At 49.6% G+C, this 115,343-nt stretch carries 121 protein-coding genes, 8 tRNA genes, 1 rRNA gene, 1 pseudogene and 1 other annotated feature (1 of these 132 running past the window's edge); of the genes and pseudogenes, 18 read left to right on the top strand and 113 right to left on the bottom strand.

Annotated features, from left to right (window positions below; genetic code table 11):
• From esaA to ACI3E1_RS03950, 11 genes are all read right to left on the bottom strand, one after another.
• A protein-coding gene (gene esaA, locus ACI3E1_RS04000) for a type VII secretion protein EsaA (RefSeq protein WP_405024366.1) crosses the window boundary here: on the bottom strand, positions 1-2,302 show its 5' portion. The gene continues 932 nt to the left of window position 1, outside the view; the window shows 2,302 of its 3,234 coding nt (coding positions 1-2,302); it begins with the start codon at positions 2,300-2,302; the stop codon falls past the left edge of the window.
• A gap of 56 nt (positions 2,303-2,358) precedes the next feature.
• A complete protein-coding gene (locus ACI3E1_RS03995; protein ID WP_405024365.1) occupies positions 2,359-2,646 on the bottom strand; it encodes a WXG100 family type VII secretion target in 288 nt (95 codons plus the stop codon).
• 312 nt (positions 2,647-2,958) lie between these two features.
• Complete coding sequence (locus tag ACI3E1_RS03990; RefSeq protein WP_405024364.1) at positions 2,959-4,683, bottom strand: phospho-sugar mutase; 1,725 nt, start codon at positions 4,681-4,683, stop codon at positions 2,959-2,961.
• Between the two features lie 135 nt (positions 4,684-4,818).
• Complete coding sequence (gene trxB, locus ACI3E1_RS03985) at positions 4,819-5,742, bottom strand: thioredoxin-disulfide reductase (RefSeq protein WP_405024363.1); 924 nt, start codon at positions 5,740-5,742, stop codon at positions 4,819-4,821.
• A gap of 60 nt (positions 5,743-5,802) precedes the next feature.
• Positions 5,803-6,639, bottom strand: a complete 837-nt coding sequence (gene lgt, locus ACI3E1_RS03980) for a prolipoprotein diacylglyceryl transferase (protein ID WP_405024362.1) — start codon at positions 6,637-6,639, stop codon at positions 5,803-5,805.
• Positions 6,640-6,654: 15 nt separating this feature from the next.
• Entirely contained in the window at positions 6,655-7,602 is a 948-nt protein-coding gene (gene hprK, locus ACI3E1_RS03975; RefSeq protein ID WP_405024361.1) for an HPr(Ser) kinase/phosphatase, read from the bottom strand.
• A 90-nt stretch (positions 7,603-7,692) separates the two neighbouring features.
• Positions 7,693-9,498, bottom strand: coding sequence for an oligoendopeptidase F (gene pepF / locus ACI3E1_RS03970; RefSeq protein ID WP_405024360.1), 1,806 nt, complete (start codon positions 9,496-9,498; stop codon positions 7,693-7,695).
• Between the two features lie 12 nt (positions 9,499-9,510).
• Positions 9,511-10,500, bottom strand: a complete 990-nt coding sequence (locus tag ACI3E1_RS03965; protein WP_405024359.1) for a competence protein CoiA — start codon at positions 10,498-10,500, stop codon at positions 9,511-9,513.
• 57 nt (positions 10,501-10,557) lie between these two features.
• On the bottom strand, positions 10,558-11,244 hold the full coding sequence (locus ACI3E1_RS03960; RefSeq protein ID WP_405024358.1) for an adaptor protein MecA: 687 nt from the start codon (positions 11,242-11,244) through the stop codon (positions 10,558-10,560).
• Between the two features lie 150 nt (positions 11,245-11,394).
• On the bottom strand, positions 11,395-11,793 hold the full coding sequence (gene spxA / locus ACI3E1_RS03955) for a transcriptional regulator SpxA (protein WP_405024357.1): 399 nt from the start codon (positions 11,791-11,793) through the stop codon (positions 11,395-11,397).
• 174 nt (positions 11,794-11,967) lie between these two features.
• Positions 11,968-13,605 (bottom strand): phosphoenolpyruvate carboxykinase (ATP), encoded by a 1,638-nt coding sequence (locus ACI3E1_RS03950; RefSeq protein WP_405024356.1) that lies wholly within the window; start codon positions 13,603-13,605, stop codon positions 11,968-11,970.
• Between the two features lie 264 nt (positions 13,606-13,869).
• Between ACI3E1_RS03950 and ACI3E1_RS03945 the strand changes: the two genes are divergently transcribed.
• Positions 13,870-14,754, top strand: a complete 885-nt coding sequence (locus ACI3E1_RS03945; protein WP_405024355.1) for a cation diffusion facilitator family transporter — start codon at positions 13,870-13,872, stop codon at positions 14,752-14,754.
• Positions 14,755-14,813: 59 nt separating this feature from the next.
• Here ACI3E1_RS03945 and ACI3E1_RS03940 read toward each other — a convergent pair whose 3' ends face one another.
• The 21 genes from ACI3E1_RS03940 to ACI3E1_RS03840 form a co-directional block, all read right to left on the bottom strand.
• Positions 14,814-15,620, bottom strand: a complete 807-nt coding sequence (locus ACI3E1_RS03940) for a Cof-type HAD-IIB family hydrolase (RefSeq protein ID WP_405024354.1) — start codon at positions 15,618-15,620, stop codon at positions 14,814-14,816.
• 106 nt (positions 15,621-15,726) lie between these two features.
• The gene (mprF, locus tag ACI3E1_RS03935) at positions 15,727-18,333 is read right to left on the bottom strand and encodes a bifunctional lysylphosphatidylglycerol flippase/synthetase MprF (protein ID WP_405024452.1); all 2,607 of its coding nucleotides are present in this window, start codon (positions 18,331-18,333) and stop codon (positions 15,727-15,729) included.
• A 72-nt stretch (positions 18,334-18,405) separates the two neighbouring features.
• Positions 18,406-19,158 carry an SDR family NAD(P)-dependent oxidoreductase gene (locus ACI3E1_RS03930; protein ID WP_405024353.1) on the bottom strand — a complete coding sequence of 251 codons (753 nt, stop codon included), beginning with the start codon at positions 19,156-19,158 and terminating at the stop codon, positions 18,406-18,408.
• The gene (locus ACI3E1_RS03925) at positions 19,152-20,276 is read right to left on the bottom strand and encodes a thiolase family protein (RefSeq protein WP_405024352.1); all 1,125 of its coding nucleotides are present in this window, start codon (positions 20,274-20,276) and stop codon (positions 19,152-19,154) included. Before ACI3E1_RS03925 ends, ACI3E1_RS03930 begins: the two co-directional genes overlap by 7 nt.
• On the bottom strand, positions 20,266-21,456 hold the full coding sequence (locus ACI3E1_RS03920; protein ID WP_405024351.1) for an AMP-binding protein: 1,191 nt from the start codon (positions 21,454-21,456) through the stop codon (positions 20,266-20,268). The genes ACI3E1_RS03925 and ACI3E1_RS03920 overlap by 11 nt, the downstream gene beginning before the upstream one ends.
• Before the next feature lie 123 nt (positions 21,457-21,579).
• Complete coding sequence (gene rplL / locus ACI3E1_RS03915; protein WP_405024350.1) at positions 21,580-21,948, bottom strand: 50S ribosomal protein L7/L12; 369 nt, start codon at positions 21,946-21,948, stop codon at positions 21,580-21,582.
• 48 nt (positions 21,949-21,996) lie between these two features.
• Entirely contained in the window at positions 21,997-22,500 is a 504-nt protein-coding gene (gene rplJ / locus ACI3E1_RS03910) for a 50S ribosomal protein L10 (RefSeq protein ID WP_405024349.1), read from the bottom strand.
• Positions 22,501-22,527: 27 nt separating this feature from the next.
• Positions 22,528-22,647 (bottom strand) — a sequence feature (ribosomal protein L10 leader region).
• Between the two features lie 112 nt (positions 22,648-22,759).
• The gene (gene rplA, locus ACI3E1_RS03905) at positions 22,760-23,452 is read right to left on the bottom strand and encodes a 50S ribosomal protein L1 (protein ID WP_405024348.1); all 693 of its coding nucleotides are present in this window, start codon (positions 23,450-23,452) and stop codon (positions 22,760-22,762) included.
• Between the two features lie 95 nt (positions 23,453-23,547).
• On the bottom strand, positions 23,548-23,973 hold the full coding sequence (rplK, locus tag ACI3E1_RS03900) for a 50S ribosomal protein L11 (RefSeq protein ID WP_283582113.1): 426 nt from the start codon (positions 23,971-23,973) through the stop codon (positions 23,548-23,550).
• 102 nt (positions 23,974-24,075) lie between these two features.
• On the bottom strand, positions 24,076-24,912 hold the full coding sequence (locus ACI3E1_RS03895; RefSeq protein WP_405024347.1) for an alpha/beta hydrolase: 837 nt from the start codon (positions 24,910-24,912) through the stop codon (positions 24,076-24,078).
• A gap of 30 nt (positions 24,913-24,942) precedes the next feature.
• Complete coding sequence (gene nusG, locus ACI3E1_RS03890) at positions 24,943-25,497, bottom strand: transcription termination/antitermination protein NusG (RefSeq protein ID WP_405024346.1); 555 nt, start codon at positions 25,495-25,497, stop codon at positions 24,943-24,945.
• A 113-nt stretch (positions 25,498-25,610) separates the two neighbouring features.
• Positions 25,611-25,775 (bottom strand): preprotein translocase subunit SecE, encoded by a 165-nt coding sequence (gene secE / locus ACI3E1_RS03885; protein WP_405024345.1) that lies wholly within the window; start codon positions 25,773-25,775, stop codon positions 25,611-25,613.
• A 16-nt stretch (positions 25,776-25,791) separates the two neighbouring features.
• Entirely contained in the window at positions 25,792-25,941 is a 150-nt protein-coding gene (gene rpmG / locus ACI3E1_RS03880; RefSeq protein WP_283582109.1) for a 50S ribosomal protein L33, read from the bottom strand.
• A 70-nt stretch (positions 25,942-26,011) separates the two neighbouring features.
• Complete coding sequence (rlmB, locus tag ACI3E1_RS03875) at positions 26,012-26,746, bottom strand: 23S rRNA (guanosine(2251)-2'-O)-methyltransferase RlmB (protein WP_405024344.1); 735 nt, start codon at positions 26,744-26,746, stop codon at positions 26,012-26,014.
• Positions 26,746-27,147: a Mini-ribonuclease 3 gene (locus tag ACI3E1_RS03870; protein ID WP_405024343.1), complete on the bottom strand. Its 402-nt coding sequence runs from the start codon at positions 27,145-27,147 to the stop codon at positions 26,746-26,748. The genes rlmB and ACI3E1_RS03870 overlap by 1 nt, the downstream gene beginning before the upstream one ends.
• A complete protein-coding gene (gene cysS, locus ACI3E1_RS03865; protein ID WP_405024342.1) occupies positions 27,144-28,559 on the bottom strand; it encodes a cysteine--tRNA ligase in 1,416 nt (471 codons plus the stop codon). Before cysS ends, ACI3E1_RS03870 begins: the two co-directional genes overlap by 4 nt.
• Positions 28,560-28,751: 192 nt before the next feature.
• Entirely contained in the window at positions 28,752-30,251 is a 1,500-nt protein-coding gene (gene gltX, locus ACI3E1_RS03860) for a glutamate--tRNA ligase (RefSeq protein ID WP_405024341.1), read from the bottom strand.
• Between the two features lie 96 nt (positions 30,252-30,347).
• Positions 30,348-31,637, bottom strand: coding sequence for a DUF1002 domain-containing protein (locus ACI3E1_RS03855; RefSeq protein WP_405024340.1), 1,290 nt, complete (start codon positions 31,635-31,637; stop codon positions 30,348-30,350).
• 10 nt (positions 31,638-31,647) lie between these two features.
• Positions 31,648-32,757 carry a PIN/TRAM domain-containing protein gene (locus ACI3E1_RS03850; protein ID WP_405024339.1) on the bottom strand — a complete coding sequence of 370 codons (1,110 nt, stop codon included), beginning with the start codon at positions 32,755-32,757 and terminating at the stop codon, positions 31,648-31,650.
• Between the two features lie 18 nt (positions 32,758-32,775).
• Positions 32,776-34,152, bottom strand: coding sequence for a DNA repair protein RadA (gene radA, locus ACI3E1_RS03845; protein ID WP_405024338.1), 1,377 nt, complete (start codon positions 34,150-34,152; stop codon positions 32,776-32,778).
• Between the two features lie 33 nt (positions 34,153-34,185).
• The gene (locus ACI3E1_RS03840) at positions 34,186-34,722 is read right to left on the bottom strand and encodes a dUTP diphosphatase (protein WP_405024337.1); all 537 of its coding nucleotides are present in this window, start codon (positions 34,720-34,722) and stop codon (positions 34,186-34,188) included.
• 125 nt (positions 34,723-34,847) lie between these two features.
• On the opposite strand from ACI3E1_RS03840, the gene ACI3E1_RS03835 reads away from it, so the two are divergent.
• The 3 genes from ACI3E1_RS03835 to ACI3E1_RS03825 are packed head-to-tail and all read left to right on the top strand — an operon-like array spanning position 34,848 to position 37,213.
• Positions 34,848-35,147, top strand: a complete 300-nt coding sequence (locus ACI3E1_RS03835; protein WP_405024336.1) for a GNAT family N-acetyltransferase — start codon at positions 34,848-34,850, stop codon at positions 35,145-35,147.
• A complete protein-coding gene (gene rpiA / locus ACI3E1_RS03830; RefSeq protein WP_405024335.1) occupies positions 35,148-35,834 on the top strand; it encodes a ribose-5-phosphate isomerase RpiA in 687 nt (228 codons plus the stop codon). It begins immediately after the preceding gene.
• A gap of 44 nt (positions 35,835-35,878) precedes the next feature.
• Positions 35,879-37,213 carry an aminopeptidase C gene (locus ACI3E1_RS03825; protein WP_405024334.1) on the top strand — a complete coding sequence of 445 codons (1,335 nt, stop codon included), beginning with the start codon at positions 35,879-35,881 and terminating at the stop codon, positions 37,211-37,213.
• A 113-nt stretch (positions 37,214-37,326) separates the two neighbouring features.
• Here ACI3E1_RS03825 and ACI3E1_RS03820 read toward each other — a convergent pair whose 3' ends face one another.
• From ACI3E1_RS03820 to ACI3E1_RS03810, 3 genes are all read right to left on the bottom strand, one after another.
• A complete protein-coding gene (locus ACI3E1_RS03820; protein WP_405024333.1) occupies positions 37,327-37,458 on the bottom strand; it encodes a hypothetical protein in 132 nt (43 codons plus the stop codon).
• Positions 37,459-37,563: 105 nt separating this feature from the next.
• Positions 37,564-37,686: a hypothetical protein gene (locus tag ACI3E1_RS03815; protein ID WP_405024332.1), complete on the bottom strand. Its 123-nt coding sequence runs from the start codon at positions 37,684-37,686 to the stop codon at positions 37,564-37,566.
• Complete coding sequence (locus tag ACI3E1_RS03810; RefSeq protein WP_405024331.1) at positions 37,686-38,090, bottom strand: DUF1310 family protein; 405 nt, start codon at positions 38,088-38,090, stop codon at positions 37,686-37,688. The genes ACI3E1_RS03815 and ACI3E1_RS03810 overlap by 1 nt, the downstream gene beginning before the upstream one ends.
• A 266-nt stretch (positions 38,091-38,356) precedes the next feature.
• Here ACI3E1_RS03810 and ACI3E1_RS03805 point away from each other — a divergent pair, with 266 nt between their 5' ends.
• From ACI3E1_RS03805 to ACI3E1_RS03795, 3 genes and pseudogenes are all read left to right on the top strand, one after another.
• Positions 38,357-38,587 carry a DUF6290 family protein gene (locus tag ACI3E1_RS03805; RefSeq protein WP_405024330.1) on the top strand — a complete coding sequence of 77 codons (231 nt, stop codon included), beginning with the start codon at positions 38,357-38,359 and terminating at the stop codon, positions 38,585-38,587.
• Positions 38,587-38,859 carry a type II toxin-antitoxin system RelE/ParE family toxin gene (locus ACI3E1_RS03800; RefSeq protein WP_405024329.1) on the top strand — a complete coding sequence of 91 codons (273 nt, stop codon included), beginning with the start codon at positions 38,587-38,589 and terminating at the stop codon, positions 38,857-38,859. Before ACI3E1_RS03805 ends, ACI3E1_RS03800 begins: the two co-directional genes overlap by 1 nt.
• A 129-nt stretch (positions 38,860-38,988) precedes the next feature.
• Positions 38,989-39,267: pseudogene (locus ACI3E1_RS03795) on the top strand (type II toxin-antitoxin system Phd/YefM family antitoxin).
• A gap of 156 nt (positions 39,268-39,423) precedes the next feature.
• Here the strand turns inward: ACI3E1_RS03795 and ACI3E1_RS03790 are convergent.
• Positions 39,424-39,981 carry a cysteine hydrolase family protein gene (locus ACI3E1_RS03790; RefSeq protein ID WP_405024328.1) on the bottom strand — a complete coding sequence of 186 codons (558 nt, stop codon included), beginning with the start codon at positions 39,979-39,981 and terminating at the stop codon, positions 39,424-39,426.
• Positions 39,982-40,240: 259 nt separating this feature from the next.
• On the opposite strand from ACI3E1_RS03790, the gene ACI3E1_RS03785 reads away from it, so the two are divergent.
• Together ACI3E1_RS03785 and ACI3E1_RS03780 are read left to right on the top strand one after the other, a co-directional pair.
• The gene (locus tag ACI3E1_RS03785) at positions 40,241-41,320 is read left to right on the top strand and encodes an NCS2 family permease (protein WP_405024327.1); all 1,080 of its coding nucleotides are present in this window, start codon (positions 40,241-40,243) and stop codon (positions 41,318-41,320) included.
• Between the two features lie 15 nt (positions 41,321-41,335).
• Positions 41,336-41,893, top strand: coding sequence for a phosphoribosyltransferase family protein (locus ACI3E1_RS03780; protein WP_405024326.1), 558 nt, complete (start codon positions 41,336-41,338; stop codon positions 41,891-41,893).
• Positions 41,894-41,986: 93 nt separating this feature from the next.
• On the opposite strand, the gene ACI3E1_RS03775 is transcribed toward ACI3E1_RS03780, so the two are convergent.
• Genes ACI3E1_RS03775 through ACI3E1_RS03765 form a run of 3 tightly spaced genes read right to left on the bottom strand, consistent with a single transcriptional unit; the run spans position 41,987 to position 47,363 of the window.
• On the bottom strand, positions 41,987-43,375 hold the full coding sequence (locus tag ACI3E1_RS03775; protein ID WP_405024325.1) for an SLC45 family MFS transporter: 1,389 nt from the start codon (positions 43,373-43,375) through the stop codon (positions 41,987-41,989).
• Positions 43,376-43,393: 18 nt separating this feature from the next.
• Entirely contained in the window at positions 43,394-45,070 is a 1,677-nt protein-coding gene (locus ACI3E1_RS03770) for an alpha-glucosidase (RefSeq protein ID WP_405024324.1), read from the bottom strand.
• Positions 45,060-47,363, bottom strand: coding sequence for a glycoside hydrolase family 31 protein (locus tag ACI3E1_RS03765; protein ID WP_405024323.1), 2,304 nt, complete (start codon positions 47,361-47,363; stop codon positions 45,060-45,062). The genes ACI3E1_RS03770 and ACI3E1_RS03765 overlap by 11 nt, the downstream gene beginning before the upstream one ends.
• 168 nt (positions 47,364-47,531) lie before the next feature.
• Between ACI3E1_RS03765 and ACI3E1_RS03760 the strand changes: the two genes are divergently transcribed.
• A complete protein-coding gene (locus tag ACI3E1_RS03760) occupies positions 47,532-48,506 on the top strand; it encodes a LacI family DNA-binding transcriptional regulator (protein ID WP_405024322.1) in 975 nt (324 codons plus the stop codon).
• Between the two features lie 76 nt (positions 48,507-48,582).
• On the opposite strand, the gene rlmD is transcribed toward ACI3E1_RS03760, so the two are convergent.
• From rlmD to ACI3E1_RS03680, 16 genes are all read right to left on the bottom strand, one after another.
• Complete coding sequence (rlmD, locus tag ACI3E1_RS03755; RefSeq protein WP_405024321.1) at positions 48,583-49,950, bottom strand: 23S rRNA (uracil(1939)-C(5))-methyltransferase RlmD; 1,368 nt, start codon at positions 49,948-49,950, stop codon at positions 48,583-48,585.
• Between the two features lie 142 nt (positions 49,951-50,092).
• Positions 50,093-51,148, bottom strand: a complete 1,056-nt coding sequence (locus tag ACI3E1_RS03750) for a diacylglycerol kinase (protein ID WP_405024320.1) — start codon at positions 51,146-51,148, stop codon at positions 50,093-50,095.
• Between the two features lie 24 nt (positions 51,149-51,172).
• Positions 51,173-52,606 (bottom strand): Asp-tRNA(Asn)/Glu-tRNA(Gln) amidotransferase subunit GatB, encoded by a 1,434-nt coding sequence (gene gatB, locus ACI3E1_RS03745; protein ID WP_405024319.1) that lies wholly within the window; start codon positions 52,604-52,606, stop codon positions 51,173-51,175.
• Positions 52,606-54,069, bottom strand: coding sequence for an Asp-tRNA(Asn)/Glu-tRNA(Gln) amidotransferase subunit GatA (gene gatA / locus ACI3E1_RS03740; RefSeq protein ID WP_405024318.1), 1,464 nt, complete (start codon positions 54,067-54,069; stop codon positions 52,606-52,608). The genes gatB and gatA overlap by 1 nt, the downstream gene beginning before the upstream one ends.
• On the bottom strand, positions 54,070-54,372 hold the full coding sequence (gatC, locus tag ACI3E1_RS03735; protein WP_405024317.1) for an Asp-tRNA(Asn)/Glu-tRNA(Gln) amidotransferase subunit GatC: 303 nt from the start codon (positions 54,370-54,372) through the stop codon (positions 54,070-54,072).
• A gap of 25 nt (positions 54,373-54,397) precedes the next feature.
• On the bottom strand, positions 54,398-55,528 hold the full coding sequence (locus ACI3E1_RS03730) for a CamS family sex pheromone protein (RefSeq protein WP_405024316.1): 1,131 nt from the start codon (positions 55,526-55,528) through the stop codon (positions 54,398-54,400).
• Entirely contained in the window at positions 55,525-57,534 is a 2,010-nt protein-coding gene (gene ligA, locus ACI3E1_RS03725; RefSeq protein WP_405024315.1) for an NAD-dependent DNA ligase LigA, read from the bottom strand. The genes ACI3E1_RS03730 and ligA overlap by 4 nt, the downstream gene beginning before the upstream one ends.
• A gap of 11 nt (positions 57,535-57,545) precedes the next feature.
• A complete protein-coding gene (gene pcrA / locus ACI3E1_RS03720) occupies positions 57,546-59,792 on the bottom strand; it encodes a DNA helicase PcrA (protein ID WP_405024451.1) in 2,247 nt (748 codons plus the stop codon).
• Between the two features lie 102 nt (positions 59,793-59,894).
• Positions 59,895-61,046 carry an ATP-grasp domain-containing protein gene (locus ACI3E1_RS03715; protein WP_405024450.1) on the bottom strand — a complete coding sequence of 384 codons (1,152 nt, stop codon included), beginning with the start codon at positions 61,044-61,046 and terminating at the stop codon, positions 59,895-59,897.
• An 84-nt stretch (positions 61,047-61,130) separates the two neighbouring features.
• The gene (locus ACI3E1_RS03710; protein ID WP_405024314.1) at positions 61,131-61,724 is read right to left on the bottom strand and encodes a glycoside hydrolase family 73 protein; all 594 of its coding nucleotides are present in this window, start codon (positions 61,722-61,724) and stop codon (positions 61,131-61,133) included.
• Complete coding sequence (locus ACI3E1_RS03705) at positions 61,725-62,318, bottom strand: ECF transporter S component (protein ID WP_405024313.1); 594 nt, start codon at positions 62,316-62,318, stop codon at positions 61,725-61,727.
• A gap of 128 nt (positions 62,319-62,446) precedes the next feature.
• A complete protein-coding gene (locus ACI3E1_RS03700; RefSeq protein WP_405024312.1) occupies positions 62,447-63,853 on the bottom strand; it encodes a flavocytochrome c in 1,407 nt (468 codons plus the stop codon).
• 14 nt (positions 63,854-63,867) lie between these two features.
• Complete coding sequence (locus tag ACI3E1_RS03695) at positions 63,868-65,256, bottom strand: class II fumarate hydratase (protein ID WP_405024311.1); 1,389 nt, start codon at positions 65,254-65,256, stop codon at positions 63,868-63,870.
• Between the two features lie 253 nt (positions 65,257-65,509).
• On the bottom strand, positions 65,510-65,983 hold the full coding sequence (locus ACI3E1_RS03690) for a MarR family winged helix-turn-helix transcriptional regulator (protein ID WP_405024310.1): 474 nt from the start codon (positions 65,981-65,983) through the stop codon (positions 65,510-65,512).
• 67 nt (positions 65,984-66,050) lie between these two features.
• Positions 66,051-66,500 (bottom strand): CopY/TcrY family copper transport repressor, encoded by a 450-nt coding sequence (locus tag ACI3E1_RS03685; RefSeq protein WP_405024309.1) that lies wholly within the window; start codon positions 66,498-66,500, stop codon positions 66,051-66,053.
• Between the two features lie 154 nt (positions 66,501-66,654).
• Positions 66,655-68,055, bottom strand: a complete 1,401-nt coding sequence (locus ACI3E1_RS03680; RefSeq protein WP_405024308.1) for a glutamate decarboxylase — start codon at positions 68,053-68,055, stop codon at positions 66,655-66,657.
• Between the two features lie 269 nt (positions 68,056-68,324).
• Between ACI3E1_RS03680 and ACI3E1_RS03675 the strand changes: the two genes are divergently transcribed.
• The 3 genes from ACI3E1_RS03675 to ACI3E1_RS03665 are packed head-to-tail and all read left to right on the top strand — an operon-like array spanning position 68,325 to position 70,567.
• The gene (locus ACI3E1_RS03675) at positions 68,325-68,834 is read left to right on the top strand and encodes a TetR/AcrR family transcriptional regulator (protein ID WP_405024307.1); all 510 of its coding nucleotides are present in this window, start codon (positions 68,325-68,327) and stop codon (positions 68,832-68,834) included.
• On the top strand, positions 68,818-69,879 hold the full coding sequence (locus ACI3E1_RS03670; RefSeq protein ID WP_405024306.1) for an ABC transporter permease: 1,062 nt from the start codon (positions 68,818-68,820) through the stop codon (positions 69,877-69,879). Before ACI3E1_RS03675 ends, ACI3E1_RS03670 begins: the two co-directional genes overlap by 17 nt.
• A gap of 4 nt (positions 69,880-69,883) precedes the next feature.
• Positions 69,884-70,567: an ABC transporter ATP-binding protein gene (locus ACI3E1_RS03665; protein ID WP_405024305.1), complete on the top strand. Its 684-nt coding sequence runs from the start codon at positions 69,884-69,886 to the stop codon at positions 70,565-70,567.
• Between the two features lie 79 nt (positions 70,568-70,646).
• Here ACI3E1_RS03665 and ACI3E1_RS03660 read toward each other — a convergent pair whose 3' ends face one another.
• The 44 genes from ACI3E1_RS03660 to rpsL form a co-directional block, all read right to left on the bottom strand.
• Complete coding sequence (locus ACI3E1_RS03660) at positions 70,647-72,026, bottom strand: MFS transporter (protein WP_405024304.1); 1,380 nt, start codon at positions 72,024-72,026, stop codon at positions 70,647-70,649.
• 152 nt (positions 72,027-72,178) lie between these two features.
• Positions 72,179-72,571, bottom strand: a complete 393-nt coding sequence (rpsI, locus tag ACI3E1_RS03655) for a 30S ribosomal protein S9 (RefSeq protein ID WP_405024303.1) — start codon at positions 72,569-72,571, stop codon at positions 72,179-72,181.
• Positions 72,572-72,589: 18 nt separating this feature from the next.
• Positions 72,590-73,033, bottom strand: a complete 444-nt coding sequence (rplM, locus tag ACI3E1_RS03650) for a 50S ribosomal protein L13 (RefSeq protein WP_283582064.1) — start codon at positions 73,031-73,033, stop codon at positions 72,590-72,592.
• 106 nt (positions 73,034-73,139) lie between these two features.
• Complete coding sequence (gene truA / locus ACI3E1_RS03645; RefSeq protein ID WP_405024302.1) at positions 73,140-73,931, bottom strand: tRNA pseudouridine(38-40) synthase TruA; 792 nt, start codon at positions 73,929-73,931, stop codon at positions 73,140-73,142.
• Between the two features lie 31 nt (positions 73,932-73,962).
• Entirely contained in the window at positions 73,963-74,757 is a 795-nt protein-coding gene (locus ACI3E1_RS03640) for an energy-coupling factor transporter transmembrane component T family protein (protein ID WP_405024301.1), read from the bottom strand.
• Positions 74,750-75,619 carry an energy-coupling factor ABC transporter ATP-binding protein gene (locus ACI3E1_RS03635; RefSeq protein ID WP_405024449.1) on the bottom strand — a complete coding sequence of 290 codons (870 nt, stop codon included), beginning with the start codon at positions 75,617-75,619 and terminating at the stop codon, positions 74,750-74,752. The genes ACI3E1_RS03640 and ACI3E1_RS03635 overlap by 8 nt, the downstream gene beginning before the upstream one ends.
• On the bottom strand, positions 75,595-76,425 hold the full coding sequence (locus ACI3E1_RS03630) for an energy-coupling factor transporter ATPase (protein ID WP_405024300.1): 831 nt from the start codon (positions 76,423-76,425) through the stop codon (positions 75,595-75,597). The genes ACI3E1_RS03635 and ACI3E1_RS03630 overlap by 25 nt, the downstream gene beginning before the upstream one ends.
• Positions 76,426-76,645: 220 nt before the next feature.
• The gene (gene rplQ, locus ACI3E1_RS03625) at positions 76,646-77,023 is read right to left on the bottom strand and encodes a 50S ribosomal protein L17 (protein ID WP_405024299.1); all 378 of its coding nucleotides are present in this window, start codon (positions 77,021-77,023) and stop codon (positions 76,646-76,648) included.
• Positions 77,024-77,048: 25 nt separating this feature from the next.
• Complete coding sequence (locus ACI3E1_RS03620; RefSeq protein WP_283582059.1) at positions 77,049-77,993, bottom strand: DNA-directed RNA polymerase subunit alpha; 945 nt, start codon at positions 77,991-77,993, stop codon at positions 77,049-77,051.
• Between the two features lie 80 nt (positions 77,994-78,073).
• The gene (rpsK, locus tag ACI3E1_RS03615) at positions 78,074-78,460 is read right to left on the bottom strand and encodes a 30S ribosomal protein S11 (protein WP_283582058.1); all 387 of its coding nucleotides are present in this window, start codon (positions 78,458-78,460) and stop codon (positions 78,074-78,076) included.
• A gap of 31 nt (positions 78,461-78,491) precedes the next feature.
• Positions 78,492-78,857, bottom strand: a complete 366-nt coding sequence (gene rpsM / locus ACI3E1_RS03610; RefSeq protein WP_283582057.1) for a 30S ribosomal protein S13 — start codon at positions 78,855-78,857, stop codon at positions 78,492-78,494.
• Between the two features lie 20 nt (positions 78,858-78,877).
• Positions 78,878-78,994, bottom strand: a complete 117-nt coding sequence (gene rpmJ, locus ACI3E1_RS03605; RefSeq protein ID WP_283582056.1) for a 50S ribosomal protein L36 — start codon at positions 78,992-78,994, stop codon at positions 78,878-78,880.
• Positions 78,995-79,031: 37 nt separating this feature from the next.
• A complete protein-coding gene (gene infA / locus ACI3E1_RS03600) occupies positions 79,032-79,250 on the bottom strand; it encodes a translation initiation factor IF-1 (RefSeq protein ID WP_283582055.1) in 219 nt (72 codons plus the stop codon).
• A gap of 232 nt (positions 79,251-79,482) precedes the next feature.
• A complete protein-coding gene (locus ACI3E1_RS03595) occupies positions 79,483-80,142 on the bottom strand; it encodes an adenylate kinase (protein ID WP_405024298.1) in 660 nt (219 codons plus the stop codon).
• Positions 80,143-80,285: 143 nt separating this feature from the next.
• Positions 80,286-85,232, bottom strand: a complete 4,947-nt coding sequence (locus ACI3E1_RS03590) for a mucin-binding protein (protein ID WP_405024297.1) — start codon at positions 85,230-85,232, stop codon at positions 80,286-80,288.
• 778 nt (positions 85,233-86,010) lie between these two features.
• Positions 86,011-87,570: a SpaA isopeptide-forming pilin-related protein gene (locus ACI3E1_RS03585; protein ID WP_405024296.1), complete on the bottom strand. Its 1,560-nt coding sequence runs from the start codon at positions 87,568-87,570 to the stop codon at positions 86,011-86,013.
• A gap of 614 nt (positions 87,571-88,184) precedes the next feature.
• Positions 88,185-89,477, bottom strand: coding sequence for a preprotein translocase subunit SecY (gene secY, locus ACI3E1_RS03580; RefSeq protein WP_405024295.1), 1,293 nt, complete (start codon positions 89,475-89,477; stop codon positions 88,185-88,187).
• On the bottom strand, positions 89,477-89,914 hold the full coding sequence (rplO, locus tag ACI3E1_RS03575) for a 50S ribosomal protein L15 (RefSeq protein WP_405024294.1): 438 nt from the start codon (positions 89,912-89,914) through the stop codon (positions 89,477-89,479). Before rplO ends, secY begins: the two co-directional genes overlap by 1 nt.
• A gap of 32 nt (positions 89,915-89,946) precedes the next feature.
• A complete protein-coding gene (gene rpmD, locus ACI3E1_RS03570; protein ID WP_283582045.1) occupies positions 89,947-90,129 on the bottom strand; it encodes a 50S ribosomal protein L30 in 183 nt (60 codons plus the stop codon).
• Between the two features lie 16 nt (positions 90,130-90,145).
• Entirely contained in the window at positions 90,146-90,646 is a 501-nt protein-coding gene (rpsE, locus tag ACI3E1_RS03565; RefSeq protein WP_405024293.1) for a 30S ribosomal protein S5, read from the bottom strand.
• A 20-nt stretch (positions 90,647-90,666) separates the two neighbouring features.
• Positions 90,667-91,032, bottom strand: a complete 366-nt coding sequence (gene rplR / locus ACI3E1_RS03560) for a 50S ribosomal protein L18 (protein WP_405024292.1) — start codon at positions 91,030-91,032, stop codon at positions 90,667-90,669.
• 37 nt (positions 91,033-91,069) lie between these two features.
• Positions 91,070-91,606: a 50S ribosomal protein L6 gene (gene rplF / locus ACI3E1_RS03555; protein WP_405024291.1), complete on the bottom strand. Its 537-nt coding sequence runs from the start codon at positions 91,604-91,606 to the stop codon at positions 91,070-91,072.
• Positions 91,607-91,636: 30 nt separating this feature from the next.
• The gene (rpsH, locus tag ACI3E1_RS03550) at positions 91,637-92,035 is read right to left on the bottom strand and encodes a 30S ribosomal protein S8 (RefSeq protein WP_405024290.1); all 399 of its coding nucleotides are present in this window, start codon (positions 92,033-92,035) and stop codon (positions 91,637-91,639) included.
• A gap of 36 nt (positions 92,036-92,071) precedes the next feature.
• A complete protein-coding gene (locus ACI3E1_RS03545) occupies positions 92,072-92,257 on the bottom strand; it encodes a type Z 30S ribosomal protein S14 (RefSeq protein WP_283582040.1) in 186 nt (61 codons plus the stop codon).
• A 15-nt stretch (positions 92,258-92,272) separates the two neighbouring features.
• Positions 92,273-92,815, bottom strand: coding sequence for a 50S ribosomal protein L5 (gene rplE / locus ACI3E1_RS03540; protein WP_283618281.1), 543 nt, complete (start codon positions 92,813-92,815; stop codon positions 92,273-92,275).
• Positions 92,816-92,843: 28 nt separating this feature from the next.
• Positions 92,844-93,152, bottom strand: a complete 309-nt coding sequence (gene rplX / locus ACI3E1_RS03535) for a 50S ribosomal protein L24 (RefSeq protein WP_283582038.1) — start codon at positions 93,150-93,152, stop codon at positions 92,844-92,846.
• A 32-nt stretch (positions 93,153-93,184) separates the two neighbouring features.
• Positions 93,185-93,553 (bottom strand): 50S ribosomal protein L14, encoded by a 369-nt coding sequence (gene rplN / locus ACI3E1_RS03530; RefSeq protein WP_283582037.1) that lies wholly within the window; start codon positions 93,551-93,553, stop codon positions 93,185-93,187.
• Positions 93,554-93,609: 56 nt separating this feature from the next.
• Complete coding sequence (gene rpsQ, locus ACI3E1_RS03525; RefSeq protein ID WP_283582036.1) at positions 93,610-93,876, bottom strand: 30S ribosomal protein S17; 267 nt, start codon at positions 93,874-93,876, stop codon at positions 93,610-93,612.
• Positions 93,877-93,902: 26 nt separating this feature from the next.
• Positions 93,903-94,097, bottom strand: a complete 195-nt coding sequence (gene rpmC, locus ACI3E1_RS03520; protein WP_283582035.1) for a 50S ribosomal protein L29 — start codon at positions 94,095-94,097, stop codon at positions 93,903-93,905.
• Complete coding sequence (gene rplP / locus ACI3E1_RS03515) at positions 94,087-94,521, bottom strand: 50S ribosomal protein L16 (RefSeq protein WP_405024289.1); 435 nt, start codon at positions 94,519-94,521, stop codon at positions 94,087-94,089. Before rplP ends, rpmC begins: the two co-directional genes overlap by 11 nt.
• A 15-nt stretch (positions 94,522-94,536) precedes the next feature.
• Positions 94,537-95,184, bottom strand: coding sequence for a 30S ribosomal protein S3 (gene rpsC, locus ACI3E1_RS03510; protein WP_283618283.1), 648 nt, complete (start codon positions 95,182-95,184; stop codon positions 94,537-94,539).
• A gap of 12 nt (positions 95,185-95,196) precedes the next feature.
• Positions 95,197-95,544: a 50S ribosomal protein L22 gene (rplV, locus tag ACI3E1_RS03505; protein ID WP_283582032.1), complete on the bottom strand. Its 348-nt coding sequence runs from the start codon at positions 95,542-95,544 to the stop codon at positions 95,197-95,199.
• Between the two features lie 18 nt (positions 95,545-95,562).
• Positions 95,563-95,844, bottom strand: a complete 282-nt coding sequence (rpsS, locus tag ACI3E1_RS03500; protein ID WP_283582031.1) for a 30S ribosomal protein S19 — start codon at positions 95,842-95,844, stop codon at positions 95,563-95,565.
• Between the two features lie 35 nt (positions 95,845-95,879).
• Positions 95,880-96,713, bottom strand: coding sequence for a 50S ribosomal protein L2 (gene rplB, locus ACI3E1_RS03495; protein WP_405024288.1), 834 nt, complete (start codon positions 96,711-96,713; stop codon positions 95,880-95,882).
• Positions 96,714-96,736: 23 nt separating this feature from the next.
• The gene (gene rplW, locus ACI3E1_RS03490; RefSeq protein ID WP_405024287.1) at positions 96,737-97,024 is read right to left on the bottom strand and encodes a 50S ribosomal protein L23; all 288 of its coding nucleotides are present in this window, start codon (positions 97,022-97,024) and stop codon (positions 96,737-96,739) included.
• On the bottom strand, positions 97,024-97,647 hold the full coding sequence (gene rplD, locus ACI3E1_RS03485; RefSeq protein WP_405024286.1) for a 50S ribosomal protein L4: 624 nt from the start codon (positions 97,645-97,647) through the stop codon (positions 97,024-97,026). The genes rplW and rplD overlap by 1 nt, the downstream gene beginning before the upstream one ends.
• 23 nt (positions 97,648-97,670) lie before the next feature.
• A complete protein-coding gene (gene rplC / locus ACI3E1_RS03480) occupies positions 97,671-98,294 on the bottom strand; it encodes a 50S ribosomal protein L3 (protein WP_283618285.1) in 624 nt (207 codons plus the stop codon).
• 31 nt (positions 98,295-98,325) lie between these two features.
• Positions 98,326-98,634 (bottom strand): 30S ribosomal protein S10, encoded by a 309-nt coding sequence (gene rpsJ, locus ACI3E1_RS03475; protein WP_405024285.1) that lies wholly within the window; start codon positions 98,632-98,634, stop codon positions 98,326-98,328.
• A gap of 311 nt (positions 98,635-98,945) precedes the next feature.
• Positions 98,946-99,194: a type B 50S ribosomal protein L31 gene (locus ACI3E1_RS03470; protein WP_405024284.1), complete on the bottom strand. Its 249-nt coding sequence runs from the start codon at positions 99,192-99,194 to the stop codon at positions 98,946-98,948.
• Between the two features lie 93 nt (positions 99,195-99,287).
• Positions 99,288-100,577, bottom strand: a complete 1,290-nt coding sequence (gene rho, locus ACI3E1_RS03465) for a transcription termination factor Rho (protein ID WP_405024283.1) — start codon at positions 100,575-100,577, stop codon at positions 99,288-99,290.
• A 2-nt stretch (positions 100,578-100,579) separates the two neighbouring features.
• Positions 100,580-101,857 carry a UDP-N-acetylglucosamine 1-carboxyvinyltransferase gene (locus ACI3E1_RS03460; protein ID WP_405024282.1) on the bottom strand — a complete coding sequence of 426 codons (1,278 nt, stop codon included), beginning with the start codon at positions 101,855-101,857 and terminating at the stop codon, positions 100,580-100,582.
• 217 nt (positions 101,858-102,074) lie between these two features.
• Entirely contained in the window at positions 102,075-104,168 is a 2,094-nt protein-coding gene (fusA, locus tag ACI3E1_RS03455; protein WP_405024281.1) for an elongation factor G, read from the bottom strand.
• Between the two features lie 96 nt (positions 104,169-104,264).
• On the bottom strand, positions 104,265-104,735 hold the full coding sequence (gene rpsG / locus ACI3E1_RS03450) for a 30S ribosomal protein S7 (RefSeq protein WP_283582021.1): 471 nt from the start codon (positions 104,733-104,735) through the stop codon (positions 104,265-104,267).
• 37 nt (positions 104,736-104,772) lie between these two features.
• Entirely contained in the window at positions 104,773-105,189 is a 417-nt protein-coding gene (gene rpsL / locus ACI3E1_RS03445) for a 30S ribosomal protein S12 (protein ID WP_405024280.1), read from the bottom strand.
• A gap of 275 nt (positions 105,190-105,464) precedes the next feature.
• Between rpsL and ACI3E1_RS03440 the strand changes: the two genes are divergently transcribed.
• From ACI3E1_RS03440 to ACI3E1_RS03430, 3 genes are all read left to right on the top strand, one after another.
• A complete protein-coding gene (locus ACI3E1_RS03440; RefSeq protein WP_405024279.1) occupies positions 105,465-106,154 on the top strand; it encodes a prepilin peptidase in 690 nt (229 codons plus the stop codon).
• A 431-nt stretch (positions 106,155-106,585) separates the two neighbouring features.
• The gene (locus ACI3E1_RS03435; protein ID WP_405024278.1) at positions 106,586-107,176 is read left to right on the top strand and encodes a sugar O-acetyltransferase; all 591 of its coding nucleotides are present in this window, start codon (positions 106,586-106,588) and stop codon (positions 107,174-107,176) included.
• A 111-nt stretch (positions 107,177-107,287) separates the two neighbouring features.
• Positions 107,288-108,001, top strand: a complete 714-nt coding sequence (locus ACI3E1_RS03430; protein WP_405024277.1) for an LPXTG cell wall anchor domain-containing protein — start codon at positions 107,288-107,290, stop codon at positions 107,999-108,001.
• 160 nt (positions 108,002-108,161) lie between these two features.
• Here the strand turns inward: ACI3E1_RS03430 and ACI3E1_RS03425 are convergent, their stop codons facing one another.
• From ACI3E1_RS03425 to ACI3E1_RS03410, 4 genes are all read right to left on the bottom strand, one after another.
• Positions 108,162-108,344 carry an LBP_cg2779 family protein gene (locus ACI3E1_RS03425; RefSeq protein ID WP_405024276.1) on the bottom strand — a complete coding sequence of 61 codons (183 nt, stop codon included), beginning with the start codon at positions 108,342-108,344 and terminating at the stop codon, positions 108,162-108,164.
• A gap of 71 nt (positions 108,345-108,415) precedes the next feature.
• Positions 108,416-110,014: a CTP synthase gene (locus ACI3E1_RS03420; RefSeq protein WP_405024275.1), complete on the bottom strand. Its 1,599-nt coding sequence runs from the start codon at positions 110,012-110,014 to the stop codon at positions 108,416-108,418.
• Positions 110,015-110,163: 149 nt separating this feature from the next.
• Positions 110,164-110,676: a DNA-directed RNA polymerase subunit delta gene (gene rpoE, locus ACI3E1_RS03415; RefSeq protein WP_405024274.1), complete on the bottom strand. Its 513-nt coding sequence runs from the start codon at positions 110,674-110,676 to the stop codon at positions 110,164-110,166.
• A 44-nt stretch (positions 110,677-110,720) separates the two neighbouring features.
• Complete coding sequence (locus tag ACI3E1_RS03410; protein ID WP_405024273.1) at positions 110,721-111,155, bottom strand: DUF1934 domain-containing protein; 435 nt, start codon at positions 111,153-111,155, stop codon at positions 110,721-110,723.
• Positions 111,156-111,275: 120 nt separating this feature from the next.
• Between ACI3E1_RS03410 and ACI3E1_RS03405 the strand changes: the two genes are divergently transcribed.
• Both ACI3E1_RS03405 and ACI3E1_RS03400 read left to right on the top strand, forming a co-directional pair.
• The gene (locus tag ACI3E1_RS03405) at positions 111,276-112,628 is read left to right on the top strand and encodes an HD domain-containing protein (RefSeq protein WP_405024272.1); all 1,353 of its coding nucleotides are present in this window, start codon (positions 111,276-111,278) and stop codon (positions 112,626-112,628) included.
• 3 nt (positions 112,629-112,631) lie between these two features.
• Positions 112,632-113,483 (top strand): Cof-type HAD-IIB family hydrolase, encoded by an 852-nt coding sequence (locus ACI3E1_RS03400; protein ID WP_405024271.1) that lies wholly within the window; start codon positions 112,632-112,634, stop codon positions 113,481-113,483.
• A 119-nt stretch (positions 113,484-113,602) separates the two neighbouring features.
• Here the strand turns inward: ACI3E1_RS03400 and ACI3E1_RS03395 are convergent, their stop codons facing one another.
• The 10 genes from ACI3E1_RS03395 to rrf form a co-directional block, all read right to left on the bottom strand.
• Entirely contained in the window at positions 113,603-114,385 is a 783-nt protein-coding gene (locus ACI3E1_RS03395; RefSeq protein WP_405024270.1) for a hypothetical protein, read from the bottom strand.
• Between the two features lie 75 nt (positions 114,386-114,460).
• Positions 114,461-114,534 (bottom strand) — tRNA-Pro (locus ACI3E1_RS03390).
• A gap of 49 nt (positions 114,535-114,583) precedes the next feature.
• Positions 114,584-114,657 (bottom strand) — tRNA-Arg (locus ACI3E1_RS03385).
• A gap of 4 nt (positions 114,658-114,661) precedes the next feature.
• Positions 114,662-114,747, bottom strand: a tRNA-Leu gene (locus ACI3E1_RS03380).
• Between the two features lie 3 nt (positions 114,748-114,750).
• A tRNA-Gly gene (locus ACI3E1_RS03375) sits at positions 114,751-114,822 on the bottom strand.
• 36 nt (positions 114,823-114,858) lie between these two features.
• Positions 114,859-114,930, bottom strand: a tRNA-Gly gene (locus ACI3E1_RS03370).
• A 27-nt stretch (positions 114,931-114,957) separates the two neighbouring features.
• A tRNA-Leu gene (locus ACI3E1_RS03365) sits at positions 114,958-115,039 on the bottom strand.
• A gap of 13 nt (positions 115,040-115,052) precedes the next feature.
• Positions 115,053-115,125 (bottom strand) — tRNA-Lys (locus tag ACI3E1_RS03360).
• An 11-nt stretch (positions 115,126-115,136) separates the two neighbouring features.
• A tRNA-Val gene (locus tag ACI3E1_RS03355) sits at positions 115,137-115,209 on the bottom strand.
• Between the two features lie 7 nt (positions 115,210-115,216).
• A 5S ribosomal RNA gene (gene rrf / locus ACI3E1_RS03350) occupies positions 115,217-115,333 on the bottom strand.
• Between the last annotated feature and the right edge of the window lie 10 nt (positions 115,334-115,343).

The following is a 115,343-nucleotide window of genomic DNA, read 5'->3' as shown; positions in this document are numbered from 1 at the left end:
TGCTTGCTGGGGCTTGGGTGGAGGCGGCAGGCACGGCTGCATTTGCCTTCTGATTGAGACTATCCTGCATCTGCTGTAACTGTTGGAGCTGCTGGTTAACCTGCTTTAACAGTTGCTGGGAGTTCTTCCCTATGCCGCCAAGCTGCTTTTCGTACTTTTGTTGGTTCTTCTTAACCGTTTGGTCGCGCTGCTGGAGCGTTGTCAGCTCCTGGTCAAGGAGCTGGTCGTTTTGTTGGCTTTCCTTTTGTAAGAACTGCTGGAGGTTCTTCCCCATGTTCTCGTTCATCATCTTGTGGATCGCCCCTTGATCCGCTTGCTTAGCCCGGTTTTGTGCAGCCGTCGCTGCGTTCTGGTAGGCACTTAACCACTGCCCGTCCAGCTTAGCAAGCTGCTTGGTGCTAGCCACTTGCGGAAGTTGTGCCAGGTTAAAGCTAACCGTCATGGCGCGCTCCTGGTCGTTTGACACCGTTTGCGTATGCGTCTTCACCTGAACGTTCGCCGCCGTTTGGTTATTAGCATGATTGTTATTTTGAGAATTATTGTTTTGCTGGGACTGCGCTGAACCATTGGACTGTTGGCTTGATTGGTTCTTTTGGGAATCCTGTGACTGGTTGGCTTGCTTGTTATCCGCATCCGGCTGGGTTCCCCCCGTCACCTGCGTACCGTCCAGCACCGTCACCTTCGCCGGATCGTCCTGCGTGTGGTGGTACGTCAGCTTAACCTGGTCGTCCCCGTTCACCTTTGTCGGGTTATAGCGCAACTTCAGGTGCACGGTTTGCGGGTCCGTCACCTGATAACAATTCCCCCCGTGTGCCTGAAGCCCCTGGGTGCCCACAACCTGACACTGAGCGGGCACTTGCACCGTCAGTTCGGAGTTCTTCATGTTTTTTGTCCCCGTTACCGCTAAGGTTGTTGTGACAGTCTGCTGCTGGGATTGCTGGTGTTTACTATCCGCCAGCGCCTGACTGAAGGCCTGCTGGGCACTTGAGTTGCCGGTAAACTTCACCGCCAATCCGGCATCCTTCATTCGGGTATTGGCCGCCTTAATTTGTTGAATGGCCGTCTGCATCTGCTGAACGTCACTAGCCGGTAGGTGTTGGGTAACGCTCTCCGGCAGACTCGTGTACGGCAATTGGTCTTCCAGCGTCTGAACCGTGCTGACATCCTGCGCCTGCTTCATTAATTGCTGGTAGAGCGGCGGATCCTCCTTTTGCAGGTAGGTACCAACCGTCAACCCCGGTGCGTAGTGCTGCTGCACCTCGTTTTGGAGTTGCTTACCCATCGTATCATCCTGCTTCTTTTGGTTATTAATGTTGGTAATTAATTGCTGGCACAACTGATCGTACGCCTGCGTATAGTGGTTAAACGTTGTCAGAAGCTGCCCAGCATTTGCCGGCTGCTGGAGGGTCTGTTGCAGGTGCTGGTCCTGAGTAATCATCTGCTGCATCAGCGGCAATAACTGCTGATTGCCCTGCTGGTTCTTTGCCTGAAGCGCCTGCTGGGCGAGTTTCGCCGCATTTTGCTGGTTAGCTTGCTGCTGTTGCATGACCTTACCCAGCTGTGACTGCATGGCCTGCATCTGGTTGGCTTGCGCAGCAGTCTGAGCCCGTTCTAGCTGAGCAAACTGGGATTGGGTTGCCTGATTAGTTTGGGCGAGCTGCCGGAGGCCCCCGCTAATGTCCGGAAACTCCTGGCTAAACGCCGCAATCGGGGCGGCGAGTTGGTTATCGTAATTCCGGGCTAACCGTCCTTGCCGGGCATAAATGCCGGCAACCCGTTGTTGGGCATCATACAGGTTACTTAAAATTCCCATGTCATAAATTGTCACTAGTTTCTGGTTCAACCCGGTAACAATCTGCTGGGCGGCTTCCTTACACCGCACCTTCTCCCCCGTCGACTTGGCATTGATTATGTATTGTACCTTCACCTTATGCGGGTTGGGATTATCAACGTCGATAATCCGCGCCGAAAAGTTCGTCGGTACAAAGACGGCAAGCTGGAAACTATTGTTTTTCAACCCACTTTCAGCAACGTCCCGTGGCACCGCCACAACTTGTTCACCGCGCGGGTGCCCAATTCCTTGGATATAGGCCTTTCCTAAGTTGTAGTGGACGTGCCGGTACGTTACGCCGTTATCCTCGTTAACGAACGCAATCCGGATGGGCTGGCTTCCGCGGGCCGTCCGGAGATTACTATTTTGCTTCAGCGCCCGGCCGCCAACGAAAACGACCCCTAAAATCAACGCGAGGCATCCCACCGCGCCGATTAGAACGTGCCAATTATGTTGTCTTTGTTTTTTCATGTTTCCACCTCACCAAAAAAAGGGCTACCAGTCAGCATAACTGATAACCCCGCGTTTTAGTTGAACTGCGAAGCAATCTGCTGGTCGGTATCACTCATTGCCTGAGCGGACTGCTTCAGCTTCTGATCAATTTCTTGTAGGAGCTGAGCGAACTGCTGGATCTTCGGGCACAGCTGGTTGAATTCCTGGTCAAACCGCTGGAACCCTTGCCCTTGCCAGTCAGCGGAAATCTGTGACTGGAGCGACTTTAATTGTCCCAGCATGTCGGAAATCTGTTGGGAACTCTGACCGTACTTTGTTGCGTACTGCTGCATCTGCTCTGGCGTCATTTTAATTAATGCCATAAATTTATCCTCCTTAGTCTACCTAAAAAAAAAAAAGTAACACTGCACTAGTAGTGTATTCTTCAATAGTTTGTATGTCAATATGATTGATAAAATTCATTAATATTTATGTGCAATGATTGCTATATCAGTTATTCACCGGAACTACTACATATGAAAAACGAACTGACATTTACCCCGTAGTTTACCCAGAACATTCGCGTTTTTCCGGGTAAAGTAACCCCAACCGGTGTTTTGCGCTCATCATAAAACCCCCAAGGAGGAGCCAAAAAGCCCTCCTTGGGGGTGTTAAACTCAGTTATTCAGTTATTCCTACCCGGCAATAAAGGCGTTAATGGCGCTCTCAAACTCATCCCGTTTCTCCAGCGCTTGTGCCTGCGTGTCCGCCTGCGTACCGATGTAGAACTTAATCTTCGGTTCCGTTCCGGACGGCCGCACCGCAATCCACGTTTCGTCTTCCAGGTAGTACTTCAGCACGTTGGATTGCGGCAGGTCAATCTTTTCGACCCGCCCGTCAGCGTACTTCTTGGTCCCCGCCTGAATATCTTCAACGGCCGCAACCTTCACGCCGGCAAAGTCAACCGGGCTTTCTTCCCGCAACTTCGTCATAAGGTTCTTAATCTCAGCGGCCCCTTCAATCCCATCAAACGTCTTGGCAATCGTCTTTTCAGCAAAGTAGCCGTATTCAGCAAAGAGCTCCTGCAGCCCGTCGTAGAGGTTCTTGCCTTCTTTCCTGTAGTGCGCCGCCACTTCCGCCAGCATAACCAGTGACTGAATGGCGTCCTTGTCCCGGACGAACGGCCGCTCGAGGTAACCGTAGCTTTCCTCAAACCCAAACATGAACGTGTGGTCATGGTGCAGTTCAAAGTTGTGAATCTGCTCGGCGATAAACTTGAAGCCAGTTAATACGTTAATCATCCCAACACCGTAGTTGGCGGCCACCTTCGTCGCAAATTCACTAGAAACAACGGACTTTACGGCCACCGCATTGGCCGGCAGTGTACCGGCGTTCTTGCGCGCTTTTAGAATGTAATTCAGCATGACCGCTGCAATCTGGTTCCCCGTTAGCAGCTGGTACTCGCCGTTAGGCTGCCGGACCGCCGCTCCAAGCCGGTCAGCATCCGGGTCAACCCCAATTAACAGGTCGGCTTGTTCCTTTTTCCCCAGTTCAATCGCCAAGTTAAAGGCCTCCGGGTCCTCCGGGTTTGGTTTTACCACCGTCGGGAAGTCGCCGTCCGGCTGGGCTTGTTGTGGCACCATCGTGAAGTTTTCAAAGCCAGCTTGCCGGAGTGCCTTTTCCCCGATCATGGCACCCGTTCCGTGGAGGGGCGTGAAGATTAGTTTCATCGTCTTCCCCTCCTCGGCAACCAGTTCAGAATCAATCGTTACCTGCTTAACCTCCGCCAGGTAGGCCTGGTCAACCTCATCACCGATTACCTGCAGGATACCGTCCTCAATTAAGGCATCCTGATCAGCCAGCTTAATGGCAAACAAATCAGTGACCGCGCGGATGTACTTGGTAATCATGTCTGATTCCTTCGGCGGCATCTGGGCACCGTCCTCACCGTAGATTTTGTACCCGTTGTACTGCTTCGGGTTATGGCTAGCCGTAATCATAATGCCGGCGTACGTGTGGAGGTGCCGGACGGTAAACGACAGTTCCGGGGTCGGCCGGAGACTTTCAAACACGTACGTTGGAATTCCGTGAGCCCCTAAGACCCGGGCGGATTCAAACGCAAACTCCTGGGAATGGTGCCGGGAATCATAGCTGATTGCCACCCCGCGCCGCTTAGTTTCTTCATCCAGGGTATCCATGAAGGTTGCTAACCCCTCCGTGGCCTGCCGAACGGTGTAAACGTTCACCCGGTTAATTCCCACACCAAGAACGCCGCGCATGCCAGCCGTTCCAAACTCCAACGGCGTATAAAAGGCATCCTCTAATGCTTCATCGTTTCCCTTCATCCTATCTAACTCCTGCCGCAAATCAGGCACGAGCGTTTGCTTATCCCATTCTTCGTATGTGTTTTTCCAACTCATAAATCTCAGCTCCTCGCTTTCAAATCATACTAGTGTACGATTCACCGCCCCTATTTTACCACAGTTAAGCGGATACACAATCGTTTAGTAAAAAATTAGTTAACAGCGCCTTGCCGTTAACTAATTAACTTCATCCTAATCCAGTTCTTGAAGGTAGCTAAAGACTTCTTGGCCGGCAATTCCCCCATCACCAACTGCCGTGGTAATCTGCTGAAGCTGGTGCTGGCGAACATCACCGATTGCAAAGATCCCTGGAACCTTCGTCCGCATCCGGTTATCGGTGACCATCCAACCGTGCTCGTCGGTAATGCCAAGCGCCTTAAACGGGGCGGTCATCGGCACGTTACCAACGTAGATAAAGACGCCCGCTGTCGGGACCTCTTCTTCTGCTCCAGTCTGGTTATTTTTTACCGTAACACTGGTAACCTTTTGCTCATCCCCGTTGATGGCAATCACGTTGGAATGCCACGTAAAGTCAATCTTCTCGTTCTTGAAGGCGCGCTCCTGCGCCACCTTTTGCGCCCGCAATTGGTCACGCCGGTGAACAACGTTAACGTGCTTAACCATCTGTGTAAGGTAGATCGCCTCTTCAACGGCGGAATCACCACCCCCGATGACAGTCACGTTCCGGTCCCGGAAAAAGGCCCCGTCACAAACGGCACAATAGGAAACCCCCCGGCCACTGTACTTTTCTTCACCGGGAACACCTAGTTTCCGGTTTTCAGACCCGGTAGCAACAATCACGGCCTTGGCATGATATTCCCCGTCATCCGTCACCACAATCCGGTCGGTCCCGGCCAGTTTAACCGCCGTCACCGTTCCGTACGCGTACTCCGCCCCAAACTGGGTAGCACTCTGGTACATCTCCTCAGCCAAATCCGGTCCTAAAATGGACTTAAAGCCCGGATAGTTCTCAACGGCGGCGGTGTTGTTCATTTGCCCACCGTACGCCCCCCGGTCAAGCATCAATACCTTCAGGTTTGCCCGTGAGGCGTACAAAGCAGCGGTCATCCCGCCCGGACCAGCGCCAATAATAATAACGTCATATTCCTTTGTCATTCCAAAACCCTCCTTATTACCTACTAAACTGCTTACTCATTATACGGGCTTAGCTTACTTTTAGGAAGCCTTTTGCTCACCCTGATCGAGGTACCAGGGATTAGCAGGCTGCCGGCGCCGCCGATAAATAATTAGCGCCAAAGCTCCCACAAAAAACAGCACCGATAACCACTGGGATACGCGGATTGGCCCTAACATCAGACTATCCGTGCGCATTCCTTCAATGAAGAACCGGCCAACCGAATACCACATCACGTAACTCAAAACAACCTCGCCGCACTTAAAAAAGTGCTTCCGGTGCCGCAGGGAGATCAACACGATGAATCCCAAAACATCCCACACCGATTCGTACAGAAAGGTTGGTTGGTAGTACACCCCGTGAATACACATCTGACTCACAATAAAGTGCGGGAGGTGCAGGGTGGTTTGTAAAAATGCCAGGGTGGTCGCGTATCCGTGGGCCTCTTGGTTCATGAAGTTCCCCCAGCGACCGATCCCCTGCGCCAAAATAACGGTCGGGGCAATCACGTCCAGTAATAACCACAAATTAATGTGCCGCCGGTGGCAAAACACCATTAACGTAACGAGGGCCCCAATTAGCCCGCCGTAGATTGCAATCCCGCCGTCCCAAATACACGGAATCAGTGCCAGGTTCTGGGAATAATACTTCCACTGGAAGACTACGTAATACGCCCGGGCGCACACTAACGCCACCGGAAGGGCCCATAACAAGCAGTCGTAGATGTCGTCTTCCTTAATTCCCCGGCGCCGGCCTTCCCGAACTGATAAGAACACCGCCAACAACACTGCAAACGCGATGATAATGCCGTACCACCGGATCCGAAACGGCCCGAACTGAACGGCATTCGGGTTTAACGCAGCTAACATTCTCTCCATCTCTCTTCTTTAAAGCTAGTCATCCTGGTTATCAACCGCGGAGTTTTGGGCAATTAGTTCGCGAAGGTTTTGCTCAAACGCCTTGCTGGAATCGTAACCCATCATCTTAGCCCGGTAATTCATCGCCGCCGCCTCAATGATAATGCCGACGTTTCGCCCAATCTTAACCGGAATGGTAATCTGAGGAATTTCCACTTCAAAAATCGGCACCATCTTTTCTCCGGTTCCTAACCGATCATACTGCTGATCCTTGGACCAGTTTTCCAGGTGAACGATTAATGAAATATCCGTGGACTGGCGGACCGCCCCGGCCCCAAACAGGTTCATCACATCAATAATACCGATCCCCCGAATTTCAAGGAGGTGCTGAAGAACCTTCGGCGCCTCCCCGATGATTGTCTGTTCGTCCTGCTGGTGCACGTCGACCCGGTCATCGGCAATCAACCGGTGCCCCCGCTTAATTAATTCAAGGGCGGTTTCGGACTTCCCAATCCCCGAATCCCCCGTGATGAGCACACCTAAACCGTAAATGTCCATCAATACCCCGTGCATTGACTTTCGTTCAGCCAAGCACCCTTCGAGGTAGTTGGACATTTTTGAGGACACCCTAGAAGTGCCCAGTTTAGTCCGCAAGATTGGAAGCTGATGCCGCCGGGCCGTATCTTCCAGCTCCGCGGGTACCGGCAGCATCCGGGAAACGACGAAGCACGGCGTGTGCGGACCGCACAGCCGCTCGATGTCCCGCGCCCGTTCGGATGCCGGCTTTTTTTGTACATAGGAAATTTCTTTCATCCCCAGAAGCTGGATCCGCTCCTCCGGGTAGTAATCAAAGTAGCCGGTCAACTCGAGCCCCGGCCGGGAAATATCACTCGTTGTGACAAAGCGCTCCTTTAAGAACTTTTTGCCGTAGTACACAATGAGGTTGTTTGCTTCAACAAGTTCCGCAACACTTACCTGATTCATTGGTTTACCCCCCTACAAGTTAACGAATCTCTCCTCTCAAAACCCGTTATCCTAATCATAACAAAAAGCGCAATTTAGAACATCCCTAAACTAGGCATCTGTCCCAAGTAACTGCTCGAGGGTGGTGAGGCGCTCATCGAAGACGGTAAACGCCCGCTCCAAGTAGGCTGGCTGGGTCATGTCAACTCCCGCTTGCCGCATCACGTTCAACGGGTAGTCGCTGCTGCCAGCTTTGAGGTAATTCAGGTATGCCGTTGTGTGCTGCGGGTCGTCATCCAAGATATTCTGGGCTAACGTGGTGGCCGCCGCAAACCCGGTTGCGTACTGGTAAACGTAAAAGTCGTAATAGAAGTGGGGAATCCGTGTCCACTCGTAGGCAATCTGCGGATCGTTTTCCACGGCGTTTCCGTAGTACTTCTGATTAAGCTGGTCGTAGTACTCAGCCATCCGCTGCGCTGTGAGGGGCTGACCAGCGGCGTCCTGTTCATGTAACCACTGTTCAAACTGGGCGAACTGGGTTTGCCGGAAGACCGTCCCCTTAAAGCCATCCAGGTAGTGGTTGAGCACGTATGCCCGCACCGCCGGATCCTTTTGCGTTTTCAGTAAGTATTGGGTCAGCAGGTTTTCGTTAGTTGTAGATGCAATCTCGGCCACAAAAATAGCGTAATCCCCGTACTGATACGGTTGCGTATGGGTTGTGTAGTAACTGTGCATGCTGTGGCCCATCTCGTGCACCAGCGTAAAGAGGTTTTCCAGTGTGTCCTGCCAGTTTAATAGGATGTACGGGGCGGTATCATACATTCCACTGGAGTATGCCCCGCTCCGTTTTCCCTTACTCTCCACCACGTCAATCCACCGCCGGTCAAACGCTTCTTGAACGTGCTGGCAGTAGTCATCGCCTAAAACGGCTAACGCCTTGAGGGCCATTTCCTTAGCCTCATCGTAAGTAAACTTTAAGGATGGTTCCCCCGTCAACGGCACGTACATGTCATACATGTGAACGGGCCGGCCCAGCACCCGTTGCCGCAGCCGGACATACCGGTGGAGTAAATCCAGGTGGGCCGTTACCCGATCAACCAGCTGGTCGTACACGCTAACCGGAATGTGGTTTTCTGCCAGAGCGGCCGTCCGGGCATCCGGGTAACGGTGCACTTGCGCAGTATAGTTGTGCATCTGCACGTGGGTGGCAAGAGTCGTCGCAAACGTTGCCGCAAACTGCTGGTACACCCGGTACAGTTGTGTGAACGCTTCTTTGCGAACCCGCGGATCGGTTGCCTCTAGCAGCTGGGCATACACCCCGTCTGACAGGTGGCGCTTAACCCCATCAGCGTCCGTCACCGTTCCCAAATCAAGGTCCGAATTACTTAACGTTCCAAAAATCCGTTCAGGGCCGCCAAAAACGGACTGGGCCCCGGCTAATAAGTGCTCTTGCGCCACCGGTAAAACATGGTCCCGTTCACTCGTCCATTGTTCCAGTAGGTGCTGGTACTCCCGCAATCCCGGTTCGTCTGCCAACGCCTGATTAAGCTGGGCGTCCGTGAGCTGGACCAGTTCTGGTTGGAACCATGCCGTTTGCTGAGCCACCGTGGTCATCAGCTGTTCCACCTGGGCAAAGAGCCCTTGATATTGAGCGTTGGTGGTATCCTGATCGTTTTTCATTTCAGCATACACGTACAGTTTTTCCGTCTGGCGGTTAAGTGCAAGTAGCGCCTGAAGGGCTTTTAACAGGGCCGCTCCGCCCTGCTGCAGGGTCCCCTGATACTGACCAAACGCTTCGGCTCGCTCCTTAATCGCTACGAGTGCCTGCTGGGCCGCATCGTCCGTTGCATAAATTAACGTTAAATCCCACTTTAGTTCCGGGGCGACGTCCGCCCGTGAAGGTAACTCAACAACCATCAAATCACGTCCTTACTTTTTTGCTTTTATTCTACCGATTAGCGGGGAGTTTGTACACTGAGAAAGTGCTGTTAACAGGCGCTGATAGTCAGCGGCCATCGCTTCTTGTGCCCCCGTAATTCCCGGCCACACCCGCAACCGTACTGACAGCTGGGGCCGACCAAGCCATTGGAGAGCCACCGCTACCCGCCACTCCAACCCACCATGCTGGTATAGCGGAGCAGCATATGTCTGCCCAATAAACGCCCCCAGCATTGTCAGGGGCACGCCCGCTTGGTAACATTGCACCTGCAGTCGTCTGAGCCACCATCCAGGTTGTTGACACCGCCAGTTAAGTTGCCGTTGTTGATGAATAATCGCGGTCGCCGGAACAACCGGAACCGGCAATGTTCGCGGCGTCCGCATAAACGTAACGAACTCATCCCACCGCTTCGTCCAAAACCACCGCACCCGGAGTGGTAAAAACGGCGCCTGCCATAAATCATACGCTACCCCTAACCGTTGCCGAGAAACATCGTAATACGTCAGGTACCACCCCAACTGGGGCCGCCAGCGTAAAAACTGGGCCACTTGCCGGGAAAGGGTCCGCCTAAGGGTATACCGGGACCCCAACAACCACAACACAAAGACCCCGGCTTGTTGGTATCCTTGCATGCGGTGACAATACGCCTCTACAGAGAGCGGCGCACACTGGTACTCAAGTGCCCACCGCCCCACCAGAATATCTGGTCGCTGGTGGCTAGCCGGTAAGGACCGTTCAAGGACGGCGGGATACCCCGCTTGCCGCACTAAAGTGACCAATTGCTGCTTACCACTCGCATGTTGCGTTGTCTCTCCCCGACCAACGCCAGTTGACCGGGCCTGATGGGCAAAATACGCCCGGTTAACCCTTCCCCGCCGTACGTGCAGGCTTACCCCGCACCGTGGGCACCAGTACGGCTGCTTCGGTTGTGCTTGAGAAGCCGTAATGAGTCGATGCTGATTATCGTATGCCCAGTTCATAAAACCGCCCCCTCACCCCATAAATAGGCGAAGAGACGGTCAATTTCGTATTTTTTATTAATCAACAGGAAAATAGTGCCGAACCAGCTGGAGGGCCGAATCACGTAAGAGTAACCGTCCCCGCTCCCGAAGCATGGCGCCAGTCAGCCGGACAGCCCGGTCGCCGTACTCAGCTAGCATTCCCCGGAGGGTGGCCAGCCCGGTGGTTCCCAAAACGTCGTCGTAGACAACCACGTCTAAGTAATACTGATCATCCAAAGCATACAAGTGCGATACCACTGCACTCGCATCTATGTCCTGAGCAAGCGTTTGAACCGCCGAAAACGTTGCAAAGGCATACACCAAATGATGGGGTTCATGGGTCAAAGAAGTGGCTGACTTCTCCTCGTCAGCTGCCACCGTTGTTCGGCGCACATCGCCATCACCAGAATCTTTATGGGCAGCGTCATTTGCCGCCAGTGGTACCCCCAACAACGGCTCATCCTTGGGCTTGCCATCCTCATCAACATCCACTTTGGTGATGAATAACTCCAGCCCGTGCCGGTTGGGCATGATCTGAAACGTCACCGCATCGTTATCCTGAAACTCGTGGTTGGTATCAACCTCAGCCAAAATCTGGTAAAAAAACCGCTCAACTTCCTTTTGGTTTCCCAAAAGGTCCAGCACGGTGACGTCATGCGCTTCGAGGTCGTCCATTCCTAAAAGCACCCGAATCGTGCGCTCATTGACCCGTTCGACTTCCATCTAACTCACCTTCCGTCCGCAATCTCCTTAGTACCCATCATACCCGTTTTTGTGTCGGGGTGAAAGTCCCCTACTCAGTGGCTAAAAACGGGCGAACATGCAATGATGCATGTCCGCCCGTCATTCGAACGGTAAGTCACCGTTGAGCGATTAGTACTCGACCAGTTCCTGTGCTTGCCGTAATTCAAGCGCCCGCACTTCCCGCGGTAGGAACCGCCGAATCTCATCTTCATTATAACCAACCTGGAGCCGTTTCTCGTCCATAATAATCGGCCGCCGCAGAAGCCCCGGATTCTGCTGAATCATATCGAACAACTCTCCCATCGGTAGGTCGTCCAAATCAACGTGCAACTGCTTGTATGCCTTCGAACGGGTCGAAATAATCTCTTCCGTCCCATCTTCAGTCATCTGAAGAATCTGCTTAATCTCATCAACAGTGAGCGGTTCGGAGAAGATGTTCCGTTCAGTGAACGGAATTTCATGTTCCTGTAACCAGGCCCGTGCTTTCCGACATGACGTACAACTTGGCGAAACATATAACGTTACCATACGACCGCTCCTTACTTTATAAACCGTTATCCGTCATCGACTGTTTCTATTATAGTCCATTCCGGAAGCAACCGCACACTTTATAACGAATTTATTACAAACTTAATCGTTATTTTTTACAAGTAACGTTTTAATCGTCAAATTAACTCCCCGCACCTCCCTGGTTTTCGGGAATTATAACTTATCAATTAACGTTGCCAAGCTTGTCAACAACTCGGCTGGTAATTGTTCCCCGGCGTGGCTCTGCTCATACTGCTTGAGCCAGTTCAACCGCACTTCGAAGCGGGCCTTTAGCGTTTCAACGTAGTCCTTATCATTAAAGTTAACCTCGTAGCCGTCCAGTGGCATGTAGCTCATATGAGGTAACGGGCCAAACGCCTGCCACTGATCCTTATCGTCCACCAGGGTTTCGAGAATCCCCAGCGTCGTTTCTTTCTTAATATCATTGCCTAAGAAGTTATCCGTGTTGATGATGTAACAGTTAACGTGTTGCTTAGCGAACAACTCCTTGAAATCGTGGTAATCTTCGGCCAGTGGGTATGCCCGGAACGGGTCCGCAAACGGCTCGATAACAAGGGCATTGTGATCAGCCACGTTTTCAGCAGTGGACCGCTTGGTTGCCAGCGTAGCCCCAAACGTAGCAGCCAGCGCCGGATCCTCTAGCCGTACAACCGGCGGTAAGCTGTTGTCCTTCATAATCCAGAAGATGGAGTCAATCGGGGCAGGTTCCTTGTCCACCCGGTTAAGGGAGGCATAGCGCGTCTTAATTGTCCGGCCGTTCCCGTTCCGCAGGTCTTCCGTAACCAGCACCCGCTTACCATCCGCATCCGTTGTTACCCCACAGTTCATAACCGTGGTGAAGTAGGTCGTTTCCCGCGTCCCCGGCAGGTAGTCGTTGGTCTTATCGAAGTACGACGGTTCAAGGGCAACGGACGAGCCGTTTTCCCGGGAAATGACGAAGGCATCGTCGTGCAATACGGTAATGTCGTACTTGCCGTTGTGCTTTGCGTGCGTCAGCGTAGACTTACCGGAACCAGACAGGCCATAAACGGCAAAGACGCGATCATCCTTGTCCTTAAAGTGGAACGCCTTTTCGCCCCCGTGGCACGCGGTGTAACCATGCCGGTGCGCCGTGGCCCACGTCAGGGTCAAGGTTGATTTCTTAAGCTCACCGAAGTACCGCAGCCCCAGGATAGCAGCAACATTATGCTCCGGATCAAACAAAGCTAACCCCTGTGGGAAGCGGTCATCATGCCAGTACGGGTTCGCGTAAATGTAGATGTCCCCTTCATCGTACTGCCGGGAGTTCGCGTAGCGTTTACGGTATTCCTCAGTAACCGGCTGGAAATTAAGCATGTACGAGAGCAAGTTCATCTCAAACCCTTCCGGTACGGCCAGGTGGGCCCCCACCATGAAGTCTTCGTCCAATCCCACGTAAACATCGGTCTTGTAGAAGTTATGCTCATGCCCGCCGTAAATGGCCTCCCGCAAAACGCTCATCATTTCATCCTCATCCACCGTCGGATCATTTAATAACCGCCGGGCGGCCGCCGTCCGGCCAACCACACCCCCGTGATTATCAACCAGCTGCACGGCATCAGAAGGTAATCCCAGATCGTCCGTGTGTTTAATTGGAATATCCGTCACAATCGTGTTCGGCGCCTTTTTTGCCAAGTAATACGCCGAGGCAACGTCGGTCACATGATGCATGTTGTTTTCATAAAACGCACTTTCCACCGTCGTCCGCATCCGGGAGAAAATTGGGTTTTTCTTCGTAATGTCCTTCTCGGTGAAACTTCTGCGTGTACTCATATTAACCACTATCCCTTTTATAAATTTGGACGCAAAAAACCGCTTCCATACGCTTAGTATAGCACGCTGGGAGGTATTTGTGAATATTTTAATTAATTATGAATAAATAACGCTTAAATCACAATTATTCAGGGATTTAACAACTATATAAATTAATGATAATCATCACATATATCCCCATTTCCGCCGGGTCGCCATTGAACTTTCCCCCTCCACCCCGTATCATATTCCGTGGAATAGACTTACACGAAAGAAGGTTTTACCATGCACCATCAGGACGTGCACCCCGCACGTTTTTTGGGGGTAACACTACTTAATGCCCTTATTACCGTTTTTGAATTCTTAGGGGGCCTGTTCGCCGGAAGTTTAGCGCTACTTGCTGACGCCGGCCACAACCTCAGCGACACGGTTACCATTGTCATTAGTTACGGGGCCCATTGCTTGGCGCGCCGCCCCGGTACCGCCAAGCAAACCTTTGGCTACCGCCGGGCGGAGATCATCTCGGCGTTCCTTAACGCGGGGTTACTTGTTGTCATGGCGCTCTTTATCATCGGGGCCGCCCTGCAACGCCTGTTACACCCCACTTCCGTAAACGGTGAAGTAATGACGGGAGTGGCAATCATTAGTACGGTCGCTAACTTAGTATCAGCGGCCCTCCTGCACGCAGGCAGCACAACGAGTCTTAACATCAAAGCAACATACCTGCACGTCTTAGCGGACGGACTGAGTTCAATTGGGGTCACCGCCACCGGATTAATTCTCATGGTGTGGCCCGTTCACTGGTTAGACCCGTTGGTTTCAGTAGCCGTGGCCCTCTACATCGCGTACGAAGCCCTGCCAATCATTCAAAAAACCACCAGCATTCTCATGCAGCGCGCGCCCCGGCTTGATTACCACGCCATCATCCGGGACATCACCGCCCTACCCCAGGTCAATGCCGTTCACCACGTTCACGCCTGGTCCATCGATGAGCACCGGATTATTTTTTCAGCACACGTCAACTGTGACGATATTCGCTTGAGCGAAGCCGAACAGCTGTACCAGGAAATTGGGGCGCTCCTCCGGCGGAAGTACCATATCAACCACGTCACCATTCAGGCGGAGTGCCACCGCGGCCAAAACGAACGGATGTTTAATATTGACCATTAATTTCCAGGATAGACAAAAATAATAAAGGGGACTGCCATTTTTAACGCAGTCCCTTTTTATTAATCCAATCCTAAATACCGTTCCAATACCTGGAGAACGCCCGCCTCGTTGTTATTCGGCGCAATTAGCTGGGCTGTCCGCCGAACTACCGGACTACCGTTCGCCATCGCATAACTAATCCCCGCCGCTCGTAACATTTCCAGGTCGTTTTCACCATCACCAAATGCGATCAGGTCTGCTAGTTGCCGACCACTATGCGCCAACAACGTCGCCAACCCCTGCGCCTTCGTTGCTATCGGGGCAACCAGGTCAATGCTTCCGTTACCACTGGGACAGGCCGTGACCCACTGTTTTAATCCCCTGGTAAGCGTGGCAACCACCCGCTGTTCATCCCCAAGGGCAACATTGACGGTAACCTGATAAATGGTTTTTTCTGGAAGTGGCGCAAGCGCACCTACCTCTACTAGGTTCGGGCAGTAATAGTGCGCCCGCTTTCGGAGCACCACCGGGGCACTCTGGGCAACGTAGGCGTGCCGCACCCCACACACCATCGGCGCAAGCCCAAGGTCAAGACACCGGATGACAATGGTAGTCACTACGTCTTCGGGAACAAAGTAGCGGATCGGCTCCATCCCGGGGCCGGTAATGTGCGCCCCGTTTTCCGCAACATAGCTTACCGCCGGAAACGCCGCAAAGTATTGCGCCAACCGCTCATACTGGTTCCCGCTTGCAACAATAAACTGAATATCGTGTTCTTGCAGTGCCGCAAGGACCCGGGCAAACCGGTCCTCGTCAAACCGCTTATGATCATCAAGAAAGGTCCCGTCCATATCAACGGCGACCGCCCGAAACGGAACTGATTGCATTTTTCACACCCCCGATTAAGCTGTAACCCTTTCCTTGATTATAACAAAAACCACGCCCGAATTACCGGATAAATGTAATCGGTTACGTGGTTGTTTAAATACCTGATTAACGCTGCAAAAACTTGGGCACCAGAAGCGTCCGCGGTGCACGCGCGCCTTGTTGGAGCCGTTTGCGGTTAACCACCGCAATCAACTGCAACATCGTAATCGCCACCGAGCTCCGCTTCCGGTACGACGTGTATTTGGGCCGCCACCGGGTGACGTACTTATTCTTATAAGCCCGAAGTCCCTGGAACCCGTACAGTTTATAGCCATACTCGTAAATGAAATGGGCTGCTTTTTCTTCGAGGAAACTAAACTTCGATTCCCCGACGTTTGATAAGGGCGCCATCCCCATATTAAACCGCTGATAATCGTGCTTTTGCCCGTACTGAAACAGACTAATAAAGATCATATCCATGATGCCGGACGGCGCATCCTTACTATGACGCATTAGGTCAACGGAGAGTGTGCCGTCATCCATTGGCATCAACGTCGCAAAGGCCACCAGCGTCCCGTCTTGCGCCCGCACGAGGGCAACCGGTGCTTCGTTCACGTAATGCGGGTCAAAGAACCCCAACGAAAAGCCCTTTTCGACCTGTCCATCTAGCCAACTATCTGAAACCGTCCGCAGTTCGGCCATTAACTGGGCGGAAACGGGTGCGGGTTCCATCGTAAACGTATACCCCTCCCGCTCAAACTTATGCATGAGGGCCCGCTGCGCCCGTTGTTTTTTCCCGGCAAGCGTAAAGGATGGGAGATCAACGACTCCCTCTTCGCCGGTTTTGATGAAGTCATAGCCGTATTCATGCAGCAGTAACGTCAGCTGGGCGTTAATTTCGTAAAAGACCAGCTGGTAACCATACCGGTCCGCTGCCATAATCAACTCACTAATGGCGGCTTCCAAGTACTCTTGGTCCCCAACCGGCTCCCCCATAATCATGAGTTTGTCTGCCTTAAGCTGATACATAAAGAAGAGCTTATCCTCCCCGTCAACCGTGTAGTAATACAGGTGCTTATCCTGCAAGAAGGCCAGGTGGCTGACTTCGTTGCCCCCGTACATGCTAATTACGCGTTTAATCCGCGCTTCGTCGTACTCAAAACGCTGGAACGGATTAGTCCCCGATGCCAGGTAATTCATGATTATAACCAAAATCACCGTGGCAATGATGATTCCGACAAACCCGTATAACCACACGCGCTGCGCCGGAAACAGTAGTAGCAGCGGTACGTGGTGGGGATGGTGATGATGAATCAGCGTACTCGGGGCGTTGATAATCCCCACGACAACGTACAAAAGAGCAATTCCCACCACAATGGCGGTATCAACAACCACTTCAGCGAGCGAGTACTGTAACTGTTCGCGGTACAGTTCATGCCGGGAAAGCACCACTGCCAAGAAAACAACCGCCAAGAAAAGCGCTAAGCTCAACGTATACGCATGAATAAGCGTGTTAATAATTCCCACTGCCAGAATCACTAGCGTCGGCCAAAACGCCTTTTTCACTTTATTTTGAATCCCACGCGCCATTCCAAGCAACATGAACGCAAAGATAATGCTGGAAATCTGATTCAAGAAGAGAAACGTATACGTATCCAGTTTCATCAGCAACCCGTTACTCAGCGTAAAGTTTGGCACCGCCGCCTCCAACAGCATGAAAATCGCCGAGAAGTACATGAAAGCCGTCACCAAGAAATGCGCACCCTTGTGCAACAGTGCCCGTGGTAACCCGTTGAAGTGTTCGTTGACCCGGTGCCCTAAATCATGAGCGAAGAAGGCCACTCCGACTAAGAACGGCACGATGTAGTAGAACAGCCGAAATAGCAGCAACCATGCCACGGCTACGGCACTCGGAACGTGGAGGGTTGCTAACCCAATGAGCATAAACACGTCAAACGAACCCAAGCCTCCCGGGACTAGCGAGATAATTCCCACGACCTCGGCAATTATGTAGAGCGGAAAAACCGCCGCCAAGTGAACGTGCGGGTGTAAGATGGCCCCAATCAACAAGAAAAACAGGGCCGCTAACCCCCACTCACACGTTGACGTGGCGATTAGTCCAACCTCGCGCTTAAGGGTTAAATCCCCGAAAAAGGCGTTATCCTTAAACTTCGTCACGCAGAACAACACGGGGAAGTACAACCCGCCTCCCAGTAACCACACGGCATAGTTATGGAAATGGTGGCCAATCCCCACCCCGAACATCATCAAAAGCGCAATCCAACAGTAGATGGACAACCCCGCCAGTAAGAACAGCGCGATCTTTGAGATGGCGTAAAGCACCTGCTTTTTCGTCGCGTTTTTATTATAGAAGTTCGCCCGGAGTGTGGCACCAAGCACCCCCCCAAACCCCGCAATGTTAGTGAAGGTATTGGTAATCCACCCGCTCCGCACAACGTACGGAACCGAATAACTTTCTGGCAAGAATTTCACGATCATGAAATCATACCCCAACATCGGGGTGACTGCAACTAATCCCCCAACCAGCATAATAATAATTTCTCCGGGGGTTCGGGCCATCAAACTGGCCCCAACGTGGGCCCAATCAAGTTTTTTAAAGATCTGGCCAATTTCATATGCAACAAAGGTGAAAACCGAAAAGGCAAACAGGACCTTAATTACCGTAAAGTTTTGCCCGATAAAGTTCTTAATTCGTTCGTACGCTTGCTTAATCACGCGTGTTCCTCCTCGTATCATGTCTTTTCAATTATCACCAATAATTTGACAGATTGCAAGGAACATCCGTTATTGGGGAAAACCATCATGGTACTGCGGGGGGGTCCAGTACCCCACCTGGGATCCGTTAACCGCAAACACGCACCCGGTTTGCGGCGTGGAAAGAACTTGCGTCACAATAAACTGCCCTACCGCCGTTGCCGATCCAAGATGCCATTCAGCAGGAAGGTGCCCACCGTACCGCTCCCGCAGGTGGGCCATCACCGGGCGGGTCATGTCCGTTCGGGCAGCCGGCGCCACAGCATTCACCCGCAAATGATACCGGGTTAGTTCCCGGGCAAGCGTATACGTCAAACTCACTAGGGCACCCTTGGTTGCCGCATAGTTGGCCTGCCCGGGGTTCCCCAACAGTCCCCCCTGGGAAGTCATCATGATAATTGCCCCCCCGGCCCGCATTTTAGGAACAACCGCGCGGGTTATGTTGAACACCCCGGTAAGGTTGGTTGCAATGACGGTGTCCCACTGTCTGACAGTCATCTTCGTCCACCAAGCATCCGCCACGGTCCCCGCGTTGTTTACCAAATAATCAACCGGTGGCAGGTGCCGACACGCCTTACCAACTGCCGAACGGTCAACAACATCGCAGCAAAGTACCCGGCATTCACCATGGGGATAATGCGCCAGCAGCGTTTGGCGCACCTGGTTTAGCCGGTGCCGGTTACGACCGTGTAAGATTACGGCCAAACCCTGCTTCATGGCCGCTTGGGCGGTGGCCCGGCCAATCCCCCTGGTTGCCCCGGTAACTAAAATGCGTTTTACCATTCTTCTAACCACCTTTCGACCTGCTGGTTGCCCACCAACACAGCACTGCCCATTCCCCCGGCAACGCACATCGCCGCTATTCCAATAGCCGGATGGTCAAGGCGTTTTAAGTAGTTAAGCAGCCGCGTAATTAAAATTCCCCCCGTTGCGCCGTATGGATGGCCAGAAGCCAGGGCCCCACCATACGGGTTCCACCGTGCTGCCTGAATTCCTAGCCGCCGCTGACAAAAGAGCGCTGCTACCGCAAAGGGTTCGTTAACCTCGTAAGCCGCGATCATCTCCGGGGAAACCCGCGTTTTAGCTAACAGTGTTTGGACCGCTGACACGGGCGTTTCTAAGAACCGATCCGGAAACCCACCCACCAGTGCGCTTCCCAGCAGATAACCCTGCGCCGGATAATCGCTGGTCGGTGCCGCCAGCACCACCGAGCTGGCACCGTCGTTAATTGGGCAACTATTGCCCGCCGTACAAACCCCCGCCAGGTGAAAGGCCGGTTTTAACCGGGCCAACCCGGCAAAGGTCGTCGGCCGGGGGCACTCATCCTGACTGCTACCATTAACGGGAATAATTTCCGTTGCCGTCACCCCAACTTCCCAAGCCTGGCGGGTTCGTTGCTGGGAACGAACAGCATAGCGGTCAGCCTGCGCGCGCGTAATCCCCGCCCGAACTGCTAGCCGGTCAGCCACACTCCCAGGGTCAAGGTCGCGCATCCCTTCCGGTGCTAACGGAAAACGCTTCAAGGAAATCCCGGCCGCCGTTTGCACCCGGTATGCTTGGGAGCTACTTTCAACTCCCCCCGCAAAAACCAGCGTGGCATCCCCCGTTTCAATCATCCGTCCTCCGGTAACCACCGCCTGCAATCCGCTTGCACACTGGCAATCCAAGGTCAGTGCCGGAGTTGCCGGAGAAATGCCGGCCGCTAACGCGCACCGCCGGGCCAAGTTTCCGCCCTGATTAACAGCGTTTCCCAAAACCACCATATCAGGTGTGGTGGGGATTCCCTTCTCCCGTTGGCCCTGGATTAACTGGCGGTATAATTCTTCGGGCGCCACCTGCCGCAACATGCCGTTTACTTTTCCCACCGGTGTCCGGTACGCCGCAACAATCTTAACCTTCATCATGAAACCCTCCCCGTAAATACTGCTGACAAAGTACCTTCCGCGCAATTTTATGATTATGGAGCGGAATGGCCGCAACCCGAATGATCTCTGCGGGAACCATGTACGCTGGCAGGTCATGCTGTAAGCGCGTGCGCAGGGCAGCAACGGTTCCCTGTAACCCACTCACCAACAGGACCACCCGCTCCTCGTAGGTGGGATCCGGCACCCCAAACACCGCACACTGACCGCACCACGGGGCGACGACGGTTTCAATTACCTGGGGTAAGAAGGTATTCCCCCCGTGACTGATCATGTCATGGGCCCGGCCGCGCAGGGTAACCTCCTGCCCCGCAACCGTACCGTAATCGTCCGTCACCACCGTAGTAACCTGCTGGGGATGGGCTGCCGTTCCCGCGTAGAGGTAAGGTGATTGCACCTGTAGCCGACCATCTGCCGTAGTCGTGGCGCGAACCCGCGGGAAAAGGCGTCCGACCTGGCCCGCGTGCTCATCTCCTGTCCGTTCCTGGGTGGCAATAAAACTCGTTTCGGCTGTCCCGTACGCTTCAAACACGCGACAGTGCGGCGCCTGGGCCTTAATTTGCCGCACCAACTCGTTCGGAGTGGTTCCGCCACAAAGGATCACCCGCCTAATCTTTGCCCACGGGAAGTCAGCAAGGTGCTGTTGAACATAGGCAGGAACCACAAAGAGCGCCGTCTGTTCCCCGATAACCGTCAGTTGCCGGGTAAACGGGCGCCCGGTCGTCAGGGCAAAAATCAGGGAGTGGAGCCCCAACGTCGTTGTCAGGGGACTGGGACAAAAGATAGTCATTTGCGGGGAAAGCGCAAAACTTGTTGCACACGCCGCAAAACCCGCCGTCCATGACGCCACCGTTCGCCAGAGCACTTTGGGTGTGCTAGTCGTCCCCGACGTCAACGCAAGGAAAACGGGCGGCTGGGAGTGAACCGGCGCCGGCGTGAAGTGTTGCAGGGCGCTCGTCGGGCCAACAAACGGCACTTGGTAGTTGGCCAGGGTCGCCTGCCAATCCACCCACACGTTTGCCTCATCATCCGAATTAATCACCACCACCGAACGGGACGAGCGGAGTTCCTTACTGCGCACCGCCACCCGGTGGCGAACCGCCGTTGGTGAAAGCCACTCCCCTGTTGCCGTTGTAACCACTTTGTCGCAGAACGCCATCAAACCACTCCTTTGCGTCAACATTATATGATTATAGGTTAACACAAACATGCTGCAGATTAGAAATAAAAAAACCAGCGGTGGAAAACCACCGCTGGTTGAACTAATCGTTTAACCGGCCGATTACTTAAGCGTAACCGTAGCACCCGTTTCTTCGATCTTGCTCTTGATTTCTTCGGCTTCGTCCTTAGCAACGCCTTCCTTAATAACTGAAGGAGCGTTGTCAACAAGTCCCTTAGCATCCTTAAGACCAAGACCAGTGATTTCCTTAACCGCCTTGATTGTCTTAACCTTAGCGTCGCCGGCAGCCGTCAGTTCAACGTCAAATTCTGACTTCTCAGCAGCACCGTCAGCACCTGCAGCACCTGCAGCTGCAACCGGAGCAGCAGCTGAAACGCCGAACTCGTCTTCGATTGCCTTAACTAAGTCGTTTAATTCAAGAATGCTGGCTTCCTTTAAGTCAGCAATAATCTTATCTGTATCTAAAGCCATTTTATTTACCTCCGTTTATTATGAAATGTCGTGGCTTAAGCCGCACAATTATGCAGCATCTTCGTCCTTGCTGTCGGCAACGGCCTTGACGGCGTATGCAACATTCCGGACAGGTGCCTGCAGAACAGACAGTAACATTGAAAGCAGCCCTTCGCGGTTCGGCAGCTTGGAGAGCGCCTGAATTTCTTCAAGTGAAGCAACCTTCCCTTCAATCATGCCACCCCGTAATTCAAGGTTCTCATGATCCTCAGCAAACTTAGCCAAAATCCGTGCTGGTGCCGTAACGTCGTCGTTAGTAAAGGCAACGGCCGTTGGGCCAACGAAAATGTCGTCTAAGCCTTCGATACCAGCCTGCTTAACGGCCCGCTTTAAGTACGTATTCTTAATAACACGCATCTCAACGCCAGCTTCACGCAACTGTTTCCGCAGATCCGTAACTTCCTCAACGGTTAATCCCCGGTAGTCCACAACAACGTTAGCAACGCAGTCTTCAAACTTCTTTGCAACTTCGTCAACGATTGCGGCCTTCTTTGCGATAACTTCCTTACTCAATTGATTCACCTCCCAGTCAGTGTGTCAACGGGCAATAAAAAAGCCCTCCATCCACTAAGACATAGAGAGTTCCGATAATTAATTATCTCCTCGGCAGGATATTAAGGCGCATGCCACCTGAGTCTTAGGTAGAATCATATTAAATTGACCTTCTTGAGGTTACCATGTTTTGCTTAAAGCGTCAACAGACATCACATAAATCACAACAAAAAGAGCCCGGTCCCCCGGACTCTTTTTCGTCTTATTGTGCTAGAGCCGCTTACATCGTGGCCGTGTCAATCGTAACACTTGGACCAAACGTTGAAGCAACTGAAAGGTGCTGAACGTACGTCCCCTTAACACTTGCCGGCCGCAGCTTCAAAATGATGTCGTAAATCGTCTGGAAGTTTTCTTCCAGGGCCTTAGCATCAAACGAAACCTTTCCAAACGGAACATGAACGTTCCCGTCGCGGTCTGTCCGGTACGTTACCTTCCCGGCCTTGGATTCTTCAACGGCCTTCTTAACGTCCATCGTTACCGTCCCGGTCTTCGGGTTTGGCATTAAGCCCTTTGGTCCTAAGACCCGTCCAAGCCGACCAACCTGGGCCATCATGTCTGGTGTGGCGATGGCAACGTCAAAGTCCAACCAGCCATCCTGAATTTTCTTAACTAAGTCATCGTCGCCAACAACGTCGGCCCCAGCTTCTTCAGCTTCCTTAGCCTTCGGCCCCTTGGCGAACACAACAACCTTCTGGTCTTTCCCAGTTCCGTTTGGCAGCACAACGGCGCCCCGGAGCTGCTGGTCAGCCTGCTTGGTGTCCAGGTTCAGCTTGAAAGCAACTTCCATGGTGGCATCAAAGCCAGCAAAATCAATCTTCTTAACCAGTTCGATCGCTTCAGCAGCCGTGTACGACTTCCCTGCTTCGACCTGCTTAGCAGCTTCTAAGTACTTCTTACTCTTTTTCTTAGCCATTAGTGATTATCCTCCTTGCAATCTGTGGTCAATCGGATATACCTCCCACCTGATTTTCGGGCTTTCGTCCCGAAATCCGACTGAGAAGTATGGGATTAGCCTTCGACGGTGAAGCCCATGCTCCGTGCAGTACCTTCAATCATGCGCATTGCGGCTTCGACATCCGCAGCGTTTAGATCTTGCATCTTTGTTTCGGCGATTTCCTTCACCTGATCCTTTGTCACCGTAGCGACCTTCTTGGTGTTTGGTTCACCGGAACCCTTCTGGACACCAGCAGCCTTCTTGAGTAAAACGGATGCCGGCGGAGTTTTAGTAATGAAGTCAAATGACCGGTCTTCATAAACACTAATAACAACTGGAATCAGCATGCCCGCCTGGTCCTGTGTCCGGGCGTTGAACTCCTTAGTGAAGCCCATGATGTTAATTCCGGCCTGTCCAAGGGCAGGACCTACTGGCGGAGCTGGAGTTGCTTTACCAGCAGGAATTTGTAATTTAACAACGTTAACTACTTTTTTAGCCACGGTAATACCTCCTTAAAATCCGTGTGTGGTCGGATGGCTGCGTCGAATTCAGCCTCCCACTGAATGCATGAAGCGCCATGCATACTTGAATAGTCTACCATGTTAATCCTTAACCGACAAGCCCCTGCGGCCGAGAAACGTGGCAATTAACCGGTCAACCATCGCGTTCTGGTGTAACAGACTGTGCTGGGCCAATAGTCCGGTAAACTTATGCTCCTGATACCGCGAAGCCGGCACCAAATGCTGGAGTGCCCGGGCGGAGTTAACCCCCACGGACCCATCAGTATGGGCGTGCAGCTCACCGTAAACGTTCAAAAACCTGGTGGTCGCCGGGATTGCCGCGTGGTTTCGTTGCAAATGCCGGTACCGCGGAGTCTGGTATGTTGGACCAGCTGAGGTCAGCGCATAGTCCTCAATGTGGGCCCAATTCGTCTTACCCGGATCGGTATCGTTAAACGGCGCGGCAATTGTGACCGCTTGTTGAATCACCGGCTCCATGTGGACATTATGAGTTACCAGGTAATGTAACAGGGCAACCCCACCCATTGAGTGGGCAACCACCTGCACTTCTCTCCGCCCAAGGTGATAAAGCGCCCGCAACAATCCCCGCAAATCCGAAACCTGAATCTCTACGGGTCCCCGGTTTTGGACAAACAAAACCTGAACCAAGTCGCTGGTTGCCAGTTCACCCCGAACCCGGGTAATTCGCCCCTGATCAAGCCACACCGTCGCTACCTGAGCGCCCCAGCCGTGTTTCACAAAGCGCCTAATCATCGGGCCAAAAGAAAACCGATTACCCCTATATCCCGGAATAAATAAAACGGGGACCCGCCATTTGCCCGGCTTCACACAGGGCGAAGCATGGTGGCTGAGCCAGTGACTACCGCCGGCAAGCAGGCCCGCACTGCTTAGTCCCTGACCCCATTTCCGTCGTGTCATGGCCACCACCTCTTTTCCCCTTAAATTAAACTAGTTGACCTTATCAACCTGATCGAAATCGAGTTCTGTTGCCGTTTCCCGCCCAAACATATCAATGTTAACCTTTAACTTCATCTTTTCGTGATCAATGGCCGTAATCTTGCCTTCCAGGCCGCTAAACGCGCCGTTAATAATCCGAACGGTATCGCCCACATCCGCCTTGAAGTCAATGTGGCGCGTGGACATTCCGAGCCGCCGTAAAATTAATTGAATTTCATCATCCAGCAGCGGCGCCGGCTTGCTGCCGGATCCGTGCGACCCCACAAACCCGGTGACCCCCGGAGTGTTCCGAACAACGTACCAGGACTGGTCCGTCATAACCATTTCTACCAGAACGTAACCCGGGAAAGTCTTTTCCATTTCAACCTTGTCCTTCCCGTCCTTCAGCTGGTGGTGTTCCTCTTCTTCCGGTACGATTACCCGAAAGATGTAGTCCTGCATCCCCATTGAGGTTGTCCGTGATTCCAGGTTATTCTTAACCTTGTTTTCGTAACCAGAGTACGTGTGCAGAACGTACCACTTCTTTTCGTTTTCTGTTGTCGTCATAAGTAAGCTCCTCTTAAATTCATTAGGGTAAAATAAAAAAACCTTGCCGCAACAAGATTTTTCGCTTCAATCGTATTATACAAAACCGCACGAATCCCCGCAACTAGTGTCGCCTAAAGCGCCCCAACAATCATCTGGGCTGCCCAGTCAACGAGCGCAAAAAATATGATAAACAAAATTGATGACATCACTACGATGTCGGTTGAATGCATTGTCTGCCGGAAGTTCAGCCATGTTGTGTCCTTCATGGTCTGAATAACACCCTTAATAAACTTCATTTCTGCCGTTCCTCCGTTACTTTGTTTCCCGGTGCAGCGTATGCTTCCCGCAGTACCGACAAAACTTCTTAACTTCAAGCCGCTCAACCCGCTGGGGGTTCGCCGCAATCGTATAATTCCGTGAACCACACACGGAGCATGCAAGTGCTACCCGCTTTTGTGCCATGCTGATCACTCCTCACACGTTATCCCTAGCTACCCTATCATAAACGCGGGAAGCGTGTCAATTTCCGGCGCTACCCCCGCCGAGACGTAAACCCCCGGTACATGACGAGTCCTGCTGCCACACTAGCGTTGAGGCTTTGAACGTGCCCGGTCATCGGAATGGTCAGCATTTCATCACACGTTTTTTTAAGAAGGGGGGTAATTCCCCGCCCTTCATTTCCAATTACCACAACGGTTGGCCCCTTCGCTTGCCATTGCCGAAAATCAGTTCCTTCCATATCGGTGCCAAACAACCAACACCCGCGTTCCTTCAGCATCTTCGCCGTCTGCACCATGTTGGTAACGCGGGCAACCGGAACGTGTTCGATGGCCCCGGTGGACGTTTTGGCGACCGTGGCTGTGAGTTGAACGGCCCGGCGTTTAGGGATAATAATCCCATGAACCCCGGTTGCATCAGCCGTCCGCAAAATTGAACCGAGGTTGTGTGGATCAACAATCCCATCCAGCATCAACAGGTACGGCGCCTCACCCCGCGCTTCTGCCCGGGCGAACAGGTCATCGACCGTTGCGTATTCGTACGCCGCAATTGCCAACACAACGCCCTGATGGTTTTGCCCCGCCACCAGACAATCAAGCTTCTGCTTCGGCACGGAACTAACAATGATGTGTTGCTGCTTGGCCAGTTGCATCATCGTACGCACCGCATCCGCCTTTAAGTCCGCCTGAACAAACAACTTATTAGCTTCCTGGCGGGCCTTAAGTGCCGTCATAACGGGGTGCCTGCCCATAATAAAGTCCGCTGTCATTACTTTCCCTCCCGTTCAACCGTTTGGATACACCAGTTAGCCAGCTCAGTCAACCGCTCCTGTTGCCCACTTAAAAAGAGGTACCCAAACAACGCTTCAAATCCGGTTGAGATCCGGTAAGTGACCACGTTCGTGTTCTTTGCGGAAGTATGACTCTTAGCATTCCGTCCCCGCCGGTAAAATTCCCGTTCGGTCGTTGTCATCACATTTTCTGCTTCCATCTTATCGATTAAAAACGCCTGTGCCTTGGCCGAAACGTAGTGGGTCGCCCGGTGGTGGAGCTTTGTCGGTTTGCTAATTCCGCTAGCTAGTAGGTGCCGCCGAATATACACTTCATAGATGGCATCCCCGATGTAGGCCAGAGCAATCCCGTTTAACTGTTGATAGTCAACGTCACTCATGCGCGTTTCCACCTCGTTCCCTGGGGAGTATCTTCAAGAATAATCCCCTGTTCCTTCAATTCAGCGCGAATTTGGTCACTCGTCGCAAAATCACGCTGCTTTCTAGCCGCTTCCCGTTTGGCAATCAACGCTTCAATTTGGGCGTCGTCATCCGTCCGCGTCGTTTCAGCTGGGAAAGTAATTCCAAAAATTGCCATTACCGTGGTGAAGTGATCCAATAACAACGTAAGCGTCTCACGGAAAACGTTATTCCGAGCACTGTACGTGTTAAGCACCTTAGCCATTTCGTACGCGACTGCAATTCCGTTTTGCGCGTTGAAATCGTCATCCATCGCTTCCTTAAATTGCGTTTCCAGGGTAACAAACTGTTCCTCAACGCCCGCGTCGTGGCCTGGGTGGGCAGTTGCTAACCGGAAACGAGCGTTTGCCACCGCCGTTCGCAGCTTTGTCAGGTTAGCTTCTGCTTCATGCAGGCTAACTTCACTATACTGAATTGGATGGCGGTATTGAACAGTAGCAATCAAAAACCGGAGTACCTGCGGGTCGACCTGCTTAAGCAGTTCGTGGACCGTCACAAAGTTGCCGGCCGACTTACTCATCTTCTCGTTTTCCGTACCCACCGTTACAAAACCGTTGTGCATCCAATAACGGGCAAACGGCTTACCGGTAACCGCTTCGCTTTGCGCAATTTCATTTTCGTGGTGCGGAAACTCAAGGTCCTGGCCACCACCATGAATGTCCACCGTGGCCCCTAAGTACTTGGTAGCCATCACCGAACATTCGATGTGCCAACCCGGGCGTCCATTACCCCACGGTGCATCCCAGCTGATCTCGCCGGGCGTTCCCGCTTTCCAAAGAGCAAAGTCGAGTGGATCCTCCTTCTTGTCCTGGTCGCGCGCATCCGTTCGGGCACTTGCGCCCTGCTCAAGGTCGTCGATCGTTTGCCCGGAAAGTTCCCCGTAGTGGGCGAACTTACGGGTGCGGTAATAAACGTCCCCCGCGCTGACATAAGCGTATCCCTTATCAATGAGCTGGTGGATAAAGTCAATGATTGCGGGAATATTTTCGCGAACCCGCGGGTTTCCCGTTGCCCGCTTAACGTTGAGGGCAGCCGTGTCCTCATAAAACGCACTGATGTACTTATCCGTCAATTCATTAACAGTCATTCCCGTTTCCCGACTGGCCTTAATAATCTTATCGTCAACATCGGTAAAATTGGAAACAAACCTAACGGTATACCCGCGGTATTCCAGGTAGCGGCGAATCGTATCAAACGCCACAACACTCCGGGCGTTTCCAATATGAATATAGTTATATACTGTTGGACCACAAACGTACATCAAGACCTCATTTGGATCCCGCGGTGTAAATTGTTCTTTTCGATTTGTGAGCGTGTTATAAATCTGAATCACTGGAATTCCCCCTAACAAAAAGCAGGTATGGCAAAACAAAGAAAACGAGCGTGATGAAAGCAAGAAAGCGAACGAATCACGTAGCAGCGATTTGGCGGCTTTCGAACTCCCATTCAGCTCGTTTAATTGGGAATCCGGTTATTAAGTTAACCAGAACCTTTGTTATCCCCTCTCCGTGGTCCCGCGCCCCGCCTAGTTAATTTCGGCAAGCGTTTGGTCGATGTACTTCAAGACATTGTCCCGCCCAAACAACTCGATGGTCGGCCCAATCTCCGGACCATGCATGGAGCGGGTGGCCGCAATCCGAATTGGCATGTAGAGCTTCCGCCCCCGCACACCCGTCTCATGCTGAACGTCCCAAATAGCATTTTGAATCTCCGTTGCATCAAACAACGGCATTGTCTCAACACGCTTCTTAAACGCTTCAATTACTAAAGTGGCGTTTTCATCAGCCAGTTCCGCTTGGTCAGCAGCACTTAATTTAGCAGGAATGTTGAAGAAGATATCCGCCATTTCAACAATTTGTCCCATGTAAGACATCTGCCGCTTATACAGGTTAATGAGCTTCCGGGCCCACTCAATCGTCGCAACGTCCGGATCCTCCTTAATTAAGCCGGCTTTAATCAGCTGCTTGAGGGCCAGATCAACCACTGTATCCTCGTTTCCTAACTTGACGTAACGGTTATTGACCCACTCAAGCTTTTTAACGTCAAAGGCCGCTGGCGACTTGCTCAGCCGTTTGTAATCAAACATCTTGATAAACTGCTTGCGCGTAAAGATTTCTGATTCACCCTTGGGTGACCAGCCAAGCAGCGTGATGAAGTTAAACATCGCATCCGGCATGTATCCCAGAGACCGGTACTGTTCGATAAACTGGAGCACCGTCTCGTCCCGCTTACTGAGCTTCTTGCCTGTTTCAGCGTTAATGATTAAGGACATGTGACCAAACTGGGGCGGCTGCCACCCGAAAGCCTCATAAACCACTAGCTGCTTGGGGGTATTGGCAACGTGGTCGTCACCCCGCAGTACGTGGGTAATCTCCATCATGTGGTCATCAACAACAACAGCAAAGTTGTATGTCGGCATCCCATCCCGTTTCTGAATGACAAAGTCGCCCCCGATAGTCTCAGACTTAAAGCTAACGTGACCCTTAACCATGTCATCCCACTCGTAAACTTTATTAGCCGGAACATGAATCCGAATAACCGGTTTCAGTCCCTTGGCCGCACACGCTTCCTGCTTAGCTTTAATTTCAGCGGCGCTCATCCCCGCGTATTCGTATACGTAGCGCGGAGCTTCGCCGTTGGCCTTTTGCTGCTCCCGCTGAGCCTGCAACTCCTCTTCAGTCATGTATGACTTGTAGGCAATTCCCTTGTCAAGCAGTTCTTGAATTAACGGTTGGTAAATTTCCCGCCGTTCAGACTGCCGGTACGGGCCAAAGTCACCCGGCTTATCCGGGCCTTCGTCCCAATCAATCCCCAGCCACTTCAGGTTATTAAGCTGGCTTTTTTCCCCGTCTTGAACGTTTCGCTTCGTATCAGTATCCTCAATCCGAATTACAAACGTTCCGTTATTATGCCGGGCAAATAAGTAATTGAACAGGGCTGTCCGGGCATTCCCGATGTGAAGATGTCCTGTCGGGCTCGGTGCGTACCGCACACGAATTTTTTGTGGTTGTTCCGCTTCTGCCAAAATGAGCGCCTCTTTCTTCGTAATAATCTCACAGTAGGCGGGGCACCCCCGCCTACCAGTCTTCTCAATTCTACAATGCTCCCCTACGTTCCGCAACTACTGCTGGTTAACAGCTCCACTGGCCTGTTGGTCATTATCCTGGGATGCAGGTGCCTTTTCATCCTGTTTTTGGGTCGACTGTTTTTGGATGACCCCACTGGACTGCTCATCACCGGCCGTTGACTGATCCTGAGCCGCGGATGAACTTTGCACTTCGGATGAACTTGCCGTTGAACTAGCCGCACTTACCCCACTATTTTGATCCTCCTGACTCTTTTCGGTAGAAGCATCCTTTGTCGGATTGTGCCGTAAGATATAAACGTTAACGGCGTGCACGATCATCTTCCAGAGCCGTTCAAAGAAATTCATGTGGGCGTTCTTCCAGTCATTGGCGTTAATCATGTTTCCGTTTTGGTTGTTAGCCACGTTGTGTTGGACGTTTTTAATCGTATTAACAACCGTGCTGGTCTTCGCAACCGGGGCATGCTCAAAGTTAACCAGGGCCTGGACAATCTGAGCGATCGCCGACTGCGGAGTTTCCCCGGCAATTCCCTGCTTTTGCAGCTGCTTCATTAACATACTCTGAATCTCAGCGGCGGAATCCATCTTGCCATTCTGCCGGTCCTGCGCCACCTGCTGGGCAACGGCCAAGACCGCCTGGACTAGTTTTCCGGAGTACTGGGAATCACCCTGGTTAGCCTGAACAGCGGGTTGGGTGGCCTGCAACAAGCCGTTTGCTGCCGTTGTGTTCTTACTGTTCAGCTGAATGCCGTCAACCGCGAGGGCCTTGTACACCCCAGTTAAAGCAGACGTCCCAGAAACCGACGTGTTTGCCGTTACTACAATGTTCATATCCTTTACTCCGGCACAAGCCGCTGCCATGGCGTACTGCTGGGGGGTTACCTGGGTAATGTTGTCCTTACCGTCAAAGTCCTTGATGGAGACGTTAATGCCCGTTCCCGGATCAGCCGGCTGAAGGGCCACTGAACTAATCATGGCTGAGTCCGTCGTTGCCTGCCCATTACCCACGTACTGGCCATAGTCCTGCCCCGTCGCCGTCAGGTTCGTGAAGTTAGCGGCGCTACTATTCCCTGCCAGAACCTGGGCAACCTGTTGCCGCTCACTATCAGATAAGCCCGCCCCAAAGACCATGTATGGCTTGCTGAGCTGCTTGGTTTGAACGGATTGGCCCCCATTATTAAAAGTGGGTGCACTCTGGTTTGACTGCTGTGTCGTGGTCAAAGAATTAGCGTTATCCCCCGTTACGTCATCAGCACACGCCACCGGTGTTGCGGCTAAGAGTGCTAACCCCACCATACTTGCTGTCATTAACTTGTTTAACTTCATGTTTATCCTCCTAATTCTTTTCCCGGAGCTCCCGCTTCGAGTGCGTTGGTTTGGCAAAAATCATCCGGCCGGCATCGGTCTGTAAGGCGCTTGTGACCTCCACTTCAATGGTCTTATTCATGTAATACCGCCCGTCTTCAACCACAATCATCGTTCCATCATCCAGGTACGCAACCCCCTGGTGGCGTTCGGTTCCGTTCTTAATCACCATGACAGTCAGCTTCTCCCCCGGAATCACCCGCGGCTTAAGTGCTTTCGCCAATGCGTTAATGTTAAGAACCTCAACGTTCTGGAACTCACAGACCTTATTGAGATTATAGTCGTTTGTGACGATCACTGCATCCATCATCTTTGCTAACTTAATTAACTTGCTGTCAACTTCTTGGATGTCCGGGAAATCACCCTCATACATTTTTACCGGCACGTCATTTTCCTTCCGGAGTTTGTTTAAAATATCCAGTCCGCGCCGGCCCCGAACCCGTTTGATACTATCGCCCGCATCCGCAATGTATTGCAACTCATACAATACAAAGTTAGGGACCACTAAGACCCCTTCAATAAAGCCAGTCTTTACGAGGTCATAAATTCGCCCGTCAATCAGAATGTTGGTGTCCAAAAGCTTATACTTATGGAAATGATCGTCCACCTTCCGTTCAAGGACGTCCCCCGCCGGCCGATCCCGGTGCATCAGCCGCTTAAAGAAGGCCGGATCAAGGTCACCAAACTTGTTGCGCCCAAACACGTACCCGGCATACCCAAACAACAGCATCAAAATCACCGGTAACACCGTGTTCATAAAGAATAAGTGGGAGTGAGAAAACAAGCTAGAAACCAGCGCCGCAATCAACATTCCTACAATCACCGATAGGGAGATGGCTGCAATGGCCGCTGGATTCTGCTGGGTAAGCCGCTTCTCAACCCGGGCCAGCATCCGGTCAACCAGGTTACCAAACACCACCATCATTAACCCCATCACAACCAGCCCAATCAGCATGTCTGTTAGGGGGTTGTTAATCACAGGCTGATAAATACCGCCGAGTTGCCACAGATATGGTAAAAACGTGTACCCGCCCCCCAAACCAAGGAGGGCAAATACAATCATAATGATTTTCTTGCGCACATTAATGCACCTCAATTCCTACTTATTGAAAACTATCCGGAGCGCATCGTTAATTGTTGCCACCCCAACACATTTAATTCTAGCGGGCGGCGTCCAATCCCGCAGGTTATTTTGCGGGAGAATCACCCGCTTAAACCCGAGTTTAGCCGCCTCGTTAACCCGCTCTTCAATCCGGTTAACCCGGCGGATTTCTCCGGTCAACCCGACTTCGCCGATAAAGCAATCGGTCGCCGCCGTCTCGACGTCCCGGTAACTTGACGCGATGCTAACCGCCAGGGCCAGATCAATTGCTGGCTCGTCCAGCTTCACCCCACCGGCTGCTTTCAGGTAAGCGTCCTGGTTTTGAAGCAACATCCCCGCCCGTTTTTCCAGAACGGCCATGATAAGGGCTACCCGGTTATGGTTAAGCCCCGTCGTGGTTCGCTTGGCATTTCCAAAGGCTGTTGGGGTTACCAACGCCTGAAGTTCAACCAAGATTGGGCGGGTTCCCTCTAAGGAGACGACCACGGCCGAGCCAGTGGCCCCGCGAAGCCGCTCTTCCAAGAAAATCTCGGAGGGGTTGGCCACTTCACGGAGCCCACCAGTTCGCATCTCAAAAATCCCAATCTCATTGGTCGAGCCAAACCGGTTTTTGACCGCCCGAAGAATCCGGTAACTCCGATGAAGGTCCCCTTCAAAGTACAGCACGGTATCAACCATGTGTTCCAGAATCTTCGGCCCGGCAAGCGCCCCTTCCTTAGTTACGTGGCCGACAATAAAAATCGTGATTCCGTTTTCCTTCGCAATCCGCATCAGGTCGGCGGTCACCTCCCGGATCTGGGAAACGCTGCCGACCGCCGCGGTCATATCCGGTTCCTGCATCGTTTGCACGGAATCAATCACTACAAAATCCGGGTGAAGGCTGGCAATATTTTCCTTAATTGCCCCCATGTCCGTCTCAGGGTACAGGTAAAACTGGTCGCCGCCAACTCCTAACCGGTCAGCCCGCATTTTAATCTGAACGGCACTTTCTTCCCCGGAAACGTACAGCACCTTCTGCTTCGTTTCTGCGAGCTGGCCAGATACCTGTAGCAAAAGCGTGGATTTTCCGATACCAGGATCACCCCCAATGAGGACGAGTGATCCCGGAACGATGCCCCCGCCCAGAACACGGTTCAACTCAGCAAGCTGCGTTTTAATTCGTGGGGTTTCCGTCGTTGTAACCTGTTCGATTAGTTCTGGCTTAATGGTGCGTCCTGCCATTGTACGGTGCGCCACCGCTGCCTGGTGGGATTCCGGGTGATCCACCTCTTCAACGAGGGTATTCCATTCACCACAGTTCGGACACCGTCCGAGATACCGCGGCGACACGTACCCGCACTTTTGGCAAACGTACTTCGTCTTTGCCTTGGCCACCAGACCGCCTCCCTTCTCCGCTTTGTGTTTTAGTTACTTACCACTACTTCCGAACCCACCCGTGCGCTTGGCTAACGGTGTTTGTTCGTCATCCGCCCGCAGGTACGGCATGAAAATTGCCTGGGCAATCCGTTCCCCCTGCTTAACGTGGTAGTCACGAACGCCAAAATTTAACAACTGAACAAACAACTCACCCTCATTGTTGGGGTTGTTGTAGTAGTCCGCATCCACCACCCCAATGCCGTTAGGGAGGATCAATCCCCGCTTCAACGGGCCACTTGATCGGTCGGCAATGAGGACAAACTCATCATCCTGCATATACGCCTTTACGCCGGTTGGCACCAGGTATGGTTTTAAGACCGCCCACGCATCATCCAGCGCAGCGTCCGTAACGGTGTTCTCCCGGCGCAAAGCAGCCAACACCTTCAAAAAGGGACGCCGCCAAATACTCGGAAGCGTAAAGTCCCGCGCCGCAAACAAGTCATAACCCGCTGCGTGCTGCGTTGCCCGGACCGGTAAATGGACGTCTTGTGGGTCGTACGAACTAACCCGTTCAAATCCTCGTTTCATCGTTTTCCTCCATTTTATATAAGTACATTCATCTTACCACTAAGTCCTGGTTCCGAGTAGTATTCCTTGTAGGGGAATCCCCCATAAAAAATGGTATAATAGCGCATGGAATGGAGGCGGTAAATTTGAAGTATGAATGGCGAAGCACGCGGGTGCGGTGCCTGGATGATCAAGGACGGCGCGTCGGTGAAATCGGCTGGCACATGATTGATGATGACCAAACCTATGTAATTGAGCGCACGTGGGTTGATCCCAACCACCGCGGATCAACTATCGCAGCTAAGATGACTAAGAAGCTACTCGACAAGATCGCCGCGGAACATAAGAAATTCATTCCGTTGTGCAGTTTTACGGAGCACTTCTTGGATAAGGAACCGCAGTACCGCAAGGCGGCCTACTATCCACACGACGAGGAGGAATTTTAGATGACGCAGGATGAGTTAAAGCAGATGGTGGGGCAAAAGTCCGTTGAATTCATTGAGGACGGTATGATTGTCGGCCTTGGAACCGGAAGTACCTCTACATACATGGTGGCCGCTCTTGGAAAGCGAATCGCCAACGAAGACCTCCACATCACGGGAGTAACAACATCAAAGCGAACGGCAAACCAGGCTAAACAGCTTGGAATTCCGCTAAAATCTATTAATGACGTCGACCACATTGACCTCACCATTGATGGCGCTGATGAGATTGATAAGGACTTCCAGGGGATCAAGGGCGGGGGCGCTTCCCTCCTCTTTGAAAAGATTGTGGCCACCAATTCAGACCGAAACATCTGGATTGTTGACGAGGGTAAGATGCGCCAGCAGCTGGGCAGCTTCCCACTAGCAGTTGAGGTGATCCCATACGGGAGCCAACAGCTCTTTAACAAGTTTAGCGCCCGGGGATTAAACCCAGTATTTCGACGGGATGAGACCGGTGACTTTGCCCGAACGGATTCAAATAACTGGATCATCGACCTGCACGTTAATCCAATCACCGATCCGTACGGCCTGCAAGACTACCTGATCAACCAGGTCGGGGTTGTTGAACAAGGTCTCTTCTTGGACGTCGTAAATACAATCATCGTAGGCCATCCGGCCGGACCGGAAATTATTCACGCCCGGAAATAAAAGGAGTACAATGAAAGTATTATTAGAGAAAGGATAGAATTTTCATGAGTAAATCAATTAGTACTGATGAACTAGGGCGGTTCCGGGATAACCTCCAAAACCGGAAAGACGCCGCGGTCATTGCCCGCAGCGTGGCGAAGAACGGAATTCTTGCCTCCGCAACGGACTACAAGGCTGCAACTAAGATGGAGCCGGTCTTCTCCATTGACCTGGATACCGGAAAAGTGGCCGACCAAAAACGGTCGGGCCGGTGCTGGATGTTTGCCTGCCTCAACACGATGCGGCACGCTATCCGGGAAGAATACAAGGTGGCCGATAACTTTGAACTTTCCCAGAATTACACGTTCTTCTGGGACAAGCTGGAGAAAGCCAACTACTTCTACGAAAACGTGCTGAAAACAGCGGACCTGTCGACCAGCGACCGGAAAGTAGCCTGGCTGATGACTACGCCCCAGCAGGACGGCGGCCAGTGGGACATGATCATGGCCATCATCGAAAAGTACGGGGTTGTGCCGCAGAGCGTAATGCCGGAAACGGTTAATTCATCCAACTCAACGGAAATCAACGACATGTTAAACCTGAAGCTGCGCAAGGACGCCGTTGAACTGCGGGAAATGGTTGCCGCCAACGCTACGGATGACGACATTGCGACCCGCAAGGAAAAGATGCTGACGGAAGTTTACCGGATGCTGGCCTACAGTTTCGGTGAGCCACCAACAACCTTTGACTTCGAGTACCGCGACAAGGACAACAACTTCCACCGCGACACCAACCTGACGCCAAAGAAGTTCTTCGACAAGTACGTTGGTTGGAACCTGAGCGACTACGTTTCCATTATTAACGGGCCAACCAAGGACAAGCCGTATAACCACATGTACACGGTCGAAATGCTCGGGAACGTAGTCGGTGGCCGGGAAGTGCGGCACTTGAACGTGGACATGCACGAGTTCCGGAAGATCGCCATCAAGCAGCTCGAAGCTGGCGAAAGTGTTTGGTTTGGTTGCGACGTCGGCAAGGAATCCGACCGCAAGAAGGGAATCATGGATACCAACCTCTACCACCAGGACGAACTCTTTGACGTGGACTTCTCCATGTCCAAAGCAGACCGGTTGGACTACTGTCAGAGCCTTATGACCCACGCCATGGTACTCACCGGTGTGGACCTGGTCGACGGCGAGCCAACCAAGTGGAAGGTTGAAAATTCCTGGGGTGACAAGGTCGGCACAAAGGGCTTCTTTGTCATGAGCAACGACTGGATGGAAGAATACTGCTACCAGGTGGTTGTTAACAAGAAGTACTTGCCAGACGAACTCAAGCAGGTTCTCAACGAAGAACCAACGATGCTGAAGCCATGGGATCCAATGGGATCACTGGCATAACAGCATAGTTAAATAGGATATTAAACAACGCAGCGGACGAGATGGTTCGCTGCGTTGTTTTCTTATTTTAACCGGGATGCCTCAGTATGAAGCTTTTCGGTGAGAGCGTCCGCCTAGTTGCCTAAACTAACAGCACTGATCTGCTCGCCAACACTTTCAACCCTTCCACCCAAGTGACTTGCCTGCTGCTTCATTTTCCCGCAAAGTGCGTTAACCCGGGCTTCAACCTTTGCTCGTCCGGTCATTGCGACCGCCGTTGCTTTGTGCGGATTCCTTGTATTCGTTACAACGTAGGCCTGCTCTCCTGCATGGCTAGTATTGGGTGAACCGTCTTTGTTAAACCCAATCCGCTATTGGACGTAGCCCAACTTATCACTGCCAACCTTATACGTCTCGCCAACATGATATTTTCTATATTCTCCCATGGCGAAGTGTACTCGTTCCTTATCAGTTAATCTCTTCCAATTTTTCATTAATAACTCCCCATTAAAATTCCTAAGGGCTTCGTTATTCCGCCACCATCAATAACATATTTCGAGCCTTCTTTATCTAGAGTCGCATTAAATTCTAATTTTTTGTCGCCATTAACATAACCGTAAATATCAATCCCTCCCATTGGATTATGGTCTAACTTATCGTATTCAATAGTAATTATTTTTACTTGCTTCTTTTTATCGTCCTTTAATAGCCATTTATCAACCACATCCTCATGTGCCTTAACAATCCGCACCATATTTTCGTGAGTCACCGGTGGATTATCTTCTAAATTCGCTTGTTCATTTATTCGTTCCATATGTTTAACCCCCAAATCACCGACTATTAACGCGCTACACACGATAATTAATGCGATGAAAATCCATTTGTATTTCTTTTTCATAGGATAGCCCTTCCAACCAACGATAGTTATGCTCATTGTACTCTTAAGAAATAGATTTACCAATATAATATTTGCTGTTAATACATATTAGTTATTATTGATAAGGAACAATACACTAGCTTCATACGAATAATGCCTACTATTCACCAACAGCTCTTAGAACGTGTCAACATCCCCCTTGCCGTTTACATGGGGAACACGATAAAAGAACGCACTTGCATTCTAATGTGATAAAGTACTGTTAGTAATTTTAAGGAGGCGCTAAAATGACAACTTCTACCAAATCCACGACCATCCGCTTTGATAAAAGCGTTTTGAATCTAATCCATAAACAAGCCGCTTTAGACGGTGAATCACCCACCGAATACATGCGGGATGCAGTTTTAGAAAAACTTGCAGATAGTTTGGATTATCAGGACGCTGTTCGTAATATGCAGGCCTCCCACGGAGAAACCGTTTCACGGGATGACGTGAAAAAACAATTAGGACTGCAATAATGAAATTTACATGGGAATTTGACCGAAAAGCCTTTAAAGACTTCCAGAAGGAACTGGATAAACCTGTTCAACGGCGAATTATTGCGTGGCTTGATTCACACATTGAAGGAAGCGATAATCCCCGCCCCTGGGGAAAAGCGTTAGAAGGCAAACTCGGAACACTGTGGTGTTATCGGGTCGGAAGCTACCGGGTCATTGCGGATATTCGAGATAACATCTTTACCGTCGTCGTAGTCAAAGCAGGGAAACGGAGTGATGTTTACAAACGCTAATTTGTTAATTATGAGTAATCCTTATCGTTTGAACAGGTAAAACCCAAGAAATCAACCATGGAACATCAGCAAAGTTCCTGTGCAGTAATTGCTGACAATAACAAAATAAAGTACACGGGGGTGAATAACATGGTAGTGGCATTGACCCAAAGCGATTTTAAAGCGCACATAAAAAAACATTTAGACCGAGTTAACGATGAGGACAAAACCATATATATTGCACGAGCAAATAGCCGCGGCGTTGCGGTAATCTCCCAGGAAAAAATGTACTGGGTGGAAAAGGCCCTTCAAGCAAAGGAGGATTAGTTGGACTATGCAGTAGCGCGGAACCAGCTAATTCAGCGTCATGTTTTACCTGATGATCCAATTATTGCGGCCGATGACGCCTACTGGGAGCAATTTAAATAAAGCGATTAAAGTTCAGGCCCCGAGCAATTTTTAACGTCGGCTTAAAACGGCTTGGTCGGTTAAAACCCACCATTGTTAATGAAGTTAAGGCTGCAGTGAATGAAATCCTTGAAACCTGAACTCTACCAGCCAAAATGGAGACCACCCCATTTCCACCTAGTTTGCCGGAATCACCGTTGCTCCCAAACAATCCTTAAAATGTGCCAGCGCCCACTCCTGACCATGCGGCGTAAAGGTTGCTACGCCTGCTTCCGGAACAGTCAACCGGTAATTCAGGTTGTACGCATAAATTGCAGTGTGAAGCACACAAATATCCGTACAAACACCCGTCAACCATAATTCCGTGATACTGCGTTCCCGCAGGTAATTGTCGAGGTTTGTGTTTTGAAAGGCCGAATACCGGTTCTTCGCAAACTGCCACACCCGACTACTTTCTTGATGCGTTGTGTACCATGATGCCAATTTTCCGTACAACTCATGTCCCCAACTTCCCGCCAGGTTATGCTCGGGAAACAACTGATGTTCAGGGTGAAACTGATCGTTTGGTTGGTGCGTATCTGTTGGAAGCAAAACGTAGTCACCTGCTTCTAAGAACTGATCCGCCAGTTGAATAATTGTTGGCTCAATTTTCTGCGCAGGTTCCCCACACGTCAGCGCCCCGTTGGCCGCTACAAAATCGTTTGTATAATCAATAATTAACAGTGCCTTTGTCATGAGTTAGTTACTCCTTTCCTAATGACATGGAAAACGCCATTAAGTTAGCGTCCTCTTTAGAATTCATCATTTAACGTCGCCTAAATTTAACACCTAATACCAGTTAAATTCAATGGTTACCGGATAAAGTTCGCAATTCACCCGAACGATTCCCAATTAAAAGGGTATTTATCACATTATTATGCGGATTATTGTTGATAATTTTTTTGTTAACAGCTAGAATGTTCGTTGTAAATTTATAATTTATGGAGGACTATTCATGCACTGGTTAACTGATTTAATGGCCGCAATCGGGGTCGTCCTTAACGGAATTCCCCAGGGAATTATGGCGATGGGATTAGGATTTGCTGTTTTCCCAACCACGTTTTCGTTTGTTTTAGTGGCCGGGATCAACTTTTTCTGCAAGTCCGTTGCTCCCGTTTCGTTTCAGGCAGAGTCCCTTGCCCTAACAAGTGATGTTGGCCGCAATCCCCGCGAATTTACATCAATTATTTTTGGTGGATCCGTCATCATGCTAATTATTGGGCTCACAGGAACACTAACCAAAATTGTTCATTTCCTTGGCACACACATCGTAACCGGTATGATGGCTGGGGTAGGACTTATGCTCGTTAAAATTGCACTTGAAATGGCCAAGCCAACAGAAGACGACGCTAGAAGCTTTACCCCCTGGATCTCGATTATTGTCGCCATCATTACATACCTTATTTCCAAAGATTTAGTTTGGACGATTTGTTTATCCGTAATTCTTTCCAGTCTCTACGCCATTTTTATTGAACACTATCATGCTGACCTCCCTGCTAGTGTTACCCGGCGTAAATTTATGTTCACCAAACCCATTTTCAACCAACGAACAATTCGGGGCGCCCTAAGCCTTGCTTGCCTTAACATTGGCGCTAACCTATCGTACGGCCTTATTACTGGCCAGATGACGGGCATTAAGCCTAACCCCGTTAACCTCAACCTGTTAACCAGCTCGCAGGCTTTCGCCGACATGGGGACTAGCCTTCTTGGTGGTGCTCCCGTTGAAACAATCATTTCAGCAACGGCTAATGCTCCCGAACCAGTGATTGCTGGTTGCCTAATGATGTTAATCATGGCCGTCATCCTGCTTATCGGTCTTCTTCCTAAAATTGGCCGGTACGTTCCCAGTTCTTCAATCGCTGGCTTCCTCCTGGTTTTAGGACTCTTCGTCACTTTCCCAAGTAACGCCATCACAGCCTTACACGGGGGAAACTGCCTCGTCGCCGCGACTGCAATCATCGTTACTGGTTTAGTGGATCCGTTTGCTGGTTTAGTTTCAAGCGCGGCACTTCAGGCTATTCTTGGAATCTTATAATAAGGAGACTATCTTATGGAATACAAACTAAACGTTGCTGGTTTAACCCGCGACCTTCCCATTATTAAAATTAACGCGACCACTGCGATTGCTTCTTTTGTTTTACTCGGTGATGATGAATTATCAGCTGCGGCTGCTAAGGCCATTCTTCCCCAGCTGCCCCAGCAGTTTGATTTTATCGTCACGGTTGAAAGTAAGGGGATTCCGTTTGCGCACGACCTTGCCCTCTATTCTAAGCACACCCCGTCCATTGTTATCCGCAAATCCGTTAAAGCGTACATGGATTCACCCGTCGTAACAAGCGTTAATTCAATTACGACGCAGCATCCCCAACAGCTTGTCCTGGACGGCACCATTGCTAACCAACTACGGGGAAAACGAGTAGTTATCGCTGACGACGTCATTAGCACCGGAAATTCATTACGGGCGGTAGAAGAACTGATGACCCGAGTAGGCGCTCAAGTTGTCGGCCGGGTCGCTATTTTAGCAGAAGGAGCGGCTGCTCAACGTACAGACATTCACTTTTTATCCCCGCTCCCACTGTTTAATTTAGACGGGACGGAAAAACAATAACCACTATTTCAATTACAAAAAGAGGCCTAAGTGTAATCACACCTAGGCCTCTTTTTGTAATTAAATTATTTCTATCATTAAGGTCACGTTATCCTACTTAGTCACTTTAACTGAATTGCTGTCCGCTTTCTGGACGGCGACCCCTTCGTGAATTAAGAACACACAGGCAGCCCCAACAATCAAGGCAATTCCCCCGATCATCAACATTGCTGGCTGGTAGTGCCGCACTAACGGGAAAATAGCAAAGCTCAATACCGAAGCCAAGATTTGCGGTACGCAGATTCCAACGTTAAATAATCCTAGGTACGCCCCTTCATTTTCACCGTTTAAAGATGACGTTAAAAGCGTAAACGGAACGGTACTTAACGTAAAGCTCCATATTCCCGACAAAACCGCCGCTCCAATGTCAAGCCACTTGTTAGTGACCACCGCTTCAGCAATCAAAGCAATTGCCCCTAAGATCGTTCCAAACGCATACCACTGTTTCCGGTGACTTGGCTTGGTCTTTGCATAAAAAATGCCGTAAATTACACCAGCAATACTGGACACCGCCGTCATTACTCCGTACCAGTTCCCTGCAGCCTGGTAAGAAGCCGTCACGGGGTTTGCCGTATGCCATACCCGCCGGGCAATTGTTCCCGTCGTGTAAGTCCAAGTATACATCGTCGCAAACCACGAAAATAATTGAACCAAATTAATCGTCCAAAAGGCCTTCGGGGCTGTCTTTACCAGATGCCACAGACTAACACTGTTTTGCTTCTTCTGAATATCAATTCCGTGGTACTTGGCGTACGTAGCTGGATCATACTCATGTACGCTAAAGACCGTCGCAAAGCACGTTACCAGTAAAAGTGCCGCCGATACCAGATACGCCCAAATAACCGAATTAGGAACAACCCCCTTTTTAGCCGTGTTCGACATTCCAAACATCGTAAAGACAAATGGCAGCAACGTTGCTAAAATTCCCCCAGCATTTGAAAATACCTGTTGCCATGACCACGCAAAGTTCTTCTGCTTATTGTTAACCATATCACCGACAATCATCCGGAATGGTTGCATGCAAACATTTGAAAATAAATCCATAAAGCAAATCGCAAACATTGCGTAAATCATTGCCAGTAATGAACCATAACCAAAGCCAAATGATCCCGAAAACGGCAACATGATTAGTACCAGTGCAGCCAATGGTGCTCCAAACAGTAAGTATGGCATCCGCCGTCCAAACCGGTTCCACGTCCGGTCAGAATACTTCCCCAGTAACGGCTGCACAATCATCCCCATTAGGGGTGGAAAAATGAAGAAAAAGCCTAAGTTATTGGGGTTTGCCCCGATCGTTTGGCAAATCCGACTCATTTGAGAGCTTTGCAGGGAAAACGCCATATTAATTCCCATAAAGCCAAACGTCATCGCTAAAATTGTTCGCTTCGGTAAATCTGGCATGTTTGTATCAACATTGACCGTTTTTGTGTCCTTATTGCTCATTATCCTCAACCTCCTTTTTTATAACCGGTAAACCTTTGCTTCATACGGCCGCAATACTTCGCCTTGATCATCGTTATAATTGCTGATCAACAGTTCAGCTCCCTGCGGCCCAGCATAATCGCGGGTCACCTCCCTTGCCGTATAATTCGTAACTACAAGTAACCGCGTGTGCCCGTCATCACGGGTATAAGCAAAGACCGCATCATCCGTTTCGTTTCCCGTAACCAGTGCATAATCACCATCCGTAATGACTGGAAGGGTATGCCGCAGCTCAATTAGTCGCTGATAGTAGTAGAAAACTGAATTCCGATCAGCAAGCGCTGCCGCCGCATTAATCTGTAAATAATTAGGGTTAACCGCTAACCACGGTGTATGTGAACTAAACCCGGCGTTTGGCCCATCATTCCACTGCATCGGCGTTCGGGCGTTATCCCGCGAGTGTTCTTGCAAGTAACGCATCATCGTGGTGCCATCAACGAGGTGTTGTTCATCAACTAATTGATGATAGGCATTAATCGACTCAAGGTCGTTATACTCCGCCAACCTATTAAAACGAACATTTGTCATGCCCAGTTCTTCGCCTTCAAAAATGTACGGGGTCCCCTGCATCATGTGAAGCATGGTTGCCAGCATCTTCGCCGACCGTAACCGAAACTCTTCGGTCTGGTCGTTTCCAAACCGCGAAACCACCCGCGGCTGGTCATGATTATTCCAGTACAGTGAGTTCCACGCCGTTCCCATCAACGCTGTTTGCCATTTACTCAGATTAGCCCGTAGCGCTCTGAGCGGAACCTTTTTGAGACTCCATTTTCCTAGGGCAGGATCCTCACTCTTATCCAACTCCATGTGTTCAAACTGAAACACCATGTTAAGTTCCCGCTCATCAAGGTTGGCGTATGCGCGCGCATCGGTCGGCGTTACGTCAGGGGTTTCGCCGACCGTAACCATCCGGTGCTTTCCCATCACGTTTGCGTGCATTTCCTGGAGAAATTCGTGCACCCGCGGACCGTTTGCCACGTTGGCATTCCCGTACAGCGCATTCATACTTTGCGGACCGTTTGGAAGTCCGGCGGGTTTAGAAATAAGGTTAATTACATCCATTCGGAACCCATCAACCCCCTTAGCAACCCACCAGTTCATCATGTCATAAACTGAATGACGCACGGCTGGATTTTCCCAGTTCAAATCCGGCTGTTCAGGAGCAAATAAATGCAAGTAGTATTCATCGGTTTGCTGGTCGTACTTCCATGCTGGTCCAGAGAAGTACGATCCCCAGTTGTTCGGGGCGTGTCCATTCTTTCCGGGCCGCCACACGTAGTAATCCCGGTATTTATTTGTTTTACTTTGACGGGCCTGCTTAAACCATTCGTGCTGGTCGGACGTGTGATTCACCACCAAATCCATTACCAGTTTCATTCCCCGCGCATGGAGTGCCGTCACTAGTTCTTTAAAATCAGTCATCGTCCCAAAATCAGGGTTAATTGCCTGATAATCACTAATATCGTACCCATTGTCAACCTGCGGTGACGGGTATATTGGATTAAGCCACAGGATATCCACTCCCAACTTTTGGAGGTAATCTAACCGTTGGATAATTCCCTGAAGGTCACCAATTCCATCCCCATTACTATCCTGAAAACTCTTCGGATAAATTTGGTAAACAACTGCGTTTTTCCACCAATGGTTATTCTTCATCTTCGGCTTCCTCCTTCACAACAACGTACTGGTCCTGACCGGCATACCGGAACCGCTGAATTCCCATCATCGTTTCGACAGTAATCTTCTGGTAACACGGTCTATACCCGTGGTGTTTGAGTTTAACCGTGGCCTGGCCAGCCGTTACCGTAACCCGATACAGATTATATTCACCTTTCTGATACTGGAAATCACACCCATTATCCTGGTAATGGGTCGTTGCCCCATCATTTCCAAAAACCCGGAACTTCATTTGCTTATCAGGAGCAGCAGCAACGTGCATCGTGACGCACCCCCACGGAATAATGGCGTTTTTCCGAACAAATAGTGGTAGGCAATCCAACGGCGCATCCACCACAATATCCTGGTTGCCGGCATATTCCCGGTTGTTCCAAAAATCAATCCATACCCCCGCCGGCAAATAAACTAAGCGCCGGCGTTGCGCCTTAACTACAACCGGTGCAACCAAGATGTCATCACCAACCATGTACTCATCGTTAACGTTTGCCGCCCGTTCATCATCCGGGTAATTTAAAATTACCGGCCGCATTACCGGCAACCCAGTTTCCTGGTGGTATGCAAAAAGGTCATACAGGTACGGGATAAACCGGTACCGTAACCGAACGTACTGCCGGTATATTCGAAGCGTCTGGTCATCAAACGCCCACGGCTCCTGATGCCGCGTTCCTAATTCACTGTGATTACGGTATAACGGACTAAATAATGCAGCCTCAACCCACCGAACCAAAAGTTCAGGCGTTGTATCAGAGGCAAAGCCCCCAATATCCGTTCCACAAAACGGGAACCCACTGAGCCCTAGGTTACATAATTGCGGAATTGCCCACTGCAGGTGCGGCCAAATACTCCGGTTATCACCGGTCCACACGGTCGAATACTTCTGAGTTCCGGCATAGGCCGCCCGGGTAATAACAAACGGTCGCTTCCCGGTGGCGTCCTTTATTCCTTCATAAGTTGCCCGTGACATGTTATGCCCGTACACGTTATGAACCTGTCGTTGGGGGACGGTCGTATCCTCATCCGTACATTCCAAGTCAAGCGGCAACGGACCGTTGAACGATGCGGGTTCGTTCATGTCGTTCCACGTTCCAGCAACCCCTAAGTCTGTAAGAAACCGCTGCTTTTGTCCCCACCACCGGCGCACACCAGGGTTCCCGAAGTCCGGAAAGACCGCATCTCCCGGCCAAACAGTATTTACGTACGGGCTCCCGTCATGATCCCGAATAAAGTAATGACGTTCTTTTCCTTCCTTATAGACCGAATACCGTTCATCCTTCTTAACGCCCGCATCAATAATCGTAACAAGCCGGTAACCCTTCCGTTTCATAGCTGCCACAAACGCCCGGGGACCCTCAGGGTACTTCCTTTGATTCCACGTGAAATCCCTGTACCCGTCCATGTAATCAATATCAAGGTGAATGGCGTCACACGGGATCTTATGCTTGGTTAACCCGTCCGCGACCGCCATCACTTCCGCTGCACTTCTGCTGTATCCCCACCGGGATTGCTGGTATCCTAACGTCCACTTCTGAGGAAGCGGGGTATGCCCGGTTAACCGGGTATAGTTCGCGACAACTTCCTTTAGTGTTGCTCCCCCTAAGAGGTAATAATCGAGGTTGCCTTCATCCGCAGAGTAGTAATAATACGCTGGGTTTTCCCGGCCAAAGTCAAAGTGGCTTCGGTTTGGATTATCAAAGAAAAGGCCCACCGGACAGCCGTGATCCAAACTAAACATCACCGGGATTGACTTATACAAATTAGGTTGAATTTCCAATTGGGGGGCAGAAAAATCTACGTTCCAGTTATCGTATGCATACCCCCGCTTATCCAGGTAGCCCGTTTTATCACCAAGCCCGTAGAAATGCGCCGTGGGCGATAATTGTTTAATAACGGTGATTGCTGCTTCTTGCGGAGCCTGAGCACCAAGCGAATGACCCTCACCGGCGATAAGTTTTCGGTGTTCCCGATCAACTTCATCCAACCCTTGCGGGGCCCGCTTCCCCCGGTAATCAACGGCAAGGGCATTCCCCGTAACGTCATACACATCAACGTGCCCCGATTCGTCAACTTTAAGCACCAACTTAGCCGTCCGTAATTCCGTTACTTCTTTGTCACGGGTTACGCTCACCGTTGTTTTCTCCCACGGCACAGTCGTAATTGCCTTAGAATGGGAGGGGTATCCCCGATCCTGAAAGACGTGAATTATTCCGGGCGAAATCACCGTAATGATCATCCCACTAATAGAAAAGGTCTGCTGTTGTTGCCAATCTAACATGTTAATCACCCTCCTACTAACTGCATTCGCTTCGCCCTTAATATAACTCTTATCGTAAACGTTTACAACACTGTTTTTACAAAAAGGTAAACGTTTACGTATAAGGGAATCAGATCTCCGCTTTTCGCGTTATAATAACTTTTAGATCTACCACGGAGGAACATGGTTATGAAACCGACAATTAAAGACATCGCTGCCCGAGCCGGCGTTTCCATTGCGTCAGTGTCCCGCATTCTTGCTAACAAAACCGGTTCGTTTAACGTCAAAACAGGCGAACGTGTCCGGCAAATTGCCCAGGAAATGGGTTACCAGCGAAATGAAACCGCTGCAACCTTAGTACGCCAGCAATCCAACGTAATTGCGGTCATCATTAATAACACCCCTACGCCGTTTGCAGCCCAAGTCATTCATGGCATCCAGCACCAGGCGAATGCCGCTGAAAAGCGGGTCATTATGCTTTCAGCTGGCGATAACAACACACACCTGCAGCACCAGGCAATTCAAACCGCACTACAACGCACCGTTACCGCCATTATCCTAGTCGGTGTATTCCCGGATGATCAGAGTACGGCCCTACTTACAGCCGCCCACGTTCCGTTTTGTTTTGCGGCCACCAGGCTACCCGCATACCCCTTCGTTAGTTCCGATGATTACTGGATTGCCTACCAGGCAGCCAACTATCTCATTGAGCATGGTCACCGGCGCCTCGCCCTTGTAGGAATTGACCAGGGGCCAACGGGAACGCAACGTCAGGCTGGTTTCCAAAGTGCCCTTACTAATGCAAAAATTGATATCCCTCCGGTAATCATAAATGGTGATTATGGGCGAAAGGTGGGCATTACCGCCCTCCCCGCCCTTAAAAGCCATAGTGTTTCCGCCGTTGTAGCCGGGAGTGACATGGTTGGTGCGGGAATCATCCAGGCAGCCCATCACGAAGGCTTGCACCTCCCTGACGACCTATCCATCATTTGCATCGACGGGACCTACATTTGCGAGCTAACTACCCCCCAACTCACGAGCGTAACCCAAAACTTTGCGCAGATTGGGGCGGCCGCCGTAGACCGGGTGCTCAACCACACCGCAGTAACTAATATTCCAACGGTAGTTACTCCCAGGGAAAGCGTCAAACGGATAAGGAAATAAACCAATACAGCCGATAATAATCCCCCTAAGTCTCGGACCTCATCTCAGACTTAGGGGGATTTCTCTAATATCAATTTTAATTTCGTTCTAGCACCGTCACACTTTCCACGTGGACCGTCTGCGGGAACTGGTCGACCGGCTGAATTGGCGCACTCACCCGGTATCCTGCCTGCATGAACTGCTGTAAGTCACGCACCAGCGTCGCCGGGTTACAGCTAACGTACACTACCCGCTGCGGTGCCATTTGAGCAATGCTTGCGATCAAGTCCGGCGTCAGGCCTTTCCGCGGCGGGTCAACAAAGACCACGTCCGGGCGAATTCCCTGGTCCGCCCACTTGGCCATCCATTCCTGGGCGGTTCCCACCGCAAACGTCGCGTTGGTAACTCCGTTTAACGCTGCATTCTGCCGGGCATCCTTAATCGCTTCCGGGACAACCTCCACCCCGTAGACGTGCTTGACGTGACGGGCCACCGTCAAAGTAATCGTCCCGATACCGCAGTAGGCATCGACCGCCGTCATTTCCGGCGTAAGGTGCGCCCGTTCAACGGCCGTTGCGTAAAGGCGTTCGGTTTGTTGCGGATTAACCTGGTAAAACGATTGGGCGGACACCGCAAACCGGACCCCGTTTAACTCATCGGTAATCGTTGGTTGCCCGGCTAACACCGTCGTCGTTTCGCCCATAATGACGTTTGTGCGCTTTGGGTTAACGTTGTGCATAACCCCCACAACGTCCGAACATCGCTGCATAATCTGGGCGGCAATCTCCTGGGCGTGGGGTAGTTTCCGGGAACGGGTTACCAGCACTACCATTACTTCGTGCGAATAGTACCCCCGGCGCACCATAATATGCCGCAATTCCCCGCGATGATGCTCCTCATCATATGCTGTGACCCCGTACAAATCACATACCGTACACACCACCTGCAAAACCGCGTCAATCCGTTCATCTTGGATCCCGTAGTCCGTGACCGGCACAAACTGGTGACTCCGTTGACGGTAAAAACCCGTTTGTAAGTGTCTGTGCACCGCTCGGACCGGAACCTGGGCCTTATTGCGGTAGTGCCACGGATCGTCCATCCCCATCACGGGCGCAACTTCAATCTTTAGGTGCGCTTTTTGTAGCAGGTCCGTGATGAGTTTGCGTTTAAACCGGAGCTGCGCGGCATAACAAAGGTGGGCTAACGGAGCAATTCCGGTCTGCGTGAGGACCTTATTGGGCGCAGCTATCCGGTCTGGGCTGGTGGTTTCCCACCGGACTACCCGCGCATACCCGAAGTTTTTTTGCACCTTCGTAACGTGGATGACCACCCGCTCTGCGGGAAGCGCCCCCATCACAAAGAGCGGGTACCCCGTCACCTTAGCAACTCCTAATCCCTGATACGTCAAATCGGTAATGGTCACGGTAAGTTCATCGTTTTTCTTTACTGGCGCGTGCTGCTTCACCGTTTTTTCCTCCTAAAAATAAAGGTGTGACAAAACAAAGAAAACGAGCATCGTGGAAGTACCAGGCCGAACCAATTACGCGAAGCATTGATAAGGCAGCTGGCAGACTTCTAGCTCGTTTGTTAGGGTTAGTCATCCCTACTTAATTCTTCTTTTCTTGCGCCTGCTCCTTAGCATCGAGTTCCTGCTGCAACCGGGTTGCTTCATCCTGATCAAGATCAGCAATCTCATGCATCAACTCGTCCCGGGTCGCCTGTTCAACCTCCGTCCGCGCCGTCACCGCCGTCTCCGGCAACTGATCCGTATTCGCACAGATTTCCAGGTGCTGCTTGAGGTTTCTAAACGTCATCGGCGCATCACCGCCGTACTCGCCATCGATATTGATCATCATCCGTTCACTCGCAGTTTTAGCGACTAGCTTCGCCGTCTTCACGTACAGAATGGACGGATCATCAATGTGATTGCCACCGGCAAAAACCTTCACCGCTAGCTTCATCAGGTCAAGCAAGTTACCCGTCTTCACCACAATCAGGGTAAACTTCCCGTCATCAAGGGACGCGTCTGGCGCAATCTGCTCAAACCCGCCAACGGAATTAGTCAGTGCCAGAAAGAACATTGACGCCTTACCATCATACGTACCACCGTCATACTCCAAGTGCATGTCGACCGGCTTAATTTTAGGAAGAAGTTCAGCTCCCTTAACCAAGTACGCCATGTACCCAAACATCGACTTTAATTCTGACGGAACACTGTACGTTAGCTCGGTTAACAGCCCCCCCGCCGCAATATTAGCGAAGTAGCGGTCACCCGCTTGTCCAATGTCAATCTTGATTGTTTGCCCCCGGGCAATTACCCGCGCTGCTTCAACCGGACTTTCCAGCGGGATGTGAAGGGCCCGGGCATAGTCGTTCGTTGTCCCAGCAGGGATAATTCCTAGCTTCGGCCGTTTTTTCAGGGGGGCCAAGCCGTTGACAACCTCATTAATTGTGCCGTCCCCGCCGGCCGCAATAATCAACGCAAACCCGTTCTTCGCCGCCCGAACTGCTTCGTTCTTTGCCGAATCGGGCTCCGGGGTCGTTGCGTACGCGCTCGTCTCATATCCCGCCCGTTCCATGATGGTCAGGATATCAACAAGGTCGTTCCTCATTGCTTCCCGTCCAGATGTGGGGTTATAGATAATGCGACACCGTTTTTGCATCTTCCTTGGTCCTTCCTAATACTCTTACCGCGCGTTTAAGCTCTTCATTAACAGCTTATTAACCACCTTCGGGTTCGCTTGACCACGCGTCTGCTTCATGATTTGGCCCACTAAGAAACCAACAGCCCGGTCCTTTCCGTTCTTAAAGTCAGTGATGGATTGTTCGTTATTATCAAGCACGTCATCAATAATTGGTTGTAACTTCGCCGGGTCGGATAACTGAACCATCCCTTTTTGCTCAACCCAAGCCCGGGGTTCCGTATCGTTCTTGATGATTTCCTTGAAGACTTTCTTCCCAATCTTCCCCGAAATCGTTTCGTCCTGAATCATCTTAATCATCGTTGCTAGGTGCGCCGGGGTCAATGCCGTATCAGCTAATTCGACCTGGTGGGCGTTTAAGTAGGAGTTAACTTCCACCATCAGCCAGTTTGCCGCTAACTTCGGGTCCGCCCCGTGGGCAACCGTCGCATCGAAGAAGTCGGACATTTCCTTCGTTTGTGTCAGAACATCCGTGTCGTACTCAGACAAGCCAAATTCGTTTTCATAGCGCTTCCGCCGCTCGTCGGGCATTTCTGGGATTGAATTGCGAACCGCTTCAATCCACTCATCAGAAATATGCACTGGCGGAATATCCGGTTCCGGGAAGTACCGGTAATCGTCCTTTCCCTCCTTCACCCGCATTAGAATTGTCTTGCCGGTCGGCACATCATACCGCCGTGTTTCGGACTGAATAGTGCCCCCGCTCATTAGAACCTGCGCCTGCCGGTTGGCCTCGTACTCCAGTCCCTTCCGAACATGGTCAAACGAGTTCAGGTTTTTCATTTCGGTCTTAGTACCATACTCAGTGGCCCCAAACGGCCGGATTGAGATGTTTACGTCCGTCCGCATGGATCCTTGTTCGAGCTTCACGTCAGAAACCCCAGAGAACATGATAATCTGCCGTAACCGCGTAAGATAACGGTAAGCCTCCTCTGGTGAGGCAATATCTGGCGCTGACACGATTTCAATCAGCGGCGTTCCCTGCCGGTTTAAATCAACGTACGAGTACCCGTTTGGGTTATGAGTGTTTTTCCCGGCATCTTCTTCCACGTGCATTTCCCGGATTCCAATCCGCTTCTTACTACCGTCTTCAGCGGTGATTTCTAACCAACCATTCCGCCCTAGCGGCGTGTCTGACTGGGTAATCTGGTACGCCTTCGGGTTATCCGGATAGAAGTAGTTCTTCCGGTCAAAGTGAATATCCTTGGTAATCTCACAGTTGAGGGCCAACGCAGCCCGCATTCCATACTCAAGAATACCCCGGTTTAGCTGGGGAAGAACCCCCGGATATCCCCAATCAATAACGTTAGTATCCGTATTCTGGGGCTGGCCAAACCGTACTGGGGCCGGTGAAAAGGCCTTTGACTTCGTCTTCATTTCAATGTGGACTTCAAGCCCAATCGTTGTTTCAAAGTTCATTAGTTCTGCCCCCCAATCGCTGGTACGTTCTCAAAGAACCGGGTCGCCTGTTCGTAGGCGTATGCCGCCCGGTACATGGTCTGTTCATCAAAGGAGTTAGCAATAATGTGGAGTCCGACTGGCATGCCATCCACGAACCCAGCCGGAACCGACATTCCCGGTAACCCAGCCAAGTTACTTGGAATCGTCAACACATCGTTCATGTACATTGCAACCGGATCATCGACCTTTGATCCGAATGAGAAGGCCGGAGTAGCCGTCGTTGGCGCCATGATAACATCATGATCCTTAAAGACACGCGCAAAGTCGCGGCATACCAAGGTCCGAACCTGAGCAGCTTTCTTAAAGAACTTATCGTAAGAGCCCGCTGCAAGGACGTAGGTCCCAAGCATAATCCGGCGTTTAACTTCCGGTCCGAAGCCTTCCGCCCGCGTCCGCATGTAGACATCCTCCAGGTTCTTTACGTCCTTCGCCCGGAAACCGTACCGGATTCCGTCGTATCGCTGAAGGTTAGATGATGCCTCAGCACACGCTTGAACGTAGTAAATTGGCACCCCGTACTTGCTGTACGGCAGGGAAACTTCGTCCACAACTGCCCCCAACTTTTCCATTTCAGCCAGCGCCTGCTTAATCGCATCCTTTACCCCATCAGCGATCCCCGCAGCGAAGTATTCTTTCGGCACCGCAATCCGGAGGCCCTTAACGCCATCTTCGATTCCGGCCGTAAAGTCCGGTACGGCCTTACTAGAGGTCGTCAGGTCATGATCATCATGGCCAGCAATTGCCCCTAGAACCAGCGCATTATCCTTCACCGTCCGGGTAATCGGCCCGACTTCATCCAAGCTAGAAGAAAAGGCAATCAACCCGTACCGGGAAACCCGGCCATACGTCGGTTTGGTTCCCACAACACCGTTAAACGTGGATGGCTGCCGCACCGAACCACCGGTATCAGACCCAAGGGCAACCGGGACTTCACCAGCGGCAACCGCAACCGCCGGGCCCCCGGACGATCCGCCCGGCACCTTTGTTTGATCCCAAGCATTCTTGGTCTGCTTAAACGCAGAAGTTTCCGAGGAACTTCCCATCGCGAACTCGTCCAGGTTTAACTTTCCAACGTTAATCATGCCGGCTTCCGCCAGTTTTTCCATTACCGTCGCATCATAAATTGGGTTGAAGTTCTCCAGAATCTTGCTGGCGGCCGTGGTCGTTAGTCCCTTCGTCACGATATTGTCCTTAATTCCTACGGGAATCCCCGCAAGAAGTTGGTTCTGATCAATTCCCCGCTCATCTAAAGCCGCCGCCTGCTTTAAGGCCGCCTCCTCATTAAGGGCCAAGAAGGCCTCAAGCTGAGGTTCGCGCTGCTTAATCGTCGCAAACGTTTCTTTGACCAGCTCAACCACGCTAAACTGCTTGTTAACCAGTCCCGCGTGAAGGGCTGTCAGGTCGTTTTTTAAGTAGTCCATCTAGCCTTCCTCGCTTTCATCAATAATTGCTGGCACCTTAATGTAGCCATCTTCGCTTTCCGGTACGTTTTTCATGAGTTCCGTCCGGTCCGTTCCTGGTACCGCTTCATCCGGCCGCATTACGTTGCGGGCGTCCGTGACGCTGTACGTCATCGGAACATCAGTCGTATCAACTTCTTGTAACTGTTCAACCATTTCCAGAATATCATCCATCTGGGCGGTAAATGTTGCTAATTCCTCGTCAGTTACGGCCATCTTTGCTAGTGCTGCAATGCGCCGGACTTCTTCTGCCGAAATTGCCATATTATCGTCTCCCCGTTTTGTAATCTTAGTAACTATTCAACACCTGTGCAGTAAACTTTCCCCCATCAGCCGGCCGGGTAATCACGCTCTGCGTTTGCCCGTTGGCGCCGTTAACTGTAATGTCAACCGGAATCTGTGACGGCAAGTACGTCTTGGCCGCTTGCGCAACGTACTGACTAAAGTGGGTGATTTCCGTTTCACTGTAAAACTGGGTTGTAATGGTAACCTTCATTCCCTGAATCTGCTTTCCCTTATACCGAGCCTGGGCGGTAACCCCCGCTAAGTTTGGGAAGAAGTTCTGGATCTTATTCTTAAAGTTTTCAAACGATTGCTCGTCGTTAGCGTTAGGCACCGAATGATCGGCGGTTGCCGGGAAAACTACGTTTTGAAAATCAGTTTGCTTCCAGTTACCGAGATCCGTCCCGTGGTAACTAACCGCGTACTCGTAAAACACCCCGCCAACTAGGCTATCGTTAGGCGCTTGCTTGTACATTCCTATCAAAATTGGCACATCGTTCCCAACCCCCGGCAACTTCCGTATGCGGGCAAGAACGGTCTGCGCCGCTTCCCGGCCCTTTTCTTCCATCGTTGCCGTTGGGATGTCCGTCGTAAACGTTGGCCCGTACTGCTCCTTTTCGTAGTAGTCCTTCTGGTTCATGCCAATTCCAATCGTCATCCCCCGCAGGGTAAGTTTATCGCCGTCCTGTTTCATATAGTCCTGCTCACCAATCTGCTGAACATACATCGGCGCCCGCTTGTTGGCATCCTTCTGGCCGTTATCCGGCGGGTTCAACCCGGTTGGATTATCCTTAGATTCCCGTTCTAGCCACTTCGTTACGGTCTTCTTAGTCAAATACTGGCCTTCCTGGAAAACGTAGCTCTTCGGCGAAAACTGCTGCTGTGACAATTCCGTCATTCCATCCTCAAAGCTCTTAAGATTTAGCTGGTTTCCGGAATCCTGATTAAGGTCAACGCCCCGGGCCTTAGCAGTCTTATACCGCCCGTTTTGAATGACCCCCTGATACTGGTGATCACTTGCTTGACCAGTGACCTGAATCTTATCGTTTGAACCCCGCGAATTGCTGTCCCGCCCGCAAGCGGCAAACAACAACGCACTCGCAAGAATCGTTCCCACGACTACTACTCTCTTCTTCACCGTTCTTCCTCCATTTGTGCGCAAAACGCGCCTTCGTCCATTACAGTGACCCCCAATTGCTGGGCTCGGGCCAGCTTACTTCCAGCAGCCGTCCCTGCAATTAACAGGTCCGTCTTCCCGGAAACACTGCCCGTTACGGTTGCACCGTGAGCTTCAAGCCACTTCTTAGCGTCCGCCCGTTTCATTGCCGTAAGTGTGCCGGTTAACACGACCCGCTTTCCACTAAAGAAACCGGACGTTACTGGTGTTTGCTGGGGTTTATGGTACGTCATATTGACTCCCGCAGCAGCAAGCTTACTAATCAACGTTACCACCGTTGGATTGGCGAAGTACTTCACCACGCTATCCGCAATGGTTTGCCCAATTGTCGGGATGGCCGCAATCGTATCTGCCTGGGCATTCTGAATGGCCGTCATTGTCTTAAAATGCGCCACAATCAACTGGGCCGCCTTTGCCCCCACGTGCCGAATTCCCAGACCAAATAATAGACGCTCAATAGAATTATTGCGGCTTTTATCAATTGCTGTCAATAGGTTTGTTGCTGATTTGTCCTTAATTTTATCCAATTGAACCAGCTGATCGAATGTCAAGGCGTATAAATCTGCCACATCGTGAACCAATCCGCGCGCAAAGAGCTGGTTAATAATCCGGGGGCCGACCCCCGTAATATCCATTGCGTTCCGGGAACAAAAGTGAGTCAAGCTTTCCTTAACAAGTGCCGGGCACGCCGGGTTAACGCACCGTAACGCCACTTCGTCATCGAGGTGAACCAACGGTGCCCCACACTCAGGGCAAGTGGTTGGAATAACGTAGGGTTGGCTGCCCGCTGAGCGTTTGGCAACTATAACCCGGTTTACCTCGGGAATAATATCGCCAGCTTTGTGTACCGTAACGGTATCACCCACCCTGATGCCCTTAGCTTGAAGATAATCCGGATTATGCAAGGACGCCCGGGAAACGGTGGTTCCAGCAAGCTGTACGGGGTTCATTATGGCCGTCGGGGTGACCACCCCGGTGCGCCCTACCGTCCACTCGATTGCCCGCACCACGGTTTCTTGTTCATCCGGCGGAAACTTGTAGGCAATCGCCCACTTAGGCACCTTCACCGTATTCCCTACCTGAGCGTGTACCGCCAACTGATTGGCCTTCAGAACAATGCCATCAATTTCATACGCCAGGTCCGCCCGTTTGGCGGTGTACTCATCAATGTACTCATCAAATTCCGCCCGGGTTGTTACGGTCCGGTAATCCGGGTTAACCTTAAAGCCCAGCGCTTGCAACTTGGCAAGCGCCCCACTTTGGGTAGTTACTCCCAGTTTCTCTGGTTCCATTAGGTAGTACATAAACGTGCTCAGTTGCCGGGCAGCCGTAACCCGTGAATCAAGTTGACGAAGCGAACCCGCCGCGGCGTTTCGTGGGTTCGCAAATACCGGTTCCCCGGCGGCTTCCCGTTCTTTATTAAGGGCTACAAACGCCGCTTTGGGCATATAACACTCCCCACGCACCTCGATTGAGACCGGCTCGGTCAACACCATCGGAATGGCCTTAATTGTCTTTAAGTTGGCAGTAATATCTTCACCGATTATCCCGTTTCCCCGGGTTGATCCCTTTACGAAATGCCCGTTTTCATACGTTACGGAAATGGCCAACCCATCGATCTTTAACTCACAGTTATACGCCAGGTTGCGGCCTACCGTCTCGTTTAGGTTCGTAATGAAGGTGGCTAATTCATCCTTTGAAAACACGTCTCCCAAGGATAACATCGGAATGGTGTGGGTCACTTTAGTAAATTGGTCAAGTACTGCGCCCCCCACTCGTTGCGTTGGTGAAGTGGGCACTACTAATTCCGGATACTGCTTTTCAATGTCTTGTAATTCCCGGTACGCCGCATCGTAAACGTGATCCGAAACGCTTGGCCGATCAGCCCCGTAGTATTCCCGTCCCCACTGGTTCAACTGCGCCCGGAGATGAGCGGCGTGTTGTTGAATTTTTACTGGAACTGTCATTTCAATTCCTCCTAAAGCTTGGTAATCGGGGCAAACGCGGCTAACAACCGCTTGATCCCCTGCTCCTTAAACGCAATGTCAAGTTCAAGGTCTTCACCATTTCCGTTAACCTTCACGACGGCTCCCTGCCCCCATTTCTTATGCATAACAAGGTCGCCAACCTTCCAGGTCTGCTTGTCTGCACCCGTTCCTTGAGGGCGTTCCACCGTTCCGGCCGGTTGCTTATATGCCGGTTGCTTATACGGTGTTGGGTGCGATTGGTTTCCAAACGGCAAATGAGCTTCATCCAGTTGCTGACTTCGCTGAGTAAGGGTATTATTGGCCGGTTGTAATAACTCATCGTTAATCTCTTCAATAAAGCGCGACGGCACGTTAGCCTGCCGCCGCCCATATAACGTCCGGGAAAAGGCGTTAGTCAAGAAAAGCTCCTCCTGAGCCCGAGTAATTCCCACGTAGGCTAGCCGACGTTCTTCTTCTAACTCATCATGGTCCTCGGTCGCCCGGGATAGCGGAAAGAGCCCTTCTTCCATTCCAACCATGAAAACCACCGGATACTCCAACCCCTTCGCCGCATGCAGCGTCATCAGTGTGACCTCGTCGGCATCCTCAATTTCGTCCTGAGCCGAAACCAGCGCCAAGTCAGCCAAAAAGTCCACAAACCGGTCCGCTTCCTCATCCTCCGGTTGCCACTGGCGGTCAAAGTCCTGCGTTACGGTCAGAAATTCATTTACGTTTTCAATCCGGCTTTCATTTAGTTCCTTATTCGCCCGCAACGCGTCCATGTACCCCGTCTCATCGAGGATTTGCTTTGTTAATTCCGTGACGGTAGTATCCTTTTCCGCACCCTTAAACGTCCGCATCATCCGGGCAAAGGCCAACAAACGGTTAGCAATCCGCGGTGTAACCCCCTCAATTAACGAGGCGCTTTCTGCTGCTGCTAACAACGATAACTGGTTGGTTTCCGCAAAGGCCTGTAATTTATCGAGTGTTCCGGTCCCAATTCCCCGCTTGGGCTCGTTGACCACCCGCTCGAAGCTAAGCGAATCATCCGGATTTGTCGCTAACCGCAGGTACGCCAAAACATCCGCAATTTCCTTGCGTTCGTAAAACTTATGCGCCCCGACAATCTTATACGGTACGTTAGCTTTTATTAGTGCTTCTTCCATCGTTCGGGACTGAGCGTTAGTCCGGTACAACACGGCAAAATCACGGTAATGGCGTCTGGAAGTCTGCCGTTCGCGGTTAATGTTTTTAATCACGTAGTACGCTTCATCGTTAGCATTATCCGCCCGGTAGTACTTAATTTTGTCTCCGGCAGCATTATCAGTCCACAGCGCCTTCTCCTTCCGGTTGGTATTATTCTTAATCACCGCGTTGGCAGCTGCAAGAATCGTCTTCGTTGACCGGTAATTTTGCTCCAGCTTAATGGTCGTGGCGTCCGGGTAATCGGCTTCAAAGTCCAGAATGTTTTGCATGTTAGCCCCCCGCCAGCCATAAATACTCTGGTCGGCATCCCCCACCACGCACAGGTTGCGGTTGGCCTTCGCTAACATTGCAACCAACTCATACTGGGCTTGGTTGGTATCCTGGTATTCATCAACGTGAATGTACTGGAACTTACGCTGGTAGTAAGCCAGGGTATCAGGTGCCTGTCTAAATAACTGGATGGTTTTCATAATCAGGTCATCAAAGTCCATCGCTTGATTAGCATGCAGCCCTTCTTGGTATTCACGGTAAACCTTTGCAACCACGTCTTGAAACGGGCCGACCGCCTTAGCAGCGTAGTCCGCCGGCGTTAACATATCATTCTTAGCGTTTGAAATGGCGCCAAGAACCCCCCGCGGATCATACCGTTTAGGGTCAATGTTTAAGTCACTCATTACGTGCTTAATGAGGGTGCGTTGCTCGCTGGTCCCCGCTACCGTAAAGGAACGATCATACCCAATTTCCCCAGCATTCCGCCGCAAAATACGCATACACAGGGCATGAAACGTTGACACCCAAATCTCGGCAGCACCGTCCCCAACAATTTGGTTCACCCGCGTCCGCATTTCCGTTGCGGCCTTATTGGTAAACGTAATGGCTAAAATATTCCATGGATTAACGTTTTTTTCAGCAATCAGGTACGCTACCCGGTGAGTTAGTACCCGGGTCTTCCCGCTTCCCGCCCCGGCAATTACTAGGAGCGGGCCTTCCGTTGTCTGTACCGCTTGGCGTTGCTGCGGGTTCAATCCCGCTAACAGGTCGTTTACTGCCACAAGTTCCACTTCTTTCTCCTTAATTAGCTAATCTTCATTATAACAAAAAAAAGCGGGGCGGCAGCCGCCATCATCCCTTGATGGCTTCTGTCACCCCCCCAATTATTCGTCTGGTTCCGTCACCGTATCCCAAATTGCCGTTGAATCAATCTGGTCCCGGGCCTCCTTGATGGTTGGTGCCATTGCTAATAGGTAGCCTAAAGGCCGGTGGGCTTGCAGCGATTGCGGGTAACGAAAGAAGTTATACCGCCAATTGCTTTTTAGCACCCACTGTGTCCGCAATGCTGGCATATCCTCCTGCTCAACAATTACCATGGCTGTTGGTTCGAGAATCTCCGTCCGCGCCAGCGGCATATTAGCAATCGCCCGGATGTGCTGGGCAAACATATTGATGTTTATCGCCGCGTCAAAGACATACCCTGGCATGGATAAAGCCGGCACAATCCGCTTGACATACAGCATTCCTTCCGCCGTCATAAAGTAACTAACTTCAAACGTTCCGCGCGCCTTAAACTGCTGAACAATTTGCATCGATAGCCGCTGAATTTCCCTTTCAACGTCATGGCTAATCTGCGCGGGCACGAGTGTTTCGTGTAACCGCCCGTCATGGTAAATATTCTCAATAATTGGAAAATAATTCTGAGCCTTTTTCCCGTCCCGGGTCACGATAACGGAGAGTTCCTTCACAAACGGTACCCAGGTTTCCAGGATAAACGTTCCGCCCTGTTCCAACAGGCCCGCACACTTTGCGATGTCCGTCTGCCGCTTAATTATCATAAACCGGTCATCCCCCGGCTGCTTTTGAACGGGTTTTAACACACACGGATACCCAATCGAAGTAACCGCCTGGTAGACATCATCCAGCGTGATAATCGTTGCGTACGGCGCAATGTTAACGTTTAACTGATCGTAAAAGGCCCGCTCAAGCAGCCGATCCTGGGCGATCTCCAGTAATTCCGTTCCCTGAGGTACCTGCGTGTACTTGCTAACTACCTCAACGGCTTCCAGCGGAACTTCTTCTGATTCGTAAGTCACCGCATCACACCGCTGGGCAAAGTCCTGGAGGCGTTGGTGGTCGTCCATTCGTCCGACCATTGGAACGTCCGCTTCTGCAAGGGCGGGATTCCCCTCCTGCGTGCAGTACACAACAACCTTAAAGCCTAGTTTCTTTGCTGCCCGGGCCAACATGATTCCGTTCGGGCTATCACCAATAATCCCGACCGTGCTGCCCGGAAATAAAACATCATCCGCCATCCCAACAACGATCCTTTCATCCGCAAAACGCGCTTGTTTCACGTTATTTTACCACAAACATACTACAAAAGAGTGTTCATATCATTAATCATACTGGTCAAGGTGATACTGCCTAATTAACCGGATCAACTTCGCCGCGTAGTCTGGATCACTTGCATATCCCCCGTTCTGTAAGGCACGGGCCGCCGCAACGTAATTGGAAGCTTGCAGTACTCCCGCATACCGCTGATTACCTGCAAGCAACTCATCGTGGGCCATCACAGCTGCCTGCCACGTGGGATACACCACAAAACTAGCCCGCACCGTAATCCACTGCCCGTTAACGTATTCCTTGGTCAGCATCATTGCCGAGTTGGTTCCGGTTCCCTTGACCCCGAATAAGTTATTGTACTTACGCGCAAGTTCGCTTTGCCCCCAGTCCGACTCCAACGCCGCCTGAGCCAGGGTAATGCTAGCAGGGACACCGGTAACTCGTTGGGCGCGCTGGGCAATAGGAGCCACCTGTTTAATAAACGTTTGCCGCTGCTGGGCGGCAGGCGTCACTGGAGTGGGTGGTAGCGCGCGGCGAACGCCCCAATCTGTTAAGCCACAAATGATAAAGAACATTACCACAATTACGCTCACACCTCGCCGGTGGCGCCGGATTATTCGCTTTAATTTTCGCCACCACCGGCGCATTTAATCACTCCTGTCGCCAAATCCCCGCTGAGCCAACGCCCACGTAATTGGAGGAACTACCATCATTGCTAAAACCACCTCAGGAATTCCGTTAGTCGCCACCACCGTCAACAAATACGGCAATAACGCATGGACGGCCACCCCGTATAATGCATGCGCATGTCCCCGATACAGTAGGTAGATGAAGCCCAGTACTAATACAGTATTAGTAAGGGCGCCACTCCCCGCCGCCACGGCGGCACCAAGTTGCCGGTGCTGTCGGCCCAACCGCTTAAACACCATTCCCGCAACCACGCCAACCAAAACCCGGGGGAGCACGGAAACAACCGGATTAACCATCACCAAGGCTGCCAGCGGACTTGTCGGCCAGCAAAACGCTCGGAGCCAGTCGATTACCCCCCAAATCCCCCCAATTAAAGCACCAGCCCGGGGGCCAAAAATTACCGCCGCCACGGCAACCGTAACGGGGATCACCGTAATACTTAAGGGGCCAATTGGAATATACCCTAAAAACGGCACAATGTTTTGGACAACAATGATCGCCACCAACAGCGTCAGCGCGACCATTTTGCGCAACCGTTTCTTTGTATTCATCAGTTTTCCCTCCTCATTGGCCCTTATTGTACTACATTTATACCTCAAAACGGGGATCACCGCTAGGGTCCCTGAAACCCGGTGCGGTCATCCCCGTTGATGACTACTAATTTTTTGCTGGTTAGCGCCTACTTATTCTGGTGTTCCCGGACAAACCGGGTAATTTGCTTGCCGGCCTGCTGCCCAAAGATTACAGTATCAGCAATGGAGTTCCCCCCGATCCGGTTGTTTCCGTGCAAGCCCCCGGCAACTTCCCCGGCAGCGTACAATCCTGAAATAACCCGCCCGTTCGTGTCGTACACGCGGGTTTGCGGGTCGATGTGCAAGCCCCCCATCGAGTAATGAATGGCCGGCGCAATGTGGATGGCGAAGAACGGTCCACCCGTAAACTGGTGGTTCAAACCAGTCGTCCGCCCAAAGTCTGCGTCGTTTTGATCAGCAACCACCGTGTTCCACCGGTCAATCGTGGCCGTTAATTTGTCCGCCGGAACACCAATCTTCTTGGCAAGGGCGTCAAGCGTTTCGCCATGCTCGACTAACCCAACGCTGTCATAAAAATCGATGGCCTTAGCGTGGTCACGAACATCTTGATTAAAAATCAGGTAAGCACTCTTTTCTGGCAGGGCCGTAATTGCCGCAGAAACCACCTTCCGCGTATCCAATTCATTAATAAACCGCTCCCCCTGGCCGTTAACCAGAATGGCGCCTTCCCCCCGCACAGCTTCTCCAATCAGGTATACATGTGGGTTATCCTGCTGGACGGTTGGGTGAATCTGAATAAAGTTCATGTCAACGAGCTGGCCGTCAACCTCTTCCGCCAGTTTCAAGCCATCACCAGTGGCCCCTTCTTGGTTGGTTGTTTTGTAGTTTACCAGATCCGGCCGGTACTTCTTGATGAGATCCTTAGCGGCCCCAAACCCACCAGTAGCAAGAAGAACCGCCGGTGCCTTCACGGTTCGTTCCTGCCCGTTTTCATCGGTCAGCTTTACGCCGGTGACCCGATTAGCATCATCGTGTAACAGCTGCGTGACTTTTGTGTTATTAAAGACCGGAACGTTGTCTTCCTGAACCACCTGTAGCAGGTGCTTGATAAGAAACGCTCCAATTGGCGCCGTGCTGGCAGGCCGGTGGGCCCGTTTCCGGCTCATCCCCCCGGTAATCGTCACGTCCTCAAGCTTAATCCCATGGTCAAAGAGCCAATCAACCGCAAGGGCAGCATGGGACGTGAAGTAGCGCAACAGATCCTGATCATTAAGCTTCCCACCGCCCTGGTACGTCTCGGTGTAAAAGTCATCAATGCTGTCGACAATTCCATGCCGCAGTTGCACGTTTGTTTCCGCCGCATTCATCCCTGAAGATGCTCGGTTGGAATTCCCCCCCAGCTTCTCCATCTTCTCAAAAACTGCCGGTTTCAAGCCAAGTTCCTTAGCCTGAATTGCGGCCACCAGCCCGGTCGCTCCAGACCCGACAATTACCACGTCATACTGATTCTTCAGCATGTTTGCGCCCCATGGTTGGTACCAAAACTTCGCCATTTCACTTACCTCCGTTAGTCATCCTGATCAATGTTTGTCATTTTCAATGGGTCAACCCACTCGTCAAACTGTTCAGCCGTTAGCTTTCCGGACTTCAGCGCTGCTTCCCGCAGGGTTGTTCCTTCCTTATCGGCCTGCTGCGCAATCTTTGCACTGTCGTGATAGCCGATATGCGGCGACAAGGCCGTAACGGTCATCAGGGAGTTATCAACGAGCTCTTTCATCCGCTCCTCGTTAACCGTCATTCCGGCAATCATCTTGTCGGCAAAGCCCATCATCGTGCCCCGTAACAGGTCCGCGGATTCCAAGAAAGCCGCAATCATCACTGGCTTGTAAACGTTCATCTCAAAGTTCCCCTGGGAGCAAGCCACGTCAATCGTCACGTCGTTCCCCATTACGCGGGTAGCCGCCATGGTAATGGCTTCCGCCTGCGTTGGGTTCACCTTCCCCGGCATAATGGAAGATCCTGGTTCGTTAGCCGGAATATTTAATTCGTTGTACGCCGCCCGCGGACCAGAAGCTAAGAATCGCACGTCGTTAGCAATCTTCATCAGATCGGCTGCCAGCGATTTAATGGCCCCGTGGACCACGTTAATTCCAGAGTGAGCCGCTAACCCGTAGAACTTATTGCTCTTAGCAGTAAAGTCAAAGCCGTAGTACTCCTTAAACTTAGCAGCAATCATGTCGGCAAAACCCGGCACAGCATTTAAGCCCGTTCCAACGGCGGTTCCCCCAATCGCCAATTCAAGTAAGGTATCATCCAATTCCTTTAAATAGTCCAGGTCATGCTGAACCATGCTGACCCAACCGCTTACTTCCTGACCAAACGTCAACGGCGTGGCATCCTGCAGGTGGGTCCGCCCAATCTTAACGGTCTTCCAGTACTGCTTTTGCTTCTTGGCTAACTCGTCAATTAGGTGCTGAGCGGCCTTCTCAAGTTGAGCAACCGCCTCAACTGCTGCCACGTTCATTGCCGTCGGGAAGGTATCGTTTGAACTTTGCCCCCGGTTAACGTCATCGTTGGGCAGAATCTCGATGGACGGATCCAGTTGCATCGCCTTGTTAGCCACAACTTCGTTAACATTCATGTTTGTTTGTGTTCCCGAACCCGTCTGGTAAACGTGCAACGGAAAATCCGCCCGCAGTTCATCATCACTAAGGGCAAGCAGACTGTCGACCGCTTGAATAATGAGTTCACCCTTTGCCTGGTCAATATTCTTTAATTCCAGGTTGGATTCAGCAGCGGCCTTCTTGATGTTTAACATTGCCCGAATAATCACAATCGGCATCAACTCGCCCGTTGGGAAATTGTTCCGACTCCGCTCGGTCTGTGGCCCCCACAATGCCTCGGCGGGAATTTTAACTGGACCTAGTGTGTCCTCTTCAATGCGATATTCAGTCATTGTACTTCCTCCTTAAAGTGAGTTAATTGTTACCTATCCTACATCAAAAATAATACAGAATGACCAGTTTTATGTCAACCCTTACATTGGCTTAATATAGGTGTTCTAATTGATATTTATCGCCGTGTTTAAGCTTAAATTACCGTGCTCCTTTCCTGAATTTGTGAAACTATACATTTATTTTTTTGAATTCATTCTCTAAAAAAACGGTGACCCTCAATTATTCGGATCACCGCTTAGCTAGAAGCACAAATTAATCTTTCCGCTTCTTATTTTCCTCAATTCTTTTATCAAGCCCGGATTGCCGTAACAACGTCACCGTCTCCTTTAATACCCGCTGGAAGGTTGCGATGTCATCAGCGGAAACCTTTCCCCCCAGGTCTTCTTGTAACCTCTTCCAGAAGTCATCACCACCAGCCCGCATCATTGAACGGTACTTATCCGTGACAAACAGGTGCGCAACTCGCCGGTCTTTTTTATCCATCACCCGGTCAATTAACCCTAAACTAACCAACTTTTTAACATGGTAGTTAGTGTTGGGTGTTGACTGATCCAACAGGTGAGAAACCGTTCCAATCGTTGGCTTTCCCAGTTGATTAATCGCTTCCAGGTAACAAATATCAAATGCTCCCAAACGCTCCATTTCACTGTCGTCGTTGCCGCTAATCACCTGATGCAGATGGAGCTGCTGACTTAAATCCAACATTAGCTTTTCAAACGTTGCCATTATCAATAACCTCCAATAACCTCTTAATTATTTCTTAGTATATTACATTTTAGTTCTATCTACAAAACTATTTTATCGCTTTTGGTTTCTCCTGCTGACACTCCTGCGGCGGGAAGAGGCAATTACACGATAATGTATCCGGAGCGGTCTTTCGCCGCTTGGTTAACAACCCGATGAGGCGCTCAATGTCCGCCGTCGTTAGGGGGATGTTCTGAATTACATGGATTAGTGCCCGGCCAGCATGCCGTTGGCAAATCTTATCGAAGCTCATCTTCAACTGAGCATCAATTGTTGCCTGCTCTCCTACCACTGCCCGGTACAGGTACCGCCGACCACTTTTCCTTGCCACAACGTATTCCTTATTCACCAGTCGGCCTAACAAGGTTTTAACGGTTGCCGCCTTCCACCCCTGCTTTCTGACTAATAAATCCGCTAACTGCTTACTGGAAGCTTCGCCTAACGACCATAACAGACGCATAACCTCCCATTCTGCATTGCTAATTTCAACCTGGCTCATCGTTTTCCTCCTCCAGTAATTAGTACCATTATCCTACCATTTTCTGCCAAGTCCATTAACGGCTAACCTTAAAATCCTTCCGTTCCAACATAACAGCAAAAGCGGCAATTCCCCCGTTTTTCGCAATAAACCAGGGTTAATTACCGCTTGTTGATTAATGGGTAAATCCATACGTCTTAGGCGTTTCCTTTTCATGAAAGACCAGGTGGCTATGTTCCAGTTCATTCAAAGCGGCATGAAGGTCCTGCACAAAAGCGTGTGCCATATTCATCCCAAAGTCCGCCCGCACAACTAGCCGTTGGATAACGGTTTGTTGTAGGTCTTCTGGGAGCGGATAAGCCGGGACTTGCCACCCCTTCATCAGCAGCCGATCCGCCAAATCATACAGCGTCCACTCATGCTGCTTCGCCGGATTTTCCTTATAACACACAATTGGGAGGTGACTACCATCATTTAATATTTCAAAGAAACCGGTCTTCTTCAGTGCACGGGCCAAGTATGTCGCCACGTTATTCGTTCGCCGGTGGATATCACGGTACCCTTCAAAACCAAACCGGATAAAGTTATAATACTGGCCAATAATTTGAGCAGCGCTATGAGAGAAGTTAATTGCCATCGTTGGCAACTCACCGCCCAAATAACTCACGTTAAAGATCAAATCCCTTGGCAAGAAGCGTTGGTCGCGCCAAACAACCCAGCCAACTCCCGGATAAACTAAACCGTACTTATGACCTGAAGCGTTAATTGACACAACGTTCTTTAACCGAAAATCCCATTCTAATTCTGGTTCTGTAAACGGCGCAAACAATCCCCCCGACGCTCCATCTACGTGAATGTAGACTGGGTATTCGGAATGCTTATTATACTCCGCCACCTTTTCATCTAACCGTTTAATATCATCATACTGGCCGGTATAGGTAATTCCCATAATTCCTACAATCCCAATTGTGTACTCATCAACATAATCCATTACGTGATCAATATCCAATCGCAAGTGCCCTTCATCAAGCGGAACCGCGCGGAGTTCCACATCCCAATACTTGCAAAATTTCTCCCAGCATACTTGATACCCGGCTGAAATAACCAGGTTGGGCTTTTTCGCGGTTAAATCGAGACCCTTTTCTTCAGCCCGCTTACGCCACGCGAACTTCAACGCCATGCCCCCCAACATGCAGGCTTCTGATGAGCCTACCGTGGAGGTCCCCATGAACCTTTCGTGCTCCTCATCAGCATGCCACAAAGCAGCAATCATATTAACACAGCGGTTTTCAATCTCCGTGGTACGAGGATACTCAGACTTATCAATGGCATTCTTTTCAAGCGTTTCAGTCATTAACTTAACTGCTTCTGGTTCCATGTATGTTTGGCAAAACGTTGCTAAGTTTAACCGGGCGTTTCCCTCGTCTAGTAACTCATCATGAACCAACTGGTAAGCCACCCGCGGCTCAATTGGTTTTCTTGCTAACCGATACTTAGGGAGATCATGCCCCTCACCAATTGAGCCAAAAATCGGCTCAAGGTCGCCGGTTTCCCGGTCTTCTTTTCCGTATAACATCGCCCTCACCTCACTAATAAACTAAACAGTTATCTGTTTACCATCATTAAACCGCTGTAATTTCATAAAAGCAACGGTCCGCCTTCAAGATAGTCCGGTTTCTTTTTGCTGATGAACCCCGCCAACCATTAATCCCAAGCCAAACGCAAGCTAATCACTGCCTGGTTCATCATTCCTTCGTCAACGCATTAATGTTGACACGGTGTCACTTTATGTGATAAGCTACAAGCATCATCCGGTGACACCGTGTCACTGAAAGGAGTGTTTTTATGGCAACACCAACGTTTGCCCATTTGCCCGCTGCCAAACAAGAACGGATTCTCGAAGCGGCGCGCACCGAATTTTCTCGTTATAGCCTTGCTGAGGCACAGGTCGCCCGAATTATCAAGGATGCCCAAATTTCGCGGGGTGCATTTTATAAGTATTTTACCGACCTTAAAGACGCCTACCACACCGTGTTTCAGGCGGCTATGACCACCGTTCATGCCCCCATTAAACACGCAATAACCAGTCCAAGCGAGCTTGCCCAGTTCGTAACGGCTATTCTCGCCTCCCCCTATGCCGCGTTTTTGCGCCTGTACTTTACGGTCAACGAAGGGGTCATCAATGCCCATCCCGCTTTAACCAACCTCGCCCCGGTTGAATGGGCGGCTACCGTCCTTGCCCACGAAACGGTTCGGGCCGTTCTGGTTACGCCCGCTAACCAGCAGGACTTACTTCATCGCTATGCTACCGCAATTAATCACCTAAAGGAGGACCATCATGTTTCTCGCACTTAAAGAAATCACCCACGAAAAGCTCCGGTACGGGCTCATCGTCGCCCTGGTAACCCTGGTAAGCTTTTTAATCTTCATCTTAACCAGCCTCGCCCAGGGACTTTCCAACCAAAACACGGCTGCCATTAACTCGTGGCACACCCGCCAAATTGTCCTTACCAAGGACGCGAATACCAACCTGGCCCAGTCGTTGATTACCACTAAAGACGCCGGTAAACTTCACTTAGGGGCGAACGAGGCGTACGTAGGGCAAGCGCCGGTTGTTTTAAAGGGAACTCACCGAACCAAGCAATCTGCCCAGTTCATCGGCTTGGCGCCCCACCAATACATCGCACAGCACTTACAACTAGTGGCAGGTCGCATGCCCAAAACAAACCATGAAATCATCCTGGACACTTCACTAAAAAACGCCGGCTATCAGCTCGGTGATCACGTCCGGTTAAACACGGTGGCCCAGCGCTTTACCGTCGTTGGGTTTACCAAAAACGCCAAGCTTAGTATTGCCCCGGTTATTTATGGCCGGTTGGCAAGTTGGCCGCAGCTCAAAAACATTCCCGCTGGATTTAAAGCAAGTGCCGTAGTATCAAAACAGGCAAGCTTTAAAAGCACGGTAGGCAATCTCACGACGGTTCCGGTCGCTAAGTTTATCCAACAACTGCCCGGATACACTGCTCAAAACATGACCTTTGAATTTATGATTGGCTTTTTGATGGTAATTTCACTGATCGTCATTGCAGTCTTCTTGTACATCATTACCATGCAAAAGCTTTCCCAATACGCCGTCCTGCGGGCCCAGGGAATCCCCGCGCGCGTTTTAGTGAACGCCGTTCTCATCCAAGCGGTTCTCCTGACGGTCATCGGGTTAGCCCTTGGCGCCATACTAACGGCCGGGACGTTCCTAGTCGTTCCTGCCGCTGTTCCATTGGCCGTTAACCTACCACTTCTCGGCGGGGTAAGCGTTGGCCTCATTGGAATGGCGCTCCTCGGAACCCTAATTCCGATCCGCACCATCCTTAAAGTTGATCCCATAACAGTGATTGGAGGTTAATTTCATGCCAGCAATTCAACTTACAAACGTTAACAAATTCTTTGGCCACGATGCTGCCCGCGTCCACGTCCTTTCAGACATCAACTTCACGGCTTCAGCGGGGAAAATGGTCCTTATTCTTGGCCCGTCCGGTTCGGGAAAAAGCACACTCCTCACCATTGCGGGGGGCTTACAAACCCCCACAAGCGGAACCGTTACCGTGGCCGGTAACGCCCTAACAACAATGGACAAAAAGCAGCGCGACCAACTGCGGCTCACCCAGATTGGTTTTATCCTTCAAGCATACAACCTGGTTCCCTATCTAACAGTAACCGAACAGTTTGCCCTGGTGGATCGCGTTAAACGTACCGGTAATCTCAATCCCTCCCAACTTACCCAGCTACTAACGGATTTAGGCATTGCCCAATTACAACACAAGTACCCGGCAGAACTTTCCGGTGGTCAACAGCAACGGGTTGCCATCGCCCGGGCCCTGTATCCCGATCCCGCAATCATCCTCGCCGACGAACCTACCGCTGCCCTGGATAGTCCGCGAGTGGTTAAGGTAGGCCAACTCCTTGCCACGCTCGCCCGGAACTACCACAAGGCCGTTGTTGTTGTAACCCACGACCTGCGGCTCCGTGACTTTGCCGATGAAATCTATCACTTAGAAGACGGCCGGCTTACCAAAGAAACCACTCAAAAGTAATTTAACCGGCCCGTTAAACCACATAAAAAACGTGGTGGAAGTTGTTACTTCCACCACGTTTTTTCAATCAAATTAGGTGCTAAATTTCATTTTCCTGGGACTGATGAAACCCTTCCAGCTTCTTATTCCGGGATAATAACGTACAAATAATTGCCCCAATGGCCGCAATGATGAACAACCCAAAGACAGCAAGCCACCCCATATGATCGGCAATTATTCCGATTACTAGGGTAGCGACAACCGCCCCTAACACGTAACTAAAAGTACCTGATAAGCCGGCCGCCGCTCCGGCCGCAATCTTCGGCACAATTCCCATGGCGTACAAACCAATCGTCATTACCGGTCCATAAATACCAAATCCAAGGCCAATTAAGACCGCATAATCGGCAAGCAGGTAGCGATTCCCTGCCGGGATAAACCAGTAAAGTACAACCAGAATCATGGTTAATCCCAGAAAAGCAACGTTAGTTAACGGCATCGAGTTATTAAAGACTTTCCGGCAAATTACCATAGCGCACAGCATTCCCAGCACGCCCCCGATTTCAAAGAACGAGAAGCCGCCCATCCCAGCGGCAGCGTTCACGGCCTTCCCGCCAACGCTCTGCGGGGCTGCCAAAAAACGCGGGGCCCACACAACAATCCCGTACCGAAGAACATAGACAAATGCCCCGTACATGCACGTCCACAGCAGTTTCGTGTTCGGTAAAATGTACTCGCGGATAACCACTTTCATCGGTGGTACCGCTGCCGGTTGCTTCTTGGCTAGCAAGTGGTGGTACTGTTCCACGGACGGCATCCCTACCGATTCTGGGGTGTCCTCCTGAATAAAGTACACGAACACCGCGATAATAATAACCACAATTCCGGGAAGCCAGTACGCCGCATGCGCTCGGGCCATGGCGTTATTTCCCGCAACCGCTAATCCTAATCCAGCCAAAGCCGGGGCGAGGGCTCCCCCAAAGTTGTGGGCAAGGTTCCAAATTGACCCCCATAACGTCCGTTCCTCGTCATCAAACCAATACACCAGCGACCGCGAACATGGTCCGTACCCCATGCCCTGTAACCAGCCGTTAATCAGGTACATCACGGTAAAAATCCAAACGGTGGAAATAATTCCTGGGATCACCCCAATCAGGATGTTAACAATTCCCGATAAAATTAGTCCTAACGGCAAAAAAATCTTGGCGTTTGAACTGTCAGCAATGTGGCCGGACACAAACTTGGAAATCCCATACGCCACGTACGACGCACACGAAATAATTCCAATTTGGGTGGCTGACATCTGCAAGATTCCGGAAAGAACCGCCGTGGTATTCCGCACAAAGTAATACCCCATGTACCCAACAAAAATACCGATAAAAACGCGTACACGGTACCGCGGGTAGCGCCGTTGTACCTCCGCATTATCACGAAGCGGTTGCGCGGGTGGCGGCGCTAATAATTGCTTTACCCAATTCATAATATCGCCCCCTAAAAAAATAACTGGAATAAATGCTTCATCACTATTACATCAAAAGTATAACCGTTTTATTAGATGAGTGTTATTTTCACAAACAAAAAAGAACCCAGAAAAACCTGGGTTCTTTTTCATTATCATTAACCGATAACCGATTAACGCTTGGAGAACTGTGAAGCTTTCCGGGCCTTCTTGAGACCTGGCTTCTTCCGTTCCTTCATCCGTGGATCCCGCGTTAAGAGACCCGCACGCTTTAATGCGCCCCGGAAGTCCGGGTCAACTTCAAGGAGTGCGCGGGCAATTCCGTGCCGCGTAGCACCAGCTTGTCCTGAGAAGCCACCACCGTTAACGTTGACGAGCACATCGTATGAGTCCTTTGTTTCCGTAACGTCAAACGGCTGAACCATGACTTCACGTAAGTTTGCAAATGGAATGTATTCTTCTGCAGGCTTGCCGTTCATCGTAATCTTACCAGTCCCCGGAACTAACCGGACCCGGGCAACTGAGTTCTTCCGGCGACCTGTACCGTAGTATTGTACTTGAGCCAATTCGATTTCCTCCTAGATCTAGATTAAGTTCGTAATATCTAATACTTCTGGCTGCTGTGCAGCATGCTTATGGTCAGCACCACGGTATACATGGAGCTTCTTCAGCTGCTGGCGACCAAGAGTACCCTTCGGCAGCATTCCCTTAACTGAAAGGGCAATGAGCTTCTCGGGATCCTTTTCACGGTAATCACCGGCTGTCCGTTCCTTTAATCCACCCGGATGGTTGGAGTGGTGGTAGTAGACCTTATTCTTAGCCTTTTTTCCGGTCAGCGCAACCTTCTCAGCGTTGATAACAATGACAAAATCACCAGTATCAACGTGCGGAGTAAACGTTGGCTTATTCTTACCACGCAGAACAGATGCAACAACCGCTGATAATCGTCCCAAAGGAACATCAGTGGCGTCAACGACATACCATTTCCGCTCAACTTCGCCTGGCTTTGCAATATATGTTGTACGCACGATTATATCCTCCAATTTCTGTATGTTTGACAAACAATAAGGTTAACGGGGCTTACTGTGGGGCAAACAATACCAGCTAATATGATACTCTTTTGCCCCGCACGCGTCAATTACCTTCCCCGCTTTTTCGGGTTAATTCAAGTCCAGACTGATCATAATAAACGGCCTTTAGGTATAACCCGCTTGCTGGGGCTGTTTCACGGCATTCGTTACGGTCCTTAACTTTATAAAGCCGCCGGAAATCATGCACCGGCCGCCGCCCCGCACCAATTTCGAGCAGTGCAGCAACCATAATCCGCACCTGGTTATACAAAAAACCATTCCCGGTAAACGAGAAGATAACCTCGTCGTTTGCCTGGTCCTCCCGAACGGTTGCCTTATACACCGTCCGAACATGGTTGGTTGCTTGACTTCCCGCGGCCACAAAACTCGAGTAATCGTGGGTTCCTTCCACGTCCGGGAGGGCCGCCCTGATTTTAGCAAGATCCACCTTAAACTTATAGTGCCCGGTGTAATTTCGCTTAAACGGATTAACAAACTCTCCGCGACTGACCCGGTAAACGTACGTCTTCGCGTGGGCCGTATAGCGGGCGTGAAAGCTTGGGGGCACTACTTCGCAGGCCACCACCTCACAGTCCAAAGGCAGCATGCTGTTTAGCCCGCGGAGCATCCCCCGTGCCGGAATATCGTGGGGAAAATCAAAGTGGATTACCTGGCCGAGAGCGTGCACCCCCGCATCGGTCCGGCCTGACCCCACCACATGGATGAAATCATCCCGTTTACTCATCTTATTAAGGGCCCGCTCTAGAACCCCTTGTACCGTTCGCTTATAGGGTTGTACCTGGTAGCCCGCAAAATTAGTTCCATCATAGGCTAGCGTTACCTTGTACCGCGGCATCCGCCATCATCCCTTCTGCATTAAATTCATCCTAAGCACGGAGCCATACGAGCGCGCCCGTTAGCAGTACAAATGCCACTACCGCAACGGTATCCATCAGGTGCCACTGCTGGATGCGGTACTTTGTCCGGTGTGCGCCGTCCCGGTAACCCCGTGCCTCCATTGCAGTGGCGAGGTCCTCCGCCCGGTCAAACGAGCTAACAAAAAGTGGTACTAAGAGCGGAATTATGGCCTTAATCCGATCACGAACCTTTCCGGTACTAAAGCTAACCCCGCGCGCCCGTTGCGCATTCATGATTTTTTGGGTTTCATCCATCAACGTTGGCACAAACCGCAACGCGATTGATAACATTAACGCGATTTCTGCAACCGGTACCCGCATAAGTTTCAGGGGAGTCATCAGCGACTCCATGGCATCCGCAATTGCTAGTGGCGGTGTAGTAAGAGTCAACAGAGTTGACATACAAATAATTAGCATAAACCGGCAAAACACGAAAATCCCGTTGGTAATCCCCCCCGCCGTCAGAAAGAGAACCCCCCAGTGCCAGTAAACGGTCCCTCCCCGGGCAAAGAAAACCTGAAGCGTCACCGTTAAAAGGATCAACCAAACAAGGGGTTTCACCCCAGCGATAAAGAAACGGACAGACACCCGCGAAAGCACGACGCACCCCAACGTAAACGCACTTAATACCAGGTACGTTGCCCAATTATTTGCCAAGAAAATAATGGCAATAAACGCAAAACTAAGGGCTAGTTTAGCCCGAGCATCCATCCGATGAAGTATTGAATTGCCAGAGACGTACCGGCCTAATAATAGCTTAGTCATGGTGAGCCTCCCCTTGAAGCTGTGGAACAAGCTGGTCAGCAAGTTCGTGTTCGGTCAACGGTAACGGAGCAAACGTAAAGCCCCGCGCTACCAGCTTTTCCGCCATTGCTGCCGTTTGCGGCAACCGTAGGTGATGCGCACGGAGCCATTTTGCATCCGCAAATACCTGCCGCGGCGTTCCCGTCAGCAGCACCTGACCGTGTTCCATTACAACCACGTGATCAGCATAATCCGCCACGTCATCCATCTGGTGAGTAACCAGAATAATTGTGAGGTGGTGCTCCCGGTGTAACCGGTCGAACAGCTTCATCATGCTCCGCCGCCCCTGCGGATCCAATCCTGCCGTAGGTTCATCCAAAATCAGTGTATGCGGCTCCATTGCTAAGATTCCAGCAATGGCCGCTCGTCGCATTTGGCCGCCAGAAAGGTCAAACGGTGACTGGGTAAGCGTTGCTTCACTCAACCCTACCATGGCTGCCACCTTACGAGCAATTTGCTCCGCTTCGGCTGCGCTCTTGCCAAAATTACGCGGTGCAAAGGCGATATCCTTGAGCACCGTTTCCTCAAATAATTGCGCCTCCGGAAACTGAAATACAAACCCTACCTGCTGGCGGAGATCACTCAATTCCTTATTCTTCGTTGCGGGGGTAATCGTAACCCCGTTCACCGTCACTTGACCAGCTGTCGGCTTAAGTAACCCGTTGAAATGCTGGAGGAGCGTTGATTTTCCGCTCCCCGTATGCCCGATGATTGCCGTATAACTTTCATCTTCAATCCGAAGGGAAACATCCTGCAAAGCCGGGGTTGCCATGGGTGTGCCCGCCTGGTAAGTGTAACTTAAATGGTTGACTTCAATTGCGATAACCAGTTCACCATCCCTTCGTTTGTGAGGTATTCCTTAGGCACCCGGATTCCCCGGGCAGCAAGTGCCCGCTTTAAACGAGCAGAATACGGTACGTCTAATCCCCGAGCAACTAACGCATCTTCTTGTGCAAAAACGGTTGCCGGCGAAGCAGCAGTTACTACCTGACCATTATCCAACATAATCACCCGGTCAGCCAGCCCGGCCTCATCAATATCATGCGTGATGGTAATAATCGTTAGCCCTTGTTCGTGAAGGGTGCGCATGAGTGTTACGATATCATCCCGGCCAGCCGGATCAAGCATACTAGTCGCCTCATCAAAAATGACAATCTCCGGGCGCAACGCTAACACCCCAGCAATCGCGACCCGCTGCTTTTGCCCTCCCGAAAGGCGGCTAGGAGCATGGGTAGCATACTCTGTCATTCCCACTACTTTCAGTGCAGCAGCTACGCGCCGGTGCATCTCTTCACGGGGAATTTCCTGATTCTCGAGGCTAAACGCCACGTCCCCCGCAACATCCGCTCCGACAAACTGATTATCTGGATTTTGAAAAACCATTCCGATCCGCCGCCGAACCGCCCAAATATGCTCTTCATCAACCGGAATCCCCGCAACGTGAATGGTCCCTGCCATCAAGGGAACCAGGCCGTCAAGTGTCCGGGCAAGGGTGCTCTTCCCACTACCGTTATGGCCAATTAAGGCAACCCACTCTCCCTGCTCAACCTGCAGTGAAACGTGCTGCAGTGCAGGATGATCCTCATCGCGGTACTGGACTGTTATGTCCTGAACATCAATGACCGGCATATTAATTCCTCCTGACCGTGTAATTCCCCCACATTATATCAGAGAACACGGAACCAGTACCATGATTTCCTTGGAATCCGCCATAAAATAAAAAATCACTTTTTACGGTGAATTTTCATCCTCACAGACTACTTAGGACTAGACTTGGCATTCGCCATCATCATAACATCCTTCCATCATCGTAAAAGTGACCCTTTACGTATTTAACTAGCAGATTTAATTAAACCAGTTCGATGATTGCCATCTGAGCAGCATCACCGCGCCGCCGGTCCATCTTCAAAATCCGCGTATACCCGCCGTTCCGTTCAGCGTAACGGGGAGCAACATCATCAAATAGCATCTGGAGTGCCGTCTTAATGCTTGCATCTTCGTCATTGTCGTTATCAACAACAACATCCATGATGTAACCAGCGGCTTTCCTGCGAGCAGATAAATCACCCTTCTTACCAAGAGTAATCATCTTTTCAGCCATTTTCCGAACTTCCTTGGCCTTCTGAACCGTCGTCACGATCTTGCCGTTTACGATCAAATCGGTTGTCAAGTTCCGAAGCATTGCTTTCCGGTGTTCGCTGGTCCGTCCCAATTTACGATAAGCCATCAATAGTCCCTCCTTTATGTTGTTATTAGTCGTCTTGACGAAGACTTAACCCAAGTTCAGCTAACTTACCTTCAACCTCATCGAGGGACTTTCGTCCGAGGTTCCGCACCTTCATCATGTCAGCTTCTGACTTATCAGTCAGTTCCTGCACCGTGTTGATGCCGGCCCGCTTTAAGCAGTTGTATGACCGCACGGAAAGATCAAGCTCTTCGATGGTCATTTCCAGCATCTTCTCCTTGGCCGTCTCTTCCTTTTCAACCATGATTTCAGCATTCTTTGCTTCATCAGTCAGGTCGACGAACAGGGTCAAGTGTTCCGTTAAAATCTTAGCGGATAAGCTAATTGCCTCACTTGGCGTTAGTGAACCATTTGTCCACACGTCAAGGGTTAATTTGTCATAGTCATCCTTTTGACCAACACGCGTCTTTTCAACCTGATAATTGACGCGCTCGATTGGGGTATAAAGTGAGTCAATCGGTAAAACACCAATTGGCATATCATCTGCCTTGGCCTTGTTTTCATCAGCCGAAACATATCCCCGCCCCGTGTTGGCAGACAGCCGGGCGTGGAATGTGGCACCATCAGCAACCGTACAAATATACTGATCGGGGTTCAAAATTTCAACATCACTTGACCCCTGGATGTCACCAGCCGTTACTTCAAGCGGCCCGGTCACGTCAATTTCAAGGTCCTGCTTGTCTTCACCGTTGATTTTTAAGGCAACCTTCTTGAGGTTCAGGATTATCTTGGTGACATCCTCTAACACTCCGTCAACGGTTGAAAATTCGTGCAGAACACCATCAATCTGAACGTCAGTGATCGCTGCACCCGGTAACGAAGAAAGCAGAATCCGGCGTAACGAATTCCCGAGCGTCGTACCGTAGCCCCGTTCAAGCGGTTCAACGATAAACCGGCCATAGTCCTTCGTCTCTTCAATCTTATGAATTTTTGGTTTTTCAAATTCGATCATTAGTAATGCATACCCCTTTCAAAACGCATCGTGTCAGCCAACAAAACCGTTGCGAACCCGCCCCAACGGTAATGTCGCTATTAAACACGACGACGCTTTGGCGGACGGCATCCGTTATGCGGAACCGGCGTTACGTCCTTGATGGATGTAACCTCAAGCCCTGCGGCCTGAAGTGCCCGAATAGCAGCTTCACGCCCTGAACCAGGTCCCTTAACGGATACTTCAACGGTCTTCATTCCGTGATCCATTGCACTCTTTGCAGCGGCTTCCGCAGCCATCTGTGCAGCAAACGGCGTCGACTTCCGGCTACCCTTAAAGCCAAGTGCACCGGCTGATGACCATGCAACGGCGTTCCCGTGAACATCCGTAATCATCACGAGGGTGTTGTTAAAGGTTGAGTGAATGTGTGCCACACCGGACTCAATGTGCTTCTTTGCCCGGCGCTTCCGTGACTTCTTAACTGCCATGAACGATCTAACCTCCTTTTATTTTAATTTATTATTTCTTCTTCCCTGCAATTGAAACCGCTGGGCCTTTCCGCGTGCGGGCGTTGTTCTTGGTGTTTTGACCACGAACTGGTAAGTGCCGCCGGTGACGAAGGCCTCGGTAAGAGCCAATTTCAGAAAGACGTTTGATGTTCATGGAAACTTCCCGCCGAAGGTCCCCTTCGACGTCATACTTGTTAACTTCCACCCGGATCTTGTCTTCCTGTTCGGCTGTCAGGTCACGAACGCGAACGTCTTCTGAAACGCCAGCGTCTGCTAAGATCTTCTTAGCGCGTGAGTTACCGATTCCATAAATGTAGGTCAACCCAATGACAATCCGCTTGTCACTTGGTAAGTCAATCCCTGCAATACGAGCCATTACAATTACACCTCCTTATCTTATGATCCTTGACGTTGCTTGTGCTTCGGGTTATCGCAAATAACCATAACGCGACCCTTGCGCTTGATTACTTTGCAGTGTTCGCACATTGGTTTAACTGATGGTCTTACTTTCATGAATCATACCTCCTAAAAAATTTTTTCGAAGGACAATCTATTTAAAGCGATAGGTAATGCGACCCTTAGTCAAATCGTAAGGGGACATCTCAACCGTTACCCGGTCACCCGGCAAAATCCGAATGTAATGCATCCGAATCTTCCCGGAAACGTGGGCAAGAATCTCGTGCCCGTTCTCAAGTTCAACTTTAAACATCGCATTAGGCAACGTTTCTTTGATTGTCCCTTGAATCTCAATCACATCATCTTTCGCCACGTAAAAGTACCTCCTTAAATTGGTTGTGAAACTTTACCCGTCGTCAACACGTGAGTAGTTTCCCATCCGGGAGAGTCCCACCATTTTCTGCGGGCCGGTGCAAAAAAGTGCAAACTAAGCCCATTGAAAAAGTAAACCTGAATTATCATAGCACACGAGACAGCTTTCGACAAGCATTCGCGCCATAATAATTCAGGCAATTCACCGTTAATTACGGTAACTTACTCTACAACTACTTGATAGTAGCTAAAACTTGCTTGATGGCCGCAAAAACGGCATCAATCTCCTGATTCCCGTCCACGTTGTGAAGAATTCCCTTCTGCTTGTAAAAGTCTAGCAGCGGCGTGTTCATCTTCATGTTAACGTCCAACCGGTTCTTGACCGTTTCCGGCTTATCATCATCCCGCTGGAAGAAGTTATGCCCGCCACACCGGTCACACGTTCCCGCTACCTTAGTCGGGTTAAAGACCTTATGGTACGTTGCACCACAGTCACGGCAAACAAACCGGCCAGTCAACCGCTCCATTAAAGATTGCGGGTCAACGTCAATGTTAATCACGCAGTTTAACGGCTTACCTAACTCCGCCCCAAACTGATCGAGAGCCTTAGCTTGGACCATGTTCCGTGGAAAACCGTCCAACATGTACCCATCGTTCACATCGTCTTCAGCCAACCGCTCCTTTACGATACCGTTAGTAACTTCATCCGGCACAAGTTCGCCCTTATCGATGTACTTCTTAGCTTCCTTGCCCATTTCCGTTCCATTTTTTATGGCAGCGCGAAAAATATCTCCCGTTGAAATATGGGGAATTTTATATTCATCAACAATCCGTTCAGCCTGGGTGCCTTTGCCAGCGCCGGGCAAGCCCATTAACATTAAATCTAAACCCATGTTATCCCTTCTTTCAAAAAATCACTTCTTCAGTGTACTGCAATTAGCCCTTAAATTTAAGTCTACTATTTGGTTTCTTTTTGACTATTGCATAAAAATAAACGCCGGCAAAATTTATTGCCAGCGCTCATTCTTGTACTATCTTATTCCTTTTTCTTCTTTCGATCCCCCCATCCCAAGAAGGCTAATAGATTAGCAAATACGATTAACAAGGCTCCTAATATACCGCCATGATTAGCAGCATTTCCTGTATCCGGTAACTTTCCTACGCCCGAACGGTTTTCCGTCTGACCATGATCACTGCTTGACTGACCTTGAATATTATTTAAAGCAGCCTTTGTCACAATTGAACTGCTATTATTAGCGTTCTTCTGTTTAACTTGTTCTTGGCCTAAAGTCTTTTCAGTTGAAGCCGAAGTCTTATGAAGATGACTAACAGTATTATTTGACGCATTATGCTTTTCAGAACTATCCGTTGTTGTGTGAGCGGTTGTCCCGTTTGTATCACTATGCGAGTGATCCGTATTAGCAGCTGCATGCTCTTTGTTGGCCGTGTACGTGATCGTCTGCGTGTCATCCGCACTGCTTTCCGTCACGTCCACTGCACTACTTTGCGCGGCACTCGGCGTGTACCCCGTGATCGTCGGTGATGTCACGGCCGGAAACGTCTGCGTTGACGGCGTCCAATCCGTGTACGTGATGGCCCCCGTCACGTTATTCTTCGTCGCGTTCCGTTGGAACGTCACATCCCGCGTGGCGTCCGGCGCCGCCTGACTCCCATCACTGTAGACGTAATGGATCGTCTGGTGCACCGTGTGCGTTAACTCCAACCCGTCCGGGTTGTTGCTTGGCGTATACGTCGTTGTCCCTTCATTCAGGTGCACGGTATACGTCGGCACTTGCCCGTCCTGCGTGAACGTAATCTTGTCCCCACTCGGCAAGTCGTTACTTCCAATCGTGTAACCTTCATTCTTCAACGTATTCTCCTCACTCGTTGGATCATACGTTGTCGTGCCACCGAAGGTGCCATCAACCGTTTCACTGGCAACCGTCTTCCCAGTGGCGTCATCCACATAGTTCACCACCGCATGCTCTTTGTTGGCCGTGTACGTGATCGTCTGCGTGTCATCTGCACTGCTTTCCGTCACGTCCACTGCGCTACTTTGCGCGGCACTCGGCGTGTACCCCGTGATCGTCGGTGATGTCACGGCCGGGAACGTCTGCGTTGACGGCGTCCAATCTCCTTCAGCAATCACCTCATGTGTCACTTGGTCAACCGTTACACTGCGATTAAATGTCAAAGAATTCGTTGCATCCGATGCCGCCTGACTCCCATCACTGTAGACGTAATGGATCGTCTGATGCACCGTATGTGTTAATTCGTCTGCTGATACATTGTCAGGGTTATTCCCCACACTGTCAGTCCGTGTATTATGTTCAAAAACAATCTTATAAACAGGAACCGTACCGTCGTAATTGTACACAACGCCACTCGCCGGAAATTCATCACTTGATAATTTATACCCCTTATCAATGTACTGTTGAATTGTTGCAGCAGGGTTGTAGCTATCAGTAGTCCCATACGCTCCGCTAAGAGTAACCGATGACATAACGCTATTATCAGTACCATCAATATACTCCACCTGTGCACGTTCCTGGTTGGCCGTATACGTAATCGTTTGCGTATTATCCCCCGTCGTTGGGTCAACACTTACAGCCTGACTCGTTTCTTCCCCAGGAATTACCGTATAACCTGTAATTGTTGGTGATGTCACAGCTGGAAATTCTTCCGTTGTTGGAGTCCATGCCCCATCTGTCTGTACTCCAGTAACCTTATTCGTCGAAACTGTGCGTGTAAAGGTTACTGAACTATCCTTATCAGGTGCAATTGTTTTCCCATTTTGATCAACGTAATGAATAACCTGATTAATTGTTTTTGACTCCGTGGACGTAGTTACATTTTCTTTTAAGACAACGTCATACGATTTTACTACGCCATCCTCATCGAACTTTGCACCCGAAGAAGGATAGTTATCCTGTACCAGGACATATCCTTGACTTTCCAACTTAGCAATTTCACTAGCAGTGGTATAAGAGGATGTCGTATCGTACGCCCCTGTCAACGTATCCGTAGTAATTGTTTTACCCGTCGTTTGATCAATATAATTAACGGTAATCTTTTCCTGGTTAGCAGTATAAACAATATTTTGGACATTGTTTGTTGTTGACCCGTCCACATTAGAGATTACCTCACTCTGCGCCTTTGAAGGGGTGTAACCCGTAATGGTAGGTGACGTTACGGCAGGAAACTCACCCGCCGATGGTGTCCAAGTACTGTTTTGGATATCCCCGGTTACGTTATCCTTCGTTTGCGTCCGTGAGAAGCTTAACTGTTTATTAACTGACGGTGCTGCCTGTTGCCCATTCGCATAGTTGTAGTTAATCGTTTGCGTGACGGTAGCCGTCTGCGTACTTGTCGTATATGTGTGCTTCAGCACCACCGTATACGATTGCGGACTATTCGTATAAATTAAACTTGATGGAACGTTACTGCTTACCTCTGCATAACCATTTTTCTCGAATCCATCAATTAACGTGGTCGCATCATAATCCGGACTTGCGTTGTAATTGCCGCTCAACGTATCCGTCCGTAACGTCTTCTTACTAGTTTCATCATAATAAGTAATAGTAATTGACGATTGAACCGGACTATAAACCACCGTCTTTTCAATATTGGCATCAGTTGCCTTAACCCCATCAACTGCCGGAATCGTCGTTACATTGGGCGTATATCCCTCAATCGTTGGAACCGTAATTGCCGGAAAATCATCACTACCAACTGCCGTATACGTCCCATCAGTTCCCTTCTCAAAGGTGATCGTTTCCGTCGTTGGGGCATGTAACACAACTCCACTACTATTTATATAGTTAATAGTTTCAGTAACCGTCGAAGTATCCCCAGTAGGAGTCTGTGTCCCACCGTTTTTGCTATAAACAATGGTTTCGTTTGAATCAGATGAATTACTGTCTACCGGAACAACCCCACTATCAGTTTGACTAGGCGTGTACCCCGCAACGGTTGGGGATGTAACTGACGGAAATTCCGCTGGATCCGTCGTCGTAGTCCAATCGGTATAGGTAATTGCTCCCGTAACGTTATCCTTTGTAGCTCCCCGCGTGTACGTGATCGACTGCACTACATCTGGCGCAACCGTTTTTCCGGATGAATCAACGTAATGAATTGTATGGGTAATTACCTTTGTCAACCCTTCTGAGTCGGCGGGTAGTTTAGTTGTTGTATGCGTTAAGTCTATCTCATAGTGCTGATCACCCGTATTATCGAATTTCAGTCCACTTGCTGGAATTGTATTCTTCGCAACGTTATACCCGGCATCCTCAAATGACTTCAAAACACTCTGATAGTCATAGTCAGGTGAAGTATTATAATCCCCCTGCAAAATCTTCTCCTGTAAGATTTTGTGTTCGTCCATATCGTAATAAACAATCGTCATTTCTTCTTTATTGGCAACATAAACAATTGTTTGGGTATTATCAGGACTATCAGCAGTAACTCCCGTCACCGGTGAAGATTCACTGTAACTAGCCGTATATCCCGGAATCTGTGGCGATTGAACCGCAGGAAACTCGTCAGTTCCGGTTTCATTTGTCCACGAACCATACGTCACGTTTCCTGTAACTAGATCCGTCGTTTCCGGTCGCGTAAAAGTAATTGTGGTGGTCTTTGTCGGCTCAGCTTGCGTCCCATCTGCATACTGGTATTTAATCGTTTGCGTGACAACCTTAGTTTGTGTCCCAGTCTGGGTTTTATGCGTCAGTTTAACCTGATATTCTGGAACAGTTCCATCATTTGTACTGTCCCACGTAATTGAACCCGGCCAATTATTCGATGCGACATCATAATTAGGGTAGTTACTATTCAAGTAACTATTAATATCGTAGGACGACGTTTTTCCGTACGTCCCGTTAACATTAATAGTTGTTAAAACCTTTCCACCATCTGTTTCATCGATAATTTGAATCTTAGCCGTTTCTTGGTTAGGTGTATACTCATACGTTACCGTTTGCGCACTGCTTGTTACTTTCCCCGTTGCATTACTTGGGGTCTTACTTAACGTATACCCAGTAATTGTTACGGGTTTAGTCGTGTAAGTATAACCAACATACGGCGTACTACTGGTATTACCGCTATCATCCGTATACGTTGCAGTCCCAGTCTGTAACACTTCTCCGGTTGACGCATCCACATACTTAACGGTAACTGCGCCCCCTTGAACTAGAGGGTTTTTCTTGAAAATTAAGGTATTATAGTTATACGCATATCCCGATCCAGCATTATAGGTAAACCCCTGGTCGCCCACATACGTATATCCTCTTGCCTCAATCATTTTAACGTACGGCGTAACAAACGTTTCCGCCTGGTCAGACGTTTTATTAGTACAACCAACAGGATAGTACAGTGTATTTCCCTTATCATCTGAGAAGAAAAAAGTCCACGTACCGTAATAAGGATCGTCATACGGATCATCCGTAGACGAAGTCGATGCCAATGTTAACGGCATAGCCTTCGCCACTGGCAACATTGAAGATGCTACATTACTTTGAGCCTCCTTTGTATTCTCATTGTTCGCCTGATGTTCAACTGGCGTAGATGCTTCCTGTGAATCCTGAGACGATTGTGTCGTCGTAACAGACGAACTATTTGCAGAAACGGAAGTAACATTCTCTGATACGGGACGCACAGTTGACCGCACACCTTCTGTTGTTTGTTTCCCCGTTTCTACACTTGTAGAATTAGAACTTACCTGACTATTACCATTCTCCACAGATTCAGATGAACTGGATTTGCTTACGGTTGTAGCCTGCTCATCAGATTCAGATGAACTGGACTTACTTACAGTTGTAACCTGTTCATCAGATTCACTTACTGAATTCGCTTGATCAGCATTGACTTGCACTAACCGTCCAACACCAACAGTTAAAAAAGTAATCGCAGCAGCAACCCACATCTTACCTTTTTTATATAATTTAACTCTCCGAATTTTATCTCCAAGGTAGGTTTTATTTCTCATTTTAATGTTCCTCTTAGTTATACAATTACTATTTTTCTAAAAACATCATTAATCCCTGTACTGTTATTTTACTAACTATATTACCATGTTACATGGTACTATACTTCTAATACACATTCATTTTTCTCAGCTATCTTCGATTTTTTTTAAATCTTTTATAGTCTTTATAAATTCTGTTAATAACAAAGATACCTATTTTAAGCGACGATTCTTTATTGCAATTCCACTTCTTCAAATGCCATCATTCAACAAGTAAATTAATCATCACTACTTCGAATATGTCTCACAACTTGAGTTCTTTGGAACAGACCTCTTTATTTGTCAAACGGCTGAGTCTAATGTTAATCATTTTTCAAAATATATGTTTTCCCAAAAATTCAATATGCCGAGCAGATTTTGCCATCCAGATAGAAACAAGAACATCCTCCGTTGATTTCAATTTAGTTTCACTCCCAGCATAATTCCACTTAACAATGTCAATTCCAATTACAGGTAGAAATTATGTTTTGAAATTAAGTGCTCCTGTTAACAAACACCCGATTTATAATTTAGTGGATTAATATCCGCCAAGGATCACCAAACACTCAAGCCAGGTTTAAGCACAATTAAGTGGTCAAACCTGGCTTCTTTTTATTTTTCTGCTTTATCTAACTTCAAAAACTCTAGCGTGAGTCCCTGCTCAGTATTTCCGAGATTTCCACTACAAAAACGACATAATCAAGGACGCCCTTGCCTGTATAAAAGTTTTTATAAAGCCTTTAAACTGTTACTTTATTTCTTAGTGACGTTTCCGCAAAAGAAGGAACCCAGCTCCTGCCAGCACAATAACACCAATAACTACTAAACCACCCGCAATCATGTCACCAGTGTCCGGTAATTGTTTCAACCACGAAGCCTGTTTACTGCTCTGTTTTGCCGGTTGTTTGGCTATAACACGGCCAGTATGAGCTTTGGCATTTGCTGAACTAGCCACGCTTGAAGCTGAACTATGGGCCGACTTTACCGGAGCAAAGGTCTGTGCTGAGCTACTTACTTTCTTATTACTAAAGTGCCCGCTCACACTTGAACTAGAAGCTTTTTCTGCCTTAGCGGAACTTAAGCTCGAAGACTGCGCTGAATTATCCGGAGTATCCGTTACGGTTACCGTACCACTCTTAGTCGTATCCGAAATGTTGACCGGGTACAACTTATTATTAATCGTGTATCCAGATGGCGCCGTAACTTCCTTTACCAAGTAATCTCCGGAATCAAGCTTAGTAAAGTGGGCTAATCCATCCGCTCCAGTCGTTTCTTCATCAATGATCTGATGATCCTTCGTAAACAAGGCAAACTTAGCACCAGCTAGCGGTTTCTTGGTAGTCGCATCTACTTTTTGTACGGTTAGCTCTCCTTCATCAAAGACGACATTCCCCCGTAGCTCTCCTGGAAGCATCGCTGAATCCGTTCCGGTCTGGCTCAAGTTTGCGGCCGAAATAGTAGCATTATTTTTATAATTGGTCTCACTTTTACTGGTAATTTTTGCCTCATACGAAACATGAATAGCGAGGTTCGTGCTTGGCACGTTGATAGTAATTTGCGATCCATTTGTCGTAACCTTCGCATTTGGCGCAGAAATAGCCCCGGTAAAGGTTCCGTTATCATAGTACCCCTCTTGAACCTTCACCGAACCTGGTACTAATTCCATTCCGGGCCCCATATTGTCGGTAATTACCGGATCCTTTAAATCAGCGTTATGCAAGTTAGCAACAACATCCCAATGAATGATGCTGCTATCATCCTTGTCAAACCAACCAACCTTGTTAATTGCTGCAGCTAATGTTGCTGGGTTGGTATCACTACCATTCGCTACAGTACTAGGAGACGGTGCATTTGAATTATTCGTCGTCTCCGTAGTGGTTCCAACTACTCCCACACTCAACGTAATTGAACGGTTTAATTTTCCATGAAGATCATTATTAAACGTAATTGTCCCGGTCTTCGCCCCCGCAGCAATTGTGGCTGTCCCTGCCACATTACCATTTTGGTCATAAATATTACAGTTCTGTGCATTTGCAACCTGGACATTATCCGGCAAAGTAAACGTCGTCGTATCACCATCATTAATCTGCGCGGAATCCGCAATGCTGCCATGATACTTAACGGTATATGCCTGGTAACGACTAAGAGTAGTCTGACCCGTTACGTCTTTTCCGCTTGCATCATACACAGTGGCATTCGCGGCCCCTAATCCACCAACGCTAACAGAACTAGCCTTAGCTCCTCCCCAGGTGGTGACAAACGTCGCCAAACAAAGGATAACTGCAGCAAACAACGCTCCTATTTTCCTAAATCGTTTCATTTTCAACACGCTCCTATTAAAAAATCCTTTGCAATCGTAATAAGAAAGTATGATGAAAATGTTAAATGATAAGCTATCTTTAGCTGATTATCTGTTTCTTAATTAGCTTTAAATAATGTTTTACTCTATTTCTAAAAGCGCTTTGCCAAATTCCATTGATGAAGAAAATAAACCGCATGTTCCGGTACCTTCCCATTTCTAAGCAACACAATTCAGCGAATAAATTAACTATAATTACAAACCACCCGCTAAAGCCATTTAATTTTATGCACAGTGTCCTTTCTTTTAATGCATCATTAAAGTAGTAATTACGTTCTAAACACAGCATAGTTCTACTTAACAATCAATAAAAATATTATCCCCAATATATTAAGAGCAAACTGAAAATAACCGTTAATAACATTTATCGCAACTAACCTTTTACATTGATGTATATCAAGCTTTTTTGCCGTTCAAAGTACCAAAACGTCACTGACACAAATGTTTAACCATGCCGCCAGGATTTAATGTAGGGCACAAAAAACGCCGCCTAAAAATAGGCGACGTTTTCTTTCCATCAATAAAACCAGTCAACGCAACAACTTAGCATTAACTGGTCTCATAAAATTAATTATTTATCGGATAAAGCCAACATACTTACGCTTCATCATCATACCTTCCATCTGCCGAACCGTGTCAAGTGTAACCCCAACAACGATTAACAGACTCGTTCCTCCCAATCCAATGGATTGATTCAACCCAAAGATTGCGGATGCGATTAATGGGATTAACGAAACAAACCCTAAAAAGAGGGATCCGACCGAACTCAACCGCATCAATAACCGGGAAACATACTTTTGCGTTTCCTTCCCCGGCCAAACTGACGGAATGTAACTTCCCTGCTTTTGCAGATTCTCCGCAAGTTTTTCAGGATTTACCTGAACAAACGCATAGAAGAACGTGAAGACAATGATTAAAATGGTGTATAACGTCATTCCCGGAATCGTCTGCATGTTAAAGATATCCGTTGCCACCTTAAACCACGTAGCTCCTTGGAATTTCGACGTAAAGGCCATTAGAATCGTCTGGGGCGTCGCGATAAACGAACTAGCAAAGATCACGGGGATCACTCCAGCCACGTTCACCTTTAACGGCAGAAACGAATTATCACTCGTTCCCGCCATTCGCCGAGTATACTGAATCGGCACCCGGTACTTGGCTTCCTCAACGTAGGTCACAAAGACTACGATAATCAAAACTGCAATAACTAAGGCGACTACCTCGGCCACTGGCACCCAGATATTACCCGGGGCCGAACCGAACCATTCCTTGACAACTTCATGAATCGCACTTGGGGTCCGGGCAAGAATCCCGGCCATAATAATGATGGACACCCCATTCCCGATTCCTCGATCGGTAATCATGTCCCCCAACCACGTCGTAAACATCGTTCCGGCAGTCAGGATAATTCCAATCATCAGGTACGTTGAGAGGCTTGGCCGCTCAATTAAGTGCAACCCACTCAGTGCGTTAAACCCAGCGGTAATTCCAATTGATTGTACAAACGCAAGCACAATCGTCAGGTAACGCGTTACCTGATTTAATTTTCGCCGACCGACTTCCCCCTGTTTACTCCACTCCACAAACCGCGGCACAATATCCATCTGAAGTAATTGCACCACGATTTGGGCGGTAATGTACGGGGAAACCCCCATCGCAAGGATGGAGTAGTTCGTCAGCCCACCGCCACTGAAAGTATTCAGAATACTGACTAACCCCGTCGACGCGACGCTTTCCAGTGCCTTAGCGTTAATCCCGGGGACGGTGATATAAGTGCCTAGACGAAAGACAATCAAGATACCCAGAGTGAAGAGCAACTTCTTACGAATTTCCTTCACCTTTAGGGCATTCTTCATTGTTTTAAGCATTAAATCACCTCAGCGTTTCCACCAGCGGCTTCAATAGCTTCCTTGGCTGAAGCGGAGAACTTGTGCGCCTTAACGGTCAGCTTCTTGTTCAATTCGCCATTACCAAGAATCTTAATTCCATCCTTTTCGTTCTTAACAATGCCTTTTTCAACCAAAATAACTGGTGAAACTTCAGCACCGTCTTCAAAGCGGTCGTTCAACGTTGATAAGTTAACAATCGCGTATTCCTTCCGGTTAATGTTGTTGAAGCCCCGTTTTGGCATCCGCCGAAAGAGTGGCATCTGCCCTCCTTCGAAACCAAGCCGGATCTTGTAACGGGCCTTTTGCCCCTTTTGACCACGGCCAGCGGTCTTCCCCTTACCTGCTGAAGTCCCACGACCAACACGCATCCGTGCTTTCCGTGAACCTTCACTCGGCTTTAATTCATTTAATTTCATTGGGTTGGCACCTCCTTATATCATTATGGTAATTACTTAACCAGTTCGACGTCGACTAAGTGGTTAATCTTCCGAATAGCCCCACGCATTGCAGCGTTATCCGGAACGATGGCTGAACTGTTAATCCGGCCTAACCCAAGTCCCTTAACGATTTTCCGTTGAGACTGAGGACGTCCAATGACAGAGTGCTTTAATGTAACTTTAATCTGAGCCATAATTCAGTCCTCCTTCTTATTCAGCCAGGTGCTGAACTGAAACGCCCCGTAATTCAGCAACGTGTTCAGCACTCTTCATCCGGGTCAATCCATCAAAAGTTGCCCGGACAACATTGACCGGCGTGTTTGAGCCAATCGACTTACTTGTCACATCGTCAACCCCAGCAAGTTCCATAACGGCACGAACGGCACCACCAGCAGCAACTCCAGAACCGGCCGTTGCTGGCTTCAGCATAATCCGGCTTCCGCTGTATTGACCAATGATTTCGTGAGGAAGCGTTGTTCCAACGATTGGCACTTCAATTAAGTTCTTCCGTGCAGCATCAACGGCTTTCCGGATGGCTTCAGGAACTTCCTGCGCCTTACCGGTCCCGAAACCAACGTGACCATTGTGGTCGCCAACGATTACCAGCGCAGCAAACCGTAAACGCCGACCACCCTTAACAACCTTCGTAATCCGGTTGATTGCTACAACGCGATCTTCTAAATCTAATTGTGCTGGATCGATAAAAGTCATAAACGGTATTCCTCCTTTTCCTAAAAGTCTAAGCCATTTTCACGTGCAGCTTCTGCTAAAGCCTGAACGCGTCCATGATACAGGTATCCACCACGGTCAAATACAACTTCCTTGATACCCTTGTCTGCAGCACGCTTAGCAACCAGCGCACCAACCGCACTTGCCTGCTCAGTCTTGGTGCCAGCGCTAACTTCACTATCTAATGTAGAGGCACTAACCAGCGTCACACCCGCTACGTCATCAATTACTTGAGCGTAGATGTTTTTGTTTGAACGATAAACATTTAAGCGTGGGCACTCAGCAGTACCAGAAATTTTCCCCCGAACACGGGCGTGACGCCGTTGCCGCGTCTTGTTCTTGTCTGGTTTCGAAATCACAATTTTCACCTCTTAATTTAGTTACAGCGGTTATGCTGCATATTTATTACTTACCAGTCTTACCTTCCTTACGCCGTACGTACTCGCCAACGTAACGAATTCCCTTTCCTTTATATGGTTCCGGCTTCCGGGTTTCACGAATCCGGGCAGCGCAATCGCCAACCTTTTCCTTATCGATTCCGGAAATGGTAATCTGGGTTTGAGACGGGCATTCAAACTTGATACCCTCTTCTTCCTCGAAGTTTACTGGATGGGAGTACCCAACGCTCAGTACAAGGGTCTTTCCCTTCATCTGGGCACGGTACCCAACCCCGCGTAATTCGAGCTCTTTCTTAAAGCCCTTAGTAACTCCTTCAACCATGTTATTGAAGTTCGCCCGGGTTGTCCCGTGCAGCGACTTCATCTTATTATCATCTGATGGCCGGTCGAAGGACACCGTTGAACCATCAATCTTCATCGTAATCTTCTCAGGAAATTCCCGGGTTAATTCACCCTTTGGTCCCTTTACGGTTACCGTATTACCATCGCGTTTTACTTCAACGCCTTCCGGTAACTCAACTACTTTATAACCAATCCGACTCACGAGTATGCCACCTCCTGTCGTTGTTAGATCTTACCAAACGTAGGCCAATACTTCGCCACCGATGTTCTTTGCCCGGGCTTCCTTATCAGTCATAACCCCTTCTGAGGTTGACAGGATGGCAATCCCTAACCCGTTTAACACCTTCGGCACAGCGTCAGCCTTAACGTATGACCGTAATCCTGGCTTTGAAATTCGCTTAATACCAGAAATAACGCGTTCCTTGTTCTTACCATACTTCAGGAATACACGGATGATACCCTGCTTGTCATCATCAATGTATTCAACATCGCGGATAAATCCTTCATCCTTCAGGATATCAGCGATGGCATGCTTGATTTTTGATGCAGGAATTTCAACTGATTCGTGGTGCGCCATGTTAGCGTTCCGAATCCGGGTTAAGAAATCTGCAATTGGATCACTCATAGCCATGTTATTTTTGCCTCCTTCGTCCTTGTAGTCGCTGAATTACCAGCTAGCCTTCTTCATGCCAGGAATTTGTCCCTTATGAGCAAGTTCGCGCAGGCAAACACGGCATAACTTAAACTTCCGGTAAACAGAATGTGGCCGGCCACAACGTTGGCAACGGGTGTATTCCTGCGTCGAGAACTTTGCTGGCCGCTTGTTCTTAGCAATTTGTGACTTTTTAGCCAATGTTTAAACCTCCTCTTATTTAGCGAATGGCATTCCGAGCTGGGTTAACAGTTCCTTTGATTCTTCGTCGGTGTTGGCCGTCGTAACAATAACAATGTCCATCCCACGAACCTTGTTAACCTTATCAAAATCAATTTCTGGGAAGATCAGCTGTTCCCGAATCCCTAGGGTGTAGTTTCCCCGGCCGTCAAAGGCCCGCTTGCTAACACCATGGAAATCCCGCACACGCGGAAGTGAAACCGAAACCAACTTGTCTAAGAATTCGTACATCCGCTGGCCACGCAGGGTTACCTTGCAACCAATCGGCATCCCTTCACGCAGCCGGAATCCGGCAATGGACTTCTTAGCACGCGTAATCACTGGCTTCTGCCCAGCAATCAGGGTTAATTCATCAACCGCTTCGTCCAGGTTCTTGGCGTTGCTTACAGCATCACCAACCCCCATGTTGATCACGATTTTATCAACCTTAGGTGCCTGCATGATCGAAGTGTAGTTGAACTTTTCCATCATTGACGGCACGATCTCTTTTTCATACTTTTCCTTTAAACGATTTGCCATGAAGACGATGTCCTCCTTTCCTGTCAAACTAGTCTAACGTCTCGCCGGATTTTTTTGAAACCCGGACCTTCTTGCCATCGACAACCTTATACCCGACGCGGGTTGGCTTGCCGTCCTTCGGGTCGATGAGCATTACGTTTGATGCATCAATGGGAGCCTCGACTTCAATAATCCCACCGTTTGGGTTGGCATTACTTGGCTTCTGGTGCTTCTTAACGATGTTGACACCTTTAACAACCACCCGGTTAGCAGCTGGAATTACCTGTTCAACAACACCTTCCGTGCCCTTGTCCTTTCCAGCAATAACCTTAACCTTATCATTCTTCTTAACGAACATTCTTATTCGCACCTCCTTGCCAGTCGGTCATATTACAATACTTCCGGTGCTAAGGAGACGATCTTCATGAAGTCCCCGTCACGGAGTTCACGGGCAACTGGCCCGAAGATCCGCGTGCCCTTAGGTGACTTATCATCACCGATGATGACAGCAGCGTTCTCATCAAACTTAATGTATGAGCCATCTGCCCGGTGCGCACCAGATTTCGTCCGAACAACAACTGCCTTGACAACGTCACCCTTTTTGACAACGCCACCTGGTGTTGCTTGCTTAACAGTAGCAACAATAATATCGCCGATGTTAGCGGTCTTAACGCGGGAACCACCAAGGATCTTAATTACTAAGAGTTCGCGCGCCCCAGAGTTATCAGCGACTTTCAAACGACTTTCTTGTTGGATCACAGTATGTGTCCTCCTTTCGCTATTAGGTCAGAATACGAATCAAAGTAATTAAACTGCTAAATAATAACAGCCTTTTCGTTAATTTCAACTAAGCGGAACCGCTTCTTAGCTGAGAGCGGCCGTGTTTCCATGATGGTGACAATGTCGCCAATCTTAGCTTCGTTGTTTTCATCGTGGGCCATGAACTTCTTTGAGTACTTAACCCGCTTACCGTACGTCTTGTGGTTCTTGTACGTCTCAACAACAACGGTAATCGTCTTATCCATCTTGTCTGAAACAACGCGGCCCTTGTATACCTTACGCTGGTTACGTTCTTCGCTCATGCGTGGTTAACCTCCTTTTCGTATTCTTAGTTGTTTAATTCTTGTTGACGGAGTGCCGTCTTAATCCGAGCAATCGTCTTCCGAACTTCCTTAAGCCGGGCGGTGTTCTCTAACTGACCCGTTGCCAGCTGGAAACGAAGGTTGAAGAGCTCTTCTTTGTACTGCTTTTCCTTTTCAAGCATTTCATCAGTGGTTAATTCTTTAATTTCCTTAGCCTTCATTAGATTCGCCACCTACTTCCTCACGTGCTACGATCTTCGTCTTAACCGGGAGCTTGTGCGATGCTAACCGTAATGCTTCACGGGCGACCTCTTCAGGAACCCCGCCAACTTCAAACATTACCTTACCGCGCTTAACCGGTGCAACCCATCCTTCTGGCGTTCCTTTCCCGGAACCCATCCGGACACCAATAGCCTTAGCCGTGTATGACTTGTGAGGGAAAATCTTAATCCAAACCTTCCCACCACGCTTCATGTAACGCGTCATGGCAACACGGGCAGCTTCAATCTGCCGGTTGGTAATCCAATGTGAATCGAGCGCTTTTAACCCGAAGTCACCAAACGTAACGGTTTTGCCACCCTTGGCTTCGCCACGCATGTGACCACGGAACTCACGCCGATGCTTTGTCCGCTTTGGTACTAACATTGATTATTCCCCTCCTTACTTACGATCTGATTTCTTAGCAGGTAGGATTTCACCACGATAAATCCAAACCTTAACACCTAACTTACCGTATGTCGTGTGTGCTTCAACCCAGGCGTAGTCAATGTCAGCCCGCAATGTGTGCAGTGGAACCGTTCCATCTGAGAAGTGTTCGATCCGAGACATATCTGCCCCGTTTAGCCGCCCAGCAACCTGAACCTTGATTCCCTTAGCACCAGCCCGCATTGTCCGTTGAATAGCTTGCTTCATTGCCCGCCGGAAAGCAATCCGGTTCTCAAGCTGTTGAGCAATATCTTCGCCAACCAACTTAGCGTCTAAGTCAGGCTTCTTGATTTCAACAATATTGATATGAACGCGCTTGCCGGTTAGGTTGTTTAATTCTTTCCGGAGCTTTTCAACTTCGGAACCGCCCTTACCAATGACCATTCCTGGCTTAGCGGTGTGGATTGAAATGTTAACGCGCTTAGCAGCCCGTTCAATCTCAATCTGTGAGATTGAAGCGTTGGCTAACTTATTCAGAATGAACTTCCGGATACGTAAATCTTCGTGTAAGTTGGCAGCGTAATCTTTCTCAGCGTACCACTTTGCATCCCAGTCACGGATGATGCCGACACGTAATCCCGTTGGATTTACTTTTTGACCCACGCTTATCCCTCCTTATTTAACAGATACAACAACTGTGATGTGGCTTGTCCGCTTGTTAATTGGTGAAGCGGAACCCTTAGCACGAGGACGGAACCGCTTGAGTGTCGGCCCTTCGTTAGCAAACGTCTCACTAACGTATAAATCCTCAGCATCCAGATCAAAGTTGTTTTCCGCATTTGCAATTGCGGAATTCAAAACCTTTTCAACGATTTCAGCACCAGCTGTTGGTGTGAACTTTAAAATTCCAAGTGCTTCAGCAACGCTCTTGCCGCGAATCAAATCGAGGACCAGACGCGCCTTCCGTGCCGGAATTCGAACCATCCGAGCAGTTGCCTTTGCTGATGTAATTTCTTCAGCCATGTCCTAATCCTCCCTCGATTACTTAACGCCCGTTGCCTTGTCGTCACCACTGTGCCCGTGGAACGTCCGTGTTGGAACAAACTCACCGAGCTTATGACCAACCATGTCTTCTTGAATGTAAACCGGAACGTGCTTCCGACCATCATAAACGGCAATCGTATAACCAATGAAACTTGGGAAAATCGTTGACCGCCGTGACCAAGTCTTAATAACAGACTTCTTTTCCTGATCCGCCTGCGCCTCAATCTTCTTTAATAAGTGCGCATCAGCAAATGGGCCCTTTTTTAAACTCCGACTCATGTTTTTCCTCCTTTCGCTTGACCGCTAGCCGTTAATTAACGCCGCTTCCGGCCACGAATAATAAACTTGTTCGACCGCGCCTTCGTTGAACGGGTCTTCTTACCAATTGTCTTCTTACCCCATGGTGATAACGGACTTGGACGTCCAATTGGGGCTTTCCCTTCACCACCACCATGCGGGTGGTCGTTCGGGTTCATAACAGAACCACGAACCGTTGGCCGCTTTCCTGCCCAACGGTTCCGGCCGGCCTTACCAATATTAATCAGCGAGTGTTCTTCGTTACCGACCGTTCCGATCGTTGCCCGACACGTTAAGAGAATCATCCGGGTTTCACCAGATGTTAACCGTACAATGGCATATTTGCCTTCCTTACCAAGCAACTGAGCTGAAGCGCCGGCTGACCGAACTAACTGGCCCCCCTTACCTGGCTTTAACTCAATGTTGTGAATAACGGTTCCGACTGGGATGTTAGTTAACGGTAACGTGTTTCCGACTTTAATATCGGCATCCGCACCTGATTCAACCTTCATGCCCACTTTTAAGCCCTTTGGCGCCAGGATGTATGACTTTGTTCCGTCCTCGTAAACAATCAAAGCAATGTTGGCTGACCGGTTTGGATCATATTCGATTGCCTTAACCGTTGCAGGAACGTTATCCTTAGTCCGCTTAAAGTCAACCAGACGGTACTGGCGCTTGTGGCCACCGCCCCGGTGCCGCACGGTAATGTGACCGTATGAGTTCCGGCCAGCAGTCTTGCTTTGTGATACAAGCAGTGACTTTTCTGGCTTCGTCTTTGTGATTTCAGCAAAGTCGGAACTGGTCATGTTACGACGACCGTTAGTGGTTGGTTTGTATTTTTTGATTCCCACTTTGTTTCCCTCCTACTCTAGAATTATTCTTCGGCGAATAACTTAATTTCGTCTGAATCGGCAGTTAAAGTAACGATTGCCTTACGACGCTTCTTTGTGTAGCCTTCGTAACGGCCCATCCGCTTCTTTTTACCCTTAATGTTCATGATGTTGACCTTAGCGACCTTAACGTTGAACACTTCTTCAACAGCGTTCTTCACCTGGGTCTTCGTGGCGCGAACATCAACGTCAAACTGGTAACGCTTGTTGTCCATTTCAGCCATGGAGGCTTCCGTAACAACCGGGCGTAAAATTACATCGCGTACATCCATTATGCAAGAACCTCCTCTACTTGAGAAAGAGCTTCTTTGGTAATGACCATCTTGTCATTCTTAGCCACGTCTAAGACGTTCAGACCTTTAGCCGGAATCACCGTAACGTTTGCAAGGTTCCGTGCAGCTAAAGCAGCTTTCTCATTATCATTTTCAAGAACTACTAAAACCTTTGTCTTCACATCTAGGTTAGCCAGCACCTGTGCAAATTCCTTCGTCTTTGGTGCGTCGAACTGAAGCGCGTCAACAACAACAAGACTGTTGTCAACGACCTTCTGTGACAGCACTGACTTGATTGCTAAGCGCCGCACCTTCCGTGGTAATTTGTAGCTGTATGACCGTGGTTGTGGGCCGAAAACCGTTCCACCACCAACCCACTGTGGAGCACGGATGGAACCTTGCCGGGCACGACCGGTACCCTTTTGCCGCCACGGCTTCTTACCCCCACCTGAAACGGCACGCCGGTTCTTAACCGCGTGTGTTCCCTGCCGGCGGGAAGCCTGCTGCATGATTACCGCGTCAAAGATTACGTTGTCGTTTGGTTCGATACCAAAAATGCTGTCGTTTAATTCAACTTCACCATTCTTGCTACCATCCTGTTTAAATAATGCAACTTTAGGCATTGACTGATCCTCCCTTCCTTAGTTTATTTAACCGTACTCTTAACGATAACGTATGACTTATTTGCGCCAGGAACGTTACCCTTAATTAACAGTACGCCGTTTTCTGTATCAGCCTTAACGATTTCAAGGTGTTGGATCGTAACCTGCTTACCACCCATCCGTCCTGGGAGCATCTTACCCTTAAATACCCGGTTGATGATAACCCCCATTGAACCTGGACGCCGGTGGTAACGTGACCCGTGGGCCATTGGTCCACGGTGTTGGTTCCAACGCTTAATGTTACCCTGGAAGCCTTTACCCTTGGACGTACCCGTTACATCAACGATGTCGCCTGCTTCGAATACGTCAGCGTTTAATTCGTCACCAACGTTGTAATCTCCCAGCTCAACATCCCTGATTTCACGAACGAAGCGCTTAGGAGCAGTTTTAGCTTTTGCTGCATGACCTTCAGCCGGCTTTGTGGCACGAACAGCCTTCTGGTCGTCAAACCCAAGCTGGATTGCTTCGTAACCATCGTTTTCCATTGTCTTAACCTGCATAACAACGTTTGGGTTAACGGCAACAACGGTAACCGGAACCAGCTCACCTTTTTCGGTGAAGACCTGCGTCATTCCGACTTTCTTTCCTAAGATTCCTTTTGTGGCCATGAGTACACCTCCAATTTTTTGTAATGCTTAATTATAACTTGATTTCAATGTCAACCCCGGACGGTAAATCAAGTTTCATTAATGAATCAACCGTCTTAGGTGTTGGGTTCACGATATCGATTAACCGCTTGTGCGTCCGAATTTCGAACTGTTCCCGTGAATCCTTGTACTTGTGCGGTGAACGGATAACCGTGTACAGTGTCCGCTCCGTCGGCAACGGGATTGGGCCTGAGATCATTGCCCCTGTCCGCTTAGCGGTTTCAACAATCTTGTCCGCTGATTGGTCGAGAATCCGGTGCTCGTAAGCCTTAAGCCGGATCCGAATCTTTTGCTTAGCCATTTAGTTCCCTCCTTCGTCTATTTTAAAAATAAGACTTGCTCCGTGAAAATTACCGTCACGCTCATGGCAAAGCATCCGGGCGTGTCGCAACCTTTCACATCATCGCTCAAATGTGCATACTTGCCCCCTGACAAGCACGTTTAATATCATATTACTTTTAGTCCTCAAATACAAGGGGTAATCATTGGTTTTATGCGGATTCATCTTCTTTCCTACGTTCTTTTTTTATTATTCAACCAGGAGAGTGCCCCATTATTCACAAAAAACGGGGCCACGGTCTTACCGTCGCCCCGTAATAACCACTCTGATGGTTACTTGGTAAACCCATACCTTTTATTGAACCGGTCAACCGCACCATCAGCCTTAGCCGACTTCTGCTTCCCGGTAAAGAATGGGTGTGAATCACATGAAATTTCAACCCGAATCAATGGGTACGTGTTGCCGTCTTCCCACTCTACGGTTTCGTCTGATGTTGCCGTTGAGCCTGACAAGAACTTGTAGCCCGTTGATGAGTCCATGAACACTACCTGATGGTAATCTGGATGAATCCCCTGCTTCATTGTGTTTCGCTCCTTTGCCCTGGGTCATTTGCTGAGCCAGAGTTAAATTAATAGTACGCCAGTCATCATACCATGAATACTAGTTAACCGCAATTACCTTTTCCCCGGAAAGTCAACCTTTTCGATTTGGCAACAAAAATCAGCGTTATCCTTCGTTTGGCGCATCATTTTTAGTACCCGGCTGGTGTCTTGAATAGGGTTATTACCAATCATCTTTCGAACCCTCCATGCCGCATCGAGGGTTGGCTTATCTAAAAGCAACTCCTCTTTCCGCGTTCCTGAGCGCTTAATATCCACCGCCGGAAAAATTCGCCGTTCCGCTAATTCCCGTGAAAGTTGCAGCTCCTGGTTACCAGTCCCCTTAAATTCTTCAAAAATAACATCGTCCATCCGGCTACCAGTATCAACCAACGCCGTGGCAAGAATTGTCAGGCTGCCACCATCCTCGATATTCCGGGCGGCCCCAAAGAACCGCTTAGGCTTAAAGAGCGCCGTAGGATCCAATCCCCCGGAAAGTGTCCGGCCACTCGGCGGAACGACCAAATTATACGCCCGGGCGAGGCGAGTAAGGGAATCCAGTAAAATCACAACGTTCTGTTTATCCTCCACCAGCCGCATTGCGCGTTCAAGGACCAATTCGGCCACCCGCACGTGATTCTCCGGCCGCTGATCAAACGTTGAATAAACGACCTCACCTTTCACGCTGCGCTCAAGGTCCGTCACTTCCTCAGGCCGTTCATCAATCAACAAAATAATTACGTGGGCATCCGGGTAGTTAGCAGTAATCCCCTTAGCCATCCGTTTTAAAAGGCTAGTCTTTCCGGCCTTAGGCGGAGCAACAATCAACCCCCGTTGTCCAAAACCAACCGGTGCAAAAAGATCCACCAGCCGGGGGGCTAGCGGACCTTTTCCGGTTGCAAGCTTCATTTGTTGGGTCGGATAAACGGGGGTTAATCCCGGGAAATGAGGACGATCCTTAGCTTGCTCCGGGTCCTTCCCGTTTACCGTATCCACCCGCATTAATCCGTGGTATTTATCATTATGGCGGGGAGGACGGACAACCCCAGCAACCTCATCCCCGTTCCGGAGACCAAACCGGCGAATTTGAGAAATGGACACATAAATATCCTCCTGGGACGGGCCATAGTTCAACGGCCGTAAAAAACCATACCCTTCGCTTGGAATAATATCGAGGATTCCTTGCATATAGTAATAACCGGCTTCTTGCGCTGCCGCCCGGACAACCGCTAATGCCAGTTCCTTTTTATTCATTTTACTGTAATACGGGATTTCATACCGTTTAGCATCCTCATACAGTTCCCGGAGCGTTTTTTTCTCCAGTTCGCGTAACGTTACCCCGCTTTTTTTTGGACTTTTTTCCACAACTACTCCTCCCCGGTCGTATTGTTAACCACCTCAATGTTAACGTGTAATCCGCGGAACTTCGCGATAATCCGATCATACCCGCGAAGAATATTATCGGCGTGCTCAATTACGGTTGTCCCGTCCGCCATCAACGCCGCTCCTAACAAGGCTACCCCGGCCCGAATATCATTAGCCATAATCGTTGTCCCGTGAAGCTCTGTTGAATGGTCAATTCGAATAACCCCATCATGGGCCGTAATCTTTCCGCCCAACATCTGCATGTACTTAACGTGCTGAATCCGCTTAGGGTAAAGCGTGTCAATCACCGTCGACGTCCCCTGCGCACACATTAATAACGGCGTAATGGGCTGCTGAAGATCAGTCGCAAAGCCAGGGAATGGAGCCGTTGTTACGGTAATTGGGCGAAGCCGGTCGTTTCCCGGAACGTAAATCTTATCATCATCAATCTCAAGGTGAACACCCATTTCAGTCATTTTAGCGATAAACGGATCAAGGTGTTCCTTAATTACGTTACGAACCAGCACCCCGTCACCGTTAGCCGCTGCAAAGGCAAGGTAAGTCCCCGCTTCGATCCGATCCGGAATAATCGTGTGGGTATTTTGGGCCCGCAAATGAGCCACCCCTTCAATCCGAATGACCCCCGTTCCGGCTCCCCGAATTCGGGCACCCATGTTATTTAAAAAGGTTGCTAAATCAATAATTTCCGGCTCCTTGGCGGCGTTTTCGATGATGGTCGTTCCGTGTGCTTTAACAGCTGCTAAAAGCACGTTAATCGTGGCTCCCACGGATACCAAATCGAAGAAAATATGGGCCCCGTGCAGTCCTTCCGGTCCGGTCGTAATACGGACGGTATCACCCTGCTCAACAACCGTCGCCCCCAAAGCACGGAACCCCTTAATATGCTGATCAATTGGGCGAGGACCAATGTTATCGCCTCCAGGGAAACTAACCGTAGCCTGCCCAAACCGGCCAAGAAGTGCCCCCATAAAGTAGTAGGACGCCCGAAGACTTCGAATCACATCCCCCGGAAGTGGCGCCTGAACAATCGTCGTGGGATCAATCAATAATTCACCGTGGTTAAACCGCGATTTAACGTTCATTGATTTTAAAATTAGCATTAGGTTATGCACGTCCAGAATATCCGGAACGCTATCAAACTTAACGGGCGTTTCCGCTAATACCGTCGCCGGAATCAACGCAACGGTACTATTTTTGGCCCCACCAATCGTTACCTCACCGGATAACCGCTGGCCGCCCCTGACAATCATCTTCTTCATTCCACGTTATCTCCATCTATCGTATCATTCACAATAGTTCAAAACTTGAACCCGTGTACCTCTTATAATTCTAGCGAACAGCCTTACCCGACGCAAGCACAATCACTAGCCTTTTAAAGAATCGCTAAAAGCGTATTACTCTATTTTTTATCCAATTAGGGGACACAAAAAACCGGCTGGTAAAAACCAACCGGTTTTTGCAAACGGAGCGCACTAATTAACCAGCGTTGCCACCGTTCTTCTTAATAATTTCTTCTTGAATGGACTTCGGTACAGCCTCGTAGTGATCCATAGACATCGTAAACGTTCCCCGTCCCTGAGTAGCAGACCGCAACGTTGTGGCGTACCCAAACATCTCAGCCAACGGAACGTAGGCGTGAACTAACTGCGCGTTCCCCCGAGCTTCCATTCCGTCAACCCGACCACGCCGAGCAGTAACGTGACCCATGACGTCCCCAAGGTTATCTTCTGGCGTAACGATATCAACCTTCATGATTGGTTCAAGGATTACGGCGCCAGCATCCTTAGCAGCATTCTTCAATGCCAGGGATGCAGCCACCTTGAAGGCCGCTTCACTCGAGTCGACTTCGTGGTAACTACCATCATAAAGCTTAGCCTTAACGTCGATCAGCGGGTACCCAGCCAATACACCATTGGCCATGGCTTCCTTTAACCCCTGTTCAACTGATGGAATGTATTCGCGCGGAACAACCCCACCGACAATGGCGTCCTCAAACTCAAAGCCCTTGCCTTCCTCGTTCGGGGTGAATTCAATCCAAACATCCCCGTACTGTCCTTTACCACCAGATTGCCGAACAAACTTACCCTGAGCAGAAACCTGCTTAGTAAAGGTTTCACGGTAAGCAACCTGTGGTTCACCGATCTTAGCTTCCACGTGGAATTCACGCTTCATCCGGTCAACGATGATGTCTAGGTGCAATTCACCCATTCCGGCAATCAGCGTTTCACCCGTTTCAGGGTTTGTTTCAGCCTTGAAGGTTGGATCTTCTTCGGCCAACTTTTGAAGGGCAATGTCCATCTTATCCTGGTCAGCCTTTGAACTTGGCTCAACGGAAACCTGAATAACTGGGTCCGGGAATTCCATTGATTCAAGTAATAACGGGTGATCCGGATCAGTCAGGGAGTCCCCAGTAGTTGTGTTCTTCAACCCAATAGCAGCGGCAATGTCCCCGGAGAATACTTCTGGGATTTCCTTCCGCTGGTTAGAGTGCATTTGGAGAAGCCGCCCGACCCGTTCACGCTTGTTTTTAGTTGCGTTCAGCACGTACGAACCTGACTCCAGCGTTCCGGTGTAAACCCGCAGGTATGTCAACCGCCCAACAAATGGGTCCGTCGCAATCTTGAAAGCTAACCCAGCGAATGGCTTAGTATCATCAGCAATCAAGTCAACTTCTTCTTCCGTCTCTGGGTCCGTCGCAGTGTATGGCTTAACGTCCAATGGTGATGGCAGGTAGTCGTTCACCCCATCAAGCATCATCTGAACACCCTTGTTCTTAAAAGCAGAACCAGCAAAGACCGGGTAAAGGTCGAGGTTTAACGTTGCCTTCCGGATCGCCTTCTTCAGCTCCTCTGAACTAATTTCGTCCCCTTCGAGATACTTCTCCATGATGTCATCGTCAACGTCAGCAACGGCTTCAATCATGGCGTCCCGCTTAGCCTGCGCCTCTTCTTTGTAGTCATCCGGAATATCAACAACATCCCATTCTGACCCAAGTTCGTCTTCATCGTAAAGGTCAGCCTTCATTTCGATTAGATCGATAACTCCCTTGAAGTTATCTTCAGCCCCGATTGGCATTTGAACCGGAACCGGGTTAGCCTGTAACCGGTCCCGAATGGTATCAACGGAGTAGTCGAAGTTCGCCCCAATCTTATCCATCTTATTAACGAACACAATCCGCGGAACCCCGTATTCCGTTGCCTGCCGCCATACATTTTCAGTCTGTGGTTCTACCCCAGACTGACCATCAAGAACAACAATCGCACCGTCAAGAACCCGGAGTGACCGTTCAACTTCGGCCGTAAAATCCACGTGCCCTGGCGTGTCAATGATGTTAATTCGGTGATCCTTCCACTGAGCAGTCGTTGCGGCAGACGTAATCGTAATCCCCCGTTCCTGTTCCTGCTCCATCCAGTCCATTTGGGAAGCACCATCATGTGTTTCACCGATTTTATGAATTTTTCCCGTGTAATACAGAATCCGTTCGGTCGTCGTCGTCTTCCCAGCATCAATGTGGGCAACAATCCCGATGTTCCGCGTCTTTTCCAATGGGAATTCACGTTTGTTAGCCATTGAGAATCTTCTCCTTCCACAAAATGTGTGCGTTGCGTTTGCTTAGTTTCAAAAAAATGGCCATTATAGTCACAGCCATAATAGCCACTTGAATAATTACCAGCGGTAGTGTGCGAACGCCCGGTTAGCTTCAGCCATCCGGTGCGTATCTTCACGCTTCTTAACGGAAGCACCGGTGTTGTTAGATGCATCGATGATTTCCTTAGCCAGCCGCTCTGACATTGTGTGTTCACCACGCAGCCGGGCATAGCTTACAATCCACCGTAAGCCCAACGTTGTCCGTCGTTCTGGCCGCACTTCGATCGGAACCTGGTAGTTTGACCCACCAATCCGCCGGGCCTTAACTTCAAGAACAGGCATGACGTTCTTCATGGCCTCTTCGAATACTTCGATCGGATCATTACCGGTCTGTTCCTTAATCATGTCAAATGCTTCGTATAAAATCTTTGAAGCCTTACCACGCTTCCCGTCCAACATCAACCGGTTGATTAACCGCGTAACCAACTTAGAGTTGTAAATTGGATCTGGCAGCACTTCACGCTTCTGTACGCCACCTTTTCTTGGCATTTAAAAAACCTCCTCGAGTTCTAAATCCGTTCTCGCCTTACTTCTTCTTAGGCTTCTTCGTACCGTACTTGGAACGACCCTGACGCCGGTCCTCAACACCAGCAGTATCAAGCGCTCCACGAACGATGTGGTAACGAACCCCAGGAAGGTCCTTTACACGACCACCACGAACTAACACAACACTGTGTTCCTGAAGGTTGTGGCCGATTCCTGGAATGTAGGCAGTCACTTCCATCAGGTTTGACAGCCGCACACGTGCGTACTTCCGTAAAGCTGAGTTAGGCTTCTTCGGAGTCATTGTACCAACACGCGTTGCAACTCCCCGCTTCTGTGGAGATGGGTTAGCAACCTGAACCTTCTTGTAACTGTTGTACCCGTAGTTTAATGCCGGGGACTTTGACTTTGAACCTTTAGACTTACGCCCTTTCCGAACTAATTGGTTAATTGTAGGCATCTAAAGCTTCCTCCTTCCTGTTATTAATCAAAATCAAGCACACACATCCAGGAGTTTCTTTTTGAGGGTTAAAAAACAACGGTGTGCGAGCAATGTATGCTAACCTGCTCCCAGTCAGCATGATCCCGTCAGAACGGGAGAACTGTTCACATCAGCACCTCGACTAGAATACCATGCAAACCGAAAGGGTGTCAATTCCCCGTTCAAATTAATTATTCTGCTAAGTTCACCTGATTACCTGCTATTTATAATTAGAAGGAGGCTAGGTTAACTATATGTGGATACTTCGTTTAACCCTTATTTTAGGGGGCGCCATGATAGGTGGATCGTTTGCCGTTTGTGTTGCTGACCGGTACGTTACTAACCAATCATTATGGGACCGCTCTAGGTGTGATCAGTGTCATCACCCCCTAAGTTGGTGGCAATTACTACCTATTTTAGGCTTTTTTCTTCAACACGGGCACTGTCATTGGTGCCACCACCCTTTAAGTTGGCGGTTTCCCGTAAGCGAGCTTTTTTGCGCCCTGTTGGCCCTAGGAGGAACCTTATGGCTTAAATTTCCTCCCACCGAATTCATCATCCTTATTACGTGGCTAACCATCCTTACGCTGGAGGATCACGCAACTCGGACCGTCCACCCCTACGCGCTTTGGGGAGGCGCCCTCATCCTTACCTGTTTTAATCTTCACCAATGTTGGATTAATCTTTACCACACGTGGATCCTTCTTCTCCTGTCACTTGGCGGACTAGGTATCCTCGTTTTAAAAAAACAACTTGGAAGTGCAGATCTTATTCTCATCAGTCTTTGGGCGCTTCGGTATGGCATCTATTTCACATGGGAAGTCGTATTAATTGCCGCTTTTATCACACTTTTTTACATTATCGACAAGCACACAACCCAACCTGTTCCCTTCATTCCGTTTTTAGTGTGTGCGTTAGGAATTGGATTCTGCCTTTTAAAATAAAAACCTCTAGGGGTAATTCTGCCCTGAGGATTTAAGTCCCAGTTATTCTCGTTTACCGTTTTTTTCCATCGGTTCGTTTATGCGACTTAATTCCTAAAAAGCTAAGGATTCCTGCAATTATCAAACGCCCCCTTCCCCGCAATCCATTAACCTACTGATCACCAGTATCTAACAACCGGTTAGCATACTGTAAGGTATCCTCTTGTTTGGTGTTTAGCTTACGCGGAAAACTTATCGTTTGCCAAATTCAGCGTCTTCCTAAACTTTTATTTTACGGTTCTTAGATCAACGTCACAATTTCGTAATATTTACAAAACACGCAGTCCTAAGCCTTTTATCTGTCAAAGAATCACATTTTCCAAACACCGCACTTTTCATTTAATAAAAAGTGTGATAGCGTCGGTTTTGTTCAGTACAATGGAGGGATAAAATTGGATCTTCAACGCGTACGTCAATTAATGACCCACGGACAACCTTATAATGATAATGACCCCGCGATCATTGCTGCGCGAAACCATGCATACCGTGTATGCCGCCAGTTCAACCGGGAAGTTATTCTTCATGATACATATCACTTTGAATTATTAATCCACCTCTTCGCTCACGCCGGCGATAATCTTCATATCGAGCCATCATTTATGTGTGAGGTAGGTTGTAATATCTCTGTTGGGAACCACCTTTTTGTCAATCATGACGCCGTCTTTATGGATGGTGGTCAAATTACGATTGGAAACAACGTGGAAATTGGTCCTAAGGTAGGAATTTACACAATTAATCATTCCGAAAACCCCGCGGAACACAACCGTGAAATCCTACGAGCAAAACCAGTGACGATCGGGAACGGCGTTTGGATCGGGGGAAGCGCAACAATTCTCGGCGGGGTTACAATTGGCGATTGCGCTGTCATTGGTGCCGGCAGCGTCGTGACACACAATGTTGCTGCCCATACTGTTGTTGCCGGCAATCCTGCCCGCGTTATTCGGAAAACCCACGAAGAGCCGTGGCAATTCCAAAAACAATAGGATTATAGCTAATAGATCCAATAATTAATTTAACTAGCAACTTACCAGGTTTGTTAAATTTAAGTTTATCCGGTACAATGAAACCTTAGGTTATGATAAAGGAGAACAGCTATGCAGACACAAATTTGGCATCAAACGCTAGTAGGTTTTACCGTTCTTGTAACGATGATTAGCGGCGGAACAGTTTTAGCAACATCCAACAATATGCCCGCTTCTACCCGGGCAGTATCAATATCACCAGTTACACAGCCACGACTTGAGCGGTCATCAAATATTCCGCTCTCCGACAGCTTTGGCGACACTTTTAAATTATCAAACGTTTTAGATAACGTAACCACTCCGAGTGTTCCGGTAACCCTATACGAGCCGACCACGCCGAGCCTCGATTCAAAAAGCAATCCGTCAACGGAAGTAAATGAAATTAACACAGAACAGGGGACGTCATCGAGCGTAGCTGCTTCAGCGGACAGCGACACCACAATGTCGACATCATCATCGACGCCAACGAGCGCTTCCTCCATCCAATACATTTCATCTGCAGCAACCCCAAGTTTTGATTTTACAACCATCTCAAGTGCATCGCAGGTTGCAAACAATGCCGTTGACATTTCCGGATTAACAACTACCAAGGGAAAACACCATGATAAGGGTGATCACCTGTCAAGTGTTAAAGTTACATCCACCTCTTCTTCATCTAAAAAAATGCAAGAAAACAAGCACCACTTACCAGCAACTGGTAATCAAATTGTTCCGTGGCTGATTATTCCGGGATTGCTTAGTTTAATTGGCGCTGGTGCGCTCCTTAATAACCGGTGGCACAGCTAATCTATTGATAAAACATATAAAATAAGCGGGAAGAACATAGGTTCACCCCGCTTTAATTTATGTCAACAAGATCCCCCGCCAAACCCAGTTGATATAATTAAAGAATTTTGTGGTGCTTTAAGCAATTAAAAAGAACCATGCCCACAAGGCATGGTTCTTTTTACTTCTTGCGAAGGACCGCTTGAACGTTCTTAACCTCATCTGGCGTTGGTTCTCCCCGTCCCATCTTCAAGGAGTGCACCTTCTCAACCGGAAGGTGGCTTGCCAGCGAGAAGTCGGCATCCGTCCAGTGATGCTGATCTTCGTACTCAATAATGGCCCTTGCCAATTTGTTCATATCCATCTGGTTGCCTCCTGCCACATAATATCTGCTACCAGCATAGCATATTTTTTTACCGTTGAATATTAAATTACCTATTCGCCGGCAGCTGCCTTAACAAAGGCCGCGAACAGTCCCTCTGGCCGTTGCGGCCGTGACAGAAATTCAGGGTGATACTGGGAAGCAACGAAAAACCGCTTGCTTGGAATTTCAATTACCTCAACCAGTCGGTTGTCTGGAGACGTTCCTGAAAAGACCAAGCCGTGATCCTGCATGATCTCCCGGTATTTGTTGTTAAACTCGTAACGATGCCGGTGCCGCTCTTGAATAACCTCTTCGTTATTGTAGGCCGCTGCTGCCACAGTTCCCGGCTTAAGCTTACACGGGTATGCTCCCAACCGCTGGGTACCCCCCTTATCCTCAACGCCGTTTTGGTCTGCCATCAAGTCGATAATCTTATTCTTGCAATCTGGGTAAACCTCCGCCGTATGTGCGTCCTCAATGCCACACACGTCACGGGCAAACTCAATGCTAGCCATCTGCATTCCCAGACAAACCCCGAGGTATGGAATATCATTTTCCCGAACGTACCGGATAGCTTGTATCATCCCTTCAAGGCCGCGATCCCCGTATCCGCCCGGAACGATCACTCCATCATAGTTCTTTAACCGGGACGCAACGTTTTCCGCCGTAATCTCTTCAGCGTTGATGTAATCAATGGTTACCTTCCGGTTAATGGCGTATCCTGCATGCCGAAGTGCTTCATTAACGGAAATGTAAGCATCCTGCAACTCAACGTACTTTCCAACCAGAGCGATCTTCACGTTTCCTTGAAGATGCCGCACGCGGTCACACAGCTCTTGCCATTCAGTCATATCAGCAGCCGGAACATCCAATCCCAGCTTATCGCACACGATTTGGTCAAGGTTTTGCGCCTGCAAATTCAACGGAATCTGGTAGAGCGTATCCACGTCCATTGACTCAATGACCGCCTCTGGTTCCACGTCACAGAAGTTTGAAATCTTATTCCGCATTGATTGAGAAATTGGTTTTTCCGTCCGAACAACAAGAACGTTTGGCTGAATCCCCAATCCCCGAAGTTCCTTAACGCTGTGCTGCGTTGGCTTAGTCTTCATTTCTCCAGCCGCCCGGAGGTACGGAATTAGCGTCGTGTGGATGTACACAACGTTATCCGCTCCCACCTCCGACTTCATTTGCCGAAGAGCTTCCAGGAATGGCAGGGATTCAATGTCACCAACTGTCCCCCCGATTTCAGTAATAACAACGTCAGCGTCCGTCACCTTTGCGGCCCGCATAATCTTTTCCTTAATCATGTCCGTGATATGCGGGATTACCTGGACGGTTGCACCTAAATATCCCCCGCGACGTTCCTTATCCAATACTTCCGAGTAAATTTTCCCCGTCGTGACGTTGGAGTACTTGTTTAACCGAACGTCAATAAACCGTTCGTAGTGGCCAAGATCCAGGTCCGTTTCCGTTCCGTCGTCCGTTACAAAAACTTCCCCGTGCTGGTACGGGCTCATCGTTCCGGGATCAACGTTGACATACGGATCAAACTTCTGCACCGTAATCTTTAATCCGCGGTTCTTAAGCAGTCGTCCTAAGGAAGCTGCCACAATCCCCTTTCCCAGAGAAGAGACCACGCCACCAGTAACAAAAATATATTTAGTCATTCTTCCGCTCCTTCGTCTTATTTGGGGAAATAAATAAACAAACTCCCTATTCACTAGTGAATAGGGAGCATCCCGTTCAATTAACACCGTGGATTCCCACGGAGAGCCCGAAAATCATTCTACATAAATTGATCAAACGCGTCAAGTAATTATTCATCTTCCGGGTTAATCGCTGACAACTGTCCTTCAATCCCGTCTTCCAAACCATCATCAACAGTTTGATTCTCCTCGTCGTCCTCATCATAATCCGTAACGTTAGTAGCAAACGCCTTGTTTAAATCAGCGGAACTATTAAAGGCAACCACGTCGTCATCTTCATCCGTGGTATTAGCGAGCGCATTAACCCGTGGCCGCTTCTTAGCTGATGCATCCTCATCCTCACCGTGCACTAGGGCCTCATCAATTGAATCGTACGGGTACCACGCCCGGAGCCCCCACATGTTTTCACCAAGGGAAATGAACCCCCCATCAACGTTTAGATCCGCATAAAACTGCGGCAGACGATTCCGGATTTCCTGATCGCTTTTTCCCAGATAATCCTGCATGGCGTTCGTCAAGTCCGCGAACGCCATCGGCTCACCGTTTTCTTTTAAAATTTCGTGTGCCACTTCAATCAGTGACAATTCGCTCTTGTCAGCGCCTGCGAATTTTTTTAACTCCACTCTGGTACACGTCCTTTCTGCAGTCTACTCCATATCTTACAATGTTAGGCATTGAAATGCAATCTAATCTGGTATTTTCCCAACGATTGGCCGTCCGTATACAACCGGTAATCAATTGCAACCGTCCCCATCAAGGGTGCCTGGTTAACCGCCACGTTGAGGTTCGTTGTCTCGGTATCAATCGGGATCAACCCATAAGGGGTCCGGTACGTAGCTTCCACCCGTTGGTTAGCCGCAAAGAATAGCTTCATCTGTAGTTCCTCGTGGTTGCGACTCAGCCGAACCGTCCCGTCCGCCTTAATGCGCATCGTCACCACTGCCGGCAACTGGTCTTCAAGCTGCTCATCATACCGCAGATAAAAGGTATCACCCATCTGAACGTAGTGACCGGCAACGTCTTGGGTTAGATCATCCCGGTTCCCGTCCTGCCAATGCCGGGTTTCAATGTGAATATTGACCGGGATTCCGCGTTCTGCCATCGCCCTCACTCCCTCGTTTTAATTCGTTACCTGCTATTATACCCGTTTCCCCAGAAGCAACCAACTCCCGGAAACGGAATGATATAATGAAGGCGAATTCTGTTTATAGAAAGGAGTGCGGTGATCATCGCCGAATTACTTCCCGTTGAAAAGGTCCTCCGTGACCCGATTCATAATTACATTTATATTCAACACCGGGTTATTCTTGACCTGATTAATACCCGAGAATTTCAGCGGCTCCGTCGAATCAAACAACTGGGAACCACCAGTCTTACCTTCCACGGTGCTGAACATACCCGGTTCACCCATTCAGTTGGGGTCTACGAGATTGCCCGGCAAATTTGTGACCTCTTTGCCCGAAAATACCCCCAGCAAACGGTAGGCGCGGCAGGATGGGATGACCACGAACGCTTAGTAACGTTGTGTGCCGCCCTCCTGCATGACGTGGGCCACGGCGCCTACTCACACACCTTTGAACACATTTTTCATACTGACCACGAAGCCATGACCCGGGCAATCATTACAAGCCCCCAAACGGAGGTCAACCAGATTTTGCGTCGGGTAAGCCCGGATTTTCCCGTGCAAGTGGCTAGTGTCATTGCAAAAAAGTATCCAAACCAACAGGTGGTGCAGATCATTTCTAGCCAAATTGACGCGGACCGGATGGACTACCTCCTCCGGGATTCGTATTATACGGGGGCAAACTACGGGACGTTTGACCTTACGCGGATTCTACGGGTGATGCGCCCTGATAAAAATGGCATCAGCTTTCAAATTCAAGGAATGCACGCTGTGGAAGATTACATTGTAAGCCGGTTTCAGATGTACCAACAAGTTTACTTTCACCCCGTTTCCCGCGCCATGGAAGTTATCCTTGACCACCTTCTCATGCGGGCACAAAGGCTCTTTACAGACGGACAACTCACCGATGAACTAACGGTTAACTTTCTCGCCCCGTTCTTTGAACACCACGCTACCCTGAACGATTACCTTCAGCTCGATGATGGCGTGCTCAATACCTGCTTTGCCCGGTGGCGGAACCACCCGGACAAAATTTTGAGTGACCTGGCTACCCGATTCCTGGACCGGCACCCGTTTAAGTCGGTCCAGGTAACCCCCGCAACGAAGAAACTGGTAGCCAAGCTGCAGCAACTTGTAGCCGCTGCCGGGTTTGACGCTGCCTACTACACGGCAACCAACGATAGCTATGACCTGCCGTACGATGCGTACGATCCGCACGCTAAGAAACCCCGCACACAGATTGAACTTACCCAAAAAGACGGTAGCCACATCGAGCTTTCTCAGATTAGTAATCTCGTAGCGGCCATTACGGGAAAAGTTCAGGGGGACGAACGCTTCTTCTTCCCCAAAGAAATGCTCGCTCAAAACGCTCAAACTGAAATCTTTGCGCCAGTTTATGCTGAATTTAACCGGCACATCCACAACGACCAAATCATTTCCCAGGAGGGCTAGTTAATGACAATTAAACTAGTTGCATCTGATATCGATAACACGCTACTCACGCCGGATAAAAAACTTACCGCTCGAACCATTGCAGCAATTCACGCTGCAAGGAAGCAGGGGGTTCACGTTGTTTTATGCACGGGCCGACCACTCACCGGGGTGGCCCCCCTATTAGAACAACTCGGGTTGACCTCAGCTTCTGACTACGTCATCACCCTCAACGGCGCGCAAGTGCAACGGGCAACGGGCGAGCAGCTTTTTGCTAGCACAATCCCACTGAGCGAATACCAGCAACTTGTACCATACTTCACCCGAATAGGGATTAACATGCACATGGTAACCCTTGATTCAAACGTGTACGTCCACCAACCCGATGTCGGCTACTACACGGTTTTCGACACGTACCACACTAAAATGCACCTGCACGTTATCCCCCTTAACCAACTTCCCGCTGATATTCAAATTGCTAAGTACATGATGGCGGATGAACCCGCTAAAATTGACGCAGCAATCCGACAACTTCCCACCGTCATTACGAAACACTTTTACTGCGTTCGAAGCGAACGTTTTTTCTACGAACTCCTCAATAAACAAGCAACAAAGGGAAATGCTGTCATCGCCCTGGCAGACCATCTCGCCGTTACCGCCGATGAAGTGATGACCTTAGGTGATGAAAATAACGACCTTCCAATGATTACCCAGGCCGGATTAGGGGTTGCGATGGGCAATGCTAATCCTCAAGTAAAAGCAGCGGCTCAAGCAGTAACCACTGACAACAACCATGACGGCGTTGCCCGGGCAATCGAGAAATACGTCCTCACTCCATCTAAAACAGATCATTCTGCTTCTGGTAAAGACCGTTAACTGCGTGCCTTTTTCTTCTTAAACTCGCAAAAACACCATAACGGAAAGTGATTTCGCATCAAAATTGATGCCGCACCTCCATTACGGTGTTTTTAGAAAATTATAATTTACCGTTTTACCTAATTACTACTTTGATCGCTACTATCAATTTGATCCGCAGCTGGCATTGGGATACTATCCTGCTTATTCTGGTTACTAAATTTCTCGCGAACAGTTGTCCAGGTCATCGTATTAGCCATATCACCCTTAGTCTCGTAGTTTTGCGTCTTCCAATAGCACGTTAATGGCTGGTGAGTATGAACATCCACCGTATACCTAATAATTAACTGTTTGGTTTTACCCTTCTCCATACCAGCCCACATGATTTTTTGAACGCCGGCGTTATTCTTCTTGGTCAATTTCACGGTAATTGTTTCGGTATTCCCGTGGCGTTTAACCGTTGCGTACTTTTGAAGTGCATCTAGTATTTGCAACTGCAGCGAATTGATCTTGTAATTGTCATAAAGTTTGTGAATCTCATCTAAGGCATCATTGTTGGGAACAAAGCGCTGGTTTGGCCGCTGTGCAAACACATCATGGCCATTAGTAAAAACGTTCACTTCCATCACTTTTCCATCCTGTTGGGTGTACCCATGAATGTTTTCGGTATTATCACCAGCATACTTAATTGTTCCGCGGTCTTTCGAGCCTTCCTTTGACCCGCCCTTTTTCTGCTGGGCATTGACCGCCCGGAACTCAACAATCCCACTCTTATCCTGACGAGCCGTACTAATAAACGTACCAATTTCCTGTTGGGCTTGCTTACCGGTTAATGTTTGGGCGTGAACAGTTTCATAACCCAGCCCGCTAAGAAGTAAGATTCCCCCAATTAGTCCCGCAATCTTCCATTTTCCCTTCATCATAATGTCTCCCTCTTACACTAAATTGTTTTAATTAAAAAGAAATTAAAATAAAAGCCGGCTTTCACCAGCAACTAATCGGGAAAACAGGATTTGAACCTGCGACCCCCACGTCCCGAACGTGATGCTCTACCAAACTGAGCTATTTCCCGATAACGGATTTAATTATAGTACGGCTGTCAGGATTACACAATCCTGAAATGCACCCAGTAGGAGTCGAACCTACAACCTTCTGATTCGTAGTCAGACACTCTATCCAGTTGCGCTATGGGTGCATAGTGCCGAGGACCGGGATCGAACCGGTACGGTAATCACTTACCGCGGGATTTTAAGTCCCGTGCGTCTGCCAATTCCGCCACCCCGGCATAAGCGGAAAACGGGATTCGAACCCGCGACCCCCACCATGGCAAGGTGATGTTCTACCTCTGAACTATTTCCGCATACTATCTAGTTATGGGCTATTCGCACAAGCCCGAAGCGGAAAACGGGATTCGAACCCGCGACCCCCACCATGGCAAGGTGATGTTCTACCTCTGAACTATTTCCGCATAACCAGGGTAATTACTATCCTTAAATACGGGTGAAGGGATTTGAACCCCCACGTCATAAGACACTAGAACCTAAATCTAGCGCGTCTGCCAATTCCGCCACACCCGCATAAGCTATCAAATGAGTCGTGACAGGCTCGAACTGTCGACCCTTGGATTAAAAGTCCAATGCTCTACCAACTGAGCTAACGACTCAATAAATATAATGGAGGATACAGGGCTCGAACCTGTGACCTCCTGCTTGTAGGGCAGATGCTCTCCCAGCTGAGCTAATCCTCCATTAAAAGCACGGCGACGTCCTACCCTCACAGGGGGCGGTCCCCCAACTACTCTCGGCGCGCTGAAGCTTAACTACTGTGTTCGGCATGGGAACAGGTGTATCCTTCAGGCCATCATCACCGCACTCTTTCCTT

Origin of the sequence: Ligilactobacillus sp. LYQ139, assembly GCF_045033025.1 — a bacterium.
Taxonomy (GTDB): domain Bacteria; phylum Bacillota; class Bacilli; order Lactobacillales; family Lactobacillaceae; genus Ligilactobacillus.
Note: the sequence above shows the minus strand (reverse complement) of the source record. Positions and strands in the feature narration are given on the sequence as shown.

Bases quoted from the DNA above. Each gene is read 5' to 3' on its own strand.
- ACI3E1_RS03995 (WP_405024365.1), bottom strand. From the start codon at position 2,646: ATGGCATTAATTAAAATGACGCCAGAGCAGATGCAGCAGTACGCAACA.
- ACI3E1_RS03990 (WP_405024364.1), bottom strand. From the start codon at position 4,683: ATGAGTTGGAAAAACACATACGAAGAATGGGATAAGCAAACGCTCGTG.
- trxB (WP_405024363.1), bottom strand. From the start codon at position 5,742: ATGACAAAGGAATATGACGTTATTATTATTGGCGCTGGTCCGGGCGGG.
- lgt (WP_405024362.1), bottom strand. From the start codon at position 6,639: ATGGAGAGAATGTTAGCTGCGTTAAACCCGAATGCCGTTCAGTTCGGG.
- hprK (WP_405024361.1), bottom strand. From the start codon at position 7,602: ATGAATCAGGTAAGTGTTGCGGAACTTGTTGAAGCAAACAACCTCATT.
- pepF (WP_405024360.1), bottom strand. From the start codon at position 9,498: ATGGTTGTTGAGTTACCTTCACGGGCGGACGTCGCCCCGGAACTAAAG.
- ACI3E1_RS03965 (WP_405024359.1), bottom strand. From the start codon at position 10,500: ATGAACTGGGCATACGATAATCAGCATCGACTCATTACGGCTTCTCAA.
- ACI3E1_RS03960 (WP_405024358.1), bottom strand. From the start codon at position 11,244: ATGGAAGTCGAACGGGTCAATGAGCGCACGATTCGGGTGCTTTTAGGA.
- spxA (WP_405024357.1), bottom strand. From the start codon at position 11,793: ATGGTAACGTTATATGTTTCGCCAAGTTGTACGTCATGTCGGAAAGCA.
- ACI3E1_RS03950 (WP_405024356.1), bottom strand. From the start codon at position 13,605: ATGAGTACACGCAGAAGTTTCACCGAGAAGGACATTACGAAGAAAAAC.
- ACI3E1_RS03945 (WP_405024355.1), top strand. From the start codon at position 13,870: ATGCACCATCAGGACGTGCACCCCGCACGTTTTTTGGGGGTAACACTA.
- ACI3E1_RS03940 (WP_405024354.1), bottom strand. From the start codon at position 15,620: ATGCAATCAGTTCCGTTTCGGGCGGTCGCCGTTGATATGGACGGGACC.
- ACI3E1_RS03930 (WP_405024353.1), bottom strand. From the start codon at position 19,158: ATGGTAAAACGCATTTTAGTTACCGGGGCAACCAGGGGGATTGGCCGG.
- ACI3E1_RS03925 (WP_405024352.1), bottom strand. From the start codon at position 20,276: ATGAAGGTTAAGATTGTTGCGGCGTACCGGACACCGGTGGGAAAAGTA.
- ACI3E1_RS03920 (WP_405024351.1), bottom strand. From the start codon at position 21,456: ATGGCGTTCTGCGACAAAGTGGTTACAACGGCAACAGGGGAGTGGCTT.
- rplL (WP_405024350.1), bottom strand. From the start codon at position 21,948: ATGGCTTTAGATACAGATAAGATTATTGCTGACTTAAAGGAAGCCAGC.
- rplA (WP_405024348.1), bottom strand. From the start codon at position 23,452: ATGGCTAAGAAAAAGAGTAAGAAGTACTTAGAAGCTGCTAAGCAGGTC.
- ACI3E1_RS03895 (WP_405024347.1), bottom strand. From the start codon at position 24,912: ATGACACGACGGAAATGGGGTCAGGGACTAAGCAGTGCGGGCCTGCTT.
- nusG (WP_405024346.1), bottom strand. From the start codon at position 25,497: ATGACGACAACAGAAAACGAAAAGAAGTGGTACGTTCTGCACACGTAC.
- secE (WP_405024345.1), bottom strand. From the start codon at position 25,775: ATGAAGTTTATTAAGGGTGTTATTCAGACCATGAAGGACACAACATGG.
- rpmG (WP_283582109.1), bottom strand. From the start codon at position 25,941: ATGGCACAAAAGCGGGTAGCACTTGCATGCTCCGTGTGTGGTTCACGG.
- rlmB (WP_405024344.1), bottom strand. From the start codon at position 26,746: ATGACAGCGGACTTTATTATGGGCAGGCACCCCGTTATGACGGCACTT.
- ACI3E1_RS03870 (WP_405024343.1), bottom strand. From the start codon at position 27,147: ATGAGTGACGTTGACTATCAACAGTTAAACGGGATTGCTCTGGCCTAC.
- ACI3E1_RS03855 (WP_405024340.1), bottom strand. From the start codon at position 31,637: ATGAAGTTAAACAAGTTAATGACAGCAAGTATGGTGGGGTTAGCACTC.
- ACI3E1_RS03840 (WP_405024337.1), bottom strand. From the start codon at position 34,722: ATGAAACGAGGATTTGAACGGGTTAGTTCGTACGACCCACAAGACGTC.
- rpiA (WP_405024335.1), top strand. From the start codon at position 35,148: ATGACGCAGGATGAGTTAAAGCAGATGGTGGGGCAAAAGTCCGTTGAA.
- ACI3E1_RS03825 (WP_405024334.1), top strand. From the start codon at position 35,879: ATGAGTAAATCAATTAGTACTGATGAACTAGGGCGGTTCCGGGATAAC.
- ACI3E1_RS03820 (WP_405024333.1), bottom strand. From the start codon at position 37,458: ATGACCGGACGAGCAAAGGTTGAAGCCCGGGTTAACGCACTTTGCGGG.
- ACI3E1_RS03815 (WP_405024332.1), bottom strand. From the start codon at position 37,686: ATGAAAAATTGGAAGAGATTAACTGATAAGGAACGAGTACACTTCGCC.
- ACI3E1_RS03810 (WP_405024331.1), bottom strand. From the start codon at position 38,090: ATGAAAAAGAAATACAAATGGATTTTCATCGCATTAATTATCGTGTGT.
- ACI3E1_RS03805 (WP_405024330.1), top strand. From the start codon at position 38,357: ATGACAACTTCTACCAAATCCACGACCATCCGCTTTGATAAAAGCGTT.
- ACI3E1_RS03800 (WP_405024329.1), top strand. From the start codon at position 38,587: ATGAAATTTACATGGGAATTTGACCGAAAAGCCTTTAAAGACTTCCAG.
- ACI3E1_RS03790 (WP_405024328.1), bottom strand. From the start codon at position 39,981: ATGACAAAGGCACTGTTAATTATTGATTATACAAACGATTTTGTAGCG.
- ACI3E1_RS03785 (WP_405024327.1), top strand. From the start codon at position 40,241: ATGCACTGGTTAACTGATTTAATGGCCGCAATCGGGGTCGTCCTTAAC.
- ACI3E1_RS03780 (WP_405024326.1), top strand. From the start codon at position 41,336: ATGGAATACAAACTAAACGTTGCTGGTTTAACCCGCGACCTTCCCATT.
- ACI3E1_RS03775 (WP_405024325.1), bottom strand. From the start codon at position 43,375: ATGAGCAATAAGGACACAAAAACGGTCAATGTTGATACAAACATGCCA.
- ACI3E1_RS03770 (WP_405024324.1), bottom strand. From the start codon at position 45,070: ATGAAGAATAACCATTGGTGGAAAAACGCAGTTGTTTACCAAATTTAT.
- ACI3E1_RS03765 (WP_405024323.1), bottom strand. From the start codon at position 47,363: ATGTTAGATTGGCAACAACAGCAGACCTTTTCTATTAGTGGGATGATC.
- ACI3E1_RS03760 (WP_405024322.1), top strand. From the start codon at position 47,532: ATGAAACCGACAATTAAAGACATCGCTGCCCGAGCCGGCGTTTCCATT.
- ACI3E1_RS03750 (WP_405024320.1), bottom strand. From the start codon at position 51,148: ATGCAAAAACGGTGTCGCATTATCTATAACCCCACATCTGGACGGGAA.
- gatB (WP_405024319.1), bottom strand. From the start codon at position 52,606: ATGAACTTTGAAACAACGATTGGGCTTGAAGTCCACATTGAAATGAAG.
- gatA (WP_405024318.1), bottom strand. From the start codon at position 54,069: ATGGACTACTTAAAAAACGACCTGACAGCCCTTCACGCGGGACTGGTT.
- gatC (WP_405024317.1), bottom strand. From the start codon at position 54,372: ATGGCAATTTCGGCAGAAGAAGTCCGGCGCATTGCAGCACTAGCAAAG.
- ligA (WP_405024315.1), bottom strand. From the start codon at position 57,534: ATGACAGTTCCAGTAAAAATTCAACAACACGCCGCTCATCTCCGGGCG.
- ACI3E1_RS03715 (WP_405024450.1), bottom strand. From the start codon at position 61,046: ATGGCGGATGATGTTTTATTTCCGGGCAGCACGGTCGGGATTATTGGT.
- ACI3E1_RS03710 (WP_405024314.1), bottom strand. From the start codon at position 61,724: ATGCGCCGGTGGTGGCGAAAATTAAAGCGAATAATCCGGCGCCACCGG.
- ACI3E1_RS03705 (WP_405024313.1), bottom strand. From the start codon at position 62,318: ATGAATACAAAGAAACGGTTGCGCAAAATGGTCGCGCTGACGCTGTTG.
- ACI3E1_RS03700 (WP_405024312.1), bottom strand. From the start codon at position 63,853: ATGGCGAAGTTTTGGTACCAACCATGGGGCGCAAACATGCTGAAGAAT.
- ACI3E1_RS03695 (WP_405024311.1), bottom strand. From the start codon at position 65,256: ATGACTGAATATCGCATTGAAGAGGACACACTAGGTCCAGTTAAAATT.
- ACI3E1_RS03690 (WP_405024310.1), bottom strand. From the start codon at position 65,983: ATGGCAACGTTTGAAAAGCTAATGTTGGATTTAAGTCAGCAGCTCCAT.
- ACI3E1_RS03685 (WP_405024309.1), bottom strand. From the start codon at position 66,500: ATGAGCCAGGTTGAAATTAGCAATGCAGAATGGGAGGTTATGCGTCTG.
- ACI3E1_RS03680 (WP_405024308.1), bottom strand. From the start codon at position 68,055: ATGTTATACGGAAAAGAAGACCGGGAAACCGGCGACCTTGAGCCGATT.
- ACI3E1_RS03675 (WP_405024307.1), top strand. From the start codon at position 68,325: ATGGCAACACCAACGTTTGCCCATTTGCCCGCTGCCAAACAAGAACGG.
- ACI3E1_RS03670 (WP_405024306.1), top strand. From the start codon at position 68,818: ATGTTTCTCGCACTTAAAGAAATCACCCACGAAAAGCTCCGGTACGGG.
- ACI3E1_RS03665 (WP_405024305.1), top strand. From the start codon at position 69,884: ATGCCAGCAATTCAACTTACAAACGTTAACAAATTCTTTGGCCACGAT.
- ACI3E1_RS03660 (WP_405024304.1), bottom strand. From the start codon at position 72,026: ATGAATTGGGTAAAGCAATTATTAGCGCCGCCACCCGCGCAACCGCTT.
- truA (WP_405024302.1), bottom strand. From the start codon at position 73,931: ATGCCGCGGTACAAGGTAACGCTAGCCTATGATGGAACTAATTTTGCG.
- ACI3E1_RS03640 (WP_405024301.1), bottom strand. From the start codon at position 74,757: ATGACTAAGCTATTATTAGGCCGGTACGTCTCTGGCAATTCAATACTT.
- ACI3E1_RS03630 (WP_405024300.1), bottom strand. From the start codon at position 76,425: ATGCCGGTCATTGATGTTCAGGACATAACAGTCCAGTACCGCGATGAG.
- rplQ (WP_405024299.1), bottom strand. From the start codon at position 77,023: ATGGCTTATCGTAAATTGGGACGGACCAGCGAACACCGGAAAGCAATG.
- ACI3E1_RS03620 (WP_283582059.1), bottom strand. From the start codon at position 77,993: ATGATCGAATTTGAAAAACCAAAAATTCATAAGATTGAAGAGACGAAG.
- rpsK (WP_283582058.1), bottom strand. From the start codon at position 78,460: ATGGCAGTTAAGAAGTCACGGAAGCGCCGGGCAAAGAAGCACATTGAG.
- rpsM (WP_283582057.1), bottom strand. From the start codon at position 78,857: ATGGCTCGTATTGCAGGGATTGACTTACCAAGTGACAAGCGGATTGTC.
- rpmJ (WP_283582056.1), bottom strand. From the start codon at position 78,994: ATGAAAGTAAGACCATCAGTTAAACCAATGTGCGAACACTGCAAAGTA.
- ACI3E1_RS03595 (WP_405024298.1), bottom strand. From the start codon at position 80,142: ATGGGTTTAGATTTAATGTTAATGGGCTTGCCCGGCGCTGGCAAAGGC.
- ACI3E1_RS03590 (WP_405024297.1), bottom strand. From the start codon at position 85,232: ATGAGAAATAAAACCTACCTTGGAGATAAAATTCGGAGAGTTAAATTA.
- ACI3E1_RS03585 (WP_405024296.1), bottom strand. From the start codon at position 87,570: ATGAAACGATTTAGGAAAATAGGAGCGTTGTTTGCTGCAGTTATCCTT.
- secY (WP_405024295.1), bottom strand. From the start codon at position 89,477: ATGCTTAAAACAATGAAGAATGCCCTAAAGGTGAAGGAAATTCGTAAG.
- rplO (WP_405024294.1), bottom strand. From the start codon at position 89,914: ATGAAATTAAATGAATTAAAGCCGAGTGAAGGTTCACGGAAAGCACGG.
- rpmD (WP_283582045.1), bottom strand. From the start codon at position 90,129: ATGGCTCAGATTAAAGTTACATTAAAGCACTCTGTCATTGGACGTCCT.
- rpsE (WP_405024293.1), bottom strand. From the start codon at position 90,646: ATGACTTTTATCGATCCAGCACAATTAGATTTAGAAGATCGCGTTGTA.
- rpsH (WP_405024290.1), bottom strand. From the start codon at position 92,035: ATGGCTATGAGTGATCCAATTGCAGATTTCTTAACCCGGATTCGGAAC.
- rplE (WP_283618281.1), bottom strand. From the start codon at position 92,815: ATGGCAAATCGTTTAAAGGAAAAGTATGAAAAAGAGATCGTGCCGTCA.
- rplX (WP_283582038.1), bottom strand. From the start codon at position 93,152: ATGTTCGTTAAGAAGAATGATAAGGTTAAGGTTATTGCTGGAAAGGAC.
- rpsQ (WP_283582036.1), bottom strand. From the start codon at position 93,876: ATGAGCGAAGAACGTAACCAGCGTAAGGTATACAAGGGCCGCGTTGTT.
- rpmC (WP_283582035.1), bottom strand. From the start codon at position 94,097: ATGAAGGCTAAGGAAATTAAAGAATTAACCACTGATGAAATGCTTGAA.
- rplP (WP_405024289.1), bottom strand. From the start codon at position 94,521: ATGTTAGTACCAAAGCGGACAAAGCATCGGCGTGAGTTCCGTGGTCAC.
- rplV (WP_283582032.1), bottom strand. From the start codon at position 95,544: ATGGCTGAAGAAATTACATCAGCAAAGGCAACTGCTCGGATGGTTCGA.
- rpsS (WP_283582031.1), bottom strand. From the start codon at position 95,844: ATGAGTCGGAGTTTAAAAAAGGGCCCATTTGCTGATGCGCACTTATTA.
- rplW (WP_405024287.1), bottom strand. From the start codon at position 97,024: ATGGATGTACGCGATGTAATTTTACGCCCGGTTGTTACGGAAGCCTCC.
- rplD (WP_405024286.1), bottom strand. From the start codon at position 97,647: ATGCCTAAAGTTGCATTATTTAAACAGGATGGTAGCAAGAATGGTGAA.
- rplC (WP_283618285.1), bottom strand. From the start codon at position 98,294: ATGGCCACAAAAGGAATCTTAGGAAAGAAAGTCGGAATGACGCAGGTC.
- rpsJ (WP_405024285.1), bottom strand. From the start codon at position 98,634: ATGGCTAAGCAAAAGATTCGGATCCGGCTTAAGGCTTACGAGCACCGG.
- ACI3E1_RS03470 (WP_405024284.1), bottom strand. From the start codon at position 99,194: ATGAAGCAGGGGATTCATCCAGATTACCATCAGGTAGTGTTCATGGAC.
- ACI3E1_RS03460 (WP_405024282.1), bottom strand. From the start codon at position 101,857: ATGAAGAAGATGATTGTCAGGGGCGGCCAGCGGTTATCCGGTGAGGTA.
- fusA (WP_405024281.1), bottom strand. From the start codon at position 104,168: ATGGCTAACAAACGTGAATTCCCATTGGAAAAGACGCGGAACATCGGG.
- rpsG (WP_283582021.1), bottom strand. From the start codon at position 104,735: ATGCCAAGAAAAGGTGGCGTACAGAAGCGTGAAGTGCTGCCAGATCCA.
- rpsL (WP_405024280.1), bottom strand. From the start codon at position 105,189: ATGCCTACAATTAACCAATTAGTTCGGAAAGGGCGTAAGTCTAAAGGT.
- ACI3E1_RS03440 (WP_405024279.1), top strand. From the start codon at position 105,465: ATGTGGATACTTCGTTTAACCCTTATTTTAGGGGGCGCCATGATAGGT.
- ACI3E1_RS03430 (WP_405024277.1), top strand. From the start codon at position 107,288: ATGCAGACACAAATTTGGCATCAAACGCTAGTAGGTTTTACCGTTCTT.
- ACI3E1_RS03425 (WP_405024276.1), bottom strand. From the start codon at position 108,344: ATGGATATGAACAAATTGGCAAGGGCCATTATTGAGTACGAAGATCAG.
- ACI3E1_RS03420 (WP_405024275.1), bottom strand. From the start codon at position 110,014: ATGACTAAATATATTTTTGTTACTGGTGGCGTGGTCTCTTCTCTGGGA.
- ACI3E1_RS03410 (WP_405024273.1), bottom strand. From the start codon at position 111,155: ATGGCAGAACGCGGAATCCCGGTCAATATTCACATTGAAACCCGGCAT.
- ACI3E1_RS03400 (WP_405024271.1), top strand. From the start codon at position 112,632: ATGACAATTAAACTAGTTGCATCTGATATCGATAACACGCTACTCACG.
- ACI3E1_RS03395 (WP_405024270.1), bottom strand. From the start codon at position 114,385: ATGATGAAGGGAAAATGGAAGATTGCGGGACTAATTGGGGGAATCTTA.